General features: G+C 47.9%; 78 protein-coding genes and 2 tRNA genes (1 of these 80 cut by a window edge). 36 read left to right on the top strand and 44 right to left on the bottom strand.

Features of this window, described 5'->3' with window-relative positions; all coding sequences use genetic code 11:
* The first annotated feature begins 352 nt into the window (after positions 1-352).
* Positions 353-1,087, top strand: a complete 735-nt coding sequence (locus tag J3491_RS03365; protein WP_207969205.1) for a hypothetical protein — start codon at positions 353-355, stop codon at positions 1,085-1,087.
* 160 nt (positions 1,088-1,247) lie between these two features.
* On the opposite strand, the gene J3491_RS03360 is transcribed toward J3491_RS03365, so the two are convergent.
* From J3491_RS03360 to J3491_RS03350, 3 genes are all read right to left on the bottom strand, one after another.
* A tRNA-Ser gene (locus tag J3491_RS03360) sits at positions 1,248-1,338 on the bottom strand.
* A 92-nt stretch (positions 1,339-1,430) separates the two neighbouring features.
* Complete coding sequence (locus J3491_RS03355) at positions 1,431-2,576, bottom strand: type I glyceraldehyde-3-phosphate dehydrogenase (RefSeq protein WP_207969204.1); 1,146 nt, start codon at positions 2,574-2,576, stop codon at positions 1,431-1,433.
* Positions 2,577-2,644: 68 nt separating this feature from the next.
* On the bottom strand, positions 2,645-4,558 hold the full coding sequence (locus J3491_RS03350; protein WP_207969203.1) for an AAA family ATPase: 1,914 nt from the start codon (positions 4,556-4,558) through the stop codon (positions 2,645-2,647).
* Positions 4,559-4,842: 284 nt separating this feature from the next.
* Between J3491_RS03350 and exaC the strand changes: the two genes are divergently transcribed.
* From exaC to J3491_RS03330, 4 genes are all read left to right on the top strand, one after another.
* A complete protein-coding gene (exaC, locus tag J3491_RS03345) occupies positions 4,843-6,369 on the top strand; it encodes an acetaldehyde dehydrogenase ExaC (RefSeq protein ID WP_075100603.1) in 1,527 nt (508 codons plus the stop codon).
* A gap of 97 nt (positions 6,370-6,466) precedes the next feature.
* Positions 6,467-7,495 (top strand): alcohol dehydrogenase AdhP, encoded by a 1,029-nt coding sequence (adhP, locus tag J3491_RS03340; protein WP_207969202.1) that lies wholly within the window; start codon positions 6,467-6,469, stop codon positions 7,493-7,495.
* A 230-nt stretch (positions 7,496-7,725) separates the two neighbouring features.
* Positions 7,726-8,055 (top strand): DUF779 domain-containing protein, encoded by a 330-nt coding sequence (locus J3491_RS03335; RefSeq protein ID WP_243456069.1) that lies wholly within the window; start codon positions 7,726-7,728, stop codon positions 8,053-8,055.
* Between the two features lie 194 nt (positions 8,056-8,249).
* The gene (locus J3491_RS03330) at positions 8,250-9,878 is read left to right on the top strand and encodes a GMC family oxidoreductase (protein ID WP_207969201.1); all 1,629 of its coding nucleotides are present in this window, start codon (positions 8,250-8,252) and stop codon (positions 9,876-9,878) included.
* Positions 9,879-10,002: 124 nt separating this feature from the next.
* Here J3491_RS03330 and tkt read toward each other — a convergent pair whose 3' ends face one another.
* Both tkt and serS read right to left on the bottom strand, forming a co-directional pair.
* Positions 10,003-12,000 (bottom strand): transketolase, encoded by a 1,998-nt coding sequence (gene tkt / locus J3491_RS03325; RefSeq protein WP_207969200.1) that lies wholly within the window; start codon positions 11,998-12,000, stop codon positions 10,003-10,005.
* 292 nt (positions 12,001-12,292) lie between these two features.
* On the bottom strand, positions 12,293-13,579 hold the full coding sequence (serS, locus tag J3491_RS03320) for a serine--tRNA ligase (RefSeq protein ID WP_100749788.1): 1,287 nt from the start codon (positions 13,577-13,579) through the stop codon (positions 12,293-12,295).
* Positions 13,580-14,162: 583 nt separating this feature from the next.
* Here serS and J3491_RS03315 point away from each other — a divergent pair.
* On the top strand, positions 14,163-14,822 hold the full coding sequence (locus J3491_RS03315; protein WP_207969199.1) for a YcxB family protein: 660 nt from the start codon (positions 14,163-14,165) through the stop codon (positions 14,820-14,822).
* A gap of 490 nt (positions 14,823-15,312) precedes the next feature.
* A complete protein-coding gene (locus J3491_RS03310; protein WP_105243933.1) occupies positions 15,313-15,792 on the top strand; it encodes a Dps family protein in 480 nt (159 codons plus the stop codon).
* A gap of 119 nt (positions 15,793-15,911) precedes the next feature.
* Here the strand turns inward: J3491_RS03310 and J3491_RS03305 are convergent, their stop codons facing one another.
* From J3491_RS03305 to J3491_RS03295, 3 genes are all read right to left on the bottom strand, one after another.
* Positions 15,912-16,613 carry a DUF2057 family protein gene (locus tag J3491_RS03305; RefSeq protein WP_075100595.1) on the bottom strand — a complete coding sequence of 234 codons (702 nt, stop codon included), beginning with the start codon at positions 16,611-16,613 and terminating at the stop codon, positions 15,912-15,914.
* A 190-nt stretch (positions 16,614-16,803) separates the two neighbouring features.
* Positions 16,804-17,607, bottom strand: a complete 804-nt coding sequence (gene hda, locus J3491_RS03300) for a DnaA regulatory inactivator Hda (protein ID WP_207969198.1) — start codon at positions 17,605-17,607, stop codon at positions 16,804-16,806.
* 313 nt (positions 17,608-17,920) lie between these two features.
* Complete coding sequence (locus tag J3491_RS03295) at positions 17,921-19,027, bottom strand: AI-2E family transporter (RefSeq protein ID WP_207969197.1); 1,107 nt, start codon at positions 19,025-19,027, stop codon at positions 17,921-17,923.
* Between the two features lie 428 nt (positions 19,028-19,455).
* On the opposite strand from J3491_RS03295, the gene purM reads away from it, so the two are divergent.
* Together purM and purN are read left to right on the top strand one after the other, a co-directional pair.
* A complete protein-coding gene (gene purM / locus J3491_RS03290; RefSeq protein ID WP_207969196.1) occupies positions 19,456-20,517 on the top strand; it encodes a phosphoribosylformylglycinamidine cyclo-ligase in 1,062 nt (353 codons plus the stop codon).
* Positions 20,517-21,203: a phosphoribosylglycinamide formyltransferase gene (gene purN, locus J3491_RS03285; RefSeq protein ID WP_207969195.1), complete on the top strand. Its 687-nt coding sequence runs from the start codon at positions 20,517-20,519 to the stop codon at positions 21,201-21,203. Before purM ends, purN begins: the two co-directional genes overlap by 1 nt.
* A gap of 155 nt (positions 21,204-21,358) precedes the next feature.
* Here purN and J3491_RS03280 read toward each other — a convergent pair whose 3' ends face one another.
* A complete protein-coding gene (locus tag J3491_RS03280; protein WP_075100590.1) occupies positions 21,359-22,738 on the bottom strand; it encodes an NAD-dependent succinate-semialdehyde dehydrogenase in 1,380 nt (459 codons plus the stop codon).
* 386 nt (positions 22,739-23,124) lie between these two features.
* The gene (locus J3491_RS03275; protein WP_075100589.1) at positions 23,125-24,114 is read right to left on the bottom strand and encodes a LysR family transcriptional regulator; all 990 of its coding nucleotides are present in this window, start codon (positions 24,112-24,114) and stop codon (positions 23,125-23,127) included.
* Between the two features lie 801 nt (positions 24,115-24,915).
* On the opposite strand from J3491_RS03275, the gene J3491_RS03270 reads away from it, so the two are divergent.
* Together J3491_RS03270 and J3491_RS03265 are read left to right on the top strand one after the other, a co-directional pair.
* Positions 24,916-26,502 carry an isocitrate lyase gene (locus J3491_RS03270; RefSeq protein WP_075100588.1) on the top strand — a complete coding sequence of 529 codons (1,587 nt, stop codon included), beginning with the start codon at positions 24,916-24,918 and terminating at the stop codon, positions 26,500-26,502.
* Positions 26,503-26,633: 131 nt separating this feature from the next.
* Positions 26,634-28,283: a CYTH and CHAD domain-containing protein gene (locus J3491_RS03265; RefSeq protein WP_207969194.1), complete on the top strand. Its 1,650-nt coding sequence runs from the start codon at positions 26,634-26,636 to the stop codon at positions 28,281-28,283.
* 286 nt (positions 28,284-28,569) lie between these two features.
* On the opposite strand, the gene J3491_RS03260 is transcribed toward J3491_RS03265, so the two are convergent.
* Both J3491_RS03260 and J3491_RS03255 read right to left on the bottom strand, forming a co-directional pair.
* Positions 28,570-29,184, bottom strand: a complete 615-nt coding sequence (locus J3491_RS03260) for a nitroreductase family protein (RefSeq protein ID WP_100749795.1) — start codon at positions 29,182-29,184, stop codon at positions 28,570-28,572.
* Between the two features lie 207 nt (positions 29,185-29,391).
* A complete protein-coding gene (locus J3491_RS03255; RefSeq protein ID WP_075100585.1) occupies positions 29,392-29,931 on the bottom strand; it encodes a L,D-transpeptidase in 540 nt (179 codons plus the stop codon).
* 146 nt (positions 29,932-30,077) lie between these two features.
* On the opposite strand from J3491_RS03255, the gene J3491_RS03250 reads away from it, so the two are divergent.
* Positions 30,078-31,340, top strand: a complete 1,263-nt coding sequence (locus J3491_RS03250) for a hypothetical protein (RefSeq protein WP_207969193.1) — start codon at positions 30,078-30,080, stop codon at positions 31,338-31,340.
* A 156-nt stretch (positions 31,341-31,496) separates the two neighbouring features.
* On the opposite strand, the gene J3491_RS03245 is transcribed toward J3491_RS03250, so the two are convergent.
* Complete coding sequence (locus J3491_RS03245; RefSeq protein ID WP_075100583.1) at positions 31,497-32,735, bottom strand: argininosuccinate synthase; 1,239 nt, start codon at positions 32,733-32,735, stop codon at positions 31,497-31,499.
* 334 nt (positions 32,736-33,069) lie between these two features.
* On the opposite strand from J3491_RS03245, the gene pyrC reads away from it, so the two are divergent.
* The 3 genes from pyrC to J3491_RS03230 all read left to right on the top strand — a co-directional run bounded on the left by pyrC (position 33,070) and on the right by J3491_RS03230 (position 35,686).
* Positions 33,070-34,140 (top strand): dihydroorotase, encoded by a 1,071-nt coding sequence (gene pyrC / locus J3491_RS03240; protein ID WP_100749868.1) that lies wholly within the window; start codon positions 33,070-33,072, stop codon positions 34,138-34,140.
* Positions 34,141-34,363: 223 nt separating this feature from the next.
* Entirely contained in the window at positions 34,364-35,122 is a 759-nt protein-coding gene (gene rnt, locus J3491_RS03235; RefSeq protein ID WP_075100582.1) for a ribonuclease T, read from the top strand.
* 488 nt (positions 35,123-35,610) lie between these two features.
* Positions 35,611-35,686 (top strand) — tRNA-Glu (locus J3491_RS03230).
* 411 nt (positions 35,687-36,097) lie between these two features.
* Here the strand turns inward: J3491_RS03230 and J3491_RS03225 are convergent.
* From J3491_RS03225 to J3491_RS03175, 11 genes are all read right to left on the bottom strand, one after another.
* A complete protein-coding gene (locus J3491_RS03225; protein ID WP_243456067.1) occupies positions 36,098-36,712 on the bottom strand; it encodes a BLUF domain-containing protein in 615 nt (204 codons plus the stop codon).
* 381 nt (positions 36,713-37,093) lie between these two features.
* Positions 37,094-37,807 (bottom strand): 2-C-methyl-D-erythritol 4-phosphate cytidylyltransferase, encoded by a 714-nt coding sequence (gene ispD / locus J3491_RS03220; RefSeq protein ID WP_075100580.1) that lies wholly within the window; start codon positions 37,805-37,807, stop codon positions 37,094-37,096.
* Between the two features lie 165 nt (positions 37,808-37,972).
* Positions 37,973-38,281 (bottom strand): FtsB family cell division protein, encoded by a 309-nt coding sequence (locus tag J3491_RS03215; RefSeq protein ID WP_100749800.1) that lies wholly within the window; start codon positions 38,279-38,281, stop codon positions 37,973-37,975.
* 119 nt (positions 38,282-38,400) lie between these two features.
* A complete protein-coding gene (gene eno / locus J3491_RS03210) occupies positions 38,401-39,717 on the bottom strand; it encodes a phosphopyruvate hydratase (protein ID WP_207969192.1) in 1,317 nt (438 codons plus the stop codon).
* Between the two features lie 319 nt (positions 39,718-40,036).
* Positions 40,037-42,385: a heavy metal translocating P-type ATPase gene (locus tag J3491_RS03205; RefSeq protein ID WP_207969191.1), complete on the bottom strand. Its 2,349-nt coding sequence runs from the start codon at positions 42,383-42,385 to the stop codon at positions 40,037-40,039.
* Positions 42,386-42,986: 601 nt separating this feature from the next.
* Positions 42,987-43,211: a heavy-metal-associated domain-containing protein gene (locus J3491_RS03200; protein ID WP_207969190.1), complete on the bottom strand. Its 225-nt coding sequence runs from the start codon at positions 43,209-43,211 to the stop codon at positions 42,987-42,989.
* Between the two features lie 269 nt (positions 43,212-43,480).
* The gene (locus J3491_RS03195) at positions 43,481-43,735 is read right to left on the bottom strand and encodes a heavy-metal-associated domain-containing protein (protein ID WP_207969189.1); all 255 of its coding nucleotides are present in this window, start codon (positions 43,733-43,735) and stop codon (positions 43,481-43,483) included.
* A gap of 36 nt (positions 43,736-43,771) precedes the next feature.
* The gene (gene kdsA / locus J3491_RS03190) at positions 43,772-44,647 is read right to left on the bottom strand and encodes a 3-deoxy-8-phosphooctulonate synthase (RefSeq protein ID WP_207969188.1); all 876 of its coding nucleotides are present in this window, start codon (positions 44,645-44,647) and stop codon (positions 43,772-43,774) included.
* Between the two features lie 298 nt (positions 44,648-44,945).
* On the bottom strand, positions 44,946-46,580 hold the full coding sequence (locus J3491_RS03185; RefSeq protein ID WP_207969187.1) for a CTP synthase: 1,635 nt from the start codon (positions 46,578-46,580) through the stop codon (positions 44,946-44,948).
* Between the two features lie 187 nt (positions 46,581-46,767).
* On the bottom strand, positions 46,768-47,817 hold the full coding sequence (locus J3491_RS03180) for a porin (protein ID WP_207969186.1): 1,050 nt from the start codon (positions 47,815-47,817) through the stop codon (positions 46,768-46,770).
* Between the two features lie 621 nt (positions 47,818-48,438).
* Positions 48,439-50,637, bottom strand: coding sequence for a malate synthase G (locus J3491_RS03175; RefSeq protein WP_207969185.1), 2,199 nt, complete (start codon positions 50,635-50,637; stop codon positions 48,439-48,441).
* A 541-nt stretch (positions 50,638-51,178) separates the two neighbouring features.
* On the opposite strand from J3491_RS03175, the gene J3491_RS03170 reads away from it, so the two are divergent.
* Complete coding sequence (locus J3491_RS03170) at positions 51,179-51,880, top strand: MiaE family protein (RefSeq protein WP_424108341.1); 702 nt, start codon at positions 51,179-51,181, stop codon at positions 51,878-51,880.
* Here the strand turns inward: J3491_RS03170 and J3491_RS03165 are convergent, their stop codons facing one another.
* The 6 genes from J3491_RS03165 to mtgA all read right to left on the bottom strand — a co-directional run bounded on the left by J3491_RS03165 (position 51,881) and on the right by mtgA (position 56,600).
* Positions 51,881-52,111, bottom strand: coding sequence for a hypothetical protein (locus tag J3491_RS03165; protein WP_207969183.1), 231 nt, complete (start codon positions 52,109-52,111; stop codon positions 51,881-51,883).
* Positions 52,112-52,182: 71 nt separating this feature from the next.
* A complete protein-coding gene (locus J3491_RS03160; protein WP_243456065.1) occupies positions 52,183-52,611 on the bottom strand; it encodes a hypothetical protein in 429 nt (142 codons plus the stop codon).
* A 112-nt stretch (positions 52,612-52,723) separates the two neighbouring features.
* The gene (locus tag J3491_RS03155; protein ID WP_075100567.1) at positions 52,724-52,975 is read right to left on the bottom strand and encodes a hypothetical protein; all 252 of its coding nucleotides are present in this window, start codon (positions 52,973-52,975) and stop codon (positions 52,724-52,726) included.
* A gap of 240 nt (positions 52,976-53,215) precedes the next feature.
* Positions 53,216-53,404: a hypothetical protein gene (locus J3491_RS03150; protein WP_207969182.1), complete on the bottom strand. Its 189-nt coding sequence runs from the start codon at positions 53,402-53,404 to the stop codon at positions 53,216-53,218.
* A gap of 260 nt (positions 53,405-53,664) precedes the next feature.
* The gene (gene ppk1, locus J3491_RS03145) at positions 53,665-55,824 is read right to left on the bottom strand and encodes a polyphosphate kinase 1 (protein ID WP_243456075.1); all 2,160 of its coding nucleotides are present in this window, start codon (positions 55,822-55,824) and stop codon (positions 53,665-53,667) included.
* A gap of 86 nt (positions 55,825-55,910) precedes the next feature.
* Complete coding sequence (mtgA, locus tag J3491_RS03140) at positions 55,911-56,600, bottom strand: monofunctional biosynthetic peptidoglycan transglycosylase (RefSeq protein ID WP_207969181.1); 690 nt, start codon at positions 56,598-56,600, stop codon at positions 55,911-55,913.
* A gap of 275 nt (positions 56,601-56,875) precedes the next feature.
* On the opposite strand from mtgA, the gene J3491_RS03135 reads away from it, so the two are divergent.
* The 4 genes from J3491_RS03135 (at position 56,876) to J3491_RS03120 (ending at position 60,509) form a co-directional block, all read left to right on the top strand.
* Entirely contained in the window at positions 56,876-57,214 is a 339-nt protein-coding gene (locus J3491_RS03135) for a glutaredoxin family protein (RefSeq protein WP_207969180.1), read from the top strand.
* Between the two features lie 78 nt (positions 57,215-57,292).
* Entirely contained in the window at positions 57,293-58,474 is a 1,182-nt protein-coding gene (locus J3491_RS03130; protein ID WP_207969179.1) for an alpha-hydroxy acid oxidase, read from the top strand.
* A gap of 154 nt (positions 58,475-58,628) precedes the next feature.
* Positions 58,629-59,510 (top strand): rhomboid family intramembrane serine protease, encoded by an 882-nt coding sequence (locus J3491_RS03125; protein WP_207969178.1) that lies wholly within the window; start codon positions 58,629-58,631, stop codon positions 59,508-59,510.
* 186 nt (positions 59,511-59,696) lie between these two features.
* Entirely contained in the window at positions 59,697-60,509 is an 813-nt protein-coding gene (locus tag J3491_RS03120; RefSeq protein ID WP_207969177.1) for a MipA/OmpV family protein, read from the top strand.
* A gap of 83 nt (positions 60,510-60,592) precedes the next feature.
* On the opposite strand, the gene J3491_RS03115 is transcribed toward J3491_RS03120, so the two are convergent.
* Together J3491_RS03115 and fumC are read right to left on the bottom strand one after the other, a co-directional pair.
* Positions 60,593-61,024: an ACP-like domain-containing protein gene (locus tag J3491_RS03115; RefSeq protein ID WP_207969176.1), complete on the bottom strand. Its 432-nt coding sequence runs from the start codon at positions 61,022-61,024 to the stop codon at positions 60,593-60,595.
* Between the two features lie 401 nt (positions 61,025-61,425).
* Positions 61,426-62,829: a class II fumarate hydratase gene (gene fumC, locus J3491_RS03110; protein ID WP_207969175.1), complete on the bottom strand. Its 1,404-nt coding sequence runs from the start codon at positions 62,827-62,829 to the stop codon at positions 61,426-61,428.
* Between the two features lie 230 nt (positions 62,830-63,059).
* On the opposite strand from fumC, the gene J3491_RS03105 reads away from it, so the two are divergent.
* Positions 63,060-63,938, top strand: coding sequence for a 5-formyltetrahydrofolate cyclo-ligase (locus J3491_RS03105; protein ID WP_243456063.1), 879 nt, complete (start codon positions 63,060-63,062; stop codon positions 63,936-63,938).
* Between the two features lie 180 nt (positions 63,939-64,118).
* On the opposite strand, the gene J3491_RS03100 is transcribed toward J3491_RS03105, so the two are convergent.
* Positions 64,119-65,480, bottom strand: a complete 1,362-nt coding sequence (locus J3491_RS03100) for a Na+/H+ antiporter family protein (RefSeq protein WP_100749818.1) — start codon at positions 65,478-65,480, stop codon at positions 64,119-64,121.
* Between the two features lie 296 nt (positions 65,481-65,776).
* Here J3491_RS03100 and lon point away from each other — a divergent pair, with 296 nt between their 5' ends.
* Both lon and J3491_RS03090 read left to right on the top strand, forming a co-directional pair.
* Positions 65,777-68,338: an endopeptidase La gene (lon, locus tag J3491_RS03095; protein WP_243456061.1), complete on the top strand. Its 2,562-nt coding sequence runs from the start codon at positions 65,777-65,779 to the stop codon at positions 68,336-68,338.
* Positions 68,339-68,653: 315 nt separating this feature from the next.
* Positions 68,654-69,211 carry a superoxide dismutase family protein gene (locus J3491_RS03090; protein WP_075100559.1) on the top strand — a complete coding sequence of 186 codons (558 nt, stop codon included), beginning with the start codon at positions 68,654-68,656 and terminating at the stop codon, positions 69,209-69,211.
* A gap of 214 nt (positions 69,212-69,425) precedes the next feature.
* On the opposite strand, the gene topA is transcribed toward J3491_RS03090, so the two are convergent.
* Together topA and J3491_RS03080 are read right to left on the bottom strand one after the other, a co-directional pair.
* A complete protein-coding gene (topA, locus tag J3491_RS03085; RefSeq protein ID WP_207969173.1) occupies positions 69,426-72,095 on the bottom strand; it encodes a type I DNA topoisomerase in 2,670 nt (889 codons plus the stop codon).
* Positions 72,096-72,369: 274 nt separating this feature from the next.
* Positions 72,370-72,960, bottom strand: coding sequence for a hypothetical protein (locus tag J3491_RS03080; RefSeq protein ID WP_075100557.1), 591 nt, complete (start codon positions 72,958-72,960; stop codon positions 72,370-72,372).
* A 297-nt stretch (positions 72,961-73,257) separates the two neighbouring features.
* On the opposite strand from J3491_RS03080, the gene J3491_RS03075 reads away from it, so the two are divergent.
* The gene (locus J3491_RS03075) at positions 73,258-73,830 is read left to right on the top strand and encodes a DUF2799 domain-containing protein (protein WP_207969172.1); all 573 of its coding nucleotides are present in this window, start codon (positions 73,258-73,260) and stop codon (positions 73,828-73,830) included.
* A gap of 209 nt (positions 73,831-74,039) precedes the next feature.
* Here J3491_RS03075 and J3491_RS03070 read toward each other — a convergent pair whose 3' ends face one another.
* The 3 genes from J3491_RS03070 to J3491_RS03060 form a co-directional block, all read right to left on the bottom strand.
* Complete coding sequence (locus tag J3491_RS03070; RefSeq protein WP_207969171.1) at positions 74,040-74,441, bottom strand: ExbD/TolR family protein; 402 nt, start codon at positions 74,439-74,441, stop codon at positions 74,040-74,042.
* An 82-nt stretch (positions 74,442-74,523) separates the two neighbouring features.
* Positions 74,524-75,201 carry a MotA/TolQ/ExbB proton channel family protein gene (locus J3491_RS03065; protein ID WP_207969170.1) on the bottom strand — a complete coding sequence of 226 codons (678 nt, stop codon included), beginning with the start codon at positions 75,199-75,201 and terminating at the stop codon, positions 74,524-74,526.
* Between the two features lie 128 nt (positions 75,202-75,329).
* Positions 75,330-76,274 (bottom strand): energy transducer TonB, encoded by a 945-nt coding sequence (locus tag J3491_RS03060; protein ID WP_207969169.1) that lies wholly within the window; start codon positions 76,272-76,274, stop codon positions 75,330-75,332.
* Between the two features lie 479 nt (positions 76,275-76,753).
* On the opposite strand from J3491_RS03060, the gene J3491_RS03055 reads away from it, so the two are divergent.
* The 4 genes from J3491_RS03055 (at position 76,754) to J3491_RS03040 (ending at position 81,072) form a co-directional block, all read left to right on the top strand.
* Positions 76,754-77,806, top strand: a complete 1,053-nt coding sequence (locus J3491_RS03055) for a siderophore ABC transporter substrate-binding protein (RefSeq protein WP_207969168.1) — start codon at positions 76,754-76,756, stop codon at positions 77,804-77,806.
* Positions 77,807-78,025: 219 nt separating this feature from the next.
* On the top strand, positions 78,026-78,967 hold the full coding sequence (locus J3491_RS03050) for an ABC transporter permease (protein ID WP_156410090.1): 942 nt from the start codon (positions 78,026-78,028) through the stop codon (positions 78,965-78,967).
* Positions 78,968-79,135: 168 nt separating this feature from the next.
* On the top strand, positions 79,136-80,230 hold the full coding sequence (locus J3491_RS03045) for an iron chelate uptake ABC transporter family permease subunit (protein ID WP_207969166.1): 1,095 nt from the start codon (positions 79,136-79,138) through the stop codon (positions 80,228-80,230).
* Between the two features lie 80 nt (positions 80,231-80,310).
* Positions 80,311-81,072, top strand: coding sequence for an iron ABC transporter ATP-binding protein (locus J3491_RS03040; RefSeq protein WP_207969165.1), 762 nt, complete (start codon positions 80,311-80,313; stop codon positions 81,070-81,072).
* Between the two features lie 38 nt (positions 81,073-81,110).
* Here the strand turns inward: J3491_RS03040 and J3491_RS03035 are convergent, their stop codons facing one another.
* A complete protein-coding gene (locus J3491_RS03035; RefSeq protein WP_207969164.1) occupies positions 81,111-81,866 on the bottom strand; it encodes a siderophore-interacting protein in 756 nt (251 codons plus the stop codon).
* Between the two features lie 257 nt (positions 81,867-82,123).
* Complete coding sequence (locus tag J3491_RS03030; RefSeq protein WP_075100759.1) at positions 82,124-84,187, bottom strand: TonB-dependent receptor domain-containing protein; 2,064 nt, start codon at positions 84,185-84,187, stop codon at positions 82,124-82,126.
* A 430-nt stretch (positions 84,188-84,617) separates the two neighbouring features.
* Between J3491_RS03030 and J3491_RS03025 the strand changes: the two genes are divergently transcribed.
* From J3491_RS03025 to J3491_RS03010, 4 genes are all read left to right on the top strand, one after another.
* Positions 84,618-84,893, top strand: coding sequence for a Trp family transcriptional regulator (locus J3491_RS03025; RefSeq protein ID WP_075100549.1), 276 nt, complete (start codon positions 84,618-84,620; stop codon positions 84,891-84,893).
* Between the two features lie 101 nt (positions 84,894-84,994).
* Entirely contained in the window at positions 84,995-86,410 is a 1,416-nt protein-coding gene (locus J3491_RS03020) for an anthranilate synthase component I family protein (protein WP_207969163.1), read from the top strand.
* Positions 86,411-86,443: 33 nt separating this feature from the next.
* Positions 86,444-87,103 (top strand): anthranilate synthase component II, encoded by a 660-nt coding sequence (locus J3491_RS03015; RefSeq protein ID WP_207969162.1) that lies wholly within the window; start codon positions 86,444-86,446, stop codon positions 87,101-87,103.
* Between the two features lie 138 nt (positions 87,104-87,241).
* Positions 87,242-88,270 carry a DMT family transporter gene (locus J3491_RS03010; RefSeq protein WP_341534375.1) on the top strand — a complete coding sequence of 343 codons (1,029 nt, stop codon included), beginning with the start codon at positions 87,242-87,244 and terminating at the stop codon, positions 88,268-88,270.
* 134 nt (positions 88,271-88,404) lie between these two features.
* On the opposite strand, the gene J3491_RS03005 is transcribed toward J3491_RS03010, so the two are convergent.
* From J3491_RS03005 to J3491_RS02990, 4 genes are all read right to left on the bottom strand, one after another.
* On the bottom strand, positions 88,405-89,148 hold the full coding sequence (locus J3491_RS03005) for an amino acid ABC transporter ATP-binding protein (RefSeq protein WP_207969161.1): 744 nt from the start codon (positions 89,146-89,148) through the stop codon (positions 88,405-88,407).
* 114 nt (positions 89,149-89,262) lie between these two features.
* Positions 89,263-90,000, bottom strand: coding sequence for an amino acid ABC transporter permease (locus J3491_RS03000; protein ID WP_025644029.1), 738 nt, complete (start codon positions 89,998-90,000; stop codon positions 89,263-89,265).
* Positions 90,000-90,836: an amino acid ABC transporter substrate-binding protein gene (locus J3491_RS02995; RefSeq protein ID WP_207969160.1), complete on the bottom strand. Its 837-nt coding sequence runs from the start codon at positions 90,834-90,836 to the stop codon at positions 90,000-90,002. Before J3491_RS02995 ends, J3491_RS03000 begins: the two co-directional genes overlap by 1 nt.
* Positions 90,837-91,236: 400 nt before the next feature.
* Positions 91,237-91,986 (bottom strand): UTRA domain-containing protein, encoded by a 750-nt coding sequence (locus tag J3491_RS02990; protein ID WP_207969159.1) that lies wholly within the window; start codon positions 91,984-91,986, stop codon positions 91,237-91,239.
* A 317-nt stretch (positions 91,987-92,303) separates the two neighbouring features.
* Between J3491_RS02990 and hutU the strand changes: the two genes are divergently transcribed.
* From hutU to J3491_RS02970, 4 genes are all read left to right on the top strand, one after another.
* A complete protein-coding gene (gene hutU / locus J3491_RS02985) occupies positions 92,304-94,037 on the top strand; it encodes a urocanate hydratase (RefSeq protein WP_207969158.1) in 1,734 nt (577 codons plus the stop codon).
* Between the two features lie 32 nt (positions 94,038-94,069).
* Positions 94,070-95,440, top strand: coding sequence for a YjiH family protein (locus J3491_RS02980; protein ID WP_243456059.1), 1,371 nt, complete (start codon positions 94,070-94,072; stop codon positions 95,438-95,440).
* 100 nt (positions 95,441-95,540) lie between these two features.
* Positions 95,541-97,103 (top strand): histidine ammonia-lyase, encoded by a 1,563-nt coding sequence (hutH, locus tag J3491_RS02975; protein ID WP_207969157.1) that lies wholly within the window; start codon positions 95,541-95,543, stop codon positions 97,101-97,103.
* Positions 97,104-97,307: 204 nt separating this feature from the next.
* Positions 97,308-97,347, top strand: the beginning of a protein-coding gene (locus J3491_RS02970) for a formimidoylglutamase (protein ID WP_207969209.1). It continues 1,079 nt past the right edge of the window; only the first 40 of its 1,119 coding nucleotides appear in the window; it begins with the start codon at positions 97,308-97,310; its stop codon lies off the right edge, out of view.

Here is a 97,347-nt window from a genome sequence, read left to right as displayed (position 1 = left end):
ACTTGCGTTCGAAAGTCTGCTGAGTAAGTCATAATGATTATATCTTTCTCTTTATTTTAAAAGCATTGTATCTTATTTATAAAAGACTGACTATACATAAGCGACAGTATAAAAAACCGCTTTCTTAATGATGAACTAAGATAGGCTGCGTACCAAAAGACTGAGCTTGCCCATTCATGGCGCTCAGTCTTTTTTGTGCGCCAAATGATGGTTGTCGCCCGCACACAGTCTTTAGCCATAATCCAACACAACACCCAAAAAAACCAGCTATATTAAAACCAGCCCTACTCATAACAAAAGCCGATGACAATCACTGTCGTTGGTGCAAAACAAATTGACACGGAGGTGTACGATGGGAGGTTTATATCCGCGTTTTAACCAAGCATTATTGTTGACGATGGCATTGGCATTTCTGCCTGCTATCTCTGCGTGCTCACAGCCGCAGGCAGATCCTAGCAAAAAAACCATTCCGACCAACTCTGATCAGTGGCAAAAAAAACTCGGTGATACTTTTGAGCAACTACCTAAGACCGATCAGCAACTACTCAGTCGCTATATGCTGCGCATGAAACTCAGCGGTGCCTATGAGTCTGGTGCGATGCCGCGCATTACGATCAAACAAGCCTTGATACAGCAGCGTGAATATGAGCGCTTGCATCCCAATAATCCCACGGGCAAAAAAAGCCCCATCATAAAAAGTCAGCAAGCGGCCACAGCCAATGCGCAACACTACCCTGTGGCGCTCTTGCCAGTCAAAAGCAGTGATAGCGACAGTTTAAACCAAGTAAAGCTCCAATTTATGCTATCCAACCACGGTGAAGTCGCCATCGATAGCTTTAAGGGTACATTGGTGATGAAAGACATCGCTTTGACCCAAGGCAAGCGTTTTAATGTTCCGTTGACTGTGTTTGAGCCTGCTATCAAACCTGAGCAGTCTGGCAAAATTATCATCGAGAGTAGCATTGAGGACATCAATGTCATGCGCGCTATCAGAAACACCAGAGACATGACTATTGAGATTAGCGAAGGGATGTTGACACTAGCAGATGGTCAACACGTTGAGTTTGATGAGTCTTTAATCAAATAAAACGTCACTAGGTACGCGCCTGGGTATATAAATGAATACGCAGGTAAGAGACTGGCTAAAAAGTAACAAGCACTCTCTTGTCATTATTTAAGTGATAAAGCGCGCTGATACACGCCCATAAAAAAAGCCCCAATCATTGCTGATTGGGGCTTTTCGAATTTGGCGGAGACGGAGAGATTCGAACTCTCGAAGGGCTATGAACCCTTGCCGGTTTTCAAGACCGGTGCATTCAACCGCTCTGCCACGTCTCCATTGGTGCATCATTATATAGATATCATTTCATAATGCAAGCAGATAATCTAAAAAAATTAAATTAATTTATCGATGAGCATAAATCACGAATTTAATGACCGCTGGAGGCCAAATGCAAACACATATCAAGCAGTCTATTGGCATAGCCCCACTCGTTGTCATACCAAGCAAAAACCTTGTACTGCGTACCGACCTGCATCAGCTGCTGACCATCAATGATAAGCGACTCGGTCTGATGGATAAAGTCGCTGGATACTAGTGGCTCATCGGTATAGGCCATAATATCACGCAAATGAACGTCGCTGGCGGCTGTCAGTACTTCACGAATCGCCGCAATGCTGACAGGCTGGGTGTCAAAGACAAAGGTCACATCGATCGCTGCAACGGTGATGGTGGGCACACGGATAGAGTGACCATTGACCTTGCCGACCATCGCCGGTAAGACACGCTCGGTCGCAGCGATACTGCTCGAGGTCGTAGGTATGATGTTATGACCTGAGGCACGGGCGCGTCTTGGATCTCGGTGCGCTTGATCGAGCACAGTCTGGTCAGCGGTGACTGCATGAATCTCTGTCATCATCGCGGAGGTGACGCCAAAAGCCTTATCAAGGGTATCGATCAGCGGTACCAGCGCTTGGGTGGTACATGAGACGCTCGAGATAATCGGTAACGCCCGCGTCAAGGTATCGCTGTTGACGCCCATCACGATACAGGCATCGACATCATCGAAAGGCGCTGCACCAATGATGACCTGCTGCGCGCCTGCCTCAATATGCAGATGCGCCTGCTCATAAGAGCGAAAGTGCCCCGTACACTCCAATACCACATCGACTCCTAGCGCTTGCCATGGCAGGCTCTTGGGATCTGGCTCTGAGAGCATATTGATACAATAAGTCAGGCTGTTTTTGGTCAGGCACAGCTGGGTTTTATTCTCATCCTTACTGGCTACCACCAGCTCAGCTGCCACGCCCAGCTGACTTAAGCGGCCATGCGCACTATCAAACTTTAATAAATGCAATAAAATATCAGCAGGTGCCAAATCATTAATTGCCACCACATGAATCGCACGACCCAAGACCTCAAAACGCTCTAATAAGGCGCGCAGTACATTACGCCCGATACGGCCAAAGCCATTAATCGCCACTCGTAATGGCTGAGTATGCTCGCCTGTATAAGGCATCGCGGCGACGGCTGGATCAGAGGTCAGTTGATAAGTGGCACTAGAAAAATCAGGCATAAAGACATATCGCTATAAAGATAAAAAAACGGCAAATCACTGAGACGATATCACATCATCGCCCAGCCCTATGGGGTAATAAAAATCAAGGCCAGACGAATGGTGTTGTAATCGATACGCTGCTTGAGATGCTCAAAGATTGGGCGCAGCTTAACACTGCCATCATCATTAAAGTCATTGGGATTGTTGGCGACTTTGATCGCGATATAAGCGGTACCTACTGCCGTCATCACCTCATCGTCTGGGCGCAGATGGTCACAGGCCAAGCTTGGGTCCTGCGCTTTTAACTCTGCAATATGGCGCATGATGGTAGATTGCGACAGCTGCCGCGCTTGTGATATCTCAGCGATAGACAAACTCTCTTCGAGGAGCGTTTTGGTTGCCAGCAAGGTGCTTTGGGACTTATCAGCGACCTGGTTGCGGCGTTTTTGTTTTTTGTCAATCTTTGCCTGCTGCTGCTCACGGCGCTTTTTTTGTAGCGCCGCGTAGGCATCAATCACTGATTGATTCAGCGTACCGCCCGATTTTAAGATAAACTTGTCATGCGACTGTGTCAGACTCTCTTCATTGAGCATGGCATAGTTGGCATCCGCCTCTTCGGAGAGCGCCAAAAACCGCTTGTCCGCCCCGCGTGCTAGGGGGTCTAACTGCAGACTCATCTCATTCATGCCAAGTAGCTGCAGCCCTGCTAACGACTTGAGGCGTGAGAGCGCCACATAGCCTTGACCCAGCTCAAAAGTGCGCGACAGATCAATCTCTGCGGCCTCTAGGGTCATACCTTGCGACTTGTGAATGGTAATTGCCCAAGCCAGACAAAGCGGTACTTGGCTGTAGCTTGCCAGCACCTCCCCTGTCTCATCTTCGATGATCCACTCTTCTGTCTCAGCGACGACCTCACGACCTGAGTTTAGCCGCACCACAGGCATTTTTTGCGTGGTGGGCTTTTTGGTTTTTGCCGTCTGCTTGTCTGACGTATCTGTCTTTTTGGCCGTCTCTGCGTCATCGTCTGCATCGACTTCTTCAATTAAGGCTTCGCTATTGCCCTTACCATCGTCTATCTTGACAGCGGCAAAGCCAACCAGCTCCCCCATGGTGCCATTCGAGACGCCAAGCTCGGTGTTGTTTTTAATAAACATCACCTTAGCGCCGACTTTGAGCGTCAGCTCATCTTGGGTACGCACGGTCTTTTTGAGAGTGTCGACCAGCTTACTATCGCCCGTCGACGTCGCCTCAAAACGCATCATCTCGCCATCTAGGGCGGCCAGCTCTTTGTCATTGATTTTATTGACGTTGAGATTGTGAGTATACAGTCGGGTGCGCTTGATATCGACGTCTTGATCATAGGTCGCCTCTAGTGCCGCAATCGCCTCAAAGGTGACTTCCTGACGGCGAATTTGGTTGAGAATGTCATCCAAATCCAGTCCGCCATTGGCCGCCTCGCTCACTTGACGATGCTGCTCAGACAGATAGCAAATATGAAACTTGGCATCGAGCCATGCCTCAGACATAAAAGCGAACTTTTCGCGGTTACTCTCGCCGCGACTGCCAATCGGTGGCAGCTGAAAAAAGTCGCCGGCAACGACCACTTGGATACCACCAAAGGCACTGTCATTTTTGCGCACGTGTTTGAGCACTTGATTGACTAAGTTTAGCTGCTTGGCATGCAGCATCGATATCTCATCGATGATAAGTACCGCTGTTTCTTTTAGGCGATCTGCCAAAAACTGCTTGCGCGATAGATTGCTCAAATCGCGCTCCGTCAGCTCATCTTTGATGCCTATTCCTGACCAGCTGTGAATGGTGGTGCCGCTCATGTGCGTCGCTGCAATGCCTGTACTGGCCGTGACCGCCACTGGCACACGGCGCGCGCGCAAATAATCAATATATTGGTTAAGAGTATAAGTCTTACCCGACCCTGCCGATCCAGTCAAAAAAACGTTTTGACCTGTTTTTAAAATATTAAGAGCAGAAGATTGACGCATATATCCAAACCAATAAGTAATAAAAGAAAATAGGAAGTAAAAACACCGCATGGCATCGCAACCAAGTGTGCGGCACTGCCATTTAATTATAACAGCTGCACTCACTTTACAAAGCACTTTAGCAGGCGCTAACCGCATAACATAAAGTTATATGATACGAAATATATCATTATAAAAAGTCATTATCTCTCAACGCCAAAGCTCAGTACGATAGAGTCATAGCTTGGTCAGGAAGGCCAAATATTTATGTTTCAATCATCATAATACCCAACAAGGAGTCGTTCATGTTATACGCTTATCCCAATACTGAAAACAGTCCCGTCCAATTCCGCAAAAAATACGACAACTTCATCAATGGTGAGTGGGTCGCCCCCATCGATGGTGAATACTTTGACAACCCAAGCCCCATCGATGGCAAAATCATCTGCCAAGTGGCACGTTCAAAAGAAGCCGATATAGAAAAAGCACTCGATGCTGCGCATGCTGCCAAAGACGCTTGGGGTAAAACCAGTGTCGCTGAACGCGCCAACTTGCTCCTCAAAATCGCAGACAAGATGGAAGCCAACCTCGAAGCCATTGCTATCGCCGAATGCTACGAAAACGGTAAGCCTGTGCGTGAGACTTTGATGGCGGATATCCCGCTAGCTATCGATCAGTTTCGCTACTTTGCCAGTGCCATTCGCGCCCAAGAAGGCGGCATCAGCCAGATCGATGAAGACACCGTTGCTTATCACTTCCATGAGCCACTAGGCGTGGTCGGACAAATCATCCCGTGGAACTTTCCTATCCTGATGGCGGTGTGGAAAATCGCCCCCGCCCTCGCCGCTGGTAACTGTATCGTCATGAAGCCTGCTGAGCAAACGCCAGCGTCCGTGCTATTTATGCTAGAAACCATCGGTATCGCTGACATTTTGCCAAAGGGCGTGCTAAACATCGTCAATGGCTTTGGCGTTGAAGCTGGTAAACCACTGGCCTCTAACCCGCGCATCAACAAAGTTGCCTTTACTGGTGAGACCACAACCGGCCGCCTTATCATGCAGTACGCCAGTGAAAATATCATTCCTGTGACGCTAGAGCTGGGCGGCAAAAGCCCCAACATCTTCTTTGCCGATGTGATGGATGAAGACGATGACTTCTTGGACAAAGCGGTCGAAGGTTTGGTCATGTTTGCCCTCAACCAAGGTGAGGTCTGTACGTGTCCGTCACGCGCACTGGTACATGAGAGTATCTATGATGAATTTATGAAACGCTGTATCGAGCGCGTCAAGGCCATCAAGATGGGCAACCCGCTAGATACTGATACCATGATTGGCGCGCAAGCCAGCTCAGACCAATTAGAAAAAATCCTCTCTTATCTGGATATCGGTAAACAAGAAGGCGCGAAAGTATTGGTCGGCGGCGAACAAGCCAAACATGATGGCGCGCTGGGCGATGGTCATTATGTGCAGCCAACCATCTTTGAGGGCACCAATGACATGCGCGTGTTCCAAGAAGAAATCTTTGGCCCTGTGCTTGCCGTCACAAAGTTTAAAGACGATGACGAAGCCATGAAAATCGCCAACGATACCTTATACGGCCTAGGCGCTGGCGTCTGGACTCGTAGTGTACATAAGGCGTATCGCTTTGGCCGTGGTATTCAAGCGGGCCGCGTCTGGACCAACTGCTATCACATTTATCCATCACACGCAGCCTTCGGTGGCTACAAGCAATCAGGTATCGGCCGCGAAAACCATCTAATGATGCTCGATCATTATCAGCAAACCAAAAACATGCTGGTCTCTTATAGTCCCAAAAAGATGGGCTTCTTTTAAGCCTGTCTGTCACGCACTTTATGGTAGCCGCCATAAAGTAATGAGTTGGTAGATATGATGTCTATCAACTCACCATCCGCGATAAGGAGAATGCAACGTGAGTAATAAAATGAAAGCGGCCGTACTACATGAGTTCGGACAACCCTTGCAGATTGAAAAAGTGGATATCCCAACCCCAGGTGCCGGTCAAATTGTGGTAAAAATGCAAGCTTCTGGCGTCTGTCATACTGACTTACACGCTGTCGAAGGTGACTGGCCTGTCAAACCAAATCCGCCATTTATCCCAGGCCATGAAGGCGTCGGATTGATCACAGCTGTCGGCGACAACGTCCACCATGTCAAAGAGGGTGACCGCGTCGGTGTGCCTTGGCTCTACTCTGCCTGTGGTCACTGTACGCATTGCCTAGGCGGCTGGGAAACGCTATGCGAGCAGCAAGAAAACTCCGGCTACTCAGTAAATGGCAGTTTTGCCGAGTATGTCTTGGCCGATGCCAACTATGTCGGCATCATCCCTGAGGGCGTCGACTCTATCGAGATTGCCCCGGTGCTGTGCGCAGGTGTCACCGTCTATAAGGGTCTTAAAATGACGGATACCAAGCCTGGCGACTGGGTGGTGATCTCAGGTATCGGCGGACTTGGACACATGGCCGTTCAGTACGCCATTGCCATGGGCCTTAATGTCGCGGCGGTCGATATCGACGATGAGAAGCTTGAATTTGCCAAAAAACTGGGCGCCAAAGTCATCGTCAATGCCAAAGATACCGATCCTGGTGAGTATCTCCAAGAGCAGATCGGAGGCGCTCATGGCGCCCTTGTGACAGCAGTATCGGCCAAAGCCTTTGACCAAGCGCTAAGCATGCTCCGCCGCGGCGGCACCTTAGTGTGTAACGGCTTACCAACGGGCGACTTCCCTGTCTCTATCTTTGATACCGTGTTAAATGGCATTACCATTCGCGGCTCGATCGTCGGTACGCGCCTAGACTTACAAGAGTCGCTAGACATGGCAGCGGCAGGCAAAGTCAAGGCTACCGTCGCGGCTGAGCCACTTGAAAATATCAATGATATCTTTGCGCGGATGCGTGATGGCAAAATCGAAGGTCGCATCGTCATTGACTATAGCATGTAGGCTCATGACGGTGTGATGGGACTGTGATGCTTTAGGCTGGTTCTCTTTTAGCGCAGCACTGGCTTGTTGTATTTTATTTAGCCCTCTTAGTCGTATCGTTTTCACTCACATGCTATCTTTGGTGTGAATGAAGAGGGTACGACTTTTTATATACCTCTGATTTTATACAGATATTTAAACACTTTACCCAGTTTATTCAGTCAAGACACACCACAAATGATAAGGACATCATGATGAAAGTCACTGCTACCCCATCTTGTAAAGCACTGATCGACTTACTAAAATCCAAGCATGGCGAGCTGATGTTTCATCAGTCTGGTGGCTGCTGCGATGGCAGCTCACCCATGTGTTATCCACTAGGCGAGTTTGTCGTGGGCGGCCAAGATGTTTTGGTCGGCCAGCTGGCAGGATGTCCTTTTTATATGGGCAAAGCCCAGTATCAGCTATGGCAACACACCGATCTTATCATCGATGTGGTCGATGGTCGCGGCGCCAGTTTTTCGCTGGAGATACCCGAGGGCAAGCGCTTTATCGTGCGCTCTGAGGTGTGCAAGGTATAGCTGGCAGTTGTCGATGCTACACACCATCATTGCCTCTGTCATATTGCTACAGTCTAAAAGCTGACTATCAAAAACCTATCTGCGGATAAAAACCATTTAACATCGCTATGACTTTGGGTCTATACTGATTGACGTCTGTATCGTCTGGGTCATCACACCCAGCTCAATTAGCATGGAAGCTAAGGAAATATCGTATGGAATCTGATGCAATTTTTGACTACGTCATCGTCGGTGGCGGCTCTGCAGGCTGTGTGCTTGCCAGCCGCCTGACAGAAAACCCAGACATCCGTGTCTGCTTGTTAGAATACGGCGGCGCAGGCAAAGACCTTGCGGTTCGGGTACCAGCTGGACTTATCCTCATGGTGCCAGGCAAGCCGCTAAAACTCAATAACTGGTGCTTTCACACCACCCCACAAGAGCACCTTAATAATCGTAAAGGTTTTCAGCCGCGTGGTCAGTGTTTGGGCGGCTCATCCGCCATCAATGCCATGATTTATACGCGCGGCAGTGCGCTTGATTATGAGCGCTGGGTTGAGCAAGGCTGTACAGGCTGGGGGTTTGACGATGTCCTCCCCTACTTTATCAAAGCTGAAAACAACATCCACGGCGCAGATGCGCTACATGGCGATAGCGGGCCTTTGCACGTCAGTGACTTGCTCAGTCCGCGCGATATTTCCAAAGCCTTTGTAAAAGCGGCCATCGCCAATGGTTTAGATCACAACCCAGACTTTAATGGCAAAAAACAAGACGGCGCAGGCTTATATCAAGTCACGCATTTTCATGGTGAAAAGCAAGGTCAGCGCTGCTCTGCCGCCGCCGCTTACCTGCATCCAGTACAACGCCGGCCAAACCTCACTGTCATTACCCATGCTCAAGCCAACCGCGTTATTTTTGAAGACAAAAAAGCCGTTGGCGTCGCTTATGAAAAAGACGGCGTCGAGCATACCGTCATGGCACGTCATGAAGTGATTTTATCAAGCGGTGCTTTTGGCTCACCCAAAGTCCTGATGCTCTCAGGTATCGGCCCTGCCGAGCATCTACAGTCCCACGGGATTGAGGTAATCGTGAATGCGCCCGAGGTCGGCGGTAACTTACAAGACCATCTAGACGTGGTGTTTGATTATGAGGTCAATACCACCGACGTCATCGGTATTGGTATGGCGACGCTATCAACCTTGGCCAAGAGCATTCGGCAATGGCGCAAAGACGGCACCGGCCTACTGTCCACCAACTACGCAGAAGCAGGCGCTTTCTTCAGTGTCGGTGATGCCCCAAAACAATGGCCCAACATCCAACTGCACTTCGTCATCTCGCGCGTCATCGAGCATGGCCGCGATCTCAAACGTGGATTTGCGGTTTCGTGCCATACTTGCTACTTGCGCCCTGAAAGCCGAGGGACTGTCCGGCTGGCATCGGCCGACCCTGCTGATGCCGTTCTGATCGACCCCAATTATCTGTCGCACCCCAAAGACGTAGAGTATATGGTGGCTGGCGCCGAGCGCACTCGCGCCATTATGCAAGAGGCACCCATGGCCACCTACATCACAGAGGACTACCCTGCGCCTTATATCAAAAAAGACGGCATGCTTGGCTTTATCCGCAACAAGTCAGACACCATCTACCATCCTGTCGGTACTTGCCGCATGGGCGCAGATGACGACTCAGTCGTGGATTTGGCATTAAAAGTACGCGGTGTCAGCGGATTACGAGTCGTCGACGCCTCTATCATGCCGACACTAATTAGCGCCAATACCAATGCGCCAACGATTATGATAGCGGAAAAAGTCGCTGATATGATTAAGGCTGAGCATCATAGCGCTTAGTACAATATCCTCAAAGTTTCAACGTCTATAAAAAATCGACCGATCAATTTACCAAAAAAAGAGCCACCAGATTACTCTAGCAGCTCTTTTTTGGACTCAAAAACTCAGTCTAAGCTCTGATTAATCAGAGCAAACTATTTACCGCTTCAACCACAGCGTCAGTGGTAATACCAAACTCTTTATACAAGTCGCTGGCTGGTGCTGACTCGCCATAAGTGGTCATACCGATGACTTTGCCATCTAGGCCAACGAACTTGTACCAGTAATCTACATGGGCAGCTTCTACCGCTACGCGAGCGCGGATAGTGGCAGGCAATACAGTGTCACGGTAGCTGGCTTCTTGCTCCATGAAAATCTCGGCACATGGCATAGAGACCACACGCACGCCAACACCATTTTCGCTCAACGTTTCATACGCTTCCATAGCCAAGCCAACTTCTGAACCTGTGGCGATGATGATTGCTTTTAGCTCGCCTTGCTCTTTTGCTAGTACGTAACCGCCTTTGGTGATGTTCGCTACTTGCTCGCTATCACGCGCTTGATGTGGCAAGCTCTGACGGCTAAAGATCAAGGCAGATGGATTGTTTGCTGACTTAATCGCTTCTACCCAAGCCGTCGCCGATTCGGTCGCATCGCAAGGACGCCATGTGCGTAGATTCGGCGTGGTGCGTAGGCTAGTCAATTGCTCAACGGGCTGATGCGTTGGGCCATCTTCACCTAGACCGATAGAGTCATGCGTGTAGACGTGGATGATGCGCTGCTTCATCAATGCGCCCATACGTACGGCGTTACGCGCGTATTCCATAAACATCAGGAAGGTCGCCACGTAAGGGATAAAGCCGCCATGCAATGCGATACCATTGGCAATCGCAGTCATACCGAACTCACGCACGCCGTAGTAGATATAGTTGCCGTCGCTGTCGGTCTCAATCCCCTTTGCGTCTTTAAACAGCGTTAGGTTCGAGCCTGCTAGATCCGCTGAACCGCCTAATAATTCTGGCAATAATGGTTGCAAGGTATTAATCGCATTTTGACTGGCTTTACGACTGGCGACATCACCGCCTGCCTCTTGGGTTTGCTGAATATAGTCTCTTGCTTGGCTAGCAAAATCAGCTGGCAATTCGCCATTTAGGCGGCGTAATAGCTCGTCTGCCAGTTCTGGGTAGGCTTTTTTGTACGCTGCAAAGTCAGCATCCCAGTTCTTTTGCTGCACATCGCCTTTGGCTTTGGCATCCCACGCTTCATAGATTTCATCGTCTAGCTCAAATGGGGCATGTTTCCAAGACAGCGCATCACGAGTCAAGGCGATCTCGTCATCACCAAGTGGCGCACCATGGCTAGCCGCTAGACCTTGCTTGTTCGGACTACCAGCACCGATGGTGGTTTTACAGATGATCAAGCTTGGCTTTGCCGTTTCGTTAATGGCCTGCTCGGTGGCCGTGGTGATCGCGTTTGCATCATGACCGTCGACGGTGATGACTTGCCAGCCATAAGACTCAAAGCGTCCTTTGGTATCGTCGGTAAACCAGCCCTCGACATTACCGTCGATTGAGATGCCATTGTCATCATAGAAGAAGACCAGCTTGCCAAGCCCTAGCGTGCCTGCGAGCGAGCACACTTCGTGGCTGATGCCTTCCATCAAGCAGCCATCACCCAAAAACGCATAGGTATGATGATCGACGATGTTATGGCCGTCACGGTTAAACTGGGCGGCAAGGGTTTTTTCGGCAATCGCAAAACCAACGGCATTGGCGATACCTTGGCCGAGTGGGCCTGTGGTCGTCTCAACACCAGGGGTATAGCCATACTCAGGATGACCTGGGGTTTTTGAATGCAGCTGACGGAAGCCTTTTAGGTCATCGACACTGACGTCATAACCAGTCAAATGTAGCAATGCATAAATCAGCATCGAGCCATGACCATTTGATAAAACAAAACGGTCGCGGTTGTGCCAGTTAGGATCGGCAGGGTTGTGCTTTAAAAATTTACGCCACAAAACCTCGGCAATATCGGCCATGCCCATCGGCGCGCCCGGGTGCCCTGAGTTGGCTTTTTGAACCGCATCAAACGACAGTACACGGATGGCATTGGCTAGTTTACGTTCGCTAATTGGAGCTGGCATAGAGTGTCCTAATATTCGAATCAGAAATGTGGAGCATAAGAGAAGGGTTTACTCGAGGATAGTCTGCCAAAAACGCCTGACGCATCATCGACAGACAGACGATAAAGTCAAAGTGCTATATTAACATATTTGCCATCAGGCACGCTAAAAATGCGCTGATAGAATCGTTTGTATTTAATCATCATTTGTATCAGTTTTTTCAAACCAACACGGATCAAAAAAACCGCGAGCCCATGGATGACTCGCAGCTTAGATAGCAATGTAGAGGGCAATTTAGAAAAACATCACTGCATTAAACCAAAATGGTCTCAGCGCCGCCCATATATGGACGCAGCACTTCTGGAATGCTAATACTACCATCAGCGTTTTGATGGTTTTCCATCACTGCCAGCAGCGTACGGCCAACAGCAAGGCCTGAACCGTTTAGCGTATGAGCAAGACTGGTTTGTTTGCCATCTTTGACTCGCGTGCCCATGCGGCGTGCCTGAAAGTCGCCGCAGTTTGAGCAGCTAGAGATTTCGCGATAGGTATCTTGGCTTGGTAGCCATACTTCGATGTCGTAGGTTTTTTGCGCAGCAAAGCCCATATCACCAGTACACAGCTGTACCACCCGATAAGGCAGATTTAGCTGCTGCAAGATATCTTCGGCTTGGCCTGTCATCGCCTCAAGCAACTCATCTGACTGCTCGCTAGTGGCGATATTGACCATTTCAACTTTTTCGAACTGATGCTGACGAATCAGACCACGGGTATCACGGCCATGCGAGCCAGCTTCACTACGGAAGCATGGCGTATGGGCGGTAAACTTCAATGGCAGCTCTTTGATATCCAAACGCTCGCCGCGCACCAAGTTGGTCATTGGCACTTCTGCAGTCGGAATCAGATAAAAATCCATCTCATCGTTATTGGTATGATTGGTCAGTTTAAACAAATCCTCTTCAAACTTTGGCAGCTGGCCGGTGCCTTTTAGGCTCTCGCTATTGACGATATAAGGCACATAAGTCTCAAGATAGCCGTACTTGACCGTATGAGTGTTCAGCATAAACTGAATCAAAGCGCGATGCATCTGCGCCAGCTGTCCTTTTAGCACATTAAAACGACTACCGGTCAGCTTGGTGGCCGCTTCAAAATCTAGCATGCCCAAGGTTTCACCGATATGGGTATGGTCTTTGATGTCAAAATCAAACTGACGCGGCGTACCCCATTTGCGCACTTCGACATTATCATCCTCTGACGTTCCGACAGGCACATCTGCTGCTGGAATATTAGGGATTTGCATGGCCGCTTGTGTGATGCGCTCTTGCAAGGTGCGCAGCTCATCTTCTGCCGCCTTAATCTCACCACTGATGCTTTGCATTTGGGCCAGTAGCTCGCTGGCATCTTCGCCTGATTTTTTTAGCACGCCCACTTGCTTTGCCCCCGCATTACGGCGCGATTGCAGCTCTTCGGTTTTGACTTGTAGCGATTTACGCTCGGTTTCGATATTTTGCCAAAAAGCCATATCAAGCTCGTAGCCACGAGTGGCTAGCTGCTGTTGTAAATCACTTAAATCGCCGCGTAAGAGTTTCGGATCAATCATAATAGTCGCCTGTAACGCTAAATGTGGGTAAAATTTTAATAGGGCGTGTTGATAATCAGATCAGCCAATCAGAGCATTCTGTCAGGCCAATTCCGCTAAGATAATAGACTTACATGGCCTGTTAAAGAACCATCGCATTATCCTAAAATGGTTCTGATGATTGTCTTCATGACGCACTGATGGATATCAAGCCGCCTGATGTACCATGCTGGTTATAAGAATATATAATAGCCGCTATGATACCAAGACCCAGCAGATTTGACCATGTTTTGCCTATATTTTGGCGATGTTCTCAGTGATATCGCGATAACGCCCTAACAAGACTTTTGTGGTGCCATATTCACGCCGTAGCGCTTGTTATGCTGGAGTGGTTTTTATTTTATATAAATACCACCTGAGCACAGCGCATCCATAGAAATATAAGACCAATCCCGCCATCGCACCGCTTATATGTTTCATTTAAGAGCGCTTTTCGGTAAGATAAGCGCATATCTTTTTTCTGTCTTTAGCCAAGTATGGCGACGCTGTCCTGCTTTGGCGATCGAAACCCAACGCTGTTAACACAAGTATCTGAGAAACCTCTATGGCCCTGTACCCTTACACGCTCCAACCCATCGCCTTAAACCTCACCGAGGCCGAATTTCATCAAGCACAGTATGAGCTGTTTGCCAGTGCGAGTCCCTCATTTGGTTTATCCAGTTTTAAGACCAAAGAATGGGTCGTCATGGCCGTGGTCGTGATACTAGCGATTGCAGGTTTGGTGTTTGTCACAGGCTACTCTACGATTATCTTTTGGTTAATGCTGGTGGCCGTGGTGATTTATGTACTGGTGCGTACCCTTGGTTTTAAATGGTACGTCAAAAGAGAGTTTGAAAAACAAGTGGCCGATCAAGAAATGCCCGATGAGATGCGCCAGATGAAACTGGGCGTACAAAAGCACGGACTGGTGATGGCCATGCCTGTCAATCAACCAGAGATGTTTAATAGCAATCAGATGCGCGGCATGCAGATGCGTGCAGGCAAAACTCAGCAAGCCGTCATTCCATGGACTGCTGTCAAAAGCTGGGATGAAACCGACGATTACATTTTTATGATGTTTGAGGTTAAAGGCCAACAAGGCAGCCAGATTGTCCCAAAACGCCTACAAGCGCAAAAGTTTCCGATCGATACCGTGCGTCAGCATCTCCAAGAAGTGGTGCCTGTCAAAGGCTTAAACCCTGAAAGCTTGCAACCGCCTGCTTAATAATATTTTTTTAGCAGCTTATGATACAAAAGCGCTCTATACTCTTAGGGCGCGCCTTGGTTCTAAATAACCAATCACATGGTTAAAATTAATGAATTTAACTTATCCATGATGTTTTGCTATGATAGTCACCAGTAGAAGAAAAAAGGGTTTAGAAGTCCCAAGAAAGTAGGTGTGAGGACGATACCTACTTTTGATAGTAAATACCTTTGTTTATGATACTGATTATCGGCCGCCTCATAGGCAACTGACAGCTGGTTTGGTGCGAGTATCGCCGTATCATTTATATTGTTATTTTTTTTGGTAAAACGGCTATATTATATGAATGAGCATAGCCACGTAGCCCATGACTTGCTACACTCTTAGTCTTCTTTATTATCAAGCTTTTTAGTGGTTTTTTGGTCATCTTTTTGGTGACTCAAGATTACGTACGCTACTAGGCTTTTTAATACGACTTTTTATTGAACACTCAAACTATAAGGATAATATCATGAGTAATAATGCAACCAACCAGATTGGCCTAGAAAAAGCAGACATGAGCGAAGTCATCAGCAAGCTAAACGACTTACTATCAAGCTATCATATGTTTTATATCAACGTCCGTGGTTATCACTGGAACGTCAAGGGTGAGCACTTCTTTACTTTGCACCCACAGTTTGAAGAGCTATATACCAGCCTACAAGTAGAGATCGACGAAATCGCTGAGCGTATCTTGACATTAGGTGGTACGCCACTACACGCTTATAGCGACTTTGCTCAGCACACCAGCATCTCTGAAGACAAAAACGTCAAAGATGGCAACGCTTGTGTAAAAGGTGTGGTCACTGGCCTAAAAGCTTTGATCGAAGAGCAGCGCGACGTGTCATTAGTGGCCGAAAAAGCCGAAGACCAAGGCACAGCAGACTTGGTCGATGAATACGTACAACAGCAAGAAAAACTGATCTGGATGTACAATGCGTTTTTGGGCTAAGGCTATAAAATACGCCGCTTATACTTATACATAAACACTAAAAATATAAGTACAAAAAACATAAGCATTAAAAAAGCACCCAATGGGTGCTTTTTTTTGGTTCAAAACACTTAGGCTGCTTACTTTTGAATCCACTGACGGATTTTTTCGCGCTCCGCAGGGGTCGCCTGTAGCCATAGCTGCATAAAGCTATCAAGAGTATTACCGGTTTGCACAGCCGCTGGCACAGATTGCGCGGTGCCTGTATTGATACTACTCTGGGCCGGCTGAGTTGCTGGCTGCTCTAAAGCGGCAATCGCTCGCTGGTTTTGTCGCTCAGCGTCACCTGCACCACCAAACACGCCGCCGATGGCTTTACCCAAGCCTGAGAACAGTCCGCCTTGTTGATTGCCGAGACTTTGCTGGCTGGCGATCACGGTATTATTTTGCTCTACAGCCAATGTCGGACGTTTGGCGTACTCTCTCGCTGCTTCGTACGCTTCTGGCTGGTTTGGCATGGTCAGACGATAGGTCTGATTGTCTGCTAATTGCGCGGTCACACTGACATTGCCTGAGCGCAAATAGTCGTGCTCATCACGGCGCAAGTTGTACAAACGGTCGTATTTGGCCGTAATCGCATGCGTACCAGGCTGCAACGTAAACTTCTTTGTGAGCGGCTGAAAGGCACTCTGCTGCACTTCTTGACCATTGATGGCAGTGACCTTGATATGATCATCGACCAACAGCGTCACGGCCGCGTGCGATAGCATAGAGACAGAACCTGCCCCTATGAGCAAAGCACTGGTGGTCAGTTTTTTTAACAAAGAAGCATGTGGTTTCATAAGTGGGTCCAGTAGTCATGTGGCGTTTTAGAGAATAAAGCGGGTTGGCTAACAGTTGGCAAACAATGGGGGAAAACCGTTGTTTTTTGTATGACAGCGTATGGGGTTACTCATAACATACGCCATTATTTATCGCGCATTCAAACTTATAAAAAGCAATCAAACCTATTAGAAGTAAGAACAACGCCGCCTAAAAGTCGAGTGGCATGGTATGTTGGTCTTGCTCTGCTGTGCTGTTATCTACTTGCGTCTCTTGAGCAATATCTGCCAGCTCAGCGGCCAACGTTTGCTCATCGATGGTACGCAGCGCATCACTGATGACGGCTTTGGAGATATTGCTGCGGCCAAGATTGGAAAACATGGGCTGAATATAATTGAGCACGTCCATCATCGCACCGATACGGTGTGGTCCGTCGGTCAGCAAGTGATCGATGATACGGTCGTCAAACTGCCAGCCACGGCGGCGCAAGATAGATTGCAGCAGCGCTTGACGGTCAGCGAAGTCATGGCCATTAGGAACCTTAAAGGTCGGCGATTGAGCCAAACGCGTCAGCAAGTCCCTTAGCCCAAACGGTAGCTCACTTGCAGGTTTGTTGGCAGCAAACAATAGCTGGCGCTGCCCCTCTCGGCTACGATTGATCAGATGAAACAAAGCCTCTTGCCACTGGGTGCTTTGCTCTAGCACCTCCAAGTCATCAATGGCGATTAAATCAAAGCTTTCTAACGACGAGAGGACATGGACATCTGTATGAATCAGCTCATTGAGCGACAAGCAGATAGCCGTCTTATCCATTTCTATATACGACTCACAAATAGCGGACAACAGATGAGACTTGCCCGTCGCAGGACTGCCAAACAGGTATAACTGACCGATCAGGCCGACATGTAGCTGCCTGACTGCATCAATAATCGACATCCAACCAGGACCTGCAAAATCGCTAAGACTTGCATCGTGCTTAATGTCCAGATTGAGACTTAGCTGTGCTTCTGCCATGAATCATCAACTCGGTTTGCGTAGCGCAATCACTAAAAAGGCTAAACGACTAATATTTTTAAACTGACTTGGGTAGCTTGTGCTTTTATGAACGCTGACCCAAGCCAACCTAGGAACGATAAATACCGTGAATACTGCGCCTATATATAACATATTTGTAAAATGACTGACAAGTCTTTTACCCTTTACCTTGCATCAATCGGCATTCACGCTCATACAATCCATGTTATAACTTTTATCACTCATCATTCGGGCGTATCCTCATTTCAAAATAGTGATGACACGAGAGAAATAAAACCCTGAGACACATGAATCATTGATCCTTAAACAATGTTAGTTGCTTGTGGCCTTTATACAGATCGGTTGAGCGATAATAATCATACACATGGCGAAACAACACATTCAGGACAGCTGACACAGGCAGTGCAATCAGCATCCCGACAAAGCCTAATAAGCTTGCCCCTGCCAATACCGCAAAGATAACCCACAGCGGCGATAGACCAATCTTATCCCCCAACAACAGTGGCTGCAGGATATAGCCCTCTGCTGCTTGCCCCACCAAAAACGCCCCAACAATCAATGCCAAATAGGTCCAGTCTAGCCCAAACTGAAACAAACAGGCGACAATGGCCGCGATAAAACCGATACCAAACCCCAAGTAAGGCACAAAGCTTGCGATACCTGCCACCATCCCGATGATCAGACCCAGCTCAAGGCCGATAAGCTGCAACTGCACCGCATATATCGCGCCCAGTAATACCATGACCAGCAGTTGACCTTTGATAAATGCCATCAATGCACGGTCGCACTCATGCGCTACCTGTAACACTTTTTTGCAATAGGGTGCTGGTATGGCCATCTTCCAAGTCTGCAACCGCTGATCCCAGTTGAATAAAAAATAAAAAGTCAAAATCGGTACTAATACGATAAGACCTGCATTGTTGATAAAGTTCATACTAGAGGCGATGATTTGACTCATCATCGTACTGGCATCTGCAAACTTATAGTTCGTCTGCATATAGTCGACCAAGGTTTCAGAAAACCCTTTGGCTTCTAGCTCAGGCAAACGAATACGGCTGTTATTAGCAAACCATTCACGCACGACTTGATTGTACCAATTTAACACCTTTGGCAGATATTCCCAAGCCGCTTGCAGCTGATGCCATAACGTCGGTACCAGCCACCAAAGCAGCAGCACCATACCCAGCGTGATGGTGGCATAGACAATGATAATCGCCACCCAGCGCTTGATATATTTTGATAGACGCTTGACCAGTGGATTAAACAAATACGCCAGTACAAAAGCAAAAACAAACGGAATGATGACTGGCATCATCAAATACAATAAAAAAAGCGCCACCACCATCGCCGCTACAATAAATAAGCGCCGAAAAAAAGGATCTATGGTTTGATTTATCATGGTGGATAACCCTGCGATTGGTCAATAAGAATAGTAAACAATAAAAAATAGTGAACAATGAAAAGTAGTAAACAGTGATTGACAATGATTTTGCGTTCTATTATCGCAAAGTACAGCAAAAAATCCGTCATTTTTTGTTTCTTATATGATTGTAAGTAGTAACATGCCAGCAAAACCATACGGAGCAATCACAGGTAACAGTCACTTTTAGTCATTCCCTATAGCCATGATATTTTATGGTTTAATCAGAGTTTTTTGGCAACCGCTGACGATCTGGCGCAAACTGATGCAAATATAGCGAATAAGTGGCAAGTTGCTTTGCGAGTCAGGGCGGTTTTTGGGTATAATGCGCCCACGACCTTCAGAGTTATCACAACCAACTCGCTTTTTGACCCACCTTCATTCCTTATAAATTTTGTGAGATGACCATGAGTAACAAGCCTTCTTTAAGCTACAAAGATGCTGGCGTTGATATTGATGCTGGCGATGCGTTGGTTCAACGTATTAAATCAGTGGCAAAAGCCACCTCTCGCCCTGAGGTTGTGGGCGGACTTGGCGGCTTTGGAGCGCTTTGTCGTATTCCGACTGGTTACACCTCGCCTCTACTGGTATCAGGGACGGATGGTGTCGGCACCAAACTTAAATTAGCATTGCAGCTACAGCGTCACGACACCATCGGTATCGATTTGGTCGCTATGTGTGTCAACGACTTGCTTGTATGCGGTGCTGAGCCATTGTTTTTCTTAGATTACTATGCGACAGGCAAGCTGGACGTCGATGTCGCGGCGACTGTGGTCACTGGTATTGGCGAGGGCTGCAAACTGTCAAACTGTGCGCTTATCGGCGGAGAGACTGCTGAGATGCCTGGCATGTATCAAGACGATGATTATGACCTAGCGGGATTCTGCGTCGGTGTGGTCGAAGAAAGCGAAGTCATCACAGGCAAAAACGTCAGCGAAGGCGATGTATTGATCGCCCTTGCCTCTAGCGGCGCACACTCAAATGGCTACTCATTGGTGCGCAAGGTCATCGACGTAAGCGGCGTGGATGTCACCACCAGCGACGAGATGCTTGACGGTCAGCCTATTCAGGATGCCTTGATGGCACCGACTCGTATCTATGTCAAAGCCATCAAAGCGCTGCAAGATACCCTTGGCAGCTCAGCCCTGCACGCCATGTCGCACATCACCGGCGGTGGTCTCACGGACAACCTGCCCCGTGTGCTGCCGGATGATCTGGCCGCTAGTATCGACACGGCGAGCTGGCAGTTCTCAGAGCTGTTTACTTGGCTTCAGACCCAAGGCAATATCGAGCAAAGCGAGATGTACCGCACCTTTAACTGCGGCGTTGGCTTTGTCATCGTGGTACCAAAAGACAAAGCGCAATCAGCCATCGATACCTTAAATGCTGCCGGCGAAACCGCATGGCAATTAGGGGAAATGGTCAAACGCAGCACTGATGAGCAGGCAGACGCGGTGGTGTACCGTTAATGTCAGATAGCCATCATACAGCTCACCATCAGCCACTACGCGTGGCGGTATTGGTCTCTGGTAGCGGCAGTAACCTGCAGGTCTTGATAGACGCCATGCAAGCAGGAACGCTACCGATTGAGATCGTCGGCGTCATCAGTAATCGCGAAGACGCCTACGCTGTCACCCGCGCAAAAGAAGCAGATATTCCTGTCACCGTGTTGTCACATGTGGCCAGCGGCAAGCGCATGAGCATTAAGACTTTCGAGGCTCATGCCAGCACACAATTGAGCGCTTGGCAGCCAGACTTGATTGTACTGGCAGGCTTTATGCGGGTACTAAGCGCTGGGTTTATCGACCATGCGCCTGCGCCGATGATCAACCTGCACCCTTCGCTACTACCTGTTTATAAAGGCCTTGATACTCATCAGCGCGTCATACAAGCAGGCGATCGTCATCATGGCTGTAGTATCCATGTCGTCACCGCCGAGCTTGATGCAGGCGCTGTCTTGACCCAAGCGTTACTGGTAGTTGACCAAAAAGACACGGCCGACAGCTTGCAAGCACGGGTACAGAAGCTTGAGCATCAACTGTTGCCATGGACACTCTTACTCATAGCGACAAAGGCACTGCCTCTACAAAGCCCATCTATATCGGCTCAGTCGTACTTGCCCCCATTACCGCTCAGGCTGTATTTCGACCGATGATGCAATAGTACCCAAAAATCAGTACCCAAAAATCACGAGCCGGAGCCAAGCGTATAACAGCGCCATAAACAAGCCCCCTCATTCAATAGTTGAATGAGGGGGCTTGTTGTATGCTAGTACACACTATTAGTACCTGCTAATGGCTTCGTATGGCATTAGCCATTATGCACATGAATGGCTTTGATATTGACGAATTCTTTGATACCAAAACCGCCATGCTCGCGGCCATGGCCAGAGTTTTTGACGCCGCCAAATGGTAGGGCTGGATTTGCCAGTCCATAACCATTGATATAGACCATACCGGTGTCAAACTCTTCACGCGCCAAGCGGATGGCTTTTTCTTCGTCCTTTGAGAAAATAGCACCACCGAGTCCATAGCGACTATCATTGGCGATACGCAGCGCATCTTCTTGATCCTGAGCACGTATTAGCGAGGCCACAGGGCCAAACAGCTCGTCATCATAGGCAGGCTGGCCTTTTTTTACGTTTTCTAAAATAGTTGGCGGATAAAAACTGCCCTTGCCTTCTGGCAGCTCACCACCGACGGCAACGGTCGCGCCTTTTTTCACACTGTCCTCAACCTGCTCATGCAGTTTTTCTTGCAAGTCTTTGCGTGCCAATGGCCCCAAATCTGAGCTGTCATCCATCGGGTCGCCTGACTTTTTGCTTTGGAACTTGTCAATGATACGCTGACGGAACTCGTCATACACGCTATCTACTACGATAAAACGCTTGGCCGCTACACATGTCTCACCGTTGTTGATCAAACGCGCCTGTGTACAGGTCTCAACGGCCAGATCCAAGTCGGCATCTTCTAGCACGATAAAGGCGTCATTTGAGCCCAGCTCTAAGACGACTTTTTTGATAGCCTTGGCGGCTTGCTGGCCCACCACGCTACCTGCACCATCACTACCAGTGAGCGTCACACCACGCACTTTATCGTTACCGATCAAAATCTCTGATTGATCATGATCAATCAAAATCGTGCGAAACAGGTCATTTGGTAAGTCAGACTCATGGAAAATTTTCTCGATTAATAAGCCAGAGCCTGTAACATTAGCAGCATGCTTTAGCAAAATACTGTTACCTGCCATCAAATTGGCAATGGCATAGCGAAAGACTTGGTAAGCTGGGAAGTTCCATGGCTGCATACCGTAGATAACACCGATTGGCTGATAAGTTACGATGCCTTTTTTCATATTTTCGATATCGCGCTCATCGTCAGCTAGTGCAGTGACACCTTTTTCTGCCGTATAGTCGCAGATGGCTTTACACAAATCTATTTCCTGCAGGCTCTGATTATAGAGCTTGCCGCGCTCTTTGGTCATGAGGCGAGACAACTCTTCTTTATATCTCATCAAGGTCTCGCCAATCGAGCTAATAACCTTCGCCCGCTCCTCGTGGCTGGTTTTACGCCACTTTAAAAAAGCTTGATGCGAAGCATCGACGATTTGATTGACCTCGTCATTGCTCATGTAGTTATATTCTTCGATGTTTTCGCCCGTTGCTGGGTTTACTGTCGTAATATCTGCCATGATGTATGTCCTTGTTGTTATACATGATAATGGTTTATTTGAATCAATTTTAAAGTATTGATCGACTTTCAATCGGCTCACTTGAATGATGATATAGAGCCATTTTTATAGTGTTATAAAACTTAACAATAGCCTTGTTCATTGTTTTTTTTCTTAAATCTCATTTATCATAGCAAAATGCTCAGCAAGTAGGTTTACAAGATATAAAGAAGTGTGCATAAGATGTTAAGAGTGTCACTGAGATATTAATCTCTCTTGTCTAATAGAGGTTTAAAAGATGGGTGCTCAATTCAGTTAATGGTCATTGACTGAGTTAAAAACAAAAAACCAGCCCGATGGCTGGTTTTGAGAGAGTAAGCTGATAAGTAGAGGCAAGACGTATTCAATCAAAACAAATGATTGATGACAGGTATGTTTTGTGGCGGGTTTTCTTCTTCAGCGACCACCTGACGCGCCACGTGCATGATCAGCTGACGCAGCCAGCGATGGGCTGGATGATGCTGAAGTAGTGGCGACCAAGCCATCGTCAGCTCAAATTCAGGAATAAAAAATGGCGGCTCTTCCATAATGATACTGTCGTTGTTGGCCTGCATACGAGCCACGCGTGTCGGCAAAGTGGCAATCAAGTCTTTATTTGCTGCAAGCATGGCTGGCATTTGATAGTGACGGGTAAAGACGCTGATTTGCCGTTTTTGACCCAAGCGCTGCAATGCTTGGTCGATAGAGCCAAGCCCGCCAGACTTTTCAGGGTTGACCCCAAACCCGACCCCCATACCTGTTTTGGATACCCAAACGTGCTGAGCTTTTAGGTAGTTTTTTAGATTAAAGCGGTTGGCATAAGGGCTTTCAGAGGACAGCAAACAACTGAAGGTATCACGCCAGACCAGCACTTGGTGAAAACTCTGCGGTATCTCATTAAAGCGGTTGATCGCCAAGTCCACACGGCCCTGCTCCATATCACGGTAGGAGACATCAGAGGGCGTCAAAAAGTCCAAAATCACATTGGGCGCTTCAGAGCGCAGCGCTTTGACCAGCTTTGGCACCAGCGTCGCCTCGGCGTAGTCTGAGGTCATGATGCGAAACACGCGTGAGGTGCTATAAGGACGGAATTCTGTGCGTGGTTCCAGCACTTGCGTCAAGTCAGCCAATATCTCACGAATACGTGGCTGCAGTTCTAATGCACGCTCCGTTGGCGTCATACCCTCGGACGAGCGCACCAATAATGGGTCATTAAACAGCTTGCGCAACCGCCGCAAAATATTGCTCATGGCAGGCTGGGTAATGCCAAGCTGCTCGGCTGCCCGCGTGACGTTTTTTTCTCGTAACAACACATCTAAATGTACCAATAAATTTAAATCTACCCGCTGCAAATTCATATATATTTCTCTTGGCTTTTGAATAAACGCCTTTTATAAGCTTGGCATTTTTTGTGCAGTTATGCTGACCATCAGCCTTTAACTGCATAATATCGCTATTTATTTTATATTTTGTGTTAGCACTCACTGATGACAACGCGATTTACCGGTCGTAAACCGCTGTTATCTATACATTATAACCCATAAAAATACTAAAGATAACTATCATAAATTAGATAAATCTTGGTAAGGCAGTTATAGTGAATCCCGTAGATGATTTGCAACACGGACCACAACTATCCTATTTGTGCGCTATTGATACCGGTCTATTAGACTCTGATGAGCCGGTCGTACAAGCCGCCAAACCGTGTTGATAAAAGATTCATTTATGAAAGTCATCGCTGCGACAACGTTATAAAAATCCCGATCGCAGGCCAGCTACCCAGAGGATATCGGTCATGGATTGCGACCAAACCCAGCGATTACGGCATTGAATATTGTAACATCTCTTATCGCCAATGATGACACTGCTGTCTAATAATTTAGCGTAAGCCCTTGAGCAATATATGGATACGCCCCCTTGTTATCGATATTTTACCCATCATCTGTCGACGACCAAGTTTAGTAGCTTACTTGTATTTGTGAGCAGGTTTGTTTAGGGTAACTAAGGCTCGAACGGATGACTGATGATGGTCTCTGATCTGATAAGCCGCCGATAACACTCAAATAAAGCATCACGATACGCTTATTTGGTCAGACACCATTAGCGTTATTTTAACATGGAATTTTTCGTTTTTTTACACCCCACCAAGGAGACTATAGATGTCAACTGCATATAAATCAGCGATCGACGTAGTACGTGAATTAAAGCAAAAGCACGGTAACTGGCAGAATATCAGCGAGACTGATGCGGCACGTATGATGATGCAAAACCGTTTTAAAACCGGTTTGGATATCGCCAAATATACTGCAAAAATCATGCGTCAAGACATGGAAGACTATGACAACGATACGTCTCAATACACACAGTCTTTAGGTGCTTGGCACGGTTTTGTCGCTCAGCAAACCATGTATGCAAAGAAAAAATACTTTGGCACCACATCTAAAACCTACATCTATCTATCAGGCTGGATGGTAGCTGCCCTACGCTCTGAGTTTGGTCCACTACCTGACCAATCTATGCACGAAAAAACCTCTGTGCCAAAGCTAATCGAAGAGATCTATACGTTCTTGCGTCAAGCCGATGCTAAAGTACTAAACGACTACTTCCGTGAGCTAAACGCAGCTGAAGAAGCAGGTCAAGATACCTCAGCTATCTTAGAGAAAATCGAAAACTTCGACTCGCATGTTGTGCCAATCATCGCCGATATCGATGCAGGTTTTGGTAACGAAGAAGCCACTTACTTGCTAACCAAGCAAATGATCGAAGCCGGTGCTTGTGCCATTCAGGTTGAAAACCAAGTATCTGATGCCAAGCAATGTGGTCACCAAGCAGGTAAAGTCACTGTACCGCACGAAGACTACATCGCCAAAATCAATGCCATTCGTTACGCATTCTTAGAGCTTGGTGTTGAAGACGGTGTTATCGTTGCTCGTACTGACTCTGAAGGCGCATCGTTGACGCAAAAAATCCCAGTATCAAATGAGCCAGGCGACCTTGCTTCTCAGTACATCGACTTCATCGACGTTGAAGAAATCGACATCGCTGACGCAAAAGAAAACGACGTTCTTCTGAAGCGTGACGGTAAGCTGGTTCGTCCAGTACGTCTGGCTAACGGCCTATATCAGTTCCGTGAAGAGACCAACATCGATCGCGTCGTACTTGACTGTGTGACTGCGCTTGAAAACGGTGCTGACCTACTGTGGATCGAAACACCAACGCCAGATGTTGCCCATATCAAATCAATGGTAGATCGCATCAAAGAGCAGCAGCCAAAAGCCAAGCTTGTATACAACAACAGCCCATCATTCAACTGGACGCTAAACTTCCGTAAGCAAGTAATCGCTCAGTGGGAAGAAGAAGGCAAAGACGTATCAAGCTATGACAAAGATAACTTGATGAGTAGCGATTACGACGGTACTGAGCTTGACGCTGCCGCTGACGTTGCTGCACAAAACTTCCAGCGTGATGCGTCACGTGAAGCAGGTGTCTTCCATCACTTGATCACCCTGCCAACTTACCACACCACAGCGCTTAGCGTACATGAGCTTGCTAAAGGCTACTTTGGTGAAGAAGGCATGCTTGCTTATGCAGCTGGCGTACAACGCAAAGAAATCCGCGAAGGTATCTCTTGTGTTAAGCACCAAGCCATGGCGGGCTCTGACTTAGGCGATGATCACAAAGAGATCTTCTCAGGTGACAACGCACTAAAAGCTGGCGGCGAAAAGAACACCATGAACCAGTTCTAATCATCGACTACTTTTAAGTATAATTGATACAAAAAGCCGTCCTACATACTGTAGGGCGGCTTTTTATTGTCCTATCATCACGCATAGGATGGTAGACTAATAATCATTCGTCGTCATTATTAGGAGTCATTATGCAAGAGATCGAACTCAAGTTTTTGGTCCCAGAGTCGCGGCTTAAAGGCTTGATGCGTCAAGCAAAAGTCAAATCCTCTCAAACCACACAAATGGCTGCCCACTACTATGACACCCCTGATCAGCAGTTGGCGCAAGCAGGGATTGGCCTACGCATTCGTAAAGAAGACGATACATGGGTGCAGACCATCAAAGCTGGCGGCGATGGTCTGGCAGCTCGCCTAGAGCACAACGCCACCTTAGACCCTGAGCACGTACAAGCCATGCTCGCTGACAAAGCGCTTATGCCTGATTTTAGTATATATAAAGACACCGCCATCGCCCCTGCTCTTGCGCCCTTTAAGCTCAAAAAACTCACCAAAAACCTCACTCAGCTGTATGTCACTGATGTCGAGCGCACCACCCGCCTGTTGATAGAAGACAATGATGAAGACGCAGACAATCAGCTGGAGATGGCCTATGACTATGGAGAGATTGTCCACGGTAATGATGATGCGCTGCGTGATTGTATTCAAGAAATTGAGTTTGAGCTGGTGTCAGGCGATATTGATTTTTTATTTACGACAGCCAAAGTCTGGTGCAAGCGTTATAAGCTGTGCTTATCTACCATCACCAAAGCCGAGCGCGGTGGTCTATTGATTACAGGACAAGCGCATAGCCCTGCTGTCACTGCTGATACTCAGCTTTCTCATATCGACAACCATACCAGCATGCCTGCGTTTATACGGGCGGCGGTACATCACTGCCTACTACATATGCTGCCTAATAGCAGCGCTATCGTCTCTGGGCGCTATGATGACGCCCATGTCTTGCAGCTAGCGATCGGTATTACTCGCCTGCACGCTGCTCTGCAAGCGTTTGCCAGCTTCTCTGATGAAATCAATCCTGAGTGGTCACCTATACTAGAGCAAACTCAAGCGTTACTCAGTGACTATCAGCACCTTACTCATCTGGCCTCTACTGTAGAGCCATATTTACAGCAATATGGCGCGCCTGCTGTAGAATGGGCGGCTGATATTGACGCTATAAAGATTCGGCCTATGGACGCTGTCTGTGCCAATGACTTTCAACTAACCTTACTGGAGCTGATTGCTTTTGCGATGAGTGATCCAGCGCTTGAGCCGCACGCGGACAAGAGCGCAAAAGAGGCGCTAACAGCCGTGCTCCTCAAGCAGCAAAAAGCATTTGTGCAAGCCGAGGAGCGGCTACAACATAAAAGATCCCCATGCTTAGATGGCGCTGAGTCAGAAGAGAACGCTACCGACGATACCAAGAAAAACGGCGGTGCCCAAGAGATGAAAGACGCCCAAGACACGCAAGAGAGTCAGCAAGCCCTACTAGCGTTAAACCAGCAGGTGACGACCTTATATTATGTCCATGAGTTTGCTACGCCTTTGCTCAAGACAGGCCACAAAAAAAAGAAAGCGAAAAAGAAGCTCAAGCGCCAGCGTAAGCACTTGCTCAAAGCAAAACAGGTACTGAGTCACTATGACGACGCTATGCGTTATGGCCAGCACTATCAGCAAAAATCAGCGACAGAGACGCGTGCGCTATTTGGCGCAGGCTGGTTTGCTGCTACCCTAAAGACCCAACATAAACCTCTTCAAAAACGTTTGGCCAAAGTCAAAAAATCGCTGATATCAATCTAAACCATTATGTTACATACAAAAAAAACAGCTCATGGTCGATGAGCTGTCTTTTTATCATTGATATTGGTAGCACAAGGCCACGTTATCATCAGGCAGGCCTAGGGCGTGTCTTCAATTCACTCGATAGTTATCTAAATGGGCTAAAAATGGCCAAATTTTGCCAAACATCGTCAAATAGCTGGTCAATATCCCGATATTAACGGCGCTATTTTCCTTGTTTGACCGCAATTTATCTCATTTTTATCACCATTTTTGAAATGAAGGCACGCCCTCGTATCTGGCTCTCTTATAGACCCAGTACTTTCATACGCTCACTGACCGGCTGATAGGTTTTTTCGCCAGCAGGGGCTTTGATATTACCAAATGGCATCTGTGCTATCAGCTCCCAACTGTCCGGAATAGCAAACGCTGCCGCGGCATCTTCATCTACCAGTGGGTTATAATGCTGTAGGTTGGCACCGATATCCAGCGTCCGCAGCTCTGTCCACATGGCATACTGGTGCATGGCCGAGGTTTGCTCTGCCCAAATAGGGAAACGCTCAGCATATAAAGCAAACTGCTCTTGTAATGACTTGGTCACGTTTCGGTCTTCATAAAATAAGACGGTACCCGCCGCCGCTCGAAAGCCGTCCAGCTTTTGCTGACTGCCTGAAAAGTCACCGTCGCCGACCGCTGCCCGCAGTTTTTCTTCAGCGATGTCCCACAGCTTTTGGTGCTCGTCACCAAACAACACCACCAGACGCGAAGACTGCGAGTTAAAGGCTGAAGGCGTATGCAAAAGCACTCGTTCTGCCATGTTGATAATCGCTTGCGGCGCGACTGGTAATTCATTGCCCAATGCATATACCGAACGGCGCTCATCAAAAGCTTGTTGTAGCGTGACTAGACTTTCTTTAGACATTATCGTTATCCTTATCATAAAAGACGTCATAAGTGAGCGGTATCTGGCACGACACGCTCACTTTTAATAAGGCAAACATTATATCAATATACTAAATAATATCCAGTCTCTATAAAGTTGATTTTATCAATCACTCCGTAAAGTTATTCTGCTTGATGTTGCAATGTATCTGACACGCTTGCTTGACCAAAGCCACTATCTGCTCATCTACGCTGACACGATAGACACAGGCGTACCTTCCTTGACTTGCGCAAATAACGCTACGATGTCGTCATTGCGCATACGCACGCAGCCATGCGAGCGCGCAACGCCCATCGGCTCGGTGTCGGGGGTGCCATGAATATAGATATAACGCTGATAGGTATCACAGCCACCTTGGGCATTACAGCCTTTATTGTACCCTTCCTCGAGACCACTTAACCATAAAATTCGGCTTAGTATCCAGTCGCGCTCAGGATACTGCTTTCCGAGCGCATCATCATAGATCTCCCCAGTTGGCACCCGCCCGACAAATACAGCATTGATCGGCGCATCGCCTCCTATTTTTTGAGCAATGACATGCTCGCCAAGCGGCGTACAACCGCTATCTTGCTGGCTGCCGATACCGTTTTTGGCGGTAGATACGGCGTATCGCGCTATTTTTTTATCATATTGGTAGAGTGTTAAGGCTTGCTGAGCAATATTAATCACCAAATGCATATCAAGGTTTTTATCAAAGCTTTTATCAACGTTTTCATTATTTTTCATAGGATATATCCAGCGTTCAGTCATCTAATTGATGTCTGTGTCAACCGTGTTGTAAGTCAATGAATTGAATTTTTCTATTATTAAGGGATTGTGCCGAGACATTTGGCACCGTAATATAGGGGCACACTTTTTGATGCTAGCAGATTATGACGACTATTTCACCGACACGTGTGTCGATGTATGATTTTTTATATCATGATACCCAGCCTATGGTGTCGCTTTTGGCAGATGCCGCCCAGCTTTCACTGCCGCAGGCGCGCTTAGCAATGGATGCCAGCCTACAAGCTATTGTCAGTGCGCTCCTCGCCTATCAGCAGCGCTATCAAGGACAGGCGGTCAGCAAAAAGCTATTTGGGCGCGGCGCGGTCAAAGAGCTACGCCAATACAACTCGATGAACTTTGCCACGTTAGGGGCGACGTTGTACCATCGCCACGACGCTGCTGATGCGATATTTAACGATAATGCCAGAGTCATCAAAGCCAGTGAACGCATTGCTTCTCAGATAAAAGCCACCTCGCCACAAGTACAAATTTTGCTCACGTCTTTGTGCGTGATTGCACTACGTGAGCTGGCTATCTTAGCAGATTATAGTCAGCTAGATAATGATGAGATCGATAAGTGGTTTGCGCTGCAGCCGCAGTTTTTAGCAGCTGAGCGTTTTGCGCAGGCTCATACGTCTAAGACAGTCGCTGCACAAGAACCGAGCCAACATGACAATATAGACACGCCGTCTGCTGCGACAGAAGCATCATCTGTAAGTGCCGCCGCGCGCCGTCTATTGAGTAGCGCGCAGCTATCTAGTACGCCCCCGATTTTTGACCCTTATTGGTACGAGCTGACTGGGTTTAGACCTGACAATCAAAACCCTGTACAAGATATGCAGCTGGCCACTGGCAACTACCTTAAGGCCATCGGCCGCTCACCTGACAATGTCCAGCAAGGTCATCACAATGATATGCTGGTCTTTGCCCAAATGCCTGCCGTCGCGCTACCGCATCAGCGCTGGCTATTACAGCTGGCAAAGATATCTGATATCTATTTGAGCCGCAATCGCCTACGCATAACTTCCGAGCCTGCCAACCCACCAAAGCCGCCTTTGGTCAGTTTAGGGTTAATCGGCGGTAATAACGACAACACCCCAGCCACCATCAGCGAAAAACCGATTGAATATGACGCGGCCACGCCGCTTTGGAAAAACCCCGTTATCCTTTTGATCGTCGCTGTGATCGGTGTCCTTGGTGCTCTTGCGATGCTCAAGTATCAAAACCAAAAGTCAGACGGTATGGTGCTGGCAACTGAGGAAGTCATAGAGCAAGACCGCCTAAAAGAGCGCCAGCAGCAAGATGTCGCTATCGTTCGAGTAGACGATGACGAGACTACACCCGCAAATGACCAACAAACCAAATAGACAATATTCTTTATGACCACCCTCATAACATCCTTATAACATATTCATAATACTGTCATAAAAAAACAAAGGCCGCTATCGATAGCGGCCTTTGTTTTATATTTTATACAATGACGTGCTTTTTGATGATCAATTTATCAAAAACAGCGTAAAGACTTATTTTGATAAATCACGACCGCGGCTGGCTTCGATGGCCAAACGCAAGCCGTTTAGACGGATAAAACCTTCTGCGTCTTTTTGATCATATGCGCCCGCATCATCTTCAAACGTGGCGATTTTTTCATCAAACAGTGAGTCATCTGACTTACGACCAACCACGCTCACCGCGCCTTTATACAGCTTCACACGTACCGTACCATTGACATACTCTTGTGATTTGTCAATCAATGCCTGTAGCATCATACGCTCAGGGCTAAACCAGTAGCCGTTGTAGATGATTTTTGCATAGCGCGGCATTAGCTCGTCTTTTAGATGCGCCGCTTCACGATCTAGGGTCAGCGACTCGATACCACGATGCGCTTTTAGCATGATGGTACCTGCTGGCGTCTCGTAGCAGCCGCGCGACTTCATACCGACATAGCGGTTTTCGACGATATCCAAACGACCGATACCATGCTTGCCGCCTAGCTCATTTAGCTTAATCATTACCTCGTATGGCTTGAGGCGCTCACCATCAATCGCAACGATATCGCCTTTTTCATACTCTAACTCTAGATACTGCGCCTCGTCTGGGGCGTCTTCTGGGCTGACCGACCAGCGCCACATATCCTCTTCTGCCTCGGCGTATGGGTCTTCTAAGATACCGCCTTCATAAGAGATATGCAGTAGGTTGGCATCCATTGAGTAAGGCGATTTTTTCTTATTGCCGGCATAGTCAATGGCAATATCATGCTCTTTAGCATACTGCATCAAGCTCTCACGGCTTGACAAGTCCCACTCACGCCACGGCGCAATAGTCACAACATCAGGCGACAACGCGACCGCACCAAGCTCAAAACGTACCTGATCGTTCCCTTTACCTGTCGCACCGTGACTGATGGCATCGGCGTTGTGCTCTTTGGCAATCTCAACCAAACGCTTGGCGATGAGCGGACGAGCAATAGACGTGCCGAGTAAGTACTCGCCTTCATAGATGGCATTGGCACGGAACATCGGGAAGACATAGTCACGCGCAAACTCTTCGCGCAAATCTTCGATATAGATATTTTTGATGCCCATGGCTTGGGCTTTGGCACGGGCCGGCTCAACTTCTTCGCCTTGACCGATATCAGCGGTAAAAGTAATCACCTCAGCATCATAGGTTTCTTGCAGCCATTTAGCGATGATGGAGGTATCAAGACCACCTGAATAAGCCAATACGATTTTATTAATATTTTTTGGATCAAGTTGAGCCATGAATAACTCCTATTATAAAGTTTTGATGATGAGAATTGAGTGGGGATAAAAGCGCTAATCGTAGACAAAAAAATAAACCACCTGCTCAGTGTACATCATATTTACTATGGGCAAAAGTACCACTGCCCCGTGCGGCGCGCTTTTGCGTTAAATCTCAAATAAATATATTTTGGCAGCGGTTATTTGGCATGCCAGCTGGGTCGTTGCCCGCCTGTCTCTTCTATTGACTATATCTGGTCACATATTTAGTCAAGTAGGCAAATCTGTTATGATAGTCGGGCAGTATCACTCCCTTTTATTTCCCGTATATGACGATATAGAGCGCGACGACCTTATGACTGATTCGATTAGAGAGTTGACCATTCTTCAGCCAGACGATTGGCACATTCATTTGCGCGACGGCAAGGCACTGGGCACGACCGTGCCACATGCTGCAGATAGCTTTAACCGTGTCATTTGTATGCCAAATCTTGTCCCCCCTGTCAAAACAGTCGATGATGCCCGCGCGTATCGTGAGCGTATCATGACGCACTTGCAAAACAGCGACATAAGCGCTGAGCGCATTGCAGCGTTTGACCCCCGCATGACGTTATACCTCACAGACAACACCACGCCTCAAGACATCGAGATGGCCGCAAAATCCGGTATCGTCCAAGCGGTCAAACTTTATCCGGCAGGGGCCACGACCAACTCGGCTGATGGTGTCACTGACATCAGTGCATGCGTCGATGTGTTTGAAGCGTTAGAAAAATACGACTTGCCGTTATTGTTACATGGTGAGGTGACGCAAGATCATGTGGATATTTTTGACCGCGAAAAGCGGTTTTTAGACGAGGTATTGGCACAAATCATCATCAAATTTCCCACTCTAAAAATCGTCGTCGAGCACATTACCACCAGTGACGCCGCTGATTTTGTCTTGGCACAAGGCAACCATATTGCCGCGACCATTACCCCGCAGCATCTGATGTTTAACCGCAATCATTTGCTGGTCGGTGGTATCAAGCCGCACTTTTACTGCTTACCTATCTTAAAGCGTGAAAGCCATCAAAAAGTCTTGTTAGACGTGGCAACAAGTGGCAACCCAAAGTTCTTTTTGGGCACTGACTCCGCCCCGCACGCAACCGACAAAAAAGAAGCCACGTGCGGCTGTGCCGGCTGCTATAGCGCCTCTATCGCTTTGCCGTTATATGCCACCGCCTTTGACAGTGTCGGCAAGATAGACAAACTAGAAGGGTTCGCCAGTCGTTTTGGCGCGCAGTTCTATGGTCTGCCTGTCAACCAAAGCACCATCACCCTTGTAAACACACCAATGCAAGTGCCAAACGCTTATCCGTATTTTGACGGCACTTCATTGACACCGCTGCTGGCGGGCGAGACACTCCCTTGGTCAATTAAAGACTAATTCGACTAAAGACTAAGTTGATTAAAAACTAAGCTAACTTAAGAATAAGTGGCAGCGGACGCCAAAACCCGCGCTTTTATTTGCTATCCGACGATATCGACGCTACCTTGATTACCTAAAGCGTAGCTGAGATCGTAGGATGGTTTTTTAGTGATTGTTTATTCAATTTAATAATTATTTATTCAATACAACAGCACGACTGACAAAAGTGATTTAACGTAATATGACCATTCAAAACGATACCGCCTTACCCCGCAACCCTGAGCACACACCGGCGACTAGCGCAGATAGCACTGCAGGTTCGTCAGATGAGCAAGCACCACTGAGCCTAAAAGACCGGTTTCGTAAATTTTTGCCTGTCGTCGTCGATGTGGAGACAGCAGGGTTTAACGCGCAAACAGATGCGCTACTAGAGATCGCCTGTATCCCTATCTTACTCAATGAGCAGGGCGTGTTTTATCCAGGAGATGCGCTAAACGCCCATATCGAACCCTTTGAAGGGGCAAACCTAGAGCCAAGTGCGCTGGCATTTACTGGCATAGATCCCAAAAACCCTATGCGCAAAGCCATCGCCGAAGACGAAAAGACTGCTTTACGGCGTATCTTTAAAGGTTTAAAAGAAGTCAGACGCGCAGAGGACTGTCGTCAGTGCGTGCTCATCGGTCACAATGCCCATTTTGATTTGGCGTTTTTAAATGCCGCAGTGCTACGTACCAATAGCAAAAACCACAATCCTTTTCATAACTTTTCGGTATTTGACACCGTGACACTGTCGGCCCTTGCTTTTGGTCAGACGGTACTGGCACGAGCCTGTAAAGCGGCAGGGTTAGAGTTTGATGGTAAAGACGCGCACTCAGCGCTATACGATACGCAAAAAACTGCCGAGCTTTTTTGTCATATCTTAAACAGCTACCCCATGCTCGCAAATGCCATGGCTACTGAGCCTACCGAAGCTGACACCGCTACGCAAACTGACAAATAAGCCTTTAATCACATATCCTATATTGTTATGCCCTCATAATAATGCTATTGGTAAGACTAGCTGACTTTACCCTCTTGGTGTTTTAGTCGAGAAGGATATGAGAATAAAAACAGTACGCTGACGAGCCATACCAGCCTACTGCTTAGTGGTCTTATCATCCTACAGATGGTCAAAGTCGCCCACACGTCCTTGCAGTATGTGAGTCATAACTGCAAGGCTTGATAGGAGGGACTCTACTATGGATCCACAGCTTAAGTTATGGGGCACCATCCTCGGTTATATGCTACTAGCCCTGACTATCAGCGCTTGTACCTCTCTATGGATTCGGCATCATTTAAAGCGCAAAGACCTGCATCCGCGCCGCGCTATCAAAAAAAGATATTTAATTTTAAAAAGACGAAGAAAAAGGCTTGACAGAAAACGCAGACGCCATTAGAATACGCACCACTTCAGCATAAATGGTGAAAGCAGCTGAGGTGTTGTTACTAGTCCCCATCGTCTAGAGGCCTAGGACACCGCCCTTTCACGGCGGTAACGGGGGTTCGAATCCCCCTGGGGACGCCACTATAAGGCGTCACTTATTAGCCCTTCTGCTTAGCATAACTTTTACTTAGCATAAGATAAGACTGATAAGCGTACCACCAAAAAGCCCCACTCATAATATCTTATGAGTGGGGCTTTTTTTATGTTTGTTTTTTGACTCAATGACTTGGTTTAATTAAGTAAGCCACACCCTTTCCTTCTAATGAGCCACCCTTTTTCTAACTTTTAAACTCTAGACTCTATTGACGTACTCCCACTACCAAAATCAAACGCTATCTGTCTGATAGATAGCCACAAAAAAGCCAGCAATGAATGCTGGCTTTGCAAGTTTAAAGCTGGCTACACACTGCTTATAGTCCGGTCAAATAAATAAGATATAGCGAAGCTGGTATAAATTTTTTGCCGTACCCGTCGGCGCAGGCTAACCTTCTATCAGATTTTATCTGATAGCATCAGCCACAACAATGCGATGACTATCATCGAGCCCAATACCGTTTGGATCAAAAAGAACGCTTGGTGCTGACCGACTACTTTACTTAAGGTTACCCCTAAGGTACTGTACTTAATCGGTTGGGTGTCAATATTACCTGTTCTGATTTGCTCTTCGTAGTAGCCTTGTAGTACATCCAAAAACCTACGCCACTCATCCGCACTCCAGCTATAAGGCTTAAACGGCATAAGTTTTTTCAACACAGGGTCTCTCGTCATCCAGCGCTCAAGTGTGATAGAGCGCAGCGACCAACTCGAAAAACGGCGCTCATCAATCGCTGAAAAATCCAAGACATTCATGTCTTTATGCCGATCATCTACTAGCAAGCGATTTTTTAGATTGGTCAAAGCTTGCTCCGACCCCTCCACACATTGCAAGAAATATCCATTGCCATAACAAAGGATACCAGTAATCTCGTCCGTTTGGTTACGCTCAACCGCAATCTCTGAGATGTCATTAAGCGTACTGGGACTTGACAGACCAGTCGAAGTAATCCGGCTGATGTACACCAGCTGGTAAAGATCCGTCGTTACTGGATTTGTCGAATCATTGACCATTGACAATCCGCTTCTCCCTATATTTAGGTTAATGTAGCTAAGACAACCATACTAACGTTAGAAAAAATCTAGAGACAAGACAATTAAAAGCAATCAACTGGCTTGTTATATTATTGATTTTATAAGTGTTTATATCAATTGTATTAAGTTAGTTACATCATAGGCCAGTTTCGTCATCAAAGCAACCTATGTTTGCTCTATAATTTTGGTTATAGATAAATAATGATATATTAGTACACCTTTACATTTACTAAAACAAATATATTGGGTGCATCGCTTTGTATTTTTTGCAGCGATAATATACGGTTGTACCAAAAAGACAAGGGGTTTAATAAGCTGATGGCCCTAGCGTCTACGTAAAGGCTATCAAGGTAAAAGCTACTAAGCTTGCAGACTCAAGATAGCAGAGAGCAAGACAGCATCATCAGGATACGTCAATTTGATGTTTTGGCGACTGCCAGCCACCAAGCGAATGGGTAAACTCAGAGACTCAAAAGCACTGGCTTCATCCGTGATTGCTATCTGCTGTTCACTGACATGCTGTAGGACTTTTTGTAATTGGTCTAGTCGAAAGACTTGCGGCGTTTGTGCTTGCCATATATTGCTGCGATCGAGCGTTTGCGCAATATAAGTAGGTAGCCTCGCGTCTTGTGCATAGGAGTGCTTGAGGGTATCAGCGACTGGCGTGGCTAAGATAGCGCCATACGGTTCATGCATCGCCGCCGTAATGACCTTATCGATATCACAGCTGGGCACCGCTGGGCGCGCAGCATCATGGATCAAGACCAAATCGGTATCTGCAGCACCCGACTGCCGAATGGCCTCCACGCCCGCCTGCACCGACTGCCAACGCTCAGCACCGCCAGTGGCATATTGTACCGGCATGGTAAAATCGAGCGTTTGCGCGGTGGTGTCGTCCGCAGCGATGACCAGCCAGCACTGCTCGATAAAGACACTACAAGCGAGCCGCGCCACGCTATGCTGCAGCAAGGTCTGGCCTTGAAACAAGGTATACTGCTTGGCCATAGACGCACCAAAACGACTGCCGCGACCAGCAGCAACGATCATGGCATGTATGCGAGGAGTGGTATTCATGAGCCAAGGCCTATCAAAGAAAAATCACGGGGAGCCATGAGGTGGCGCTAAAAAAGGGGAAAAGATAAAAAGAGAGAGATTGAAAAGTGTCTGAATGTCATCGTGGTTATAATGATAATGACAAGACCAAGGTATCGCCAAACGACTGGGCTTAATGTGCCCGCCTTAATAACGACTGTGCGTCGTCGGCGCCGTGGATACCTGTACAAAGGTTTCATTGGGTTTAATCAAACCTAAGTCTAAACGAGCATGCTCTTCTACCGCTTCAAGACCATTTTTTAGGTCATGAACGTCCGTACGCAACAAGTTATTTGCTGATACTTGATTGTCATTTAAGCGCTGCTGCTCTTCGATTTGTGTCAGCAGTTTTTGATGCTCAAAATGGCCATTTTCACCCAACCAGTACTGATATTGCAGACCTAAGAGTACTGCAACGGCTAAGGCAAGTAGCATAAATTGGCTAAAGTATTTCATAAAGGGTTTGCGCCAAACAAGACAGAGAGAATCAACACAGCTCGGTATGCTGAACAATACCGCAAAAGCAGCTTATCGTCCAGCATACACTTACTTATCAGCTGTAACTATGAGAGCGTTTAGCCACGTAGGCCAATGAACTCTTCACGGCCACGGTAGCTGGCGCGTACTTGCTGCTCGATACGTAGCAATTGGTTGTACTTCGCTACGCGGTCTGAGCGACATAGTGAGCCTGTTTTGATTTGGCCGGCTGCGGTACCGACTGCCAAGTCTGCAATGGTGCTGTCTTCTGTCTCACCTGAGCGATGCGAGATAATCGTCGCATAGCCATTTTTCTTCGCCAGATAAATGGCGTCTAGGGTTTCTGACAGCGTGCCGATTTGGTTAAATTTAATCAAAATCGCATTGGCAATGTGCTTGTCGATACCTTCTTGCAAGATAGCAGGGTTGGTCACAAACAAATCATCACCAACCAACTGAACTTTATCACCGATTTGCTCAGTTAAGTACTTCCAGCCGTCCCAATCTGACTCATCAAGGCCATCTTCGATAGAGATGATCGGATATTGACGCGTCAGGCCTACAAGGTAGTCTGAGAAGCCTTGGCTATCAAAGGCCTTATTGCCCTCACCTGCCAAGATATATTGTCCGTTTTTATAGAACTCACTGGCCGCACAGTCTAGCGCCAAATGAATCTCTTCACCGGCCTTATAGCCGACCTGCTCGATTGCTTGCATGATGACCGTGATAGCCTCTTCGTTGCTACGCAAGTTGGGCGCAAAGCCCCCTTCATCACCGACCGCAGTATTGAGACCTTGTGATTTTAGGACAGACTTTAGGCTATGGAAAATCTCTGTACCTGCGCGCAGGGCTTCTGAGAAACTGGTAAAACCAACTGGCTCAATCATAAACTCTTGGATATCAACGGTGTTGTCGGCATGCTCGCCGCCGTTTAGGATATTCATCATTGGTACCGGCATGGTCAATGATGTCTGATTGCGCAAGTTGGCAATGTATTGATGCAGTGGCAAGCTTTGTGACTTAGCAGCGGCTTTTGCCGTGGCAAGAGAGACCGCAAGCATGGCATTTGCGCCAAGGTTGTCTTTGTTTTCTGTGCCATCTAATGCAATCATCGCATCATCAATGGCTTGCTGCTCGGTGACGTCTTTGTCCATAAGCGCACTACGGATCTGGCTATTGACGTTGGCCACGGCTTTTTTGACACCTTTGCCCATGTAGCGATTTTTGTCGCCATCACGTAGCTCGAGGGCTTCACGTGAGCCAGTAGACGCGCCACTTGGTGCAGCAGCACGGCCGATAGTACCATCAGCCAAAATGACGTCAGCTTCGATGGTTGGGTTACCGCGCGAGTCTAAAATCTCACGAGCGCGAATGTCTTTAATTGCGGTGACGTTGGTGGTTTCTTCAGCGTACATAATGTCTGTTAATTCCTTTGGTCATGCCAAGTTTGTGGGATAAATAACGGCAACTAGAATACAAAAAAGATAAAATAAAATATCGCATAGCGCAGACCCAAACCTGTCTTGCCTACTTAGTATAATCGGCTGGGTTTGGACAAAATCAAGCGTTTATTTACGGCTTTCATGAGCGGCTATCGTACGTGGCATCATAGCATAAATTTCGCCAAACTTCCCTTCTCTTGCACCGACTGACGCTCATAAAGTCATACAAACGCTCGGTTATCCGCCTATCTGGCTCACGGCGATATCGGCGAAGGTGACTGCCCTAGCAGACTTAGGCACTTGGCAAGCGCTTATCATCAGTGTGATGAGTAGAGACGGTATTATCTAGCTCAACCTCAGTGCGAAAACGGGTCAAACGCAGGGCGTTCATCAGGACAGAGATAGAGCTTAGCGCCATTGCCGCCGCGGCAACCATCGGGTTTAAAAACCCAAACGCTGCCAGCGGTATGCCCAGCGTATTATAAAGAAACGCAAAAAATAAGTTTTGCTTGATGTTGCGCAGCGTGGCGTTGGCGATTTTTTGTGCCGCATCGATATGCATCAGCGACTCGCCCATCAAGCGAGCGGAGGCGCTATGCTGCGCGACATCAGTACCCTCAAACATGGCAAAGCTGGCATCGGCAGTGGCCATCGCTGGCGCATCATTGACGCCATCACCTGCCATGGCCACTTTATGGCCGGCAGTTTGCAACAGCGCGATTTGACTGGCTTTATCCCGCGGGCTCATTTGGCCATATGCTTTGTCGATGCCCAGCTGCCCTGCCACGTGATCAACCACAGACTGCTTATCACCACTCATCAAGATGACTTGGATGCCGCTTTCTTGTAACGCCGCTATCGCCTGCGGGGTGTCTGCCTTTAGATCATCTGCCAAGGCAAACGCCCCGATGGGTTCATCATTGATACTAAGCGCCACGGTACTGGCAATTTGCCATACTTTTGGCATAAATTTTGGCAAAGTTAGATTGGCAAATTCTGCCGTGCCGACTTTTACCAGACCCAAGCCTTCGATATTGGCTTGGATACCCGCGCCTTTGATGACACTGATGTCAGTGACATTCATCAGTGGTAAATGGCGCTCGGCCGCAGCATTGATCAAGGCGGTCGCTAAAGGGTGACTGGCATGCGCCTCAACGCTTGCCGCAATTTGTAGCACATCATCGACAGCGATAGAGCTGTCCACCATGACATGGTCGACGATAGACGGCTTACCGACAGTCAATGTGCCGGTTTTATCAAGCACGACCGTGTCGATATTGCCTGCCGCCTCGAGGCTTTGCGCGTCTTTGAACCAAACGCCATGGCGCGCGGCCACGCCCATGCCCGCCATGATAGCCGCAGGCGTAGCCAGACCGAGCGCACAAGGACACGCGATGACCAATACCGACACCGCATGCATCAAGGCGGTATCCACCATGCCGGTCAGCCACCACGTTAGCCCAAAAGTAGCCAAAGCGATGGTCACCACCACTGGTACAAAAACAGCCGTCACTCTATCGGCAAGCCTCGCCAAGTCAGCCTTTGAGCCTTGGGCGTCGCTAAGGGCTTTGACCATATCGCCAAGCTTGGTATCGCTGCCTTTGGCACTAACGCGATACAGCAAACTGCCGTTTTCGACCAATGCCCCTGCCAGCAGCTCGTCGCCTATTTGTTTTTTGAGGGGCACAGACTCACCCGTCAGATGACTCTCCACGCACCAGCCGCCGCCATCTATGACCACCCCGTCGGTCGCCACACGGCTGCCTTGCTTGGCACGCAGGATGTCACCTACTTGTACCGCCTGCAATGCGACATTATGAAAGTCGCCGCTGGGCTGCTGCTGCTCTACTTCATCTGGCGTCAATGATAACAATAAATCGATACTGTTTAGACTGTGCTTTTTGGTGCGCTCCTCCAAATACTTACCCGTTCGCACAAAGGCAATGACCATCACCCCAGCTTCAAAATACACAGCGGGGCCATGTCCGCCAGCATATCCACTTTGCAATAGGCTGCTTAACGTACCATCGCCATGAGTCAACCACAGATAAGTAGAATACGCCCAAATAGTCACCGTACCGATGACCACCAGCACGTCCATATTGGCAAGGCCGCCTTTAATAGACGCCCACGCACTTTTATAAAAGGGCAATGCCAGTCCAAACTGGACAAGGGTGGCTAGGACAAACTGAATCCAAACAGGCGGCATCCACGCCATACCAAACCCCGTTAGCATACCCGCCATACCAACCAAAAACGGCAACAGACAGATCCATAGCCCGATCAAGCGCCATGGATACTCGGTTGCAGTGTCTTTATCCGTCTGCGCAAACAAGCTATCAGCGGCTTGCAGATTGGCGACAAAGCCGGTTTTGTTGACCCACTCTGTGACTTGCTCGGGGGTGGTCTGCGCCGGATCATAATCGATATTGGCAGTCTCGCCAGCGAAGTTCACACTTGCCTCATATACCGCCGGCTTTTTGCTAAGTACCTTCTCAATCCGCGAAGCACACGCCTGACACGTCATGCCATCGATCGCCAGCTGCAAGTGCGCACGCTCAGGCGCTATCGCAGTCTTGGACTCAATATCAGTCGCCACCTCATAAGACGGGTCAGTACTGGTGCGGGTAGAATCTTTCATAAATAAAACTCGTGGTTGCGTTATAGCGCATTACATAGTCGGTTTACTCTAAAAGCGGCCAAGACTTCTATAAAGGCAACTGCCATCTCTTAAATAACAAGCGCTTCGTTTTGGGTAGGCGGACTATAGCGTTTATAAATGTATAATAAAATCGGTGAAAAAATCTAAATATCAGACGTCAAAATCAGAAAAAAGCGTCTGCAGACAAACAGACTATGCTGGGGCGTGTCCTCATTCTCAATATGAATGATAGGGTCAATCTTAAATAAAAGAAGTACATGGTTTTATCACGCGCGACTGGTATCAATTTTTCTTGCTTGCTGTGCCTGCGTAGACAGAGACTGCGCAAAATTACTCCCAGTCGCACTGTATTTATTTTATAGTGGCTCAACGATAAAAATAAGAACACGCCCTAATCTAATGAGAGATAAATCCTACTCAAGCGTGGCTATTGCCTCATACCTAATAAATGGCTACGAATATCCTCTATTCAAGCCCTGCAGCCATGCTTTGCACAGTTGTCAAAGCAAGTAGACTGACCGCAAGGCTCTCATGAAAAAAACCAGCCATGACAGCTGGTTTTGCGTTAAAACGGTAAGACTTACGAGTTGGCGACGGTTGCATCAAAACCTGCCTCTTCGATCGCGGCGGCAATGGCTTCTGCGCTGGTTTTGCTATCATCAAATGTCACCGTTGCCAGCTTATCAGCCAAATCGACAGTCATGGTATCTAAACCGTCGATATCACCTGTGGTTGTATGGACGCTTGCCACGCAGCCGCCACAAGTCATGCCATCGATATTGATAATACGAGTCTGGGTTGCCATGAGGGCCTCCTTATTGTTATATAATTAACCTAGTTTAAAGTAAATACAGTCATTTACTAAGGGCGTGTCCTAGCATAAGCCCTATCAGAGCCAACAACAAGGCGCTTTGGTATGACTTTATTATCTAAGGCCTTCATACTTTATATAATCAAATCCAAATAAATCAGATACACGGCTGTCACGTCGTTTTTATATCAGATTGACTTTGTCCAGCAGGCGATGCTCGACGCTCACTTTGCGACGTCAGTATCTTTTAATTATGATAACTTTTAATCATGATAGCGTGGATTTTGCGGCGCATCGATAGGATATGGCTGCGTCACATAATCGACCATGCTAATCGCCGCCGTTAGGGCATGAATACTGGTATCGGTATCATCATAACGCACGGTTGCTATACTGCTTTCCGCATCAAGGTCTATCGCGGTCACCCCTGTGATGTTTTTCAGCGCGGTCATCACACTGTCCAAGCCTTTGGCATCATCGATGTTTTCGATGCTGACTTGTGCTGTCTGAATCGCCATTATCCTATCCTCCTATCATGGGTTCCATTGACGGTATTAATGAGTATCTAACACCTCAAAACCTTTGACCAAGTCATCAACCTGCTTAAGCTGACGCAAAAACGGCTCCAACTGGCTGGTTCTGAGCGCACAGGGGCCATCGCATTTTGCCACCTCTGGGTTTGGATGCGCCTCCAAAAACAGCCCCGCCAGTCCCGTTGCCATTCCTGCACGGGCAAGGGTAGTGATTTGCTCACGGCGACCGCCTGCACTGTCACTGCGCGCGCCTGGCTGCTGCAAACTGTGGGTCACATCAAAAAACACCGGTACGTTCATTTGTTTCATGGTATCAAACCCGAGCATATCCACGACCAAATTGTTATAACCAAAGGCACTGCCGCGCTCACAAAGTATGAGCTTATCATTGCCACCTTCCAAGCATTTATTGATGATATGACGCATCTCATGCGGCGCTAAAAACTGTGCTTTTTTGATATTGATGATGGCATCTGTCTTTGCCATCGCATGCACCAAATCAGTCTGACGCGACAAAAACGCAGGCAGCTGAATGATATCGGCGACCTCTGCGACCGGTGCGGCTTGATACGGCTCGTGTACATCGGTGATAATCGGTACTTGAAACTTTTCTTTGATTTGCCCCAGCCAGTCAATGCCTTTTTCTAAGCCTGGGCCTCGGTAAGAATGCAAACTAGAGCGATTGGCTTTATCAAAGCTGGCTTTAAACACATAGCCGATGCCCAAACGCTGACATATCTCGACATACTGCTCTGCAATCTCAAACGCCATCTCTTTTGACTCTAAGACATTCATGCCGCCAAACAACACAAACGGCTGATCATTGCCGATCGTGATGCTGCTGTGACTGGGGGTGGTAAGCGTGATATGCGATTGCGCTGTGGTTAGATTGTCCATACCGCTGTTGTCCTCTTTATTATAGTGATGTCTCTGCCTGATATTGTAACCGATAACCCAATGAAAGAAAGTATCCTAGCGTAATTAGCCATGATCAAGCATTATTATTGTTATTGTCATTGCCCGACCAGCTAGGCATAACCCCTGCCTGTATAAAAGCAAAAAAGACCAATCCGAAGATCAGTCTTTTTATAGTAATGCTGTTATCGCATAGCATTTATGATTGATGCGAGCACAATTATTGCCGGCTCACTCATAGCTTTTTTAATAGTAGCAATTCTCTCTGCTAAACTAACGACTACTTCGTTTCGCTATAGTCTTTTGCCGCTTTGACAAAGCTATTAAACAGCGGATGGCCACCACGAGGCGAGCTGGTAAACTCAGGATGGAACTGTACCGCGATAAACCATGGATGATCTGCAATCTCAACCGACTCAACCAAATGCTGTTTGGCAGAATAACCCGAGACACTCATACCCGCTTGCTCTAGTGGCTTGATATAACGATTGTTCATCTCATAACGATGGCGATGACGCTCAGTGATGTTTTTGGTGCCATAAATCTGTGATAACTTGCTACCAGCGACCAACTCTGCTTGCTGCGCGCCTAGACGCATCGTGCCGCCAAGGTCTGAGTCATCGCTACGAATCTGTAACTCGCCGCGCTCATCTAGCCATTCAGTGATCAGACCGATGATAGGCTCAGCGGCAGTACGATGAAACTCAGAAGAGTTGGCATCGATATGCAGCACATTACGGGCGTATTCAATCACCGCCAGCTGCATACCCAGACAGATACCCAGATACGGCACTTTGTTTTCGCGGGCATAAGTGATGGCTCTCATTTTACCAGTGGTACCGCGCTCACCAAAACCGCCTGGTACCAAAATCGCATCGGCATCGTTTAGACGCGCATACAGCTCATCGTCGGTCTCTAGTAGCTCAGCATCGATATAGTCAATTTTGACATCTGACTGATGCACGATACCGGCATGTAGCAACGCTTCGTTGATCGACTTATAGGCGTCTGGTAACTCGACATATTTGCCGACCATCGCCACCGTCACTACCGCTTCAGGGTTGAGCTGGGCTTCGACCACTTTGTCCCAATCGCTCAAATCCGCTTCTGGTACATCAAGACCAAAACGCTCACAGATTAGATCATCAAGATCTTGCTCATGTAGGGTGCGCGGGATTTGATAGATGCTTTGGGCATCTTCACACATGATGACTGCGCGCTCTTCGACATTGGTAAACAGCGCAATTTTGCGGCGGTTGTCTTGCGAGATATGGTGCTCAGAGCGGCAGATGAGAATATCTGGCTGCAGACCGATAGAGCGTAGCTCTTTGACTGAATGCTGGGTCGGCTTGGTTTTGGTTTCGCCGGCACTAGCGATATAAGGCACCAGCGTTAAATGCATGAGCATAGCGCGATTGCGGCCAAGCTCTACTTGCATCTGACGTACCGCTTCCATAAATGGCAGCGACTCGATGTCACCGACTGTACCGCCAATCTCGATAATGGCGATATCGTAGCCTTCGCCACTGGCAAGAATCTTACTTTTGATTTCATCAGTGATGTGCGGGATGACCTGCACGGTACCACCCAGATACTCACCGCGGCGCTCTTTGTTTAGCACGTTTTGATAGATACGACCACTGGTAAAGTTGTTGCTCTTACTCATCTTAGAGTGGCGTAAGAAGCGCTCATAATAGCCCAAATCCAAATCCGTCTCTGCGCCATCCTCGGTGACAAACACCTCACCATGCTGAAATGGGCTCATCGTACCTGGATCGACGTTGATATACGGATCCATCTTGGTCATCGTGACAGTCACGCCACGCGCTTCTAAGACCGCAGCAAGAGAAGCGGCGGTGATACCTTTTCCTAGTGAGGACACTACCCCACCGGTCACAAATATAAACTTGGTCATAGTACTCTTTCGGTAATTGGTAAAGAAGGATTTTACTAAAAATACGCCATAAAATATAGGGCAAAAATGCAAACTGTCTGAAACTCTTATTTTCTACCTCAGCGGTAGACTTTTGTCACAAATAATACATACAACAAAAAAACCCACCCCGAAGGATGAGTTTTTTATTTAGATTCTAATGGTTAGATTAGAATTTGTATTCGATACCACCACCGATACCAAAGCCGTCATACTCTGCTTTCGTTCTAGTAGTTGCAACAGTTTCTTCTTCCTCTGCGCTTAAATAAGCACCATATAGGTGACCAGTTGTTGCCGCGTTAAATGCATATTTGCCGCCTACTACCGCACGGAAAGCTTCAGCATCGTCAGCACCGCCAACATTGTTTACGAAATCACCTTGAGCATAGGCAGTCCAAGGAGTCGCTGTCGCCATCTCACCACTGATAGTGAATGCATTTTCGTTGTCATCACTGTCAAAATCAGTGTTTTGATATAGAGCGCCTAGTGTCACTACTGGGCTGATAGCATAGTTACCACTGACACGAGCAACTTTAAAGTCGCCTGCTTGGATGTACGTAGCACCAACGTTCATTGGACCTGCTTCATACTTACCACCAACACCAAACGCATCGCGGCCTAGTGTATCAGTACCATTGTCTTCATCCATGGCGTACATTGCCATGAACTGCATGCCATTGATATTAGGCGAGAAGTAGTTAAAAGTGTTGTTAGTACGCGGTGCGTCAAAGCTTGCAAGTACAGCATCACCACCTAGTACGCCACCTTCAGTCACGTTAGCAAAGTTTACGTAATCATCGATAGCTGATAGACGACCACCAAGCAATGTACCGTACTGAGCGTTTTTCAAACCAAGATAAGTGTCACGTGAGTAAAACTGATCTGACTTTTCCATACGGCCACCGTCTGCATCTACAAAAGCATCACCAGCATCAATATCGATACCATACTCTAGTTGATAGACTAAGTCAGTGTTTGCAGTTAGTGCTTCAGAACCTTTTAGACCAATACGTGAAGCGTTTGAATTTAATTGGCTACGTTCATCTTCATCAAAAGATGTTTCAGTTGATACACCTGTCACAGTATCAGTAACAGTTACATCAGTATCGCCTGTGTTCAAATCTAAAGTTAAGAAGCCTTTACCATAGACAGTTGGAGCGGCATTGGCTGCAGAAACAGATAGAGCAGCAACGGCTGTAGCTAAAAGTAGTTTTTTCATGGGGTATCTCCACTTTACAATTGTAGTAATGAGCGAGCTATTATTAGCTGGTGCCCAATTGGTATCGTCACAAATCCTCAAAGATATAATGTGTAACTGGCTACCGAGATTAGTCAGAAACAAGTGTGGCGAAGTTTTATTACAGTAAGATGAAAAAACCATGACTTACATAACCAGCATCAAAAAAAGTAACTGCCATGTAAACGTTGGTCTTTATCCTTCTGCTGCGTAACATCCGTTACCAAACTCATACTTCGAGTACAAGCATAACAACTTTGACATAATTTGCAACATATTTTTTTGTACTTTTAACGCGATATCTGGCGCACTCCATATCTTTTATAGCGCTCAGGCGTTGAAAAAAAATAGCTATACAATGCCCTTAAATACCAATGGTTTATCGTAAGTTTTATGACAAACCATTCGATTATGCCCACTGTATTGCGTACAAAAATAAAGCGCTACTTATTCACTGATAAGTAGCGCTTATAAGCAAAATAGCATTATCGCTATCTACTATCGACCCACTATCGACATCGGGTCAATATAGCCATGTAGCACTATATACATGCATCGACACAGCTTTTATGCCGATGCAATAGTATAGCGAAGCACACTGGCTTAGACGTTGGCTTTTAGATCCAAGCGTGCTTGGTGCAATAGTGGCTCAGTGTAGCCGCTTGGCTGCTCGCGTCCTTTAAAGACGAGGTCACAGGCGGCTTTAAAGGCATAAGACTGCTCAAAGTTGTTTGCCATAGGCTGATAGCTACTGTCGCCGGCGTTTTGTTCATCGACGATCTTCGCCATACGCTTCATGGTATCCATGACTTGCTGCTCGCTGACCACACCGTGATGCAACCAGTTGGCGATATGCTGGCTTGAGATACGCAAAGTCGCACGGTCTTCCATCAGGCCCACATCGTTGATGTCAGGCACTTTTGAGCAACCGACGCCTTGGTTTACCCAGCGTACCACGTACCCTAAGATACCCTGCGCGTTGTTGTCCAGCTCTTGCTGCTTCTCTTCCTCTGTCCAGTTGGTGTCTTTGGCCAATGGAATGGTCAAGATATCGTCTAGGCTAGCACGCTCGCGTGATTTTAGGCTGTCTTGTACCTCGGCGACCTTGACTTGATGATAATGCATGCTATGCAAGGTGGCGCCTGTCGGTGATGGTACCCAAGCGGTACTGGCACCAGATTTTGGATGCGCCGCCTTGGTCTCTAGCATCTCTTTCATCTCATCAGGCTTGGCCCACATCCCTTTACCAATCTGCGCCACACCCTGCAGGCCTGTTTCTAGACCGATATCGACGTTCCACTGCTCATAGGCGGGCTGCCATGCCTGCGACTTCATCTCGCCTTTGGGTACAAAGGCACCTGCATTCATACTGGTATGCATCTCGTCGCCTGTACGATCCAAAAAGCCGGTATTAATAAAGATAACGCGCTCTTTGGCTTGGCGGATGGCTTCTTTTAGGTTTACCGTCATGCGGCGCTCTTCATCCATGATACCTATCTTGAGCGTATGGCGCTCTAGACCGAGCAAATCCTCTACCGCATTAAACAAATCATTGGCCATTTTGACTTCATCAGGGCCATGCATTTTTGGCTTGACGATATACATCGAGCCTTTACGTGAGTTTGATAGCGCGTTTTTGCCTTTTAGATCGTTTAGCGTCAATAGCGGCGTGATCAATCCATCCATTAAGCCTTCAAAGATTTGCTCTTGACCATTGCCCAAATCGACCAAAATCGCTGGGTTTTGCATCAAGTGACCAACGTTACGAATCAAAAGCAATGAGCGACCGGGTAAGATCAGTGTGCCGCCCTCTGGTGTGGTGTACTCACGATCTGGGTTTTGCTTACGGGTGCGGGTTTTACCACCTTTTTCAAACGTCTCTTGCAAATCGCCATTCATCAAACCCAGCCAGTTGCGATACACTTCGACTTTTTCTTCGGCATCGACCGCAGCGATTGAGTCTTCGCAGTCTTGAATCGCGGTAATGGCGGACTCTAATAGTACGTCTTTGATGTTTGCTGGGTCATCTTTACCCACTGGATGGCTGGCATCGATTTGAATCTCTGCGTGTAGGCCATTGTTTTTGAGCAAAATACCAGAGGGGCTATCTGCCTCGCCGACATAACCGACGAATTTTTCGGCGTCTTTTAGCTCAGTGCTGCTGTCGCCTAGCTTGACTTCCAGCTTTCCATCGACGATTTTAAAGCCTGTGACATCGGTATAAGAGCCTGAGGCTAGCGCAAAATGCTCGTCCAAAAAGGCTTTGGCATAAGCGACAACAGCCGCGCCGCGCGTGGGATTATAGCTGCTGCCCGCTTCTTGACCATTTTCATCGCTGATGACATCGGTGCCATATAAGGCATCATACAAGCTGCCCCAACGGGCGTTGGTGGCATTTAGCGCATAGCGCGCGTTGCGTACGGGGACGACTAGCTGTGGACCTGCAATATGAGCAATCTCATCATCGACGTTTTGGGTGCTTACTGTAAAGTCATCGCCTTCTGGTAACAAATAGCCAATTTCTTGCAAAAAAGCCTTGTACGCTGGGAAATCAATCTCACCTTCTTTGGCAGGATTGTCTAGATGCCATTGATCGATTTGCGCTTGAATGCTGTCACGAGTCGCAAGCAGCGCTTTGTTGCGCGGCGTAAACGCTTTGATGACTTCTTCAAAACCTGACCAATAACTGTCTGAGTCCACACCGACTTTTGGCAGCACTTCGTTTTCGATAAAGTCATACAACTGCTGGTCGATGGCAAGAATACCTTTTTGAATCCGATTGGCGTTAGAAGATTGGCTCATGCTGTTATCCTTATCTATCTGTGATGGGTGTACCTACGAAGTTGCTACCACTATAGCGGTAGTAGATGACGTGCATTTCTCTAAAATGGCGCGTCCTTGATATGAGCGGGTGATCTGCGTGATGGCTGTGCCTTTTCGTCGATAGTGATATCTGCTTTATATCGCGCTGGCAGTTGTTATAATGTTTGCCATCTCGAGCGGGCGCTCATCGCTCCTTGATCGCTCCTTTATTGAGTCATAAAACAAAATGCCGCCTAAACAAAATATCATCCTACTATCAAATAAAGAAATAAACAAGAAAACACCATTCACCAAGTAAATACTGGGGTTGTATAATAATGATACCCTACAGCCTATCGGCGCTTAGGCTGTTTATCCTCAAATCGTGGTAATCGTTTTTTTGAGCTTTTATATAGTCAATTTATTATAAAAACGATAGTTAATATTTAATAAGCTCAGGCGGTAAACCTAAACCTTTAAAACAACCTTTTATGTTATTCAATATTTTTTGACCATGACACAGACTATGAGTAAACCAACCATGCCAACCAATTCCCATGCTATAAACAACGACACTACAGTAGAAAGCAGTACAGAAGAAGACAGTGTAGATATCTCGCAGCTGCGCACACCGAACAAAGTAGATTTATCTGCGGTTTATGGTTTTTTGGGCGCACGTACCACGCCAGACTGGGTAGCCGCCGCTATCGCTGATCTACCTTTGATCATTCAAGATCATGCCAACTGCGAAAAGAAAGCCGCTGGCACCGCGATGAACCTATTGTTTCGCTATGAGTTTTCTTATGATTTGCAGCGTAAATTGGCGCAGCTGATACGTGAGGAGATGCTGCACTATGAGCAAGTGCTGGGTATCATGAATGAGCGCGGTCAAGAATGGCGGTACTTAAGTGCGGGGCGCTATGCCAAAGGCATGCTCAAACACAAGCGCACTTATGAGCCTGCGGCAATGATCGACGTGCTGATCATCGGCGCGTTTATCGAAGCGCGCTCTTGTGAGCGCTTTGCGGCATTGGCTGAGAGGATTGATGATGAGCGATTGGCAAAATACTATCGCTATTTGCTCAAATCAGAGAGTCGTCATTTTGAGGATTATTTGGCATTGGCACAGTCACTATCGACAGAGGCTATCGATGAGCGAGTGGCATTTTTTAGAGAAGTAGAAGCAGCGCTTATCACCAGTCCTGATACTGAGCTACGGTTTCATAGTGGCCCGCCCGCTTAACTATTTATCGTCTTCCATCAGCGGGCTATCATACTGTTTATGGTCTTTGGCGACGTGGTGCGGGTCGTGATCATCTGTGACACGCTCTGCAGCCGCAGGATTGGCTTTTTGCAGCGCATCATCAGGCACGATACCGTCATTGTCATCAGCATCTTTTAGTTCATGCTGCTGGTGTTTTGGTGACTGCGCTGTCTCTGCTGGTTTTAATGAGTGATCATTGGGGTTATTCATAGCATTTCCTTATGATAGAAAGATGAAAGTAAATCAAGTGAATGAAGGATTTGCCCTAGATCATAAAAAAACTATCTGTCTTTTTTATGATCTTTCTCATCAGGGTTTAACACCCGTGTCTGGGCATTATCGACAGTGGCATAGCGATTTTTATTGTTAATCTTATGGCTATCAGGGGCTTCGCTACTGACGGTCCTTTCATTAACGTTATCATCAAACGCAGTGCCTTCTTGATCGCGTCGATCTGGCTGGCGCGCAGGGTTATCATCGCCATTGACATGCTCTGTCTCTACGATGCCTTCTTCAAAAGTATCTGTCCCTTTATTCTCTGTCGTGTTTTCTTTAATTTCATGATCTTCGATATCATGTTTTTTGCCATTATTGCTCATATCGTGGCGACCAAGCGTATCTTTATGATTATCTATGGGCGTTTTGGTTAATGCTGGATCTTTGGTTTGCATCATCTTATCCTTGTCTTTTTTATCGTTATTGTTTTTCATTAATACTTGATGTTCGTAGTACTTCTTTAGCATGGCCAAAAAGTGGTATGCTCAACACTCGACCTTATGTTTCATAATAGCTTATATGGGCCTAACCTATATGGACAACGAACTATCCATTGCCTTTTTGGCTCAAATCATGAGCATTGAGATCGGCCACGTTTTTGCCGCCATCAGGTAGGTTTTCTTCTTTGCGCGGGTCGACATAGACCTCGTCTGTCTCCTGTGAGGCTTGTTCCGGCCCATCTATATTTGGCTGGTATTTTCGGCCTTCGTAACTGCCTTTTGGGTTGTCTGGCTGCTTGATGGCAGGGTCGTGGATCGGTACTGCTTCTTCATTATTTGGGCGTGTATTGTCTGACATGCTATATCCCTCACGTATGTATTGGCGTGGACGTGTCCTCAATTCAATCGATAGTCATCTAAATGGGCTAAAAATGGCTAAATCTGGCCAAACGGTGTCAAATAGCTAATTAATATCTCGATATTACCTGCGCTATCTTCCTTGTTTGACGGCGACTTATCTCATTTTTATCACCATTTTTAAAATGAGGACACGCCCTATTAAGTGGAGTAACTATTTATCCTGTTATTTGTTATCCTCTTATTTATCGGTACGCAAATCCTCTTCGATGAAGGCGGTTTGCTCTTCTTCGCTTAGCTGTTCAGGCGCATCGACTTTCTTGTCTTCCTTGAGGTTTTGCTGAATCTTTTGACTGTCTGCCTGTTCGGCTGCTTTTTTGATGTCTGATTTTGTATCAGAATTATCAGACGTCGTATCGTGATTACTCATAGAGGCTTCCCTTTTTTCCTATGCTTTTATCATTGGCTTTTACGTTCTATGCTTTATGATTGAGTGTATTTTTATTATAGAAACAAGGCTCGACCAGACACCAGTGTGCTGCGGTATCAATGTGTGAATAAATGTGAGGTTACAAGACAGTTTGTAACTTCCTACCAGCAGCATGCAAATAACGGTACCTACTGGCATCCATAAAAAAACCAAACGCCAGTCATCGCCAGCGTTTGGTTTGAGTCAGTATTAGAGGGCTGTTAAGACGACGCCTCTACCCCATTGATGAGCGTTAATAAATGCTCTTGGGCGGCATGTGGCGGTGTGCCAGCAGCGGGCTGTAATTGCTGCCAGACGCCGTCGCCGTTGAGTGTCCACGCTTGGGTATTGTCTTGTAAGTAGTTGATCAAGCCATCTTGATATATCTGCTGAAACAGTTTTTTATCTTCAATCGGAAACGCCACTTCGACGCGGTGAAACAAATTACGGTCCATCCAGTCGGCACTACCACAATACAGACGCTCGTCACCGTTATTATAAAAATAGTAAATGCGTGTGTGCTCTAAAAACCGGCCAATCACCGAGCGTACCGTGATGTTTTCCGACAAACCTTTGACCTGTGGACGCAGACAGCACATTGAGCGCAAAATCAGCTCGATTTTTACCCCTGCTTGAGAGGCGTCATAGAGCTTGCCGATCAGGCGACGCTCCGTCAAAGCATTGACCTTGACCATGATATGAGCGCGTTTGCCTGCCTTTGCGTGAGCGATCTCATCATCGATAAAACTCATCAACTTATCATGCAAGGTAAAGGGCGCATGCAGTAGTTTTTTGAGATTGGCAGGCTTGCCCATGCCCGTTAGCTCCTGAAATATCTTGTGCACGTCTTCTGAGATATCAGGATCGGCGGTAAACAAGCCGTAGTCGGTATAGACCTTAGCATTGGCGGCATGGTAGTTGCCTGTCCCTAGGTGTACATAGCGGCGAATGCGATCATCCTCGCGGCGTATGATTAGCATCAGTTTGGCATGGGTCTTGTAGCCGACGATGCCATACACCACCACCGCCCCTGCTTCTTGCAGATAATTGGCGACTGCGATGTTTGAGGCTTCATCAAAACGGGCGCGCAGCTCGATGACGGCAGTGACTTCTTTGCCATTTCGAGCAGCAGCGGCCAGCGCTTTGACGATTTCTGAATTGGTGCCTGAGCGGTACAGCGTTTGCTTGATTGCCAAAACTTTTGGGTCGTTGGCGGCTTGCCATAATAAGTTGACGACAGGTGAGAAGGCATGAAAAGGGTGATGCACCAGTACATCGCTTTTGCGCATGGCAGCAAACATGCTACTGGTTTTGTCCAGCTTTTTTTCTTCGCGGCGAAACGCTTTGGGTATCGCTTGCGTAAAGGGCTGATAGCGCAGCGCTGGTATATTAAAGTCGAACAATAAACGCGTGAGGTTGACCGGCCCGTTGACACGGTACAGCTGATTGTCGTGCAGCTCAAACTCATTGAGCAGATAGTCGCTGATGGGTGTCGGGCAGTCGGTGGTGACCTCTAGGCGCACCTTATCACCGAAGCGGCGGTTTTCAAGCTCACCCTCTAACGCTTTGGCGATATCCTCGACATCGTCCGCTAGGTCTAAGTCCGCATTACGCGTCAGTCGAAACTGATGACAGCCGGTGACATTCATTCCCGGAAACAGCTCGCCAATATGCTCATGAATAATGGCCGATAGCATGACGTGATGCTCTTTGCCACCAGTCAGCTCATCAGGTAAGCGTATGACGCGTGGGAGACTGCGCGGCGCGGGAACGATGGCGAGATTGATATCACGACCAAAGGCATCTTTGCCCTCTAGGGTAGCGATAAAGTTGAGGCTTTTATTGACCAAACGCGGAAACGGGTGGGCAGGATCAATACTAATCGGCGTCAGCACAGGCGAGACTTGTTCGGTAAAATAGCGCTTCATCCATGCCGACTGCTCGCTATTTAGCTCATCGCGCTTGAGATAACGGATGTCTTCTTTGGCCAGCGCAGGCAAGATGTCTTCATTGAGAATGCGATACTGCTCAGCGATGGCTTCATGCGCTACAGCAGAGATATCATTGAGCACCTCACTGGGCCGCATACCGTGCGCGCTGGTCGACACATCACCGATATTGAGCTTTTGCATGATACCGGCCACGCGAATCTCAAAAAACTCATCGATATTTGATGAAAAAATAATCAAAAAAAACAAACGCTCAAGCAGCGGATGGCGCGGACTGGCAGCCTGCGCCAGTACCCGCAGATGAAACTGCAACAAAGACAGGTCGCGATTGATATAACTGCTGGGCGAATAACTGCCATCCTCAAATCGCTGCCATGCGATGTGGGCGAGATCATCCTCTTTTTTCCCATGCGCCCCATCGTTTATGCTCATCACGGCGGCGCTATTGTCAGTCTGATGCTGCTTATCATTGCTTTTGGTATCTGCCACGTCCCTACTCCTTTTGCCTTCTCGATACGTCATGATGCTGATTGTGGTAAGACTGCATTTTTCATGCGTTTTTTGATGATACGCTGTTTGTTACGTAGCCGTCTATCGCCTTGGTTGTTTTCATAGTATTTTGGATTGGTCAGCATACTGATGAGCAGCGCGGACTCGTCACGGTTGAGATTGGCCGCAGTTTTATTAAAATAGTGGTGCGCAGCCGCCTCGATACCGTAGATACCATCGCCAAACTCAGCCACGTTAAGATAAGCAGTCAAGATACGCTGTTTGTCCCACAACGTCTCTATCATCACGGTGATAATCGCCTCTTCGCCTTTACGAATATAGGAGCGGTGCGCGGTCAAAAACAGGTTTTTGGCCAACTGCTGCGTGATGGTCGAGCCGCCAGCCGACATCTTGCCTGTTTCTTCGTTTTTTTTGCGTGCAGCCTCGATACCCTTTAAATCAAAGCCGTTATGCTGGCTAAAGGTTGCGTCTTCACTGACGATCGCTGCTTGCTTGGCAGATTTGGCAATGGCGTCGTACTCTGCCCAGTTTTGCGTTACGGTGCCGCCTGTCAGGCGATGCGTGAGCATAAACATGCTGTTGTTAATGGGCTGGGTTTTCCAAATCAATAATAGCCCTGCGACCAAAACATGAAAAACCACGACCAACAACATGAACGCCAAAAATACTCGTTTGATAAATGTGCCAAAACTTGCCATGCGCGATATCCAAGTGATTGAAAAGATAAAAGGTAGCCGCTTATCCAAAAACAGCCCAAGCAGTTAACTCAAATAGCAGGTCATCTTACCTAATCTCATAATCGCTGTCATTATTTACCCCACTTCTTTATCATGTCAGTAGCGCAATGCAATATAAGCTTTTTACAATAAGCTTTTTTACGACCCATCCAAGTAAACGAAGCGGTTGCCACCCACATAAAAACAAGCGCCAGACATAGGACGCTAGACATAGACGATAGAGCACGAGTATAAACATGGATTATGATAATAGTATAGCAGAGCAGGATATAGCAGAGCTGCGGGCACGCATAGTAGCCGCCAACCCTAGTCTTGGCACTAGTGAAAATATCGATAACTGGTGGCTGCTTGGTACCACAGGCTGCCATCTGTGTGATGTCGCTGAACAAGTCATCGCGCAGTTTCAAACCGTACAGCGGCTGACCTATCAGTATGTCGATATTGCCGACTTCGATGAGCCGCTAATGATGACATTTGCCACTACCATTCCTGTGATAATCACACCGACAGCACGCTTAAATTATCCGTTTTCGGTGCTGGATTTGCAGCAGTTATTTATGTCTGCGCCATCATAGGACAGCTTGCCATAATAATAACAAGACATCTATGAGCGCCTCACACCCAACATTAAAAAATTGCCTGAGTTAAAAGAGATGACTGAATTAAAAAAGATGACTGAGATTGAAGATTTGCGCCGCGTCGCTGAGCGCAAAGTACCGCGCATGTTTTATGACTATGTCGACTCAGGCTCATGGACCCAGACCACCTATCGCCAGAATGAAACCGACTTTGACCGCATCAAGCTGCGTCAGCGTGTCTTGGTCGATATGGACAATCGCAGTCTGGCGACACAGATGATCGGCGAACCGGTCAAAATGCCAGTCGCCATCGCGCCGACAGGCTTTACTGGCATGATGTGGGCTGATGGTGAGATTCATGCGGCGCGCGCCGCGGAAAAGTTTGGCGTGCCGTTTTCGCTGTCGACCATGAGTATTTGCTCTATCGAGGATGTGGCGACAAACACCGCCGCGCCGTTTTGGTTTCAGCTATACGTCATGCGCGATCAGGACTTTATGGCCAATCTGATTCGCCGTGCCAAAGCCGCCAATTGCTCTGCGCTTATCTTAACCGCCGACTTGCAAGTACTCGGTCAGCGCCATAAAGACATCAAAAACGGACTTTCTGCCCCGCCTAAACCGACACTGACCAATATCCTAAACCTGATGACCAAGCCGCAGTGGTGCATGAACATGCTCGGCACTCGCCGCCGGACATTTGGCAACATCGTCGGCCACGCCAAAAACGTCGAGGACATCTCCTCGCTCTCAGCGTGGACGGCAGAGCAGTTTGATCCAAGCCTGAGCTGGGATGATGTCGCGCGTATCAAAGACATGTGGGGCGGTAAGCTGATTATAAAGGGCATCATGGAGCCTGAAGATGCGATACTCGCCGCCCGTAGCGGTGCCGATGCGCTGGTCGTCTCTAACCATGGCGGTCGTCAGTTGGACGGGGCGCTGTCCTCTATCTCTGCCCTCTCTGACATCGTACAGGCAGTCCATGCCGAAAACAGCGACATCGAGGTGTGGCTCGATAGCGGTATTCGCTCAGGTCAAGACGTCCTAAAAGCCATCGCCTTGGGCGCAAAAGGCACGATGATTGGCCGCGCTTTTCTGTATGGGCTGGGCGCTTATGGCGAAGATGGTGTGCGCCGCGCGCTTGAGCTTATCTATAATGAGTGCGATATTAGTATGGCATTTTGTGGGCATACCGATATCAACACAGTCACAAAAGACATCTTGGTAAAAGGCACGTACGAAAACCTCAAAGTGAGCTGATCCATAATGGCTGATTGGTTTTTGATACAAGCGCCGTTTGACACACGGGCACGCTGGCAAACGACTTGCTCTGCGCATCGTCTTTGTGCTTTATTTATCATTATCTTTACTGCTTATTTATTCTATTTATAACTTATCAATAAAACTGGCGCTTATGACCATACAACAACTGTTAAAGACAGCACCTGTGACCACCTTACTGTTAATCAGCTTTATTGGGCTGTTTCTCCTGCAGGTGCTGACAGGCGTCGATGCCAATAACCCCTCGACTGAGGATTTGCTCAAATGGGGCGCCAATGCGCTGCCCTTTACCATGACTGACGACCCATGGCGGCTGCTCAGTAGTGCGTTTTTGCATATTGGTTTGATGCATCTATTGTTTAATGGGTTTGCCATGTATTTTTTCGGTCAAGTGGCCGAACCGATGTTTGGCTCCGCGAAGTTTTTGGCGTTGTTTTTATTGGCGGCCATCGGTGGCAACTTACTCAATAACCATGTCACTTGGCAAGGGATTTTAGATGGCACGGGGCAGCCTGGCATATCGGCAGGTGCCTCAGGTGGCATCATGGGTATCGGGGCGGCGTTACTCATCGCTGCATTATTCAAAATCTCAGTCAACGGCCTTGTGCTTAATCTCAAAAGTTTGATATTTATTATGGGTATCAATTTGGTCTATGGTTTTGCTGTCCCCGGTATCGACAATGCTGGTCATATCGGCGGCGCGGTGACAGGTTTGGTGATTGCGCTGGCCTTTGCCATTGCCTATCGTCAGCGTGCCAAGGCCACACAAATACGCCCGCCTTTTGATGCAAGCTTGCATATCCATCCCACTTATCAGCAGTATACAGGGTATAATAACTATCATAATAATAGTCATAATAGTCATCACTATGCTGACTCAAATAAGGCAAAAAACCCTGCGATACTATGGCAGCTGCTCCCTTGGCTTGTGATGCTCGTCATGAGTGTTGGCTTTGCCTACTGGTGGCAAGACTTGCATCAGCAGCTACTACAAGTGCTCGCCGCCATTGAATAGCGCTCATTGAGTAGCACGCTGTGGCTATTCGTCACTATGAGTAGTGTTGATAACAGCCTACGTGCCAACAGCTTACGCAATTTATTCACCAGCACTTTTTTACTTATCTTACTTATCTTTATTTGCTCAAATTTTGACGATATCGTTTCACCATTTACTAGTCCAACCACTGATGAGAAAAAAACCATGTCTAATGTATCTGCGCTACCCCATGTCGCTACACGTATGACCTTTAACGCTTTGGCAGCTACTGCCTTACTGGGTGTCGCCAGCATGTCTCATGCCGCGATTTTTAAAAACAACTTACCGACCGATCCAGACGCGGTACTTAGCGTCGGCGTCAACGTCATGGCCGTCAATCCAGCCTATGATATGGAAGACAGCACTGATATACGCGTGCTGCCGGGCGTGTTTTATGACAACAACAGAGTCTATGCGCGCGGCGCTCAAGCTGGTGCTTATCTCATCAATGATGGTACCAATCAGCTCTCGGCATACGCGCAGCTGTCTGGTAGCGAGTTTGACCCTGATGATGCCCGCGGCGCGCTACAAGGACTAGATGAACGTAAGGCCTCGGCAGCGGCAGGTTTGACGTATTTACGTCGTACGCCAGTCGGGGGTTTTCGTGCGCAGATCGCAACAGATGTATTGGATCGTAGCGGCGGCAACACAGCGCGGCTGACTTATCTGGCGCGTATCACTCAAGGTAAGCTCACCGTCTATCCGAGTGCAGGGTTTGAGTATCATGATGCAGATTACAACGAGTATTATTATGGCGTTAGTGAAGAAGAATCTGCCAAGACCGGCATTGCTGCTTATAAATCCAATTCAAGCTTAAACCCTTATATCAATATCAGTGCCAACTATGACTTCAATGAGCGCTGGGCAGGCTTTGCCAACCAAAGCTTAAGCTATCTGCCAAATGAGCAAAAAGACAGCCCAATGGTCAACTCGCGTACCGAGTCCACCACGACACTAGGCTTGCTGTATAAATTTTAATTGAGCTTAGATTTTGAATAAAAAGACCTTGCCACATAACGTGACAAGGTCTTTTTTATCTAAGTCTATCAGCCTGCTGAAAACTAGCCTTTAATCTTTCTGATAGAGTCGACGTTACAGCCTTTATAAAGGATTTCGCTCTTAGCGTTTTGGATATTGGCCGAAGAGTTATGATAGTTGTTTAAACGCAGAGGCCCAGTCATGATACTAAAGTTATCCTCATCGCCAAACACAGTACCGACATTGTCAGAGCGTCCTAAGTTGATTGGTAAAAATCTTGTTTTGCCATTCAAAGTAGCTTCTGCAAAGGTCGGTAGATACTCTTTATTAAAACCATAAGTCACACTGACTTTTTTGTTGTTTTGGCAGCTATAGTTGACTTGTCTGTGTTTGATGGCCGTATCATAGCTCTCACTTGGCTCCATCACATTGTCTGAATAGGCCATTGCTGAGCCAGAGCCCAACATCGCCATCATAATACCAGCAGATGACAAAGCGGCTGTTAATTTTTTCATAATAGTACCTCAATTGAGTGATTAAAATAGTTATAGATAGGGAGACGTTAGCGGCGAACTATTTTTGGTTAGTCTAATCGTTCGCTCTTATTGGCTTTATCGTGATTTAGAAAATGTTTTTAGAAGCTATTATTTACGAATTCACGAGCCCATACCTATGTACTCATTATAATAAAAATTTTTGTTTGGGTTGTTATAACTGTGAGTGCGCTTGTTGACTACGGGTAAGGCTTTGTTGCGCGCGATGTAGATACTGTCACTCATAGACAAAAAAAAAGACCTTACGCATCCGTTTATAGAGGATGGTAAGGTCTTTTGTTACTTAGACTATCAAATTTAAAAATCTGAATAGCGAAAAAGACAAACTACTCAGGTTTTTGGTTTGATACTTTGGATTGATACTAAGAAGGATGTACCATATCCGCAGGGGTTACCCACTCATCGAACTGCGCTTCAGTGAGTAGCTCTAACTCAACCGCCACTTGCTTCAAGGTTTTGTTTTCTTTATAAGCTGTCTTGGCGATTTTTGCCGCGTTTTCATAGCCGACATGACGGTTTAGTGCCGTCACCAGCATCAATGAGTTGTGCAAGAAGTCATCGATTTTTTCTTTGACAGGCTCAATACCAACGGCGCAGTTATCGTTAAAGCTGTTGCACGCATCGCCCAGTAGCTTGATAGATTGCAATAGGTTAAAGGCAATCACAGGCTTATACACATTTAGCTCAAAGTTACCTGACGCGCCCGCCATGCTGATAGTCGTGTCGTTACCCATCACTTGCGCCACAACCATGGTCATCGCTTCTGACTGCGTTGGGTTTACTTTACCTGGCATGATAGATGAGCCTGGCTCGTTTTCTGGAATGGTCAGCTCGCCAAGACCACAACGAGGACCTGAGGCAAGCCAGCGTACGTCGTTAGCGATTTTATTGAGGCTACCTGCTAGGGTCTTTAATGCGCCAGAAGCAAAGACTTCGGCATCACGCGCCGCTAGTGCTTCAAATTTATTTGGTGAAGTGACAAAGGGTAAGCCTGTCAATGTCGCCAATTGCTCAGCTGCTTTTACTGCATAATCAGGGTGGGCGTTTAGACCCGTACCTACTGCAGTGCCGCCTAGTGGCAACTCATATAGACCTTGTAGCGCATTGTCGATGCGAGTCAATGCATGGTCAAGCTGGCTGACATAACCGCTGAACTCTTGGCCTAGGGTCAAAGGCGTGGCGTCTTGTAAGTGCGTACGGCCGATTTTGACGATGCTATCGAACTCGCGGGCTTTGGCATCTAGCGTATCGCGTAGTGCTTTTACCGCTGGGATAAGCAAGCTGTTGATCTGACGAGCAGCGGCCACACGAATCGCGGTTGGGAAGCTGTCGTTGGTAGACTGGGCGTGGTTGACATGATCATTTGGGTGAATCGGCGTGTAGCTGCCGCGCGCGTTCCCTGCGATTTCGTTGGCACGGTTGGCCAGCACTTCGTTCATGTTCATGTTTGACTGCGTACCAGAACCGGTCTGCCATACAACTAATGGAAACTGATCGGTAAGGCCACCATTGATGATTTCATCTGCCGCTTGTACGATAAGGTCGCGCTTATCGCCTTCGATACGCTCTAGGCTGGCGTTGGTGATAGCAGCGGCTTTTTTTACCAGTGCCATCGCTTCAATCATCGGACGCGGCAAGGTCTCGCCACCGATTTTAAAGTTTTCACGGCTACGCTGGGTTTGCGCGCCCCAATAAGCGTCGGCTGGGACTTCCACGTTGCCCATTGTGTCTTTCTCAAGTCGTGTTGCCTGATTCTGTGTCGACATAACTACCCTCTTTGGTTTTATTGAGCCATAAAAAGTGCAACGCACGCTGCACATAAAGGAAAATACGATGTAAAGTGGCGTTATGATAGCATGACTTATCACAAATTTCTCCACGTCCGTGAGGCTAACTGATGTCCAAAAGCACCAGCCAACACCCATCTGCCACGACAGCACCTAAAGCATTACTTCAGTCATCATCTAAGGGCGCTGACGTAAAAATAAAGGATAAAATGACAGCTACTATTGTCAATCCATCCAGACGACAATTTACCCGCCAGCGTCGCCAGTTAAGTGCAGGCGAGCGCAGACAATACGCGCGCATGGCGAGCTTACATTTACCCAAACTTCAGCAGCGCCTACCACCGCGTGCACGTGTTGGCTTGTATTACGATGGCTTTGGTGAGCTGCCCACTCAGCCACTGCTTAACTGGTGTAAGCGCCTAGGTTATTTGCCGTATTTGCCAGTGGTCGGCTCGCTCGGTCGTGATGCTACGGGTAATATTGATAAACACCTGCGTTTTGTGCCGATTTATCATTCTAAATGGGTAAACGTACCGACACGGATTCATAGTCTGGGTATGAAGCAAAATCATCATCGCAGGTTACGCTGGGCACGAGAGTTAGACGTCATTATCTGTCCACTGGTGGCAGTGGATAAACGTGGCAATCGTATGGGTATGGGCGGCGGCTTTTATGATACAACGCTTGGTAAAAGCCATCAGGCAGGGTTGAAAAAGCCGTTAAAAATTGGCTGGTGTTACGATTTTCAAGTGGTCGAGCAGCTAGCGCGTCAGCCTTGGGATGTGCCGTTAGATGGCCTGATAACGCCAAGTGGTATAAGGTGGTTTCAACCCAATCTTATTAATAAGGCTGAGCAAGAAGCCTCTAGCGCTGATACCGTTGATACGTATCTAAAAGCGTTAGGAAGTGATGACAAAAGAGAAATGCTTTACTACAGTCAAGAACAATCCTTTGGCTCTGATGAATTGGCTAGTGTCATTAATGAGGCGCGTTTGAATGAGTTGCTGGCACAAAGTGATGCGTTTTTGAGTAATGTAAATGGTGAAATTGGGGATTTTGATGAGGGTGGTAATACCAGTGAAAAATGATTTATATCGAACAACAAACTACAGGTATGCTTAGCACATTGCTGATAATTATAGCGCTATTCTTAGTGCGCTAAGCAACTGAGAAAAATGTGAACCAAACCCTTATAAAAAGCCAAAAAGGCGGATGATTATCAAATCACTCGCCTTTTTTGATTTGGTAATAGCCGTTTAGAGTATTGTCTAAAGCACCATCGCTGCAATCCAACCAAAGGCCAATAATGGGATATTGTAATGCAAAAAGGTCGGCACCACGCTGTCTTTGATATGGTCGTGTTGGCCATCGATATTCAGGCCAGAGGTCGGCCCGAGTGTCGAATCTGAGGCAGGCGAGCCTGCATCACCAAGCGCGCCAGCCGTACCGATAATCGCCACGGTGGCGAGCGGTGAAAACCCTAGAGAGATACAGAGCGGCACATAGATCGCGGCCAAAATAGGGATGGTCGAAAACGATGAGCCAATCCCCATGGTCACCACTAGCCCAATGAGCAGCATAATAAAGGCGGCAATGGCCTTGTTACCTGCGAACAACGACGCCGCGCCATCGACCAACGGCTGAATCTGCTCCGTCGCTTTCATAACCTCAGCAAAGCCTTGCGCGGTAATCATGATAAAGCCAATCATCGCCATCAGCTTGATACCATCATTAAACACCGTATCGGCATCACGCCATTTGACCACACCGGTCGCCATAAAGACTCCAAAGCCAAACATCGAGCCGAGCAGCAACGAGTCGGTATAAAGCTGCACCACAAAGGCGGTGACAATAGCCGCTAGCGCCACTAGGGTTTTGAGCTTACTTTGTGTCTTAGCGCCAGCAGCGGTTTTGCTCAAGGCATCATTGGCCACCACGGCATCGTGTGCTTCTTTATCTACTGCGACTTGCTGATAGTCACGCGGCTTACGATAACTGATAAATATCGCTGTTAATAAGCCGACCAGCATCCCTGTCGCCGGAATCGCCATCGCTTGTACAACTGAAATATCGGCGACATCGATGCCTGCTTCTCCAACGTTTTTTAGCATGATTTGATTGAGATAAATATCACCAAAACCATAAGGGATAAACATATAAGTGGTGACCAGACCAAAGGTCAACAGGCACGCGATCAGACGACGATCTATCTGCATACGGTTGAACGCCAGCAGCAATGGCGGCACCAGCAGCGGGATAAAAGCGATATGAATGGGGATTAGGTTTTGGCTAAAGCAGCTCATCATTACCAAGCCGGCAAACAGCAGATACTTAATCATCGCGCTGGTGCCACCAGCATCGATACGCTTAATGACCGCTCCTGCGAGTGATTGCGGCAATCCAGAGTGAGCAATCGCCACTGCAAAAGCCCCAAGCAGTGCATAGGACAGCGCGATTTGCGCGCCATTGCGGATACCTTCTTGAAAGGCATTGAGGGTATCGGTCATACCCAGACCTGCGATGAGCCCACCTGCCAGCGCGCCGATTAACAAACTCAGTACCACGTGTACCCGCGCCAAAGATAGCCCTAGCATGATGACTACCGCCAACAGCACTGCATTGATGGTCATATTCTCGCCCCTTACCCTATGTTTTTAGCCTTATGATGGCGCTTTTGCGTTTTACCCGCTCTGCCTTATAGATAGCTTCGACTGCCGATTGCGGCTAAGACGCGCGCTATTTTACCTGATTTTACTCACAAAACCCACGCGCAGAACCCCGCAGACAAATAAAACCAAGCAAATAAAGAGACAATATCCTCGTTTCTGTTGGCAATAGAGCCTTGCAATTTTGTATAGCAGCACCATTTATCTAAACATGAACCACGAACTTGACTTTACAAGTCTGGTGAACGAGGAAGGAATATATGAGCGAACACAATATTGATCAAGACAATATCGACATCGATGTCGACGTTTCGACCGCAGCCACTGACGGCGATACGCCAAACGATACCCAAGAGAGTATCGCGGCGACCGCAGATCAAGCAAAAAAGCATCACGATAAACCGGCAGAAGCATATTTGCCGCTATTGGCGCTGCGTGATGTGGTGGTCTATCCGCACATGCAAATCGCCCTATTTGTCGGCCGCGCACCCTCCGTTAAAGCCGTCGAATTGGCGCAGGCGGAGTATGGCAACAAAGTACTGGTCGTGGCACAAAAAGACTCACTCACCGAAGACATTGATCAAGACAACTTGTATCAATACGGTACCGTGTGCCGCATCGTCAGCACCATGCCGCATGACAGCGACGAGAGCTGCATTAAAGTGCTGATCGAAGGTCAGTACCGTGCGCGTGTCGATACGATCGAAAACCATGATGCGCTAATGATGGCACGGTTTGAACGTGCTGACCTTGATGTAGCGATGGATGAGAGCCAGCAAAAAAACACCATTCAAGCGCTGACCACCCTGTTTGAAAGCTATGCAGATGCGCGCTTACGTAATGCGCGTGAGCTGACGCGCGTGGCGGGGCGTATCGACGACCTATTGGAGTTGGTCTATTTTATCTCGACCCGCGTATCGATGGATTTAGAGATCAAGCAATCGTTTTTAGAAAAAGACGATATCAAAACCCATATCAATACCTTGACCGAATATCTCGTCAAGCAAAGCGCGGAACAAAACATCGAGCAAGATATCCAAGAAGCCGTGCGTCAGCAGATGGAAGACAACCAGCGCGAGTACTTCTTAAACGAGAAGATGAAAGCGATCAAAAACGAGCTATCAGATCTCAATGATGGCGCGTTTGATGGTGAAGATGATGTGGCTGAGCTAGAGCAGCGTCTAGAAGATGCTGACTTGCCAGAAGATGTGCGCAAAAAAGCCGAGCAAGAGCTAAAAAAACTCAAAATGATGCCGCCTGCATCGAGTGAATCGTCAGTGGTGCGCAACTATATCGAGTGGATTTTGGACACGCCGTGGAACGCCACGACCAAGGTTTCTATCAATCTTGATAAAGCCAAAACGGTGCTGGACGAAGATCATTACGGCTTGCAAGATGTCAAAGATCGCATCTTAGAGTACCTCGCTGTCCAATCACGAGTGAAAAAACTTCGCGGCCCGATTCTGTGCTTAGTCGGCCCTCCCGGTGTTGGTAAAACGTCACTAGGTGAATCGATTGCCCGTGCTACTGGCCGTAAGTTCGTGCGTATGGCGCTTGGCGGCGTGCGTGATGAAGCAGAAATCCGTGGTCATCGCCGTACTTATATCGGTGCGATGCCGGGTAAAATCGTCCAGTCATTGGCCAAAGTCGAAGTCAAAAACCCGCTATTTTTACTCGATGAAATCGATAAAATGGCGCAAGACTTCCGCGGCGATCCAGCGTCAGCGTTGTTAGAGGTACTAGATCCTTCACAAAACGATACCTTTAACGACCATTATCTCGATATGGACTTAGACCTATCGCAAGTGATGTTTATCTGTACTGCAAACAGCATGGATATCCCGCCTGCCCTGCTGGACCGTATGGAAGTCATTCGCCTGCCGGGTTATACCGAAGAAGAAAAGGTCAACATCGCGCAGAAATACCTTGTACCAAAAGCCATCAAGCAAAATGGCCTCAAAGAAGGCGAGATTGAGATTGTCGAAGCGGCATTGCATAGCATCGTGCGTAGCTATACGCGTGAAGCTGGTGTGCGTAACCTTGAGCGTGAAGTCAATAAAATCTGCCGCAAAGTGGTACGCGGCTCGGTCGAAACCCATGGCGCCCGCGCTCCGAAAAAAGCAGAGCGTCAGCTGGTGGTGGTCGATGACAAAAACATCGATGACTATCTAGGCGTCCATCAGTACGACTATGGTCTGGCAGAAGAAGAGCCTGAGATCGGCCGCGTGACGGGACTTGCTTGGACACAAGTTGGCGGTGAGCTACTGACTATCGAAGCGGTGGCCATGAAAGGCAAAGGTGAGCTGAGCTTTACCGGATCGCTTGGTGACGTGATGAAAGAATCGATCCGTGCGGCCATGAGTGTGGTACGGGCGCGTGGCGACAGCCTAGGTATCGACTACGAAACCGTCAAAACCACTGATATCCACGTGCATATGCCAGAAGGCGCCACGCCGAAAGACGGCCCATCGGCTGGTGGTGCGCTGACCACAGCGCTGGTCTCTGCCTTAACTGGTATTGCCATTCGCCCGGATATTGCCATGACAGGCGAGATTACCCTGCGCGGTAAAATCTTACGCATCGGCGGTCTAAAAGAAAAGCTACTGGCCGCGCATCGCGGTGGCATCAAGCATGTGTTGATTCCAGAGAGTAATGAGCGCGACCTAGCTGATATCCCCGACAACGTCAAAGAAGGCTTGACCATTCAGCCAGTGGCGACAATTGATGAGATATTAAAAGTAGCGCTGGTCAGTATGCCAGTGCCACTTAAGCCTGCCAAAGTAACGGTCGATAAAACTTCTGGCAAAGCGCTACATAACTGATTTGATTGGTTATGAATCCAGCCTGATAAAAAAAGCCGCTCATCATCATGATGGGCGGTTTTTTTGCCTCATGCTTTTTAAACCCATACGATACTTACATTTATTAACCGATTGTTGCGCATTTGATGAATAACTATATTTAATGCTTGGCTATACTGATTGCGACATTAAGCAATGCTTGAGTAATTAAGCAGTGTTTGAGGACAGTTTTTGAGTACAGTATTTGAATACAGTGTTTGAGTACTTAGAAAACATGAGTACTTTGAGAAAACAGTAGACATTCATCACAACGAATAAATATAAATGGAGAGAATAATGAATAAGACAATGCTTGCAAGTGCACTACTATGTGGTTCGGCTCTTGCCATGACTGGCTGTCAAACGGTCGAAGGTCAAATGCAAACAGGCAATCCTGTCAATCAGCCAGCACTAAAATCTACCATCAAAGCCGTCGCTGGTAACCAAAATGAAGTCGGACAAGTATTCTTACGTCCAGTAGATGGCGGCGTACAGGTGTATGGTAAGCTGATGAACTTACAGCCTGGTAAGACCGTATCGCTTCATATTCACGAGACAGGCAGCTGTGCCAATATGGGTAAAGCAGCAGGCGGCCACTTCAATCCAGACAACAAACCGCACTCTAACCCCGATGACATGAATGGCCATGCAGGCGACCTGCCTAACTTGACAGCAAACGAAGATGGCGTTGCTACCATCAACTACGTCAACAAAAAAATCTCTGCGGCAGAAGCTGGCAAATACAGTGTCAACCGCTTAGCCTTTATCGTGCATAGTGGGGTTGATGATTATACCAGTCAGCCTGCGGGTAATGCAGGTGACCGTGTGGCATGTGGTATCATCGAAAAGACCTAATCGCAGTAGTTCGGTCGTAAAACATAGCCGTTCGCTAATAAAAAACCTCTTAGATCATTGAACTGACCCCCATAAGTTGGACACAACTTATGGGGTATTTTTATGGACATTAACATCGCAAGGTATGATCGAATCCAAATAAATCAGATACGCGGCTATCAGGTCGCTCACTGTATCGGTATCGAAGATTGGCTATCGTTTGGACTGATATTGATTACTCCTCAACCCACTCGCCATTACGCCAGTACACACCCCAACGCGTGGCTTTGCCGTTTTTTTCAGAGCCGATGTACTGCTCTTTTTTCTTACGTGACCAGCGCAGTATCGTTGGATTGCCATCTGGATCTTCATCTGGCCCGTCAAACAGATACTGGAATTTATCTTCCATCTTATCCTTGATAGGTCGCAGTTCAGTCAGCTTGGGCGCACGGGTTTCGCGCACTTTTGGGAACTTTGAGGCGGCGAGGAACATGCCTGCAGCGCCTTCACGCAAGATAAAATAGTCATCATGCTTGGTTGATTTAAGCTCTGGCAGATGAATCGGATCCATACGCGGCGGTGCAGCTTCACCGGTTTTTAGCACTTTGCGGGTGTTGTCGCACTGCTGACAGGCAAAATAAGGGCCAAAGCGTCCGGTCTTTAGCTCCATTTGTCCATCGCACTTATCACAATCAATGGTTGGCGCATCTGAGCCTGGGACTTCAAACTTACCTTCTTCTAAGATATAACCGTCGCAGTCAGGATTGTTACCGCAGATATGCAGTTTCAGGCCGCCATCGACGATATAGCCGTTCATCGCTGTACCACATTTGGGGCAGCGTTTTTTCTCCATCAGGTCTTTGACTTCCGCCACTTCATCGGCCGCGTCGCTTTCATCAAGATTGGCAAAAGCTTCGACTGGCATCAAGTTTTTGGTGCCTTTGCAGCGCTCTTTTGGCGGTAAGTTATAACCGGTGCAGCCTAAGAACACCCCCGTCGAGCCGGTACGCAGCTGCATTGGACGCGAGCATATATCGCAGTGCACATCGGGTACATCGGTCGGATCATTGGGGCGCATGCCGTCTTTTTCTTTGGCGCGCTCGAGCGTCTTTTTAAAGTCGCCATAAAAGTTATCCAGCACATCTTTCCAGTCTTGATCGCCTTCTGCGACGTGATCTAGCTTGTCCTCTAACGCGGCAGTAAAGGTATAGTCCATTAAGTCTGGGAAGCTTGCGGTCAATCTATCGGTGACGATATCGCCCATTTTTTCGGCAAACAAGCGCTTGTTTTCGAGCTTGACATAGCCGCGGTCTTGAATGGTGGAGATGATAGAGGCATATGTCGATGGACGGCCGATGCCTTTTTTCTCCAGCTCTTTGACAAGGCTGGCCTCTGTATAGCGCGGTGGTGGCTTGGTAAAGTGCTGGCTTGGGTCGAGCTTATCTAGGGTCAACTGATCGCCTTTTTTGACATCAGGCAGTAGCGTATCGTCCGTCTTGGCAGGCGGCATGACTTTGGTATAGCCATCAAACACCATGGTACGGCCGCGGGCTTTTAGCTCGATATCGCTTGCCGCCACAAATAAATTCACCGATAGATACTTTGCTGGCAGCATCTGACAGGCGACGAACTGACGCCAAATCAGCTCGTACAGACGTATGGCATCGCGCTCAACGCCTTTGAGCTGGGTGGATTTCATATGGACATTAGATGGGCGAATCGCCTCATGCGCCTCTTGTGCGCCTTGTTTGTTGCCATAAAAATTTGGTTTTTCTGGCACATATTTATCGCCATAGCTGTCTTCGATATAGCCACGCACAGCCGCTAAGGCATCACCAGACAAAAAAGTCGAGTCGGTACGCATATAGGTAATGTGCCCCGCCTCATACAGGCGCTGCGCCAAAATCATGGTCTTCTTCACTGAAAACCCTAAGCGTGTGCTGGCCGCTTGCTGCAAGGTCGAGGTGATAAACGGCGCACTCGGACGCGACTGCGTGGGTTTTTCCTCACGCTCTTTGACGATAAAATCGCTGGTTTTGAGTACTGCTAAGACTTTATCGGTCTGCTCTTTATTGACCAGCTTAAGCGTTTTGCCGCCTTGTTTGGTCGCCTCTAGGCGAATCGAGCTTTGCTCTGCGTCTGTCGGTGCTTTGGCATTATTAGCAGTAACGTGGGTATCGGCATGGATTTGCCAGTATTCCTCTGGAATAAAAGCGCGAATCTCATGCTCACGCTCGACCACCAGACGCATCGCAACCGACTGCACACGGCCCGCCGACAGACCACGCGCGATTTTTTGCCATAGCAGCGGCGATACCATAAAGCCGACGACACGGTCTAAAAAGCGCCGCGCTTGCTGGGCGTTGACACGATCGATATCGAGCTTTGATGGTTCTTTAAACGCATTTTGAATGGCGGATTTGGTAATCTCATTAAAAACCACACGCTGGTATTTGCTATCAGGGCCGCCGATGACTTCTTTTAGATGCCAAGCGATGGCTTCCCCTTCTCTATCCATATCCGTGGCCAGATAAATTTTGTCAGCGTCTTTGGCCAGTGCCTTTAGCTCTTTGATGACTTTGGTTTTGTTCGGCAGCACTTCATAGACGGCCGCCCAGTCATGCTCTGGATCGACACCCATACGGCGCACCAGTGCTTGCTGCGCTTTTTCTTCTTTGCTCAGCGTCTCATCTTTTTTGGCAGCGGTTGTCTTTTTTGCACTTTTACTGGCACTAACGGGCAAATCACGAACATGACCGATACTTGAGCGTACGATAAAGTCATCACCAAGGTATTTATTAATGGTTTTTGCTTTGGCGGGTGACTCGACAATCACCAACGACTTGCCTTTTTTTGGGCTATCGGTCGCGGATGCTGGAGTTTTTTTGGTTGTGGTTTTTGCCATATGTGACGACACCATAATATAAGTAGATGAAAAGTAGGTTTAAATTCAGCAGCATGGCAATTTATGGTAGCTAAGTATATTCGCTCAGCGATTTATTGTAGTAATGGCTGCCAATAAAAACGGTTATGAAACAAACACTAACCATAATACAAAGCGCACGTTATAAAGACGTTACACTGCTAAGTATTAAGCTGTCAACTGCAAATGACTGAGAGTTTGCCAAAAGTGCTTGCATATTGCTATTAAATGGAGACGAAAAATTGCTTTACCAGCTTTAGGGTTTTTTTTGCATTTGTCGCGCCCATTTGTCTAAGTTTGCCTTTAGGGCCAATAGATCAGTCTCAATCATTTTTTGTTGATAGGCGGGGTTGGTTGCTGGACGCACATAGGCGATATCTTCCCAGTAAATCACGATGCTATTGGCTTTGGTCAACAGCCCTTTGACAAAAGGCTCGATACTCGCAGGCAAGTCCAGCGGCGCTTTATCCAAAGCAAAGTTGGCCGGTTTGATGACAGGCTTGCTATGAGTCGCGCGAATCGCACTTGGCACCACAAGCTTGCTGTCATCTGCACTCGTATCGACAAAGCTACTATCTGGTCGCCACTGTCCATCAATCACCTGATAGCGCGCATGGGGCAGCTGGATATCGTCCAGTATGAGGCAGTACTGCCCAAGCATGCCGCGGCCATACTCGTTGTCACGGCCTTTGATCCAATCAGGGCAACTGACCAGCTTTGGGTTGAGCTGCAAGCGGCGTGCTGTCATGCGCAGCTTATCCAAGCGCTGATCAATACCGTTCGGTTTGAGCGCCATCATACTCCCTAACACAAATAGTACAATGATAACGCCGATCAATATTCCCATGATGGTCTGGCCTTTTGACTAAAAACAATGATATGAAAAATATAACGCTCACCACTGGCGGCTAAAAAGCGCGCGGATAGACACTTATAATGCGTATCAACGCCTAAAAATCAAGCAAGCCATACACAATAGCCGCAAATGCTTGTAGCGCGCCTCCGTGCTATCATTCTTATGGATTCACTGGTATATCAATTACTTATCGATATACAAAAACACCAATACTCACAAGATACAAAAAGCTGGTAGCGCTAAAAGGTGCTATGATAAACCATAATTTTAAACGCGCGCAGGTTTATTATGAATTATCTTCTTCAGCAAAACTCATCGAGCACCGCGTCACGCCGCAAAGTCGCCACGCTAGCAAGCGATATACAAACCAGCCGACACGGTATACAAAAAAGCCGAGCAAGCCTGAGCTTGGCGACGATAGGTACGGCCGTGCTACTACTATCAGGCTGCGCCACGACTCAGAGTCTAACGCCGCAGCAGTGCCAAGCCAGCAATTGGCAGGAGGTCGGCTACGCAGATGGTATCCGTGGTCGCTCAGGGGCGTACTTTGGACACTATACCAATCAATGCGCAAGCATCGGCGGTGCGATGCCCAATCGCATCCAATGGGAGCAAGGACGCCAGCAAGGCCTAAAAACCTACTGCACCGAGCTCAACGCCTATAAGCTGGGCCGCGAAGGCTACGACTGGCAGCCTGTTTGTCCGTTGGAGGGCATTGAAAAGCTAGAAGAGGCCTACTCGCAAGGGCGCTACTATTATATTCGTCAGCGCGACCTCGACTATCTGCGCACGCCTTATCCATTCGGCTATGGGTCTGGACGCTTGGGCTATGGTTATCGTCCTTTTGGTTACGCTTGGTAATAGGGTCTACCAAACCCAAAATAAAGGAAACCTCGCAAGGTTACCCGAGCGAGGCTGGAGAAAGCATTTATTATTTTGATTTTTCTTATTGTTGTTTTGGTGGTTTTTCTGTTGATCGGCGCGCTGCTACTTTTTGCCACTCTGCTGCTATAACTGCCCGTTTACTCGCACTTTATACCGCCTACTTTATATGACCTACCTTATATAGGCTACTCATTGACAAAGGCTATCTTGGTCAGTCCTGCTTGGCTAGCGGCGGCCAGTACTTGTGCCACGGTATCGTACTTGCTGTCTTTGTCAGCGCGTAGCTGCACCGAAGGATCCTCGCCTGTTGCACTTTGCTCTTGTAGCCTCGCCTCTAGCGTGTCCATACTAATTGGATCGCTGTCCCAAAATATGCCCGCGTCTTTATCAATACTGATTTGAATGGCTTTTGGTGGCGGCTCAGTGACTGCTGCGCTGGTTTTTGGCAAGTCCAATGGCACTGCTGGATTGAGCACCGTCGCCGTCAATAAAAATATAATCATCAAGACCAGCATGATATCAATCAGCGGAATGAGGTTCATCTCATTCATACTCTGACTATCATCATCACCCAGTTGAAATGCCATAATTATCCTCAATACGTTTGGTTATTGATGCACCGTTTGTACTCGTTTGGCGCACTGCTGCCCATTTATGCCCCAGCAGCGACTAGCCCTGCGATGGCGCTGAGCTACGATAGTGCGTGGCGTGTGGCGCGTCTCTTTGGGCGATCTGCTGATCTTTTGTGACCTGAGTCGCAGTGACAGTACTAGGACGGCTATTGGTCGCTACCTGCTTAGCAGATGTCGCCAACAAATCATGGGCTCGGTCATTGGCATGGTACATCACTCGGCGATTGATACGCACCGAGAGGTTATAAAACACCACCGCTGGGATGGCAACCGCGATGCCAAGGCCTGTCATAATCAGCGCCTCACCGACAGGCCCTGCCACTTGTCCGAGTCCTGCTTGTCCGGTCATGCCGATATTGTGCAGCGCATGAAAGATACCCCATACCGTCCCAAATAGCCCGATAAAGGGCGCAATCGCAGCGGTCGTGCCAAGGATAGGCAGGCCGCGCTCACTGGCAAAGCGGTAGCGGCCGATATGCTTGAGCAATGTCTGCTCGGTGACTAGGCGACGCTGCGCGGCATCACAGCCGGCCAGCTCAGGCTGCTTAGCGGTAATCTGCTCTCTCAAATCGTCTGCGACAGTAGCGGCCAGTTTGCGACTTTGTATTACGCGAACAATCCCCGTCACCCAAGAGACGATAGACAAGATAAGTAGCAAAAAGAACAAGGTTTTGGTCACCATGTCGCTGATTTGCCAGTAGTGCATAAAGTCCATGCCAGACTCCTTAATGTTTAATATCATCCTATGATAGCGCGGCGTATATCACAGCTAGCCTTATCATAAAGAATCATAAAATTATAAATATCTTTTAAATTAATGAGGTAAATTCAATAAAATGCGCGCTAAGGTACAGCGTAGCTGACTGGTAGTGTTACATTGCCCACCACGGGCACGCCGTTTTGTGTAAAGGGTTTAAACTTGCCAGAGCGAACTTGACGCTGCGCTGCATTATCCACACTTGGATTGCCTGACGGCTGCGACACTCGCACACTATCAATGCCGCCTTGCTTGTTGACCCTCAACACCAACACCACATTAAACGTATCGCCTGATTGAGCATTTCGAGCAGCACGCCTAGGAAAGCTCCATCTCGGCGGTGATGCCCAATCAGCATTACTGGCAGTAAAGTTCACTGGCGTATTGCTTGCTGCAGCTTTTGCTTGAGCGGCTCTTTGCGCGGCTTGCTGGGCAGCCAGTGCTTCTGCTCTTTCTCTAGCCGCTTTCTCTGCCGCCAACCTCTCAGCCTCTTGCGCTGCTGCTCTATCACGGGCTTCTTGCTCAGCCTTCTGCTGTTCTTGCTCCTTTATACGACGCTCCTCAGCTCTGCGACGCTCCTCAGTTCTGCGTTGTTCATCAGCCGCGTGGGTATCGACTTTAGGCTCAGCTGCCGGTGTTTTTGGCGCTTCTGTTTTAATGATGTCAGGCTGCTTTTCTATTACTTTTTTAGGCGGCGTTGCTTTCTTCGGTGGCGTTGCTTTAGGCGGTTTTTCTTTGATAACCGGCTCTTTGATCGGTTTTGGTTGAGCCTTGACGGTAGGCGCGGCTTTAGGTTTTGGCGGCGCTGGCTGCACTTTTGGCGACTCTTGCTCTACCACGGCGACAGGCTCTTTTTGCAAAGTCACCATTTCTATCTCAATGGGCGGCGTTTGAATTTTTGCTTCTACTGGTTTTTCAGGCGCTTTCATCGCTACGAGCGCGGCGACAGTCAAGGCATGAAGGCCGACGACGACCACGACAGCGGCGAGCGTCAGTTTGGGAGATGGCGCGTCTAAAATCGTTGAACTCATAACACTCTAATATTCAGTGACCGAGGTAGAATGGTGTAGATGATAGTGCAAACGATAATTATTATCAATAATAAATTGTGTTAATTTTATTAGCCAAAGCCTAAATCAGTCGTACCCGATAAAACAACGTGCTTGTTTTATTTGTAATTGGCAATACGTTAATAAAAACCATTATCATTTATATTGATAATGAGTCTCAATTAATTTATCATGACCGATTATCTATCCGATAAGACCGCTTGAGTACACTTAACTTACAATATCAATATCAACGAGCGCTTGGATAGTGAATGTACGAACGATAATAATACCGCTGAGCATCGTCTTGCCTATCATCCTATGTGATACATCTGCAAGACCAGCTCTTTTTTTATATGAGCCGTGTGGTGACTGTGATGGTTTTCAGACCGTCATTGACGTTTTACAAGCTGACTACGTTGTCTCTACACCCCTCACCCAGCTGATTTACCGAGTTATTTATGTCTACTACTGTATTATCCAACCGCTTCTCTAGCACTTTTTTTAAACGTCCCTTATGGACGGCGATAGCCACCGCCCTTGCCGCGACGATCAGCGTGGCAGGCTGCAGCTCTCCTGAGTCCAACGACTCAGAGCCTGCGGACGCTCAGACCGAAAACCCAACCGCTGACCATGCCGAAAACGTCGCCAATAACGATGCTGTCTCGACACATACCATTACTGTCGATACCGCCAGAGGGGATATCGATCTGGCAATGAATCCATCGCCATTGGTCGTCTATGACATGACCTTGCTACAGGATTTGGCGGCGCTGGACGTGGCTGTCGATGGAGCGCCAAGTGGCCTACATTTGGACAACTTGCATTCAGAGACGCAACCTGAGCCAAAAGAAGTGGGCACGGTATTTGAGCCAGATCTTGAGGCTCTAAACGCCATGCAGCCCCAAGCTATCTTGGTCGGCTCGCGGATGGCCGAAAAATACGATGCGCTCTCAAGCATCGCGCCAACCCTAGATATGACCATCGATACGGCCAACATCTATGAGTCCAGTAAACAGCGTTTGCATGATCTTGGCGCGCTGTTTGGTAAAAGCGCCCAAGCAGCCAAATTACAAAACAATATCGACAGCCTAATCACAGAGACCAAAGCCGTCACCAAAGACAGTGGCACCGGTCTGGTGGTGATGGTCAATGGCAATAAAATGTCTGTCTATGGCGCTGACTCACGCTATGGCTTTATTCATAATGTCGTCAATGTGCCGATCGCTGACGATCACATCAAAGACGGTCGTCATGGTCAGCCGATCTCTTTTGAATATCTACAAAAGACCAACCCTGATTGGCTATTCGTCGTCGATCGTAGCGCCGCTATCGGTGAAGACAGCGTGGGTGCCAAAGCAGTCTTAGACAATCCGCTGGTCGCCCAAACCACCGCGTGGCAAAAAGACCAAGTGGTTTATCTAAGTCCAGATTCTTATCTCGCCTTTGGTGGTTATTATCAATGGATACAAGATCTGACCACTATTAAAAATGCGTTTGCAAGCGCACAATAAACGCGGCAACCATACCAGCTATTTTTTGACCTATTATTTAATGAGCCAGTAGCCGTTATGTCGTTATTTTCATCGCGTGCCCAGACCCACGCCAATAGTCTTGAGACCAGTCCCGCTTTGCCCACATCATCACCTTGGCAAATCGGCAGCAAGGCTCTGAGCCACACGCGTCAGCATGCGGCCATACCGCCATGGCTTATCAACACAGTCAGCCTCATCATGATGGGGCTTTTGGTGTTATTAAGTTTATCCATTGGGGTGGCGGATTTTTCGTGGTCTGGTATTTTTCATAGCCTCATCAACCATAGCGCCAACTCAGACAGCTCGCTACTACTGGTGAGCCGCATACCGCGTACCATTGCCATTATTTTGACCGGTGTCGCCATGGCGGTGGCAGGGATGATCATGCAAGTGGTGCTAAAAAACCGCTTCGTCGAGCCATCGATGGTAGGGGCAACGCAAAGCGCAGCACTGGGTTTATTGGTCGTCAGCCTGCTGTTCCCTGCCAGTGCGCTACTGGTCAAGATGGGTGTCGCCACCATCGCGGCAGTCGGTGGCATGATGCTGTTTATGCTACTCATTCACCGTATTCCGCCGACGGATTTTTTGATGATTCCGCTCATCGGTATCGTCTTTGGCGGTATCATCGAGGCGGTGACGACCTTTATTGCCTATCAGACCGAGACGCTACAGATGCTCAGTGTTTGGCAATTTGGCGACTTCTCTGGCGTTTTGGCAGGGCGTTATGAGCTGCTATGGCTAACGGGCGCGCTGTGCGTGCTGGCTTATATCATCGCTGATAAGCTAACCATCGTCGGGCTAGGCGATAATATCGCTTTAAACTTGGGCATTAGTAAGCGGCAGGTCACTTGGCTTGGCGTCGGTATGGTGGCGATGATGAGCGCGGTCGTCGTCGTGACGGTGGGCATGATTCCTTTTATTGGCTTGGTGGTGCCCAATATCGTCAGCCGGCTGATGGGCGATAAGCTGCGCCGTAGCTTGCCAGCTGTCGCGCTACTGGGCGCATCGGCAGTATTGCTCTGCGATATCATCGGGCGCTCTATCCGCTACCCGTTTGAAGTGCCGGTCGCCACGGTGTTTGGTGTGGTCGGCACGGTGCTGTTTTTATGGCTGTTATTACGCGCGCCTGCTGAGCGATAAGGCGTCTTGTAATAAGGCACCTCATAACAATGTAACGCATAATAACGCATCTGGCCATAAAGTAGCTGACTCACCACCATTGACCCTTTTCTTTATTTATTCGTCCTGTTGTCTGCTTAGATAAGCGTGGCGTTGTTACTATTACAGGTAGCATAGTAGGATTTACGTATGTTTTCACCGTCTAAGCATGGCTCTATAACTGGCCGCTCTACAAAGACTGACTCAGCAGAGAAGCGTCGTTTAAAAAATAATAATTTAGATAACGAGAACCACGCAACCCCCTCTACCCAGAGTCGCTTGGCTCAGCTTTGGGCATTTATTACCAGTCATCCAAAGGCGATTGCCGCTGTTATTTTACTGGTCTCGATGACGCTGTTTTTGACGCTCAATGTCAATGGTCATTGGGATTTTGCCTTGCCACTACGAGGTAAAAAACTGCTGGCGCTCATGGTAGTCGGCTATGCGATTGGCGTATCGACTCTGCTCTTTCAAACCTTAACGCACAATCCTATTTTGACCCCTTCTCTACTGGGCTTTGACTCTCTGTATGTACTGCTCCAAAGCTTATTGGTGTTTTTTTTGGGCGCGATGAGCTTTACCAGCATCAATCCTATTGCCAAATTCGCCCTTGAGATTGTCCTGATGTTTGGCGCGTCGTTATTGTTATTTCGAGTGCTGTTCTCAAAAAGCAGTCAGGATTTGACGCGGCTAATACTGGTGGGCGTTATCTTTGGGGTGTTATTTCGCAGCTTATCAGCATTGATTGCGCGCCTGATTAACCCCGATGATTTTGTCGTAGTGCAGTCAGCCAGTTACGCGCAGTTTAATACCGTCAACCCGCAGCTATTGGGGATTAGCTTCATTATTTGCACCATTAGCGCGCTGTGTATTTGGCGCTGGCGCTATCAATGCGATGTCTTGATGCTCGGTAAGGCGCAAGCGATTAATTTGGGCATTAATTATCAACGCCTCGCATTTGGGCTATTAACAGTCATTGCGGTATTGGTCGCCACCGCCACGGCACTGGTCGGGCCGGTAACTTTTTTTGGCTTGCTGGTCTGCGCCTTGACCAATCGCATTGCACGGCATATGTATCATAGCGAGCGCCTGATATTGGTCAGTTTGGTGGCGATGATTTGTTTGGTTCTTGGTCAGACGCTGTTTGAGCAAGTACTGGGCATGGCGGGAGTGTTATCCGTGGTGATTGAGCTGGCGGGCGGCTTGGTGTTTTTAATTTTGATTTTTATGACTCAGCGTCGTTGATAACATGTCGTACTAACCTATATAAAAAATCATAAACTATTTAAAACTGATTAAAATTTATCTAAAAAATAAGAATTATTATGATTAAACTCGATAATATCTCCCACCATATCGGCAAACAACAAATCCTGCATGACATCAGCTTATCCTTACCAAGCGCCCAAGTAATTGCCCTAATCGGCCCCAATGGCGCGGGCAAATCTACCTTATTTTCGGTCATGGCAAGGCTACAACCGCTACAGTCTGGGAAAGTGATGTTTGGTGAGCATGACATTGTCAGCTGCCCTGCGCGCACTTTGGCTAAGACGGTGGCGATGCTTGGGCAAGACAACCAAGTGCAAGGTCGTCTGCGCGTGCATGAGCTGCTGATGTTTGGCCGCTATCCGTATCATCAAGGACAGCCGAGCGCGGAGGACGAGCAAAAAGTACAAGAAATGATCGAGCGTTTTGAGCTTGAGCCATTAGCCGAGCGTTTTTTATCGACACTCTCTGGTGGTCAGCGGCAACGCGTGCTGATTGCGATGATTGTCTGTCAAGACACGCCGTATCTACTGCTCGATGAGCCGCTAAACAATCTGGATATGTACCATGCAGGGCGTCTGATGCGTGAGCTGCGCGAGCTTAGCTGCAGTCAGCAAAAAACCGTGGTCATCGTCCTACATGATATCAACCAAGCCGCGCAGTTTGCCGATACTGTGGTCATGATGAAAACTGGCCAAGTGATGGCGGTTGGGCAGCCTGTCGACGTCATCACTAAAGATACTATAAAAGACTTATATAACGTCGATGTGACAGTACTTAACCATCAAGGTCGGCCAGTGATTGTCGATACATTGTTATAGTTATAGTTATAGTTAAGCAAGACTGTAGCTACGTCACCTTATAACCCTAATGCAGCATCTTCGCGTTTGACGATTTTATGCTCATCTTCATTGCTATCAAGTTTCCAGTAGCTGGAGATATAAAGATGACTCTTAGCCACTTCTTTTTGTTTAAAGTACTGACGGAGCGCTCGCATACTATTGAACTCGCACGCCGCCCACACTGCCACCTCTCCAGCCGGCCAGCCTAGCGTCTTAATACGCTCAAGAATGGGGTAATGATTGCTGCTTGCTTCGGCATTGATTACCCACTCAAGCGTTATATTCTTCGGCTTTTGTAGCGGCTGGATATCATCCTCACTCAGCACCTCGATGACGGCATAGCCCTCGGCATCCTCAGGCAGCTGTGCTAAGTTTACCGTGATGGCGGGCAGCGCGGTCATATCACCCGCCAATAAAAACCAATCCGCCTCATGATTGATAAGCTTTTTGGCACCAGGCCCACCGATCAAAATAGTATCACCGATTTGTGTGGTTTTGGCCCAATGTGAGGCAGGACCTTCAGCGCCTTTGTGATTGAGATCATGTAAGACAAAGTCAACATCGATTTCATCGTCACGTTGCTGGATAATGGTATAAGTGCGCATGATGGGCTTTTTTCCTGTCTCCCCTGCAAACATCAATTTGATATAGGCGCTTTCTTGCTCGATTGGGAAGTCTTGCATGCCCGCTCCGCCAAGCGTAATGCGGCGCATGTTTGGCGTGATATCAGCGATGCCTTTTACTTCTAATACTCTTGGATTAGGTTTGGTCATTTTTTATCCTTTTAGCTGTCTAGTTAACCCACTTTAAAAACGATACAGTGCTACTGGGATGAATTTTGTGCAGCCTCTGTGTAAGCAGCACGCAAAGAAAATTTATACCAGTAGCACAGTCATACAACCATCTTGGTGAGGTCTAAAATTACGATAAGAAAAGCCAGCTCTCCTCGTCAGACAGCTGGCTTTTTATTTTTCATCAGTCACACTACGATTATGCAGTCAGAGCTGATAGATTTTAGAGTTGACGACTTTTAGAATTGATAGGTCAAAGAGGTTTTGATATTACGACCCATCTCAAAATCTGTAGCCGTAGCATCAGCTGGATTTAAGCGTGAAGCGTGGCTAGCATAAGTTTCATCAAACAGGTTATAAACCCCAACTGTGGCTTTTAGACCATCAAACTGACGTGGTGAATAGTTCACATACACATCGTGCACATCATAGCTTGGCTTGGTGTCTTGGTTGTTATCGGTGAGCGACGCGACATAAGTACTGCGCCAGCCTAGTCCCACCTCATCACTTGGCTCGTAGTTTAGATTGAGCATATAGCGATCACCCGAGTCAGCACCACTGCCACTCACTGATGGGATGCTGTCGCCTGTTTCACTGCCTTCACTACGGGCGCGCGCATAGCTAAGACCCATGCCAAAGTCACGAGTGCTGTAGTTGGCTGCCAGCTCAACCCCTTTAATTTCGTAGTCCTCGGCACTGTTGTACATACCTTGGCATTCACCGCCGATTGCTCCTGTCTCACAGTCAAGCCCAAATCTTCCTGGGCGATTACCAGTTCTCATAAACAGCTGATAGTTTTCGATATTTGATTTAAAGTATTTTGCACTTAATTGTAGCGCATCATCGGCAAGCGTCAGCCCTCGTAGCGTAGTCGCGACACCTACTTCAGAGTTATAGCCTTCTTCTGGTTTTAGGTCATCATTGACATAGATACCATCACCATTGCTGTTAAATATCGCCTGGCCTAAATCTGGACCATTGAACAGCTCTGTGTAGCTGGCAAACACTTGCGTACGCGGCGCGATTTCATAGCTGGCTGCCAACGCACCAACCACATTGTCATACGTTTTGCCGTCCGATACAAACTCAGGAGACTCATAACGGTCGTAACGAACGCCTGGTGTGAGGGTTAGTTTACCCATCTGCCACTGGTCTTCTAGATAGACTGAGGTGTTTTTGGCTTCATCATTACCTGTACGCGCACCGTCGCGCGCCATCTCTGACTCTTTTTGGTAGTGCTCAGCACCTGCGATCAGCTTATGGCGACCCGACGCACTCTCAATCACACTGGTGTTTTCAACTTTCGCGCCAGTGGTTTTTATCTTAGCGTTCCAATCATAGCCAGGCGTGACTTCAGTATCATTATCACGCAAGATCTCGGTCTCGGTCTGATAGATATTGGCATCAACATCAACCAAAGGGTTTACTGGATTAAAGTTATAATCGACAGTGTAAGTATCTCGGCTTACCTTTTGCGGTATTCTCTCATCACTCAAACTCGGAAAATCTGGACGAAATGGAAAGATACCTTTTTTTTCGGTACGGCTAAAGCTGGCGCCCACTCGGTGATCGTCAAGGATCGAAACCCCTGCTTTTAATAAGATGTTTTCGCTTTCGCTGTCTTCAAAAAGCTCACGGCCGCTACCATCTTCGCCAGAATCTGCATCGCGCTTGCCATAGTAGGCCAACAAATCGACGTTGTCAGTTGGGGCACCATAGACGGTGGCTGATGTCAGTAGCTCGTCGTTGTTACTGCCGTATCCTGCGTGTAGTTTGGCACCGACCTTTTGACCCGGTTTGAGTAAATCTACTGCATCGACCGTTTCAAATGCTACTGCGCCGCCGATGGCATCGTTACCTAGCGTGACAGAGTTGTTACCCACTGCCACTTCTGCTTGTTTTAATAGGTCTGGATCGATGGTGATATCACCCATGTGATAAAACATCGCGCCTTCTTGACGCGCGCCATCAATCGTCACTTTTAGATTGGTGTCGTCAAGACCGCGCACACGCACGCGCTGATTGACCGATGAGGTGCCACCGACCTCAACCCCTGGTATGACATCCAAAAAATCACTTAAGTGGCTTGCCTGCGCAGCTGGCGTATAGTCTTCGACATACACCCCATCTTCTTGAACTTTGTCTCGTACTGAGCTGTTGGCCGTGACGGTAATGGTCTGTAGTGTGGTACTTGGCATGTCGTCTGCTGCCGCACTGGCTGCCTGCGTCCACAATATGGCTGCCACGCCCATAGATAACACGGTCAATTGATTGGATGAGATTGGTAACTTTACTTCACGCATAACACACTCACTTTGATGACGATCAATATTAAATTTTAGCTGTGACTGTAGCCTGTCCGGCATTTATCAATGCATTGCTATATCGCCACATTGACAAACACCAAGACGCTACAGCATGGCTCACATACGAATAACATTAATAATATTAATGATAATTATTAGCATTTAAATAATGACAGGCATCATAACCAAGTATTAACAATTTGGCAATAATGAATGTGAAAAATTAAGCGTTTTAATGATAATTTGTAAAGGCCGTCGAAAAACCTAAGGGAGGAAGATGGCGATTGACGCATCAACGTCATAAATCAATATCATAAAAAAGATAGGCAGATACCTTGTTTTTCTTGTACTACTGTACTAGAATGCTGAAACAAGAGAATTTGTTCTGTTATTTATTATCTGACTGATTATTATAAGACGACATACCATGAGTACCAACCCTTATCACAGCTTATTACAGCATTTGGCAAACTGTCCTGATAGTGCGGATATCGAGGCGTTGTTTCGCGCGCTGCTGACAGAAAAAGAGCAACAAGAGATTGCCAACCGTATACGTATCTTTGATTTGCTGGCGCGCGGCGTGACCCAACGTGAGATATCTGAGCAATTAGGGGTTGGTATCGCCACTGTCTCACGCGGCGCCAAGGCGATGCAGGCGCATGACGTCAGCGCTTTATTGGCGACGCATAGAGAAAGTGCGTAAGCGATTAGCCATTATATCAATTTTGCTTAGTATCAACTTTGCTTAGTATCAATTCTGCCTATCTCTATCTGACACCTATCTAACTCACTTTGGACATCACTATGACACCTACCCTACAGCACAATCCGCCTGCGGCGATTGAGATTCCCAGCAAACCAAAACGCATCAAACTCACCCAAGATATCGATTTTTTTGCGTTATTTAAACGTATTGAGCGTGCTTTTGAGACCTGCTATCTGCTTGAGTCACTAGGCGAAGATGGACATATGGCGCGCCATCATGCTATTGGTTTTGACCCTGTGATGACCATTGCCGCTATTGACCGCACAACTTTGGCAATTACTGATAATCAAACCGCCAAAACCCAGCACTATCAAACGGACAACCCTTATGAGCTACTACGCAGCATCACCCCGCAGCACGTCATCGCTCGTGATCAAACAGGCGGACTGGTCGGCTACTTAGGTTATGACAGTGTCAATTTTTTTGAGCCAAGTCTCAATGCAAAGGCAAGCGACGATTTTGAACCCTTTAAATTTGGCGTCTATCTCGATGGCCTAACGCTAGATAAGATGACCGGAGAAATCTTCTATTTTTACTATCCTACCGAGCAGCAAGACAATCGTATCGAGCAAATCAAGGCCTTGCTTGATGCACCCATCCCCTGCTATGAGCCACCCTCGGTTGAGTTTTTGGCTGATGGCATGAGTCAAGATGAGCATGCGCGCGCCGTCATGCAAGTCAAAGAAGACATCATCTCTGGGCGTATCTTTCAGTGCGAGGTGGGTTTTAAATCCAAATATCGTATCGCCGGTGATAAGATGCCGATTTATGAAAAGCTGCGCGCGGTCAACCCATCACCGCACATGTACTTTATGAAATTTGCTGAGCAGTGCATCATTGGTGCCTCCCCCGAGCTGCTGTTTCGCCTGCGACAAGGTGAGATGGAAACCTATCCACTGGCTGGCACCGCCAAACGCGGCGTCGATGTCGCAGAAGACCGTCAGCTTGCCCGCGCGTTGCTAAACGATTCCAAAGAGATCGCCGAGCACAATATGCTGGTCGACTTGCACCGTAACGACATCGGCCGTGTCGCGCGCTTTGGTACGGTAAAGGTGCGCAGCCTGATGGACATCAAACGCTTCTCACATGTGCAGCACATTTCCTCTGAAATCGTTGGGATTTTGCACCCTGATGAAGATATGTTTAGCGCGCTTGCCAGCAACTTCCCTGCCGGTACTTTATCAGGTGCGCCAAAAGTCGAAGCAATCAAAGTCATCAACGAGCTAGAGCCTGATGGCCGCGGTGCGTATGGCGGCGCGCTTGGCTCGTTTAATTTTAATGGCGATTGTATTTTTGCCATTCCTATTCGTAGTCTATTTATCAATGGTGAGTCCGCCTACGCGCAAACCTGCGGCGGCAATGTCTACGACTCCAACCCTGCTGATGAATACTTAGAAATCCAGCGTAAGCTCTCTGCCATGAAAGTGGTGTTAGACAGCTTTATGACCGCCTAAACCCCTCTCTACTTCAGCAAAGAGTGATGACTTATGAATGTTTTGATTATCGACAACTACGACTCGTTTACCTTTAACTTATATCAATATATCGGCGAGATTTTGCAAACCATGGGAGACGATAAAGACGGCGCTAGCGCTGCAAACGTCATCGTCAAACGCAATAATGAAATTACCTTGGCTGACGTACAAGCGATGAATCTTGACCGCATTATCATCTCACCTGGCCCAGGGGCACCTGATGATCCTGCTTACTTTGGTATTTGTGCAGAAGTCATCAAAATCATGGGAAAAACCACGCCGATATTGGGCGTCTGCCTAGGCATGCAGGGTATCGCCCACGTATTCGGCGGCGATGTGATACGAGCTCACGTACCGATGCATGGCAAAGTCTCCGCCATTCGCCATGACGATGCAGGTGTTTATCAAGGCTTGCCGCAAGAGGTAGAAATCATGCGCTATCACTCGCTTATGGTAAAGGCAGATACGCTACCTGACTGCTTAACCGTCACTGCTGTCGTTGCCAATGACGCCCATCATCACTTGAGCCTGACAGAGGCGGCGCTCGCAGGCGATGAGATAATGGGATTGCAGCATAAAGACTATCCGATTCAGGGCGTGCAATTTCATCCAGAGTCATTTGCCACAGAAGGTGCCAAACGCTTGCTAAGCAATTTTTTACTGCAAGTTTAAATCATGCAGCCCAAGTAAATCGACTTTTAAGTTTAATGGACTTGTGTTAGTCCTTCATTAACGCTTTAATGTTAGACTGAAAATAACAAACAAAAGGCAGCCTTTTATCAGGTTGTCTTTTGTTATTTTAGGCGCGTAGTGAGCAAACAGCACCTACTAGGCTGCCAGCTGCTCGCTTATTGTTTGAATTTTCTAGAAAATAAAATAGAGAGCGATATGGCACACACGGAGAGCGCGATGACAGCGCGGCAGTCATGGATAGGCACCATTCAAATCATTAGCGCTGCGGTCTGTTGGGGCACGCTTGGGATATTTTCCACCTATCTAAACCAGAGCGGCTTTAGTGGCTGGCAGATTACTATTTTGCGCATCGTGAGCGCCGCTTTTTTGGTGCTGGTCATGCTACCAACGCTCTGGCTCCATCTGTCTGCTCTAAGACCAAAGCAGTGGCTGGGGCTGGCGCTGCAGTCCTTGATAGGCGTGCTTGGTATGTCGCTCTGTTATTTTTTTGCCGTCATCTATGTCGGCGCGGGCCCTGCGGTTGCTTTGCTATATACCGCACCAGTGTTTAGCCTGCTGTTTTCTGCGGTGTTATTGCAGGAGCCTATCACTCGCCAGTCAGCGCTACTGGCACTCATGGCGGTGTTTGGTGTGGGTTTGACGATGCTGGGTGATGCGGCAAAAGTCAACTGGGGTATCGCGCTTGGGCTGCTATCTGGCGTGTGTTATTCGCTCTATGGTGTCCTTGGCAAACGCGCGATGCACTATGCCCACCCTGCCCCGTTGGTGTTTTTTACCTCAATTATCATCAGTGCTGGCGTACTGCTGTTGTTGCCTGAGACGTATCGTACTTACGGGCAGCTATTTGCCTTACCGCTGGCCACCTGGGGCTACGCACTGGGGCTTTCCTTGATTGGTACGGTGGTGCCGTTTGCGCTGTATATGAAAGCATTAGAGAAACTGCCTGCCACGCGCGCATCGGTGTTTACTATCTTTGAGCCATTGACCGCCATTGCTTTGGCGCTACTGCTCCTGCATCAGGCGCTTTCATGGATACAATATGTAGGCGTGGTACTGATTTTGCTGGCGGCTTTATTGAATGCCATGCTAAATGGCACGACTACGCGCGTACCAAGGTGGCTCAGACGGCGACCAAAACCTTTTTAACAAAACAAAAGCCTCAGTGAAAAAATAGATTAAAAACAAATAAAGCCCCAACCATGACATCATGGCTGGGGCTGTTTTTTGCATAAAGGCTTTATATAAGAGTCACAAGGTTGCGCCAGACAATATCTACCCAATTACTGCTCGATACGCTGTAAAAACGCTTGCGTGCGAGGATGGGTAGAGTCTTCAAACAGCTGCTTGGCGCTGCCCTCTTCGACCACATGGCCGCCCTCAATCAAGACCACATGATCGGCCACATCACGAGCAAAGTTTATCTCATGGGTCACCACCACCATCGTCCAGCCCTCTGAGGCCAACTGCTTCATGGTGCCAAGTACGTCTTGTACCAGCTCTGGATCAAGCGCTGAGGTTGGCTCATCAAACAATAACAGCGACGGTTCAATGGCCAGCGCACGTGCGATGCCGATGCGCTGCTGCTGCCCGCCCGAGAGCTGAAACGGATACAGATCTGCTTTGTCTGCCAAGCCCACCTTATCGAGCAAGGCCAGCGCCTGCGTACGCGCTTGGGCTTTGCTTTGCCCTTGTACCACCGTTGGCCCAAGCATTAGGTTCTCTATCGCTGTTTTATGCGGAAACAAATTATAAGACTGAAACACCATGCCAGACTTACGCTGCAGTGCTAGCAGGGCTTTTTTCTTAGGCTTGGAGGCAAAGTCTACCGTCAAGCTACCGTCTTCAAAAGCAATAACGCCCTGATCGGGTATCTCCAGCGCATTTAGGCAACGCAAAAACGTGGTTTTGCCCGACCCTGACGGCCCAAGTATCACCACCACCTTGCCTTTTTCGATGGTCAAGTCGATGCCCTTTAGCACTTGATTGTCACCAAAGGCTTTGTGAATATTACTGACTTGAATCATAGAGGTTTCCGCTGACAAATAAAGAATAATAACAAAACACGAGTAAGCAAATAGCTACTACCATACTTGGCTCGTCGCTTGAGTGAAATGGCGGCAGTGGCCGATACTTGTCGGTTATTTGGCCACATAACGATCGAGTCTGGTCTCAAGCTTGCCTTGGATAAAGGTCAAAAACAAACAAATGGCCCAATAAATAAAAGCCGCTTCGGTATAAACCAGCATAAACTCATAGTTGCGGGCGGTAATGATCTGCGCTTGCTTAAATAGCTCTGTGACCAATACCAGCGATGCCAATGACGTGTCCTTGACCAGACTGATAAAGGTATTGGACAAAGGCGGTACCGATACCCGTAACGCTTGCGGCAAAATCACGTGGCGAAAGGTCTGCAGATACGTCAAACCGACCGTCGAGCCTGCTTCCCACTGGCCTTTTGGAATCGACAAAATCGAGGCACGCACCGTCTCTGAGGCATAAGCACCGATATTGAGCGAAAAGGCAATAATCGCTGAAGGAAACGGGTCGAGCTTGACGCCGACGCTTGGCAGCCCATAAAAGATAATAAACAACTGCACCAGCATCGGTGTCCCGCGAATCGCCGAGACATAGATACGAGCCAGACGGTAGACAATCTCATGCAGCCAGCCTGTACGCGGCACAATACGAATCAGAGCCACGACCAGCGCAATCATCATACCGATGGCAAACGAAATCAAAGCCAGCGGTATCGAATAGTAGATACCGCCCTTGAGCATCGGCCAAAACGAGTCGATGACGATTTGCGCTCGATCAGGACTCATAAAGGGCAGCAGTGCCAATAGATCGGTTAACGCTGAGGTAAGAGACGCTAGCATTATTTTTGTTGACTTATATCAGCACCAAAGAATTCTTCGCTAAGCTTGGTCAGCGTGCCGTCGGCATGCAGCTCGCTCATGGCTTCATTTAACTTCGTCACGACAGCGTCATTGCCTTTTAATAGTACCAAACCTGAACCGCGCTGCTCGTCGGCCGGAGCAACCAGTTTGATCTCAAGGCCACTATCTGGGAATTTTTTTAGATAATCAAGTACGGCCAAATTGTCATTCATGGTAAAGTCAGCGCGGTCTTGTTTGACCAACTGAATCGCTTGCGCCATACCATCGACAGGGACGATTTCGGCTTGATAGCGTTCGGCCAGCTCACCATAGTTACTGCTTAACGACTGGGCGCTACGTAGACCTTTTAGGTTTTCCCACGAGCCATAACGATTGTCGTCGGTAGGCGCTAGTACCACGGCACCAGACCAGCTATAAGGCTGCGCGAGATCGTACTTTGCTTGGCGCTCAGGCGTCGTTAGGCTGACTTGGTTGGCCACCATATCAAAACGCTTCGAGTCTAAGCCTGCGAGCATCGCATCCCACTGGGTTTCTTTAAACTCGACTTCAATACCTAACTTATCCGCCACCGCACGGGTAACTTCGACATCGTAGCCGGTCAGCTTGCCGCTTTCATCGTGATAGGTAAACGGCGGATAGGTACCCTCAGTACCCACATTGATCGTGCCGCCATCGTTGATGCGTTGCAGCATATCAGAGCCACCGCTCGCGGCGTTATCAGTCGCATTGCTATCGGCGTCATTGGTAGTAGACTGACCACAAGCAGCGAGCAGGACTGTGCTGGCGGCGAGGGCTAAAAGAGTACGACGTTTCATAAGGCGTCCTTATAAGATGAATGAATAAGTCTAAAAGTGTCTAGCAGAAGTATAATGTGCCCATGCTGTAGGCAAAAGCTGTATAAGAAAACAGTATGATAAAACCATGCAGGCAAACACCTTTACAAACAAATCGTACTTGGACAGTGTCCGCACAGCGCGCATCGGCTTTAGCTGCCCGATTTGAGGACTGCAGATAATTTTTTCAATACTGTGTTGGCTACTTTCTGCATTTTCTTATCACAGCCTGTCCCTATCTTTCAAACAAAGGGTTTAAAACAAAAGGGTTTAAAACAAATAGTTTTCAAACAAAAAAACTCAATTGTTTCTATATTAACGCACTTAGGTAAGAATAAACGTACAAAAACAGTGAGCAACAGCCAATTTTGCTCGTTTGTGGTCACAGCTCGCCTGAGAACTGATAGCGCTCCCCTGCGTGCCACATTTTCACAAAGGTCAACACCTTCCCTGCTGAATAGGTCTGACGGCGCAGCACTAATGTGGGAGACTGCGGGGCAATCTGTAGCAGCGCGGCGATCTCATCTGGTGCTGCTAGCGCCCGAATGGTATAGCTACCGCGCTCCAGTGGACTTTTGGCAATCAAGTACTCACTGGTGTTAATAATGCTAAAGTCTTGCTCGATAAACTCAGGTAGCTTTTGTGCATCGACCCAGCGCTCCTCAAACTGTATGGGCAGGCCGTCGGCGAAATGAATGATTTTCACTTCGTATAAGACCGCCGCACTACTATCCGCCGCGCTCCTCGCGCCTGAGATTGCCGCACTGTCGATAGCAAACTTACGGCGCAGCTCATCATCTAGCATACTTGTGGTGATCACACGTTTGCTCACCACCTGCGCTTGATAATTGCGGTTGGCCGAGCGCAAGTCTTGGGCGATATTGCGCACCTCTACAAAAGTATGATTAAACTGCTGCTGGGCGACAAAGGTCCCTGAGCCTTGCCGGCGCTCCAGCACTCGCTCCTCGCTCAGCTCTTTTAGCGCACGGTTGACCGTCATGCGCGATACACCAAACTCCTCAGCCAGCGCCATCTCTGTAGAGATGGCCTCACCTGCTTGCCACTTCCCTGAGTGAATATTGTCCAAGATTGCGTTTTTGATCCGCTGATAAGCGGGAACTTGTTTTGTCATGTCCGTGTTTTACCGTCAGTTTTAGCAAAATAATAGCCTCATAATACCATGACCATCCGTCGCCGCGGCAGCCCTCATCCATTCATCACTACCTGCGTTGGATCACCGACCACAGAAGACAAAGAAAAGCCGGCACTAAGACAGACTTACGTCAAAGATCTTACCCCATACAAAAAATGCTTGCATGAAAAATAAATCTTTGATAATTTGTATATACAACTTATTAAGCAATTCCAATATTATCGCTAAATGCCTCGCAAATAGACCACGTAAACACGCGGCGTAAATAAGCGACGCACACTCAAAAGGATCTGTTCATGACTACTGCCAAGGAAACCACCACAGACAACACCCTTAAGGCAAACACCTTTACCCGCCGTGATGACAGCCGTGATATCGCTGCACCCACTGGCAATACGCTGCATTGCAAGAGCTGGCTGACCGAAGCGCCGTATCGTATGATTCAAAACAACCTGCACCCTGATGTGGCCGAAAACCCAAAGAGCCTAGTCGTCTATGGCGGTATCGGACGCGCTGCCCGTAATTGGGAAAGCTATGATCAAATCCTCGCCTCTCTTAAAGAGCTAGAAGACGATGAGACCTTACTCGTACAATCTGGCAAACCCGTTGGCGTCTTTCAAACGCATGAAAATGCGCCGCGCGTGCTCATTGCCAACTCCAACCTTGTCCCGCGCTGGGCAACGTGGGAGCATTTTAACGAGCTGGATCGTAAAGACTTGTTTATGTATGGGCAGATGACCGCTGGCAGCTGGATTTATATCGGCACCCAAGGCATCGTCCAAGGCACTTATGAGACTTTTGTGGAAGCAGGTCGCCAGCATTATGATGGCGATTGGAGCGGACGCTGGATTTTGACCGCTGGTCTTGGCGGTATGGGCGGCGCGCAGCCATTGGCCGCAAGCTTTGCTGGTGCGACCTCTTTAAACATCGAATGTCAGCAGTCCAGCATTAATTTTCGCTTGCGTACTGGTTACGTCGACAAGCAAGCGGACGATCTTGACCATGCTTATGAGCTGATTAAGCAACATACCGCCGCTGGTGAAGCCGTCTCTATCGCCCTACTTGGTAACGCCGCCGATATCCTGCCTGAAATGGTCAAGCGTGCGAACGCAGGCGAAATCAAACCTGACTTAGTCACTGACCAAACCTCCGCTCATGATTTAATCAATGGCTACTTGCCAAGTGGCTGGAGCGTTGATGAGTGGAGGGCGGCGCAAGAAAACCCAGAGCAACACGCCGCACTGAGCAAAGCTGCCGCCGCCTCTTGTGCCGTACACGTACAAGCCATGCTGGATCTACAAGACATGGGTATCCCTGCCACAGATTATGGCAATAACATCCGCCAAGTGGCCTTTGATGAAGGGGTAACAGACGCCTTTAATTTCCCAGGTTTTGTCCCCGCTTATGTGCGTCCGCTGTTTTGCCAAGGTAAAGGGCCGTTTCGCTGGGTGGCGCTATCAGGCGATCCAGAAGATATCTATAAAACTGATCAAAAAATCAAAGAGCTGTTCCCTGAAAACATCCATGTGCATCGCTGGCTGGATATGGCAAAAGAGCGTATTCAATTTCAAGGCCTGCCAGCCCGCATTTGCTGGTTAGGTCTGGGCGAACGTGATAAAGCAGGACTTGCCTTTAACGAGATGGTCAAAAACGGTGAGCTCAAAGGCCCCATCGTCATCGGCCGTGACCATTTGGATACCGGCTCTGTTGCCAGCCCAAACCGTGAAACTGAGAGCATGAAAGACGGCTCAGACGCGGTGTCGGATTGGGCGCTATTAAATGGTATGCTCAATGTCGCAGGCGGCGCCACTTGGGTGTCCCTCCATCATGGCGGCGGCGTGGGCATGGGCTACTCGCAGCACTCTGGCATGGTCATCGTCGCCGATGGTACAGATGACGCAGCCAAGCGCTTGGCGCGCGTACTGGTCAATGATTGCGGCTCAGGGGTGATGCGTCATGCCGATGCCGGCTACGAGCTGGCGATCAAAACCGCCAAGGACTATGGTTTACATCTGCCGATGATTAAATAGCTTACCCAATACATTTTATCAAGGAGGATAATATGATTGAGCAAAACACCATAAATCACGCCGATACTGATGCTATGACGACGTCGCCATCGTCTAACAAACTGCTGTCGAAACCCATCGCACTATTACAACTTATCGTCTTTAGTGCTATTGGCTTAGTGATGTTTTTTGTGCCCTTTACCATCGGTGACAAAAGCACGATTTTGTTTGATCATGGGGCCACTTATCTGGTCACTCAGCAACACACCTTATCTGTGACCTTATTGTTTTTGCTGATGATATTTGGTGTTGGCAAGCCATTCATAGACGGTTCATGGCGCAAAAACCTTACCCACAAAATCCTGACCGTGTTTAAGATAATCGGTTTGGTTTTGGCGGTGATGTATATGACTGGCACCGCCCCTGCCTATATGATGGAAGCTGACATGCTGCCATTTTTGTTTGAAAAGCTGGCATTACCTGTGGGTATGATTGTCCCTATTGGGGCATTAATCTTGGCATTTTTGGTGGGTTTTGGTTTGCTTGAGATGGTCGGCGTGCTAATGCAGCCGATTATGAAACCTATTTGGAAAACGCCTGGCTCATCGGCAATTGATGCCGTTGCGTCTTTTGTGGGTAGTTACTCTATTGGTTTATTGATTACCAATCGTGTGTACCTACAAAAACAATACTCAGCGCGTGAAGCCGTCATTATTGCTACTGGGTTTTCTACGGTATCGGCAGCGTTTATGGTGATTGTTGCCAAGACCTTAAACCTAATGGAGTTTTGGAACGTATTTTTTTGGTCAACACTGGTGATTACCTTTATCGTCACCGCTATTACCGCTCGTATTCCGCCCATCAGCCTTTTTGACAATGACGTTGAACGCCCGCCACTCGATCATACCCGTGGCAAACGGCTGGCCGCCGCGTTTGATTTAGGCTTAGCGACGTCGCGTCAGGCAACTGTTCTAAAACAGATTTTATGGTCCAATTTTCGCGATGGTCTAATGATGGCGGCTGCCATTGTGCCCTCTATTATTGCTGTCGGGCTGACCGGTCTTTTGTTAGCCAAATACACCCCAGTGTTTGATGTATTGGGTCTGCTCTTGTATCCATTTACATGGCTCGGCGGCTTGCCAGAGCCTTTAGTGGCTGCTAAAGGGATGTCTGCTGGGCTCGCTGAAATGTTTTTACCAGCACTACTACTCAGTGAGGCAGATATCCTAACACGCTACGTCGCTGGGGTGATATCGATTAGCAGCGTGCTGTTTTTTTCTGCCATGATTCCGTGTGTACTCGCAACAGAAATTCCAGTATCGGTTGGCAAAATGATCGTCATATGGTTTGAGCGTGTAGCCCTTAGCGTCCTAATCGCAGCCGCGTTCGGACATTTTGCTATGTATGTAGGCTGGATGGCTTAAATCGCGTCATCTGCCAGCATCAGCGCCGAGCCGATACCATTAAGTAAATCAGAACACTAAAGCATATTATTCATATTGTTTTTAACCTTGGGACTCTCCTATGACCGCTATCAAAACCCTGACTCTCCACCCTCGCCAGCTAAGCTTTGAGCTGCTACGTGATATCTATAATCACCCCGTCCACCTTACCTTACCCGCCAGCGCTTATCAGGCAATCGATGCCTCGCACGACGATGTACGCACCATCATCGCACGTGATAAGAGCGCTTATGGCATCAATACCGGTTTTGGCCTGTTAGCAAAAACCCGCATCAGTGATGATCAGCTCGAATTGCTTCAACGCAACCTGATCATCTCGCACTCAGTGGGTACTGGTGAGGCGCTACCAGACAACGTAGTCAGGCTGATTATGGTGATGAAAGTAGCCAGCCTCGCTCAAGGCGTCTCTGGCGTCCGCCGTGTCGTGGTCGATAGCCTACTTGGCTTAATTAATCATCAAATTACGCCAAACATTCCGGCCAAAGGTTCTGTTGGTGCTTCTGGCGACTTAGCGCCTTTATCGCATATGACGCTGGCAATGATGGGCGAAGGCGACGTCTACGTTGACGGCAAAAAAATGCCTGCCGCTGAGGCATTAACGCAGCATGGTCTTGAGCCTATCACCCTAGCAGCCAAGGAAGGCCTTGCCCTTATCAACGGTACACAAGTCTCAACAGCACTGGCACTGCGCGGTTATTTCTTAGCAAGAGATTTATTAGAGACAGCAACCATCGTCGGCTCCATGTCTATTGATGCCGCCAAAGGCTCGGATGCGCCTTTTGATGCCCGTATTCATGAAGTACGTGGTCACCATGGTCAGATAGAGATCGCCAAAGCCCACCGTCAACTAATTAAAGGCAGTGCTATTCGTGCTTCCCACAATGACGAGCAAGATGATCGAGTACAGGATCCGTATTGCTTACGTTGTCAGCCACAAGTGATGGGCGCTTGCCTTGATATCATCAACCAAGCAGGCAAAACGTTATTAATTGAATCTAATGCGGTGACGGATAATCCGCTTATTTTTAATAATGAAGATGGCCCAGTGGCTATCTCAGGGGGTAACTTCCATGCCGAGCCAGTGGCCTTTGCCGCAGATATGCTCGCTTTAGCAATCGCTGAGATTGGCTCTATGTCTGAGCGCCGTGTGGCACTATTGATTGACGCAACCTTATCAGGTGGCCTACCGCCATTTTTGGTGGAAAATGCAGGGGTAAACTCCGGCTTTATGATCGCTCACGTGACTGCCGCGGCGCTAGCCTCAGAGAACAAGTCTATCGCCCATCCTGGCAGTGTCGATAGCATCCCAACCTCTGCCAATCAAGAAGACCATGTGTCGATGGCCACCTATAGCGCCCGCCGCCTATATGAGATGGCGCAAAATACCGCTACCATCGTTGGCATTGAGCTATTGGCTGCTGGTCAAGGGATTGACTTCCATCGTAACCTTGCTACTTCCGAAGCATTACAGGCCGCCCATCAAAAGTTGCGTGAGCAAGTGACTTTTTATGACAAAGATCGCTATCTAGCCCCCGATATCGAAGCGGCAAAACAGCTGGTATTAGATGGTGCACTGACAAAGCATTGGCAGGCACTGCGTAGTGACTGGTACGAGTCTAAATAAATAGCATCCTTTTATAGTAAGTGCTAAATAAAAAGAGTACAGCTTTTATGGCGTGCTACTGGGATGAATTTCATGCAGCCTCTGGAATGACGAAGTCGCACAGCAAGCAAAGAAAATTTATACCAGTCGCACTGTACTTATCTTATAGCGGATCAAATATACACAAGCAATACGGATTAAAGGAAATCAGCGATGAGCCTATCAATGTCTGACACAGCCGTGAGCCACAGCGCCGCTGATATGA

This window comes from Psychrobacter halodurans (genome assembly GCF_017498075.1).
GTDB classification, from domain to species: Bacteria; Pseudomonadota; Gammaproteobacteria; order Pseudomonadales; family Moraxellaceae; genus Psychrobacter; species Psychrobacter celer.
This window is presented reverse-complemented; position numbering and strand designations above follow the sequence as displayed.

Excerpts from the sequence above, each read along its gene's own strand:
- J3491_RS03365 (WP_207969205.1), top strand. The coding sequence starts at position 353 with ATGGGAGGTTTATATCCGCGTTTTAACCAAGCATTATTGTTGACGATG.
- J3491_RS03355 (WP_207969204.1), bottom strand. The coding sequence starts at position 2,576 with ATGCCTGATTTTTCTAGTGCCACTTATCAACTGACCTCTGATCCAGCC.
- J3491_RS03350 (WP_207969203.1), bottom strand. The coding sequence starts at position 4,558 with ATGCGTCAATCTTCTGCTCTTAATATTTTAAAAACAGGTCAAAACGTT.
- exaC (WP_075100603.1), top strand. The coding sequence starts at position 4,843 with ATGTTATACGCTTATCCCAATACTGAAAACAGTCCCGTCCAATTCCGC.
- J3491_RS03335 (WP_243456069.1), top strand. The coding sequence starts at position 7,726 with ATGATGAAAGTCACTGCTACCCCATCTTGTAAAGCACTGATCGACTTA.
- J3491_RS03330 (WP_207969201.1), top strand. The coding sequence starts at position 8,250 with ATGGAATCTGATGCAATTTTTGACTACGTCATCGTCGGTGGCGGCTCT.
- tkt (WP_207969200.1), bottom strand. The coding sequence starts at position 12,000 with ATGCCAGCTCCAATTAGCGAACGTAAACTAGCCAATGCCATCCGTGTA.
- serS (WP_100749788.1), bottom strand. The coding sequence starts at position 13,579 with ATGATTGATCCGAAACTCTTACGCGGCGATTTAAGTGATTTACAACAG.
- J3491_RS03315 (WP_207969199.1), top strand. The coding sequence starts at position 14,163 with ATGGCCCTGTACCCTTACACGCTCCAACCCATCGCCTTAAACCTCACC.
- J3491_RS03310 (WP_105243933.1), top strand. The coding sequence starts at position 15,313 with ATGAGTAATAATGCAACCAACCAGATTGGCCTAGAAAAAGCAGACATG.
- J3491_RS03305 (WP_075100595.1), bottom strand. The coding sequence starts at position 16,613 with ATGAAACCACATGCTTCTTTGTTAAAAAAACTGACCACCAGTGCTTTG.
- hda (WP_207969198.1), bottom strand. The coding sequence starts at position 17,607 with ATGGCAGAAGCACAGCTAAGTCTCAATCTGGACATTAAGCACGATGCA.
- J3491_RS03295 (WP_207969197.1), bottom strand. The coding sequence starts at position 19,027 with ATGATAAATCAAACCATAGATCCTTTTTTTCGGCGCTTATTTATTGTA.
- purM (WP_207969196.1), top strand. The coding sequence starts at position 19,456 with ATGAGTAACAAGCCTTCTTTAAGCTACAAAGATGCTGGCGTTGATATT.
- purN (WP_207969195.1), top strand. The coding sequence starts at position 20,517 with ATGTCAGATAGCCATCATACAGCTCACCATCAGCCACTACGCGTGGCG.
- J3491_RS03280 (WP_075100590.1), bottom strand. The coding sequence starts at position 22,738 with ATGGCAGATATTACGACAGTAAACCCAGCAACGGGCGAAAACATCGAA.
- J3491_RS03275 (WP_075100589.1), bottom strand. The coding sequence starts at position 24,114 with ATGAATTTGCAGCGGGTAGATTTAAATTTATTGGTACATTTAGATGTG.
- J3491_RS03270 (WP_075100588.1), top strand. The coding sequence starts at position 24,916 with ATGTCAACTGCATATAAATCAGCGATCGACGTAGTACGTGAATTAAAG.
- J3491_RS03265 (WP_207969194.1), top strand. The coding sequence starts at position 26,634 with ATGCAAGAGATCGAACTCAAGTTTTTGGTCCCAGAGTCGCGGCTTAAA.
- J3491_RS03260 (WP_100749795.1), bottom strand. The coding sequence starts at position 29,184 with ATGTCTAAAGAAAGTCTAGTCACGCTACAACAAGCTTTTGATGAGCGC.
- J3491_RS03255 (WP_075100585.1), bottom strand. The coding sequence starts at position 29,931 with ATGAAAAATAATGAAAACGTTGATAAAAGCTTTGATAAAAACCTTGAT.
- J3491_RS03250 (WP_207969193.1), top strand. The coding sequence starts at position 30,078 with ATGACGACTATTTCACCGACACGTGTGTCGATGTATGATTTTTTATAT.
- J3491_RS03245 (WP_075100583.1), bottom strand. The coding sequence starts at position 32,735 with ATGGCTCAACTTGATCCAAAAAATATTAATAAAATCGTATTGGCTTAT.
- pyrC (WP_100749868.1), top strand. The coding sequence starts at position 33,070 with ATGACTGATTCGATTAGAGAGTTGACCATTCTTCAGCCAGACGATTGG.
- rnt (WP_075100582.1), top strand. The coding sequence starts at position 34,364 with ATGACCATTCAAAACGATACCGCCTTACCCCGCAACCCTGAGCACACA.
- J3491_RS03225 (WP_243456067.1), bottom strand. The coding sequence starts at position 36,712 with ATGGTCAATGATTCGACAAATCCAGTAACGACGGATCTTTACCAGCTG.
- ispD (WP_075100580.1), bottom strand. The coding sequence starts at position 37,807 with ATGAATACCACTCCTCGCATACATGCCATGATCGTTGCTGCTGGTCGC.
- J3491_RS03215 (WP_100749800.1), bottom strand. The coding sequence starts at position 38,281 with ATGAAATACTTTAGCCAATTTATGCTACTTGCCTTAGCCGTTGCAGTA.
- eno (WP_207969192.1), bottom strand. The coding sequence starts at position 39,717 with ATGTACGCTGAAGAAACCACCAACGTCACCGCAATTAAAGACATTCGC.
- J3491_RS03205 (WP_207969191.1), bottom strand. The coding sequence starts at position 42,385 with ATGAAAGATTCTACCCGCACCAGTACTGACCCGTCTTATGAGGTGGCG.
- J3491_RS03200 (WP_207969190.1), bottom strand. The coding sequence starts at position 43,211 with ATGGCAACCCAGACTCGTATTATCAATATCGATGGCATGACTTGTGGC.
- J3491_RS03195 (WP_207969189.1), bottom strand. The coding sequence starts at position 43,735 with ATGGCGATTCAGACAGCACAAGTCAGCATCGAAAACATCGATGATGCC.
- kdsA (WP_207969188.1), bottom strand. The coding sequence starts at position 44,647 with ATGGACAATCTAACCACAGCGCAATCGCATATCACGCTTACCACCCCC.
- J3491_RS03185 (WP_207969187.1), bottom strand. The coding sequence starts at position 46,580 with ATGACCAAGTTTATATTTGTGACCGGTGGGGTAGTGTCCTCACTAGGA.
- J3491_RS03180 (WP_207969186.1), bottom strand. The coding sequence starts at position 47,817 with ATGAAAAAACTACTTTTAGCTACAGCCGTTGCTGCTCTATCTGTTTCT.
- J3491_RS03175 (WP_207969185.1), bottom strand. The coding sequence starts at position 50,637 with ATGAGCCAATCTTCTAACGCCAATCGGATTCAAAAAGGTATTCTTGCC.
- J3491_RS03170 (WP_424108341.1), top strand. The coding sequence starts at position 51,179 with ATGCCAACCAATTCCCATGCTATAAACAACGACACTACAGTAGAAAGC.
- J3491_RS03165 (WP_207969183.1), bottom strand. The coding sequence starts at position 52,111 with ATGAATAACCCCAATGATCACTCATTAAAACCAGCAGAGACAGCGCAG.
- J3491_RS03160 (WP_243456065.1), bottom strand. The coding sequence starts at position 52,611 with ATGAAAAACAATAACGATAAAAAAGACAAGGATAAGATGATGCAAACC.
- J3491_RS03155 (WP_075100567.1), bottom strand. The coding sequence starts at position 52,975 with ATGTCAGACAATACACGCCCAAATAATGAAGAAGCAGTACCGATCCAC.
- J3491_RS03150 (WP_207969182.1), bottom strand. The coding sequence starts at position 53,404 with ATGAGTAATCACGATACGACGTCTGATAATTCTGATACAAAATCAGAC.
- ppk1 (WP_243456075.1), bottom strand. The coding sequence starts at position 55,824 with ATGAGCATAAACGATGGGGCGCATGGGAAAAAAGAGGATGATCTCGCC.
- mtgA (WP_207969181.1), bottom strand. The coding sequence starts at position 56,600 with ATGGCAAGTTTTGGCACATTTATCAAACGAGTATTTTTGGCGTTCATG.
- J3491_RS03135 (WP_207969180.1), top strand. The coding sequence starts at position 56,876 with ATGGATTATGATAATAGTATAGCAGAGCAGGATATAGCAGAGCTGCGG.
- J3491_RS03130 (WP_207969179.1), top strand. The coding sequence starts at position 57,293 with ATGACTGAATTAAAAAAGATGACTGAGATTGAAGATTTGCGCCGCGTC.
- J3491_RS03125 (WP_207969178.1), top strand. The coding sequence starts at position 58,629 with ATGACCATACAACAACTGTTAAAGACAGCACCTGTGACCACCTTACTG.
- J3491_RS03120 (WP_207969177.1), top strand. The coding sequence starts at position 59,697 with ATGTCTAATGTATCTGCGCTACCCCATGTCGCTACACGTATGACCTTT.
- J3491_RS03115 (WP_207969176.1), bottom strand. The coding sequence starts at position 61,024 with ATGAAAAAATTAACAGCCGCTTTGTCATCTGCTGGTATTATGATGGCG.
- fumC (WP_207969175.1), bottom strand. The coding sequence starts at position 62,829 with ATGTCGACACAGAATCAGGCAACACGACTTGAGAAAGACACAATGGGC.
- J3491_RS03105 (WP_243456063.1), top strand. The coding sequence starts at position 63,060 with ATGACAGCTACTATTGTCAATCCATCCAGACGACAATTTACCCGCCAG.
- J3491_RS03100 (WP_100749818.1), bottom strand. The coding sequence starts at position 65,480 with ATGACCATCAATGCAGTGCTGTTGGCGGTAGTCATCATGCTAGGGCTA.
- lon (WP_243456061.1), top strand. The coding sequence starts at position 65,777 with ATGAGCGAACACAATATTGATCAAGACAATATCGACATCGATGTCGAC.
- J3491_RS03090 (WP_075100559.1), top strand. The coding sequence starts at position 68,654 with ATGAATAAGACAATGCTTGCAAGTGCACTACTATGTGGTTCGGCTCTT.
- topA (WP_207969173.1), bottom strand. The coding sequence starts at position 72,095 with ATGGCAAAAACCACAACCAAAAAAACTCCAGCATCCGCGACCGATAGC.
- J3491_RS03080 (WP_075100557.1), bottom strand. The coding sequence starts at position 72,960 with ATGGGAATATTGATCGGCGTTATCATTGTACTATTTGTGTTAGGGAGT.
- J3491_RS03075 (WP_207969172.1), top strand. The coding sequence starts at position 73,258 with ATGAATTATCTTCTTCAGCAAAACTCATCGAGCACCGCGTCACGCCGC.
- J3491_RS03070 (WP_207969171.1), bottom strand. The coding sequence starts at position 74,441 with ATGGCATTTCAACTGGGTGATGATGATAGTCAGAGTATGAATGAGATG.
- J3491_RS03065 (WP_207969170.1), bottom strand. The coding sequence starts at position 75,201 with ATGGACTTTATGCACTACTGGCAAATCAGCGACATGGTGACCAAAACC.
- J3491_RS03060 (WP_207969169.1), bottom strand. The coding sequence starts at position 76,274 with ATGAGTTCAACGATTTTAGACGCGCCATCTCCCAAACTGACGCTCGCC.
- J3491_RS03055 (WP_207969168.1), top strand. The coding sequence starts at position 76,754 with ATGTCTACTACTGTATTATCCAACCGCTTCTCTAGCACTTTTTTTAAA.
- J3491_RS03050 (WP_156410090.1), top strand. The coding sequence starts at position 78,026 with ATGATGGGGCTTTTGGTGTTATTAAGTTTATCCATTGGGGTGGCGGAT.
- J3491_RS03045 (WP_207969166.1), top strand. The coding sequence starts at position 79,136 with ATGTTTTCACCGTCTAAGCATGGCTCTATAACTGGCCGCTCTACAAAG.
- J3491_RS03040 (WP_207969165.1), top strand. The coding sequence starts at position 80,311 with ATGATTAAACTCGATAATATCTCCCACCATATCGGCAAACAACAAATC.
- J3491_RS03035 (WP_207969164.1), bottom strand. The coding sequence starts at position 81,866 with ATGACCAAACCTAATCCAAGAGTATTAGAAGTAAAAGGCATCGCTGAT.
- J3491_RS03030 (WP_075100759.1), bottom strand. The coding sequence starts at position 84,187 with ATGCGTGAAGTAAAGTTACCAATCTCATCCAATCAATTGACCGTGTTA.
- J3491_RS03025 (WP_075100549.1), top strand. The coding sequence starts at position 84,618 with ATGAGTACCAACCCTTATCACAGCTTATTACAGCATTTGGCAAACTGT.
- J3491_RS03020 (WP_207969163.1), top strand. The coding sequence starts at position 84,995 with ATGACACCTACCCTACAGCACAATCCGCCTGCGGCGATTGAGATTCCC.
- J3491_RS03015 (WP_207969162.1), top strand. The coding sequence starts at position 86,444 with ATGAATGTTTTGATTATCGACAACTACGACTCGTTTACCTTTAACTTA.
- J3491_RS03005 (WP_207969161.1), bottom strand. The coding sequence starts at position 89,148 with ATGATTCAAGTCAGTAATATTCACAAAGCCTTTGGTGACAATCAAGTG.
- J3491_RS03000 (WP_025644029.1), bottom strand. The coding sequence starts at position 90,000 with ATGCTAGCGTCTCTTACCTCAGCGTTAACCGATCTATTGGCACTGCTG.
- J3491_RS02995 (WP_207969160.1), bottom strand. The coding sequence starts at position 90,836 with ATGAAACGTCGTACTCTTTTAGCCCTCGCCGCCAGCACAGTCCTGCTC.
- J3491_RS02990 (WP_207969159.1), bottom strand. The coding sequence starts at position 91,986 with ATGACAAAACAAGTTCCCGCTTATCAGCGGATCAAAAACGCAATCTTG.
- hutU (WP_207969158.1), top strand. The coding sequence starts at position 92,304 with ATGACTACTGCCAAGGAAACCACCACAGACAACACCCTTAAGGCAAAC.
- J3491_RS02980 (WP_243456059.1), top strand. The coding sequence starts at position 94,070 with ATGATTGAGCAAAACACCATAAATCACGCCGATACTGATGCTATGACG.
- hutH (WP_207969157.1), top strand. The coding sequence starts at position 95,541 with ATGACCGCTATCAAAACCCTGACTCTCCACCCTCGCCAGCTAAGCTTT.